The 109,677-nt window shown below is 55.0% G+C and carries 124 protein-coding genes (1 of these 124 only partly in view); 85 read left to right on the top strand and 39 right to left on the bottom strand.

Annotated elements, in window-relative coordinates; all coding sequences use genetic code 11:
* Positions 1 to 2,662 carry the 5' portion of an HTH-type transcriptional regulator MalT gene (gene malT, locus AAZT04_RS22645; RefSeq protein ID WP_048760492.1) on the bottom strand. It extends 53 nt beyond the left edge of the window, so the window shows 2,662 of its 2,715 coding nt (coding positions 1-2,662); its start codon is at positions 2,660 to 2,662; its stop codon lies off the left edge, out of view.
* A gap of 542 nt (positions 2,663 to 3,204) precedes the next feature.
* On the opposite strand from malT, the gene malP reads away from it, so the two are divergent.
* Both malP and malQ read left to right on the top strand, forming a co-directional pair.
* The gene (malP, locus tag AAZT04_RS22640) at positions 3,205 to 5,610 is read left to right on the top strand and encodes a maltodextrin phosphorylase (protein WP_258090695.1); all 2,406 of its coding nucleotides are present in this window, start codon (positions 3,205 to 3,207) and stop codon (positions 5,608 to 5,610) included.
* Positions 5,611 to 5,619: 9 nt separating this feature from the next.
* Positions 5,620 to 7,710 carry a 4-alpha-glucanotransferase gene (malQ, locus tag AAZT04_RS22635; protein WP_434681867.1) on the top strand — a complete coding sequence of 697 codons (2,091 nt, stop codon included), beginning with the start codon at positions 5,620 to 5,622 and terminating at the stop codon, positions 7,708 to 7,710.
* Between the two features lie 185 nt (positions 7,711 to 7,895).
* On the opposite strand, the gene nfuA is transcribed toward malQ, so the two are convergent.
* Both nfuA and gntX read right to left on the bottom strand, forming a co-directional pair.
* Positions 7,896 to 8,471: a Fe-S biogenesis protein NfuA gene (gene nfuA / locus AAZT04_RS22630; protein ID WP_006328556.1), complete on the bottom strand. Its 576-nt coding sequence runs from the start codon at positions 8,469 to 8,471 to the stop codon at positions 7,896 to 7,898.
* Between the two features lie 67 nt (positions 8,472 to 8,538).
* The gene (gene gntX / locus AAZT04_RS22625; protein ID WP_046372467.1) at positions 8,539 to 9,222 is read right to left on the bottom strand and encodes a DNA utilization protein GntX; all 684 of its coding nucleotides are present in this window, start codon (positions 9,220 to 9,222) and stop codon (positions 8,539 to 8,541) included.
* A 42-nt stretch (positions 9,223 to 9,264) separates the two neighbouring features.
* Between gntX and bioH the strand changes: the two genes are divergently transcribed.
* Entirely contained in the window at positions 9,265 to 10,041 is a 777-nt protein-coding gene (bioH, locus tag AAZT04_RS22620; protein ID WP_434681862.1) for a pimeloyl-ACP methyl ester esterase BioH, read from the top strand.
* A 260-nt stretch (positions 10,042 to 10,301) separates the two neighbouring features.
* Positions 10,302 to 10,586, top strand: a complete 285-nt coding sequence (locus tag AAZT04_RS22615) for a YdgH/BhsA/McbA-like domain containing protein (protein ID WP_046372469.1) — start codon at positions 10,302 to 10,304, stop codon at positions 10,584 to 10,586.
* Positions 10,587 to 10,623: 37 nt separating this feature from the next.
* Here the strand turns inward: AAZT04_RS22615 and AAZT04_RS22610 are convergent, their stop codons facing one another.
* The 5 genes from AAZT04_RS22610 to greB form a co-directional block, all read right to left on the bottom strand.
* Positions 10,624 to 10,866, bottom strand: coding sequence for a FeoC-like transcriptional regulator (locus tag AAZT04_RS22610; RefSeq protein ID WP_044554790.1), 243 nt, complete (start codon positions 10,864 to 10,866; stop codon positions 10,624 to 10,626).
* Positions 10,866 to 13,181: a Fe(2+) transporter permease subunit FeoB gene (feoB, locus tag AAZT04_RS22605; protein ID WP_020837363.1), complete on the bottom strand. Its 2,316-nt coding sequence runs from the start codon at positions 13,179 to 13,181 to the stop codon at positions 10,866 to 10,868. Before feoB ends, AAZT04_RS22610 begins: the two co-directional genes overlap by 1 nt.
* Positions 13,182 to 13,252: 71 nt before the next feature.
* Positions 13,253 to 13,471 (bottom strand): ferrous iron transporter A, encoded by a 219-nt coding sequence (gene feoA / locus AAZT04_RS22600; protein WP_020837362.1) that lies wholly within the window; start codon positions 13,469 to 13,471, stop codon positions 13,253 to 13,255.
* 646 nt (positions 13,472 to 14,117) lie between these two features.
* Entirely contained in the window at positions 14,118 to 16,448 is a 2,331-nt protein-coding gene (locus AAZT04_RS22595) for a Tex family protein (RefSeq protein ID WP_046372471.1), read from the bottom strand.
* Between the two features lie 157 nt (positions 16,449 to 16,605).
* Positions 16,606 to 17,079: a transcription elongation factor GreB gene (gene greB, locus AAZT04_RS22590; RefSeq protein WP_020837359.1), complete on the bottom strand. Its 474-nt coding sequence runs from the start codon at positions 17,077 to 17,079 to the stop codon at positions 16,606 to 16,608.
* A 416-nt stretch (positions 17,080 to 17,495) separates the two neighbouring features.
* Between greB and ompR the strand changes: the two genes are divergently transcribed.
* Both ompR and envZ read left to right on the top strand, forming a co-directional pair.
* Positions 17,496 to 18,215: an osmolarity response regulator transcription factor OmpR gene (gene ompR / locus AAZT04_RS22585; protein WP_004709363.1), complete on the top strand. Its 720-nt coding sequence runs from the start codon at positions 17,496 to 17,498 to the stop codon at positions 18,213 to 18,215.
* Entirely contained in the window at positions 18,212 to 19,582 is a 1,371-nt protein-coding gene (gene envZ, locus AAZT04_RS22580; protein WP_048760501.1) for a two-component system sensor histidine kinase EnvZ, read from the top strand. Before ompR ends, envZ begins: the two co-directional genes overlap by 4 nt.
* A gap of 34 nt (positions 19,583 to 19,616) precedes the next feature.
* On the opposite strand, the gene AAZT04_RS22575 is transcribed toward envZ, so the two are convergent.
* The 7 genes from AAZT04_RS22575 to AAZT04_RS22545 all read right to left on the bottom strand — a co-directional run bounded on the left by AAZT04_RS22575 (position 19,617) and on the right by AAZT04_RS22545 (position 26,516).
* Complete coding sequence (locus AAZT04_RS22575) at positions 19,617 to 20,096, bottom strand: type II toxin-antitoxin system VapC family toxin (RefSeq protein ID WP_048760503.1); 480 nt, start codon at positions 20,094 to 20,096, stop codon at positions 19,617 to 19,619.
* Complete coding sequence (locus AAZT04_RS22570; protein WP_046372474.1) at positions 20,093 to 20,356, bottom strand: FitA-like ribbon-helix-helix domain-containing protein; 264 nt, start codon at positions 20,354 to 20,356, stop codon at positions 20,093 to 20,095. Before AAZT04_RS22570 ends, AAZT04_RS22575 begins: the two co-directional genes overlap by 4 nt.
* A 126-nt stretch (positions 20,357 to 20,482) precedes the next feature.
* A complete protein-coding gene (pckA, locus tag AAZT04_RS22565; protein ID WP_020837351.1) occupies positions 20,483 to 22,102 on the bottom strand; it encodes a phosphoenolpyruvate carboxykinase (ATP) in 1,620 nt (539 codons plus the stop codon).
* Between the two features lie 196 nt (positions 22,103 to 22,298).
* Positions 22,299 to 23,177, bottom strand: a complete 879-nt coding sequence (gene hslO / locus AAZT04_RS22560; RefSeq protein WP_020837350.1) for an Hsp33 family molecular chaperone HslO — start codon at positions 23,175 to 23,177, stop codon at positions 22,299 to 22,301.
* Positions 23,178 to 23,202: 25 nt separating this feature from the next.
* Positions 23,203 to 23,610: a ribosome-associated heat shock protein Hsp15 gene (gene hslR / locus AAZT04_RS22555; RefSeq protein ID WP_020837348.1), complete on the bottom strand. Its 408-nt coding sequence runs from the start codon at positions 23,608 to 23,610 to the stop codon at positions 23,203 to 23,205.
* Positions 23,607 to 24,287 (bottom strand): GMP/IMP nucleotidase, encoded by a 681-nt coding sequence (gene yrfG / locus AAZT04_RS22550; RefSeq protein ID WP_046372475.1) that lies wholly within the window; start codon positions 24,285 to 24,287, stop codon positions 23,607 to 23,609. The genes hslR and yrfG overlap by 4 nt, the downstream gene beginning before the upstream one ends.
* 96 nt (positions 24,288 to 24,383) lie before the next feature.
* A complete protein-coding gene (locus AAZT04_RS22545; protein ID WP_434681848.1) occupies positions 24,384 to 26,516 on the bottom strand; it encodes an intracellular growth attenuator family protein in 2,133 nt (710 codons plus the stop codon).
* Positions 26,517 to 26,983: 467 nt separating this feature from the next.
* On the opposite strand from AAZT04_RS22545, the gene nudE reads away from it, so the two are divergent.
* Entirely contained in the window at positions 26,984 to 27,538 is a 555-nt protein-coding gene (nudE, locus tag AAZT04_RS22540) for an ADP compounds hydrolase NudE (RefSeq protein ID WP_006319109.1), read from the top strand.
* A 50-nt stretch (positions 27,539 to 27,588) separates the two neighbouring features.
* Here nudE and mrcA read toward each other — a convergent pair whose 3' ends face one another.
* Positions 27,589 to 30,147, bottom strand: coding sequence for a peptidoglycan glycosyltransferase/peptidoglycan DD-transpeptidase MrcA (gene mrcA, locus AAZT04_RS22535; protein ID WP_041415065.1), 2,559 nt, complete (start codon positions 30,145 to 30,147; stop codon positions 27,589 to 27,591).
* Positions 30,148 to 30,269: 122 nt separating this feature from the next.
* On the opposite strand from mrcA, the gene pilM reads away from it, so the two are divergent.
* The 13 genes from pilM to trpS all read left to right on the top strand — a co-directional run bounded on the left by pilM (position 30,270) and on the right by trpS (position 40,516).
* Positions 30,270 to 31,112 carry a type IV pilus biogenesis protein PilM gene (pilM, locus tag AAZT04_RS22530; RefSeq protein ID WP_434681844.1) on the top strand — a complete coding sequence of 281 codons (843 nt, stop codon included), beginning with the start codon at positions 30,270 to 30,272 and terminating at the stop codon, positions 31,110 to 31,112.
* Between the two features lie 3 nt (positions 31,113 to 31,115).
* Positions 31,116 to 31,652, top strand: a complete 537-nt coding sequence (locus AAZT04_RS22525; RefSeq protein ID WP_434681841.1) for a PilN domain-containing protein — start codon at positions 31,116 to 31,118, stop codon at positions 31,650 to 31,652.
* Positions 31,645 to 32,163 (top strand): hypothetical protein, encoded by a 519-nt coding sequence (locus tag AAZT04_RS22520; RefSeq protein ID WP_041415063.1) that lies wholly within the window; start codon positions 31,645 to 31,647, stop codon positions 32,161 to 32,163. The genes AAZT04_RS22525 and AAZT04_RS22520 overlap by 8 nt, the downstream gene beginning before the upstream one ends.
* The gene (locus AAZT04_RS22515) at positions 32,156 to 32,512 is read left to right on the top strand and encodes a HofP DNA utilization family protein (RefSeq protein WP_046372480.1); all 357 of its coding nucleotides are present in this window, start codon (positions 32,156 to 32,158) and stop codon (positions 32,510 to 32,512) included. The genes AAZT04_RS22520 and AAZT04_RS22515 overlap by 8 nt, the downstream gene beginning before the upstream one ends.
* On the top strand, positions 32,509 to 33,750 hold the full coding sequence (gene hofQ / locus AAZT04_RS22510) for a DNA uptake porin HofQ (RefSeq protein ID WP_065424719.1): 1,242 nt from the start codon (positions 32,509 to 32,511) through the stop codon (positions 33,748 to 33,750). Before AAZT04_RS22515 ends, hofQ begins: the two co-directional genes overlap by 4 nt.
* Before the next feature lie 6 nt (positions 33,751 to 33,756).
* Positions 33,757 to 33,987, top strand: a complete 231-nt coding sequence (locus tag AAZT04_RS22505; protein ID WP_020837331.1) for a hypothetical protein — start codon at positions 33,757 to 33,759, stop codon at positions 33,985 to 33,987.
* Positions 33,988 to 34,100: 113 nt separating this feature from the next.
* Complete coding sequence (gene aroK / locus AAZT04_RS22500) at positions 34,101 to 34,622, top strand: shikimate kinase AroK (protein WP_004391482.1); 522 nt, start codon at positions 34,101 to 34,103, stop codon at positions 34,620 to 34,622.
* A 93-nt stretch (positions 34,623 to 34,715) separates the two neighbouring features.
* On the top strand, positions 34,716 to 35,813 hold the full coding sequence (gene aroB / locus AAZT04_RS22495) for a 3-dehydroquinate synthase (protein ID WP_020837329.1): 1,098 nt from the start codon (positions 34,716 to 34,718) through the stop codon (positions 35,811 to 35,813).
* Between the two features lie 158 nt (positions 35,814 to 35,971).
* Entirely contained in the window at positions 35,972 to 36,994 is a 1,023-nt protein-coding gene (locus AAZT04_RS22490; RefSeq protein WP_046372481.1) for an SPOR domain-containing protein, read from the top strand.
* Positions 36,995 to 37,271: 277 nt separating this feature from the next.
* Complete coding sequence (gene dam, locus AAZT04_RS22485) at positions 37,272 to 38,084, top strand: adenine-specific DNA-methyltransferase (RefSeq protein WP_020837327.1); 813 nt, start codon at positions 37,272 to 37,274, stop codon at positions 38,082 to 38,084.
* 56 nt (positions 38,085 to 38,140) lie between these two features.
* Positions 38,141 to 38,818: a ribulose-phosphate 3-epimerase gene (gene rpe, locus AAZT04_RS22480; protein WP_020837326.1), complete on the top strand. Its 678-nt coding sequence runs from the start codon at positions 38,141 to 38,143 to the stop codon at positions 38,816 to 38,818.
* Entirely contained in the window at positions 38,811 to 39,509 is a 699-nt protein-coding gene (locus tag AAZT04_RS22475) for a phosphoglycolate phosphatase (protein ID WP_046372482.1), read from the top strand. Before rpe ends, AAZT04_RS22475 begins: the two co-directional genes overlap by 8 nt.
* Before the next feature lie 2 nt (positions 39,510 to 39,511).
* Entirely contained in the window at positions 39,512 to 40,516 is a 1,005-nt protein-coding gene (trpS, locus tag AAZT04_RS22470; protein ID WP_020837324.1) for a tryptophan--tRNA ligase, read from the top strand.
* A gap of 50 nt (positions 40,517 to 40,566) precedes the next feature.
* Here trpS and cysG read toward each other — a convergent pair whose 3' ends face one another.
* From cysG to nirB, 4 genes are read right to left on the bottom strand one after another with little or no spacing between them, the layout of a single operon-like run.
* Positions 40,567 to 41,970, bottom strand: a complete 1,404-nt coding sequence (gene cysG, locus AAZT04_RS22465; protein WP_115060724.1) for a siroheme synthase CysG — start codon at positions 41,968 to 41,970, stop codon at positions 40,567 to 40,569.
* Positions 41,971 to 42,019: 49 nt separating this feature from the next.
* On the bottom strand, positions 42,020 to 42,820 hold the full coding sequence (gene nirC / locus AAZT04_RS22460) for a nitrite transporter NirC (RefSeq protein WP_261287318.1): 801 nt from the start codon (positions 42,818 to 42,820) through the stop codon (positions 42,020 to 42,022).
* A 30-nt stretch (positions 42,821 to 42,850) separates the two neighbouring features.
* Entirely contained in the window at positions 42,851 to 43,177 is a 327-nt protein-coding gene (gene nirD, locus AAZT04_RS22455; protein ID WP_020837321.1) for a nitrite reductase small subunit NirD, read from the bottom strand.
* Entirely contained in the window at positions 43,174 to 45,723 is a 2,550-nt protein-coding gene (nirB, locus tag AAZT04_RS22450; protein WP_434681829.1) for a nitrite reductase large subunit NirB, read from the bottom strand. The genes nirD and nirB overlap by 4 nt, the downstream gene beginning before the upstream one ends.
* A gap of 303 nt (positions 45,724 to 46,026) precedes the next feature.
* On the opposite strand from nirB, the gene AAZT04_RS22445 reads away from it, so the two are divergent.
* Complete coding sequence (locus tag AAZT04_RS22445; RefSeq protein WP_434681941.1) at positions 46,027 to 47,295, top strand: cytosine deaminase; 1,269 nt, start codon at positions 46,027 to 46,029, stop codon at positions 47,293 to 47,295.
* A 61-nt stretch (positions 47,296 to 47,356) separates the two neighbouring features.
* On the opposite strand, the gene tsgA is transcribed toward AAZT04_RS22445, so the two are convergent.
* The 4 genes from tsgA to AAZT04_RS22425 all read right to left on the bottom strand — a co-directional run bounded on the left by tsgA (position 47,357) and on the right by AAZT04_RS22425 (position 51,574).
* A complete protein-coding gene (gene tsgA, locus AAZT04_RS22440) occupies positions 47,357 to 48,541 on the bottom strand; it encodes an MFS transporter TsgA (RefSeq protein ID WP_434681826.1) in 1,185 nt (394 codons plus the stop codon).
* Between the two features lie 316 nt (positions 48,542 to 48,857).
* Entirely contained in the window at positions 48,858 to 49,835 is a 978-nt protein-coding gene (locus AAZT04_RS22435) for a LacI family DNA-binding transcriptional regulator (protein ID WP_115061143.1), read from the bottom strand.
* A gap of 96 nt (positions 49,836 to 49,931) precedes the next feature.
* The gene (locus AAZT04_RS22430; protein WP_020837311.1) at positions 49,932 to 51,239 is read right to left on the bottom strand and encodes a 6-phospho-beta-glucosidase; all 1,308 of its coding nucleotides are present in this window, start codon (positions 51,237 to 51,239) and stop codon (positions 49,932 to 49,934) included.
* Positions 51,236 to 51,574, bottom strand: coding sequence for a PTS lactose/cellobiose transporter subunit IIA (locus tag AAZT04_RS22425; protein ID WP_128865305.1), 339 nt, complete (start codon positions 51,572 to 51,574; stop codon positions 51,236 to 51,238). The genes AAZT04_RS22430 and AAZT04_RS22425 overlap by 4 nt, the downstream gene beginning before the upstream one ends.
* 357 nt (positions 51,575 to 51,931) lie before the next feature.
* Between AAZT04_RS22425 and ppiA the strand changes: the two genes are divergently transcribed.
* The 3 genes from ppiA to btsR all read left to right on the top strand — a co-directional run bounded on the left by ppiA (position 51,932) and on the right by btsR (position 55,073).
* Positions 51,932 to 52,501: a peptidylprolyl isomerase A gene (gene ppiA / locus AAZT04_RS22420; RefSeq protein ID WP_020837308.1), complete on the top strand. Its 570-nt coding sequence runs from the start codon at positions 51,932 to 51,934 to the stop codon at positions 52,499 to 52,501.
* 161 nt (positions 52,502 to 52,662) lie between these two features.
* Positions 52,663 to 54,348, top strand: coding sequence for a sensor histidine kinase (locus AAZT04_RS22415; RefSeq protein ID WP_046372487.1), 1,686 nt, complete (start codon positions 52,663 to 52,665; stop codon positions 54,346 to 54,348).
* A complete protein-coding gene (btsR, locus tag AAZT04_RS22410) occupies positions 54,348 to 55,073 on the top strand; it encodes a two-component system response regulator BtsR (RefSeq protein ID WP_020837306.1) in 726 nt (241 codons plus the stop codon). Before AAZT04_RS22415 ends, btsR begins: the two co-directional genes overlap by 1 nt.
* On the opposite strand, the gene AAZT04_RS22405 is transcribed toward btsR, so the two are convergent.
* Both AAZT04_RS22405 and AAZT04_RS22400 read right to left on the bottom strand, forming a co-directional pair.
* The gene (locus AAZT04_RS22405) at positions 55,074 to 55,352 is read right to left on the bottom strand and encodes a type II toxin-antitoxin system RelE/ParE family toxin (protein ID WP_129982629.1); all 279 of its coding nucleotides are present in this window, start codon (positions 55,350 to 55,352) and stop codon (positions 55,074 to 55,076) included.
* Between the two features lie 17 nt (positions 55,353 to 55,369).
* Positions 55,370 to 55,639, bottom strand: a complete 270-nt coding sequence (locus AAZT04_RS22400; protein WP_020837302.1) for a hypothetical protein — start codon at positions 55,637 to 55,639, stop codon at positions 55,370 to 55,372.
* Between the two features lie 225 nt (positions 55,640 to 55,864).
* On the opposite strand from AAZT04_RS22400, the gene AAZT04_RS22395 reads away from it, so the two are divergent.
* The 3 genes from AAZT04_RS22395 to argD all read left to right on the top strand — a co-directional run bounded on the left by AAZT04_RS22395 (position 55,865) and on the right by argD (position 59,426).
* Entirely contained in the window at positions 55,865 to 57,391 is a 1,527-nt protein-coding gene (locus AAZT04_RS22395) for a helicase HerA-like domain-containing protein (protein WP_129982628.1), read from the top strand.
* 110 nt (positions 57,392 to 57,501) lie between these two features.
* On the top strand, positions 57,502 to 58,077 hold the full coding sequence (locus AAZT04_RS22390; protein WP_046372490.1) for an aminodeoxychorismate synthase component II: 576 nt from the start codon (positions 57,502 to 57,504) through the stop codon (positions 58,075 to 58,077).
* A gap of 131 nt (positions 58,078 to 58,208) precedes the next feature.
* Positions 58,209 to 59,426 carry a bifunctional acetylornithine/succinyldiaminopimelate transaminase gene (gene argD, locus AAZT04_RS22385; RefSeq protein WP_434681820.1) on the top strand — a complete coding sequence of 406 codons (1,218 nt, stop codon included), beginning with the start codon at positions 58,209 to 58,211 and terminating at the stop codon, positions 59,424 to 59,426.
* 24 nt (positions 59,427 to 59,450) lie between these two features.
* Here the strand turns inward: argD and AAZT04_RS22380 are convergent, their stop codons facing one another.
* Together AAZT04_RS22380 and crp are read right to left on the bottom strand one after the other, a co-directional pair.
* Positions 59,451 to 61,526, bottom strand: coding sequence for a YccS/YhfK family putative transporter (locus tag AAZT04_RS22380; protein ID WP_041415732.1), 2,076 nt, complete (start codon positions 61,524 to 61,526; stop codon positions 59,451 to 59,453).
* 54 nt (positions 61,527 to 61,580) lie between these two features.
* Positions 61,581 to 62,213, bottom strand: a complete 633-nt coding sequence (crp, locus tag AAZT04_RS22375; RefSeq protein ID WP_004718520.1) for a cAMP-activated global transcriptional regulator CRP — start codon at positions 62,211 to 62,213, stop codon at positions 61,581 to 61,583.
* A 379-nt stretch (positions 62,214 to 62,592) separates the two neighbouring features.
* Here crp and AAZT04_RS22370 point away from each other — a divergent pair, with 379 nt between their 5' ends.
* Entirely contained in the window at positions 62,593 to 63,000 is a 408-nt protein-coding gene (locus tag AAZT04_RS22370) for an OsmC family protein (RefSeq protein ID WP_020837287.1), read from the top strand.
* A 36-nt stretch (positions 63,001 to 63,036) separates the two neighbouring features.
* Here AAZT04_RS22370 and AAZT04_RS22365 read toward each other — a convergent pair whose 3' ends face one another.
* The 3 genes from AAZT04_RS22365 to AAZT04_RS22355 form a co-directional block, all read right to left on the bottom strand.
* Positions 63,037 to 63,906 carry a phosphoribulokinase gene (locus AAZT04_RS22365; RefSeq protein WP_434681816.1) on the bottom strand — a complete coding sequence of 290 codons (870 nt, stop codon included), beginning with the start codon at positions 63,904 to 63,906 and terminating at the stop codon, positions 63,037 to 63,039.
* Positions 63,907 to 64,057: 151 nt separating this feature from the next.
* Positions 64,058 to 64,291, bottom strand: coding sequence for a YheU family protein (locus AAZT04_RS22360; protein WP_020837285.1), 234 nt, complete (start codon positions 64,289 to 64,291; stop codon positions 64,058 to 64,060).
* A complete protein-coding gene (locus AAZT04_RS22355; protein WP_129941678.1) occupies positions 64,288 to 65,268 on the bottom strand; it encodes a hydrolase in 981 nt (326 codons plus the stop codon). Before AAZT04_RS22355 ends, AAZT04_RS22360 begins: the two co-directional genes overlap by 4 nt.
* A gap of 119 nt (positions 65,269 to 65,387) precedes the next feature.
* Here AAZT04_RS22355 and AAZT04_RS22350 point away from each other — a divergent pair, with 119 nt between their 5' ends.
* The 6 genes from AAZT04_RS22350 (at position 65,388) to tauD (ending at position 70,460) form a co-directional block, all read left to right on the top strand.
* Complete coding sequence (locus tag AAZT04_RS22350) at positions 65,388 to 65,990, top strand: LysE family translocator (protein WP_020837282.1); 603 nt, start codon at positions 65,388 to 65,390, stop codon at positions 65,988 to 65,990.
* A 10-nt stretch (positions 65,991 to 66,000) separates the two neighbouring features.
* Complete coding sequence (locus tag AAZT04_RS22345) at positions 66,001 to 66,783, top strand: PhzF family phenazine biosynthesis protein (protein ID WP_129982625.1); 783 nt, start codon at positions 66,001 to 66,003, stop codon at positions 66,781 to 66,783.
* A 226-nt stretch (positions 66,784 to 67,009) separates the two neighbouring features.
* Positions 67,010 to 68,005: a taurine ABC transporter substrate-binding protein gene (tauA, locus tag AAZT04_RS22340; protein ID WP_262259630.1), complete on the top strand. Its 996-nt coding sequence runs from the start codon at positions 67,010 to 67,012 to the stop codon at positions 68,003 to 68,005.
* A 9-nt stretch (positions 68,006 to 68,014) separates the two neighbouring features.
* Entirely contained in the window at positions 68,015 to 68,782 is a 768-nt protein-coding gene (gene tauB, locus AAZT04_RS22335) for a taurine ABC transporter ATP-binding subunit (RefSeq protein ID WP_020837273.1), read from the top strand.
* Positions 68,779 to 69,615 (top strand): taurine ABC transporter permease TauC, encoded by an 837-nt coding sequence (gene tauC / locus AAZT04_RS22330; RefSeq protein ID WP_020837272.1) that lies wholly within the window; start codon positions 68,779 to 68,781, stop codon positions 69,613 to 69,615. Before tauB ends, tauC begins: the two co-directional genes overlap by 4 nt.
* Entirely contained in the window at positions 69,612 to 70,460 is an 849-nt protein-coding gene (gene tauD, locus AAZT04_RS22325; RefSeq protein WP_020837270.1) for a taurine dioxygenase, read from the top strand. The genes tauC and tauD overlap by 4 nt, the downstream gene beginning before the upstream one ends.
* Before the next feature lie 31 nt (positions 70,461 to 70,491).
* Here tauD and AAZT04_RS22320 read toward each other — a convergent pair whose 3' ends face one another.
* Positions 70,492 to 72,405, bottom strand: a complete 1,914-nt coding sequence (locus AAZT04_RS22320) for an ABC transporter ATP-binding protein (protein ID WP_129982622.1) — start codon at positions 72,403 to 72,405, stop codon at positions 70,492 to 70,494.
* A gap of 133 nt (positions 72,406 to 72,538) precedes the next feature.
* Here AAZT04_RS22320 and kefG point away from each other — a divergent pair, with 133 nt between their 5' ends.
* The 4 genes from kefG to slyD all read left to right on the top strand — a co-directional run bounded on the left by kefG (position 72,539) and on the right by slyD (position 75,837).
* On the top strand, positions 72,539 to 73,090 hold the full coding sequence (kefG, locus tag AAZT04_RS22315) for a glutathione-regulated potassium-efflux system ancillary protein KefG (protein WP_041415731.1): 552 nt from the start codon (positions 72,539 to 72,541) through the stop codon (positions 73,088 to 73,090).
* A 2-nt stretch (positions 73,091 to 73,092) separates the two neighbouring features.
* Complete coding sequence (gene kefB / locus AAZT04_RS22310) at positions 73,093 to 74,901, top strand: glutathione-regulated potassium-efflux system protein KefB (protein WP_048760541.1); 1,809 nt, start codon at positions 73,093 to 73,095, stop codon at positions 74,899 to 74,901.
* A gap of 14 nt (positions 74,902 to 74,915) precedes the next feature.
* Positions 74,916 to 75,119, top strand: coding sequence for a YheV family putative zinc ribbon protein (locus tag AAZT04_RS22305; protein ID WP_434681807.1), 204 nt, complete (start codon positions 74,916 to 74,918; stop codon positions 75,117 to 75,119).
* 121 nt (positions 75,120 to 75,240) lie between these two features.
* Positions 75,241 to 75,837, top strand: a complete 597-nt coding sequence (gene slyD / locus AAZT04_RS22300; protein WP_020837261.1) for a peptidylprolyl isomerase — start codon at positions 75,241 to 75,243, stop codon at positions 75,835 to 75,837.
* A 60-nt stretch (positions 75,838 to 75,897) separates the two neighbouring features.
* Here slyD and AAZT04_RS22295 read toward each other — a convergent pair whose 3' ends face one another.
* Complete coding sequence (locus tag AAZT04_RS22295) at positions 75,898 to 76,125, bottom strand: SlyX family protein (protein WP_020837259.1); 228 nt, start codon at positions 76,123 to 76,125, stop codon at positions 75,898 to 75,900.
* A 370-nt stretch (positions 76,126 to 76,495) separates the two neighbouring features.
* On the opposite strand from AAZT04_RS22295, the gene fkpA reads away from it, so the two are divergent.
* The 42 genes from fkpA to AAZT04_RS22085 all read left to right on the top strand — a co-directional run bounded on the left by fkpA (position 76,496) and on the right by AAZT04_RS22085 (position 100,199).
* Positions 76,496 to 77,329 (top strand): FKBP-type peptidyl-prolyl cis-trans isomerase, encoded by an 834-nt coding sequence (gene fkpA / locus AAZT04_RS22290; RefSeq protein WP_020837258.1) that lies wholly within the window; start codon positions 76,496 to 76,498, stop codon positions 77,327 to 77,329.
* A 401-nt stretch (positions 77,330 to 77,730) separates the two neighbouring features.
* Positions 77,731 to 78,459 carry a helix-turn-helix transcriptional regulator gene (locus AAZT04_RS22285; RefSeq protein ID WP_020837257.1) on the top strand — a complete coding sequence of 243 codons (729 nt, stop codon included), beginning with the start codon at positions 77,731 to 77,733 and terminating at the stop codon, positions 78,457 to 78,459.
* A complete protein-coding gene (gene tusD / locus AAZT04_RS22280; protein WP_020837256.1) occupies positions 78,453 to 78,842 on the top strand; it encodes a sulfurtransferase complex subunit TusD in 390 nt (129 codons plus the stop codon). Before AAZT04_RS22285 ends, tusD begins: the two co-directional genes overlap by 7 nt.
* 8 nt (positions 78,843 to 78,850) lie before the next feature.
* On the top strand, positions 78,851 to 79,210 hold the full coding sequence (gene tusC, locus AAZT04_RS22275) for a sulfurtransferase complex subunit TusC (RefSeq protein WP_020837255.1): 360 nt from the start codon (positions 78,851 to 78,853) through the stop codon (positions 79,208 to 79,210).
* Between the two features lie 9 nt (positions 79,211 to 79,219).
* A complete protein-coding gene (gene tusB, locus AAZT04_RS22270) occupies positions 79,220 to 79,507 on the top strand; it encodes a sulfurtransferase complex subunit TusB (RefSeq protein ID WP_434681802.1) in 288 nt (95 codons plus the stop codon).
* A gap of 131 nt (positions 79,508 to 79,638) precedes the next feature.
* Positions 79,639 to 80,013 (top strand): 30S ribosomal protein S12, encoded by a 375-nt coding sequence (gene rpsL / locus AAZT04_RS22265; protein ID WP_004930426.1) that lies wholly within the window; start codon positions 79,639 to 79,641, stop codon positions 80,011 to 80,013.
* Positions 80,014 to 80,109: 96 nt separating this feature from the next.
* Positions 80,110 to 80,580, top strand: a complete 471-nt coding sequence (gene rpsG, locus AAZT04_RS22260; protein ID WP_020837252.1) for a 30S ribosomal protein S7 — start codon at positions 80,110 to 80,112, stop codon at positions 80,578 to 80,580.
* A 97-nt stretch (positions 80,581 to 80,677) separates the two neighbouring features.
* A complete protein-coding gene (fusA, locus tag AAZT04_RS22255; protein WP_020837250.1) occupies positions 80,678 to 82,792 on the top strand; it encodes an elongation factor G in 2,115 nt (704 codons plus the stop codon).
* 70 nt (positions 82,793 to 82,862) lie between these two features.
* Positions 82,863 to 84,047: an elongation factor Tu gene (gene tuf / locus AAZT04_RS22250; protein ID WP_020828747.1), complete on the top strand. Its 1,185-nt coding sequence runs from the start codon at positions 82,863 to 82,865 to the stop codon at positions 84,045 to 84,047.
* Between the two features lie 130 nt (positions 84,048 to 84,177).
* On the top strand, positions 84,178 to 84,372 hold the full coding sequence (gene bfd, locus AAZT04_RS22245; protein ID WP_013814795.1) for a bacterioferritin-associated ferredoxin: 195 nt from the start codon (positions 84,178 to 84,180) through the stop codon (positions 84,370 to 84,372).
* A gap of 74 nt (positions 84,373 to 84,446) precedes the next feature.
* Positions 84,447 to 84,911 (top strand): bacterioferritin, encoded by a 465-nt coding sequence (gene bfr / locus AAZT04_RS22240; RefSeq protein WP_044554945.1) that lies wholly within the window; start codon positions 84,447 to 84,449, stop codon positions 84,909 to 84,911.
* 385 nt (positions 84,912 to 85,296) lie between these two features.
* Positions 85,297 to 85,608: a 30S ribosomal protein S10 gene (gene rpsJ / locus AAZT04_RS22235; RefSeq protein WP_001181005.1), complete on the top strand. Its 312-nt coding sequence runs from the start codon at positions 85,297 to 85,299 to the stop codon at positions 85,606 to 85,608.
* A 32-nt stretch (positions 85,609 to 85,640) separates the two neighbouring features.
* Positions 85,641 to 86,270, top strand: a complete 630-nt coding sequence (rplC, locus tag AAZT04_RS22230; RefSeq protein ID WP_020837245.1) for a 50S ribosomal protein L3 — start codon at positions 85,641 to 85,643, stop codon at positions 86,268 to 86,270.
* Positions 86,271 to 86,280: 10 nt separating this feature from the next.
* The gene (gene rplD / locus AAZT04_RS22225) at positions 86,281 to 86,886 is read left to right on the top strand and encodes a 50S ribosomal protein L4 (RefSeq protein WP_004929779.1); all 606 of its coding nucleotides are present in this window, start codon (positions 86,281 to 86,283) and stop codon (positions 86,884 to 86,886) included.
* The gene (gene rplW / locus AAZT04_RS22220; protein WP_004951179.1) at positions 86,883 to 87,185 is read left to right on the top strand and encodes a 50S ribosomal protein L23; all 303 of its coding nucleotides are present in this window, start codon (positions 86,883 to 86,885) and stop codon (positions 87,183 to 87,185) included. The genes rplD and rplW overlap by 4 nt, the downstream gene beginning before the upstream one ends.
* A gap of 18 nt (positions 87,186 to 87,203) precedes the next feature.
* A complete protein-coding gene (gene rplB / locus AAZT04_RS22215; protein ID WP_020837243.1) occupies positions 87,204 to 88,028 on the top strand; it encodes a 50S ribosomal protein L2 in 825 nt (274 codons plus the stop codon).
* 14 nt (positions 88,029 to 88,042) lie between these two features.
* Positions 88,043 to 88,321 carry a 30S ribosomal protein S19 gene (gene rpsS / locus AAZT04_RS22210; RefSeq protein ID WP_004929772.1) on the top strand — a complete coding sequence of 93 codons (279 nt, stop codon included), beginning with the start codon at positions 88,043 to 88,045 and terminating at the stop codon, positions 88,319 to 88,321.
* A 14-nt stretch (positions 88,322 to 88,335) separates the two neighbouring features.
* Positions 88,336 to 88,668: a 50S ribosomal protein L22 gene (rplV, locus tag AAZT04_RS22205; protein WP_002223844.1), complete on the top strand. Its 333-nt coding sequence runs from the start codon at positions 88,336 to 88,338 to the stop codon at positions 88,666 to 88,668.
* 17 nt (positions 88,669 to 88,685) lie between these two features.
* Positions 88,686 to 89,384, top strand: a complete 699-nt coding sequence (gene rpsC, locus AAZT04_RS22200) for a 30S ribosomal protein S3 (RefSeq protein WP_004951172.1) — start codon at positions 88,686 to 88,688, stop codon at positions 89,382 to 89,384.
* Between the two features lie 12 nt (positions 89,385 to 89,396).
* Positions 89,397 to 89,807, top strand: coding sequence for a 50S ribosomal protein L16 (gene rplP / locus AAZT04_RS22195; protein WP_004951171.1), 411 nt, complete (start codon positions 89,397 to 89,399; stop codon positions 89,805 to 89,807).
* The gene (gene rpmC, locus AAZT04_RS22190; RefSeq protein ID WP_004951169.1) at positions 89,807 to 89,998 is read left to right on the top strand and encodes a 50S ribosomal protein L29; all 192 of its coding nucleotides are present in this window, start codon (positions 89,807 to 89,809) and stop codon (positions 89,996 to 89,998) included. Before rplP ends, rpmC begins: the two co-directional genes overlap by 1 nt.
* Complete coding sequence (rpsQ, locus tag AAZT04_RS22185) at positions 89,999 to 90,253, top strand: 30S ribosomal protein S17 (RefSeq protein ID WP_020837241.1); 255 nt, start codon at positions 89,999 to 90,001, stop codon at positions 90,251 to 90,253. It begins immediately after the preceding gene.
* A 166-nt stretch (positions 90,254 to 90,419) separates the two neighbouring features.
* Positions 90,420 to 90,791, top strand: coding sequence for a 50S ribosomal protein L14 (rplN, locus tag AAZT04_RS22180; protein WP_020837240.1), 372 nt, complete (start codon positions 90,420 to 90,422; stop codon positions 90,789 to 90,791).
* Positions 90,792 to 90,801: 10 nt separating this feature from the next.
* Positions 90,802 to 91,116 (top strand): 50S ribosomal protein L24, encoded by a 315-nt coding sequence (gene rplX, locus AAZT04_RS22175; RefSeq protein WP_020837239.1) that lies wholly within the window; start codon positions 90,802 to 90,804, stop codon positions 91,114 to 91,116.
* Positions 91,117 to 91,130: 14 nt separating this feature from the next.
* On the top strand, positions 91,131 to 91,670 hold the full coding sequence (gene rplE, locus AAZT04_RS22170) for a 50S ribosomal protein L5 (RefSeq protein WP_020837238.1): 540 nt from the start codon (positions 91,131 to 91,133) through the stop codon (positions 91,668 to 91,670).
* 13 nt (positions 91,671 to 91,683) lie between these two features.
* The gene (rpsN, locus tag AAZT04_RS22165; RefSeq protein WP_041415050.1) at positions 91,684 to 91,989 is read left to right on the top strand and encodes a 30S ribosomal protein S14; all 306 of its coding nucleotides are present in this window, start codon (positions 91,684 to 91,686) and stop codon (positions 91,987 to 91,989) included.
* A gap of 30 nt (positions 91,990 to 92,019) precedes the next feature.
* Positions 92,020 to 92,412, top strand: coding sequence for a 30S ribosomal protein S8 (gene rpsH, locus AAZT04_RS22160; protein ID WP_020837236.1), 393 nt, complete (start codon positions 92,020 to 92,022; stop codon positions 92,410 to 92,412).
* 14 nt (positions 92,413 to 92,426) lie between these two features.
* Positions 92,427 to 92,960: a 50S ribosomal protein L6 gene (gene rplF / locus AAZT04_RS22155; RefSeq protein ID WP_020837235.1), complete on the top strand. Its 534-nt coding sequence runs from the start codon at positions 92,427 to 92,429 to the stop codon at positions 92,958 to 92,960.
* Between the two features lie 9 nt (positions 92,961 to 92,969).
* Complete coding sequence (gene rplR / locus AAZT04_RS22150; protein ID WP_020837234.1) at positions 92,970 to 93,323, top strand: 50S ribosomal protein L18; 354 nt, start codon at positions 92,970 to 92,972, stop codon at positions 93,321 to 93,323.
* A 14-nt stretch (positions 93,324 to 93,337) separates the two neighbouring features.
* Positions 93,338 to 93,838, top strand: coding sequence for a 30S ribosomal protein S5 (rpsE, locus tag AAZT04_RS22145; RefSeq protein ID WP_004956164.1), 501 nt, complete (start codon positions 93,338 to 93,340; stop codon positions 93,836 to 93,838).
* A gap of 6 nt (positions 93,839 to 93,844) precedes the next feature.
* Positions 93,845 to 94,024 carry a 50S ribosomal protein L30 gene (gene rpmD / locus AAZT04_RS22140; RefSeq protein ID WP_004956161.1) on the top strand — a complete coding sequence of 60 codons (180 nt, stop codon included), beginning with the start codon at positions 93,845 to 93,847 and terminating at the stop codon, positions 94,022 to 94,024.
* Between the two features lie 3 nt (positions 94,025 to 94,027).
* Positions 94,028 to 94,462 carry a 50S ribosomal protein L15 gene (gene rplO / locus AAZT04_RS22135; RefSeq protein WP_020837232.1) on the top strand — a complete coding sequence of 145 codons (435 nt, stop codon included), beginning with the start codon at positions 94,028 to 94,030 and terminating at the stop codon, positions 94,460 to 94,462.
* Positions 94,463 to 94,469: 7 nt separating this feature from the next.
* The gene (gene secY, locus AAZT04_RS22130) at positions 94,470 to 95,801 is read left to right on the top strand and encodes a preprotein translocase subunit SecY (protein ID WP_004929740.1); all 1,332 of its coding nucleotides are present in this window, start codon (positions 94,470 to 94,472) and stop codon (positions 95,799 to 95,801) included.
* A gap of 33 nt (positions 95,802 to 95,834) precedes the next feature.
* Positions 95,835 to 95,951 (top strand): 50S ribosomal protein L36, encoded by a 117-nt coding sequence (rpmJ, locus tag AAZT04_RS22125; RefSeq protein ID WP_002227352.1) that lies wholly within the window; start codon positions 95,835 to 95,837, stop codon positions 95,949 to 95,951.
* A gap of 146 nt (positions 95,952 to 96,097) precedes the next feature.
* Positions 96,098 to 96,454 (top strand): 30S ribosomal protein S13, encoded by a 357-nt coding sequence (gene rpsM / locus AAZT04_RS22120; RefSeq protein ID WP_020837231.1) that lies wholly within the window; start codon positions 96,098 to 96,100, stop codon positions 96,452 to 96,454.
* Between the two features lie 16 nt (positions 96,455 to 96,470).
* Positions 96,471 to 96,860 (top strand): 30S ribosomal protein S11, encoded by a 390-nt coding sequence (gene rpsK / locus AAZT04_RS22115; protein ID WP_004951128.1) that lies wholly within the window; start codon positions 96,471 to 96,473, stop codon positions 96,858 to 96,860.
* Positions 96,861 to 96,890: 30 nt separating this feature from the next.
* The gene (gene rpsD, locus AAZT04_RS22110; protein WP_004951125.1) at positions 96,891 to 97,511 is read left to right on the top strand and encodes a 30S ribosomal protein S4; all 621 of its coding nucleotides are present in this window, start codon (positions 96,891 to 96,893) and stop codon (positions 97,509 to 97,511) included.
* 25 nt (positions 97,512 to 97,536) lie between these two features.
* Positions 97,537 to 98,526 carry a DNA-directed RNA polymerase subunit alpha gene (locus tag AAZT04_RS22105; protein WP_002919219.1) on the top strand — a complete coding sequence of 330 codons (990 nt, stop codon included), beginning with the start codon at positions 97,537 to 97,539 and terminating at the stop codon, positions 98,524 to 98,526.
* A 40-nt stretch (positions 98,527 to 98,566) separates the two neighbouring features.
* Complete coding sequence (gene rplQ / locus AAZT04_RS22100) at positions 98,567 to 98,956, top strand: 50S ribosomal protein L17 (protein ID WP_004929726.1); 390 nt, start codon at positions 98,567 to 98,569, stop codon at positions 98,954 to 98,956.
* 146 nt (positions 98,957 to 99,102) lie between these two features.
* Complete coding sequence (locus AAZT04_RS22095) at positions 99,103 to 99,477, top strand: DUF1992 domain-containing protein (RefSeq protein WP_041415730.1); 375 nt, start codon at positions 99,103 to 99,105, stop codon at positions 99,475 to 99,477.
* Positions 99,477 to 99,908 carry a Zn(2+)-responsive transcriptional regulator gene (gene zntR, locus AAZT04_RS22090; protein WP_020837229.1) on the top strand — a complete coding sequence of 144 codons (432 nt, stop codon included), beginning with the start codon at positions 99,477 to 99,479 and terminating at the stop codon, positions 99,906 to 99,908. The genes AAZT04_RS22095 and zntR overlap by 1 nt, the downstream gene beginning before the upstream one ends.
* Before the next feature lie 84 nt (positions 99,909 to 99,992).
* A complete protein-coding gene (locus AAZT04_RS22085; RefSeq protein WP_020837228.1) occupies positions 99,993 to 100,199 on the top strand; it encodes an alternative ribosome-rescue factor A in 207 nt (68 codons plus the stop codon).
* A gap of 57 nt (positions 100,200 to 100,256) precedes the next feature.
* Here AAZT04_RS22085 and mscL read toward each other — a convergent pair whose 3' ends face one another.
* The 5 genes from mscL to def all read right to left on the bottom strand — a co-directional run bounded on the left by mscL (position 100,257) and on the right by def (position 105,107).
* Positions 100,257 to 100,673, bottom strand: coding sequence for a large-conductance mechanosensitive channel protein MscL (gene mscL / locus AAZT04_RS22080; RefSeq protein WP_020837227.1), 417 nt, complete (start codon positions 100,671 to 100,673; stop codon positions 100,257 to 100,259).
* Positions 100,674 to 100,818: 145 nt separating this feature from the next.
* A complete protein-coding gene (gene trkA / locus AAZT04_RS22075; RefSeq protein WP_020837226.1) occupies positions 100,819 to 102,195 on the bottom strand; it encodes a Trk system potassium transporter TrkA in 1,377 nt (458 codons plus the stop codon).
* Between the two features lie 77 nt (positions 102,196 to 102,272).
* Positions 102,273 to 103,562: a 16S rRNA (cytosine(967)-C(5))-methyltransferase RsmB gene (rsmB, locus tag AAZT04_RS22070; protein WP_020837225.1), complete on the bottom strand. Its 1,290-nt coding sequence runs from the start codon at positions 103,560 to 103,562 to the stop codon at positions 102,273 to 102,275.
* Positions 103,563 to 103,635: 73 nt separating this feature from the next.
* On the bottom strand, positions 103,636 to 104,580 hold the full coding sequence (gene fmt / locus AAZT04_RS22065) for a methionyl-tRNA formyltransferase (RefSeq protein ID WP_048761140.1): 945 nt from the start codon (positions 104,578 to 104,580) through the stop codon (positions 103,636 to 103,638).
* Positions 104,581 to 104,597: 17 nt separating this feature from the next.
* On the bottom strand, positions 104,598 to 105,107 hold the full coding sequence (gene def / locus AAZT04_RS22060; protein ID WP_020837223.1) for a peptide deformylase: 510 nt from the start codon (positions 105,105 to 105,107) through the stop codon (positions 104,598 to 104,600).
* A 133-nt stretch (positions 105,108 to 105,240) separates the two neighbouring features.
* Here def and dprA point away from each other — a divergent pair, with 133 nt between their 5' ends.
* Genes dprA through aroE form a run of 5 tightly spaced genes read left to right on the top strand, consistent with a single transcriptional unit; the run spans position 105,241 to position 108,785 of the window.
* The gene (gene dprA, locus AAZT04_RS22055) at positions 105,241 to 106,362 is read left to right on the top strand and encodes a DNA-protecting protein DprA (RefSeq protein WP_262259642.1); all 1,122 of its coding nucleotides are present in this window, start codon (positions 105,241 to 105,243) and stop codon (positions 106,360 to 106,362) included.
* On the top strand, positions 106,334 to 106,807 hold the full coding sequence (gene smg / locus AAZT04_RS22050; RefSeq protein ID WP_046372501.1) for a DUF494 family protein Smg: 474 nt from the start codon (positions 106,334 to 106,336) through the stop codon (positions 106,805 to 106,807). Before dprA ends, smg begins: the two co-directional genes overlap by 29 nt.
* A gap of 25 nt (positions 106,808 to 106,832) precedes the next feature.
* Complete coding sequence (locus AAZT04_RS22045; protein WP_020837220.1) at positions 106,833 to 107,378, top strand: DNA topoisomerase family protein; 546 nt, start codon at positions 106,833 to 106,835, stop codon at positions 107,376 to 107,378.
* A gap of 7 nt (positions 107,379 to 107,385) precedes the next feature.
* A complete protein-coding gene (tsaC, locus tag AAZT04_RS22040; RefSeq protein ID WP_020837219.1) occupies positions 107,386 to 107,955 on the top strand; it encodes an L-threonylcarbamoyladenylate synthase type 1 TsaC in 570 nt (189 codons plus the stop codon).
* Between the two features lie 11 nt (positions 107,956 to 107,966).
* Positions 107,967 to 108,785, top strand: coding sequence for a shikimate dehydrogenase (gene aroE / locus AAZT04_RS22035; protein WP_129983964.1), 819 nt, complete (start codon positions 107,967 to 107,969; stop codon positions 108,783 to 108,785).
* A 37-nt stretch (positions 108,786 to 108,822) separates the two neighbouring features.
* Here aroE and AAZT04_RS22030 read toward each other — a convergent pair whose 3' ends face one another.
* Positions 108,823 to 109,365: a gamma carbonic anhydrase family protein gene (locus tag AAZT04_RS22030; RefSeq protein ID WP_020837217.1), complete on the bottom strand. Its 543-nt coding sequence runs from the start codon at positions 109,363 to 109,365 to the stop codon at positions 108,823 to 108,825.
* Between the last annotated feature and the right edge of the window lie 312 nt (positions 109,366 to 109,677).

Below are 109,677 nucleotides of genomic sequence, written 5' to 3'. Positions count from 1 at the left end.
CCTGGCGATGGGCTACGCCCAACTTCTGGTACAGGTTACGGATATGGGTTTTGATGGTGGTAGCCGCCACGTCCAGTTCGCCGGCAATTTGATCGTTGCTGTAGCCGGAATAAATCAGCCCCAGAACCTGCCATTCGCGCTGCGTCAGCGGGCTGGTGCGGATCAGTTCCGGTACCTGTGGATGAGTTAGCAGCTTATCGACGAAGTTCTCGTCAAAATGCGCGAACTTATGCCGGTGATGTTGATTGATGTCGCGCAGAATACGTTGGGCGCGATGATTTTCCAACTCCGGCAGCGTATTAAGCTGAATCAATTGGCGCAGTTGCTGCGCCATCGCTTCGCCTTCAATGACGAAATGGCTGATAAATCCGGTACGGCTGGCCAGTGAAAGCGCCTCCATCAGGACCTTTTGCGCGTCGCTTTTACGCTCCATCTGCCAGTAAAGCTGGTTGCTGAGCAACAGGTTACGGTTCAGATCGCTGACCAGGCGCAGGCGGCGGGCATTGTCGTTGAGCTCATCGAGCACCACTTCGGCCTCTTCATACTGGCCCAGCATGATCTGCACCCGGGCAATGTTGCGCCACTGGCCTTGCATAAAGTGGTTGTCCGCCATGCCGGGTTTTTCGGTCTGGCGCAGCCATTGGGCCGCGGCTGCGGTGTCGCCGGTCATCTGCCAGTGGATCACTCGCGGTTTGTCGGCATTGGTCAGCCAGTCGCGGTGGTATTGAGAGCCGTGCAGCAGGACTTCACAACGTTGCATGTGCGCATTGGCGTTATCCAGATCGCCACGCGCCAGCGAGCACTTGGCCAACATGGCCATGCACTGCAGCTGCTGTTGAGGCTGATAGTTGGCCAGGATTTTCAGGCCTTCGCGGGCGGCATCTTCCGCTTCGTCCAGCCGCGACCAGGACCACAGGATTTGTGAACGGATACGCAGCAGGAACTCGTGCATCGGCAGCTGTTCCAGATGCTGTTCGCGCACCAGCTCAAAAGCTTTGTCCTGCGTTTCGTAGGCGGCTTGCAGGAACCCCTGTGCAATCAGAATTTCGCTCTGCTGCAGCAGCGCCCAAAGCGCGTAGTGGTAAGCCTGATGGCGTCGGGCCATCTGCTCGGTCTGCTGCATCATCGGCAGTGCGCGAGCCAGTTCGCCCTTGCAGTGATGGACTTCGCCGGTGACCGAGGTGGCGACGATGCGGCTGTAATAGCTGGAAAGCGGCAGGAATTTCAGCGCTTCGGTGGCCAGGCGTTCGGCCTCTTCCGGCTTGCCGGCGTTGATCGCCACCTGGGCGCGCAGGGCATCAAATTCGGCGTGCAGGGTGCGATCGACGTCAATTTTATGCTCGCGCATTGCCTGTTCTGCGCGCTCCAGCAGGGTATTCACTTCGATATAGCGGTGCTGGCTTTGTGCCAGCCAGGCCTGCAGCAGTGCAAGCTTGGGGTTTTGGATCAGCTTTTCGTAAGGAAGCGCGTTCAGACACTCTTCCAGCAGGGCCAGTTCACTGTGGTGGAACAGCGACCAGGCATGCTGCAACAGGATATCGCGCAGCATGCTGACATCGCTGGCCGCCAGCGCGTGGTGGATTGCCTCCGCCGGATACCCCAGCGCCAGCCAACCTTCGGCGGCGGCCCGGTGCAGGCCCGGCAGCTCCAGCGCCAATTCCCATTGGCAACGCTGTCGCAGGAAGGTGGCGAACAAAGGGTGGAAACAGAACCACTCGCCGCTGTCGTCCATGCGGTGGATAAATAAGCCCTGACGCTCCAGCTCTTCCAGCCGTTGCTGGCCATTGTCTTCGCCGGTCAGGCGGACGATCAGCGCATCGTTCATGGAACGCAGCACCGAGCAACGCAGCAGGAAGGCGCGCGCCTCGGCATCGACGTGATCCAGCACTTCGTCCACCAGATAATCCGACAGGTGGCTGGCATTAAGCCCCGCCAGGCGTTTGGCCGACTGCTGGGCGGAAGAAGTGGATTGACGGGCGGATAACGCAATGAGCTGCAGCGCGGTAGCCCAACCTTCGACCTCATCGCACAGCCGGCTGCTGTCATGCTGTTCCATGGGGGCCGTCAGGCGGCAGTCAAAGAACTGTTTGGCTTCGAGATGGGTAAACGCCAGCTGTTGCGTGCCCATTTCTAAAAGTTGGTCACGCACGCGCAGATTGGCAATGCCCAACGGCGGCAAGGTGCGGGACAGCAGGATCAGCGTCAGATTTTCCGGCTGGTGGCGCAGGAAAAAGCGCATGGCTTCATGAATCACGTCATTGGTGATCAGGTGATAGTCGTCAATCACCAGATACAGTGGCTGATGCCAGTCGGAAAGCTCGATAAACACCTGGGCGAACAGTGCCGACAGGCTGGCGTACTGATGCTTTTGACTCAGTGCTTCGCTCTTGACGCAGTGGCCGCCGCTGGCGTGTTGCAAGGCGGCGATCAGGTAGCTGGCGAAGCGCTCGGGTTGGTTGTCGCTTTCATCCAGCGAGTACCAGCCCAGATCTGATTTACCGGCCGCCCACTGTGCGACCAGCGTCGTTTTCCCGTATCCCGCAGGGCAATTGACCAATGTCAGGCGATAGTTGGCCGTGCTGGCTAATTTGGCCAGCAGGCGATCGCGGATCACGGTATTTTGCAGCCGTACCGGACGGCTCAGTTTCGATGGGATCAGCATAGTATTCCAGAGTGAAAATCGCGGTTTCCGTAGCCGTTGGCCTGCCCGTTGGCGTTCATTGCAGCGCGACGCCTGCCGGGATCGGAGTAGGGTTAATTATTTTATGGCTCGTAATTAATCCCCCTCCTAACTTCTGACAACGTTAAACGTATTGCAACAAGGTTCCGCATTGGCTTGGAGTTATATTGCTATTGATCACACTTTTTTACGTTTACAGCTAAAGCCCTGTGGAACCGTGGTGTTTTAGCGCGCTTGAGTGACGCAGGTACAAGAAAGCATTTATGGGCGCGCAGGCGACTGTAGCCTCTGCGATAACTGTGCTAACGTCATTGAACAAGTTTTCGCCTGGTTCTCAGTGCTCGCCGCGTCCGTCGGTGGGCTTTTTTGCATGATGCAAGGGAGTCAAAAAGTGCCTGAGATCACAATTTTAGCTACGCCCCAATCCTCCTCCCCAGCTAATCCCCAGGCGGGATGATGCCTTCACTCTTTCTCCCCGGCACGATAACGCTAATTTGACCCACTTACTGGATAGAGAGTTTTTTATGTCCCAGCCTACGCTTAAAAAGGATGCTTTCCTGGCGGCACTGACCCGTCAGTGGCAAAAGTTTGGCCTCAGTTCTGCACAACAAATGACTCAGCACCAATGGTGGGAGGCGGTAAGCGCGGCGTTGGCCGAGCAGTTGGCTGCGCAGCCTGCACCGCGCAAAAGCAGTAAGCCGCTGCGCCACGTGAACTACATTTCGATGGAGTTTCTGATTGGTCGCCTGACGGCCAACAACCTGATTAACCTGGGCTGGTATGACACCGTCGAGCAGGCATTGGCGGAGCAGGACATCAAGCTGGCGGATCTGCTGGAGCAGGAAACCGACCCGGCGTTGGGCAATGGTGGGCTGGGGCGTTTGGCGGCCTGTTTCCTGGATTCGATGGCGACGGTGGAACAACCGGCCACCGGCTACGGGTTGAATTACCAATACGGGCTGTTCCGCCAGTCGTTTAGCGACGGCCAGCAGCAAGAAGCGCCGGATAACTGGCAGCGCGAAAGCTATCCGTGGTTCCGCCACAACGCCGCGCTGTCGGTGGATGTGGGCATCGGCGGGAAACTGGAGAAATTGGCCGATGGCCGTGAACTGTGGCGTCCGGCATTTACCCTGCGCGGCGAGGCCTGGGATCTGCCGGTATTGGGCTTCCGCAATGGCGTGACTCAACCGCTGCGCCTGTGGCAGGCGACTCATCAGCATCCGTTTAATCTGAGTGATTTCAACGACGGTAAATTCCTGCAGGCGGAGAAGCTGGGCGTTGAAGCGGCCAAGCTGACCAAGGTGCTGTACCCGAATGACAACCACCAGGCAGGCAAGCGCCTGCGCTTGATGCAACAATACTTCCAGTGCGCCTGTTCGGTGGCGGATATCCTGCGTAAGCACCATCTGGCAGGCCGCAAAATTGAAGATCTGCCGAAGTACGAAGTGATCCAGCTTAACGACACTCACCCGACCATCGCCATTCCGGAAATGCTGCGCATTCTGTTGGATGAGCATCAGTTGGAGTGGGATGCCGCCTGGGCCATCACCAGCAAGACCTTCGCCTATACCAACCATACCCTGATGCCGGAGGCGTTGGAGTGCTGGGATGAGAAACTGGTACGCAGCCTGCTGCCGCGCCACTTCTCCATCATCAAACAGATCAACGCCAACTTCAAAAAGCTGGTGGACAAGCACTGGCCGGGTGACGACGCGGTGTGGGCCAAGTTGGCAGTACACCATAACAAGCAGGTCCGTATGGCTAACCTGTGCGTGGTCAGCGGCTTTGCGGTCAACGGTGTGGCGCAATTGCACTCCGATCTGGTGGTGAAAGATCTGTTCCCGGAGTATCACCAACTGTGGCCGAACAAATTCCACAACGTCACCAACGGCATCACGCCGCGTCGCTGGCTGAAGCAATGTAACCCGGCGTTGTCTGGGCTGATTGACGAAACGCTGAAGGTAGAGTGGGCTAACGATCTTGACGCGCTGAAGGGGTTGGAGAAGTACGCCGATGACGCGGCGTTCCGTCAGCGTTATCAGCAAATCAAGCGCGATAATAAAGTCGTATTGGCCAATTACGTGCACGACGTCATGGGGTTGAAACTGAACCCGGACGCGATTTTCGACGTGCAGATCAAGCGCCTGCACGAATACAAACGTCAGCACCTTAACCTGCTGCATATCCTGTCGCTGTATCGTCAACTGCGCGATAACCCGCAGCTGGATATCGTGCCGCGCGTGTTCCTGTTTGGCGCCAAAGCGGCTCCGGGCTATTACCTGGCGAAAAACATCATTTATGCGATCAACCAGGCGGCGTCGAAGATCAACAACGATCCGCTGGTGAAGGATCGCCTGAAAGTGGCGTTTATTCCTGACTACCGCGTTTCCGTCGCTGAGCTGATGATCCCGGCCGCGGATATCTCCGAGCAGATCTCCACCGCCGGCAAAGAAGCTTCAGGGACCGGCAATATGAAGCTGGCGTTAAACGGCGCGCTGACCGTCGGCACGCTGGATGGCGCTAACGTGGAAATCGCCGAGCAGGTGGGCGAAGACAACATCTTTATCTTCGGTAATACCGTGGATCAGGTGAAGGCGCTGCTGGCGAAAGGCTACGATCCGCTCAGCTACCGCAAGAAAGACAAACATCTGAAAGCGATTCTGGACGAATTGGCGAGCGGTGCATTCAGCAACGGTGACAAGCATGCTTTCGACATGATGCTGCACAGCCTGCTGGAAGGCGGCGACCCTTATTTGGTGCTGGCGGACTTTGCTTCTTACTGTAAAGCTCAACAGCAGGTAGACGAACTCTATCGTGACCGTGATGAATGGACGCGTCGTACTATTCTTAACACCGCACGCGTTGGGATGTTCAGCTCGGATCGCTCGATCCGCGACTACCAGCAGCGTATCTGGCAAGCCAAGCGTTAAGGAGAGCGAATGGATCGCAAGGTCATCGATCAGGCGGCAGCTCAGGCGGGTATCGCTGCCGATTATATTAACGCCCATGGTCAACAGCAGGCGATCGCTGAAGACACCAAGCGCAGGCTGCTGGACGCCATGGGCCGAAGCGCGTCACCGCAGGAGCCTGCGGTGACGCCGCTGCCGGCGGTGAAGGTGTTTTATCAGGGCGCGCCGGTGGCATTGCCGCTGGCGGGCAGCGGAGAGTATCAGTGGACGCTGCTGCGCGAAGACGGCGGCCGGCAGCAAGGCCGCGCCAGCGCACGCAAAACGTTCACCCTGCCGGCTGAATTGCCAACGGGCTATCATCAACTGACGCTGACACAGGGTGAACAGCAGTGGCAGTGCCGGTTGATTGTGGCGCCGAAACGCTGCTTCGAACCGGATGCCTTGTTGACCGGCAAGAAGCTGTGGGGCGCTTGCGTCCAGCTTTACACTCTTCGCTCCGATCGCAACTGGGGCATCGGTGACTTTGGCGACTTACGCCAGATGGTGGAGCAGGTCGGTGAACGGGGCGGCGCTTTTGTCGGGCTGAATCCGATTCACTCGCTGTACCCGGCTAACCCGGAAAGCGCCAGCCCGTATAGCCCGTCGTCGCGACGCTGGTTGAACGTCATCTATATTGACGTGAACGCGGTGGAAGATTTCCAGCGCAACGAAGCCGCCCAGCAATGGTGGCTGAAACCGGCAACGCAAAAAAAGTTGGCCGAGGCCCGTGCCAGCGATCGGGTGGATTACGGCAAGGTGACGCAGCTTAAGCTGGCGGCGTTGCAACTGGCATTCCCGCTGTTCCAGGCGCGTAAAGCCGCTGACTCTCAACGTCAGGCATTCGAGCTGTTTGTTATCGACGGCGGCGAAAGTTTGTATCAGCAGGCGGCATTCGACGCGCTGCATGCTCATCTTGCGGCTGCGGATGACAGCCTGTGGGGCTGGCCGGCCTGGCCGGAAGAATATCAGCAGGGTGATAGCGCTGCGGTAAAGCAATTTTGTCAGCAGCAGCAAGAACAGGTGCAATTTTACCTGTGGCTGCAGTGGTTGGCTGCCAGTCAGTTCGCCGATTGTTTCCGCCAAAGTCAGCAACAGCAGATGCCGATTGGCCTGTATCGCGATCTGGCGGTCGGCGTGGCGGAAGGGGGCGCGGAAACCTGGTGCGAACGCGAGCTGTATTGCCTGAAGGCCTCGGTTGGCGCACCGCCGGACATTCTCGGGCCGCTGGGGCAAAACTGGGGGCTGCCGCCGATGGATCCGCATGTGATGGCGGCGCGCGGCTATCAGCCGTTTATCGATCTGCTGCGCGCCAATATGACCAGCTGTGGTGCGCTGCGTATTGATCATGTGATGGCGTTACTGCGTTTATGGTGGATCCCTTACGGTGAAACCGCCGTTCACGGCGCCTACGTGAAATATCCGGTAGATGATCTGCTGGCGGTGCTGGCGCTGGAAAGTCAACGTCACCGCTGCATGGTGATTGGCGAGGACCTCGGTACCGTTCCGGTGGAAATCGTCGGCAAGCTGCGCGACAGCGGCGTTTATTCCTACAAGGTGCTGTACTTCGAACGCGACGGCGAGAACCACTTCCGCGCTCCGCAGGCCTATCCGGTTCAGGCGATGGCGACCATCACCACGCACGACCTGCCGACGCTGCGCGGCTATTGGCAAAGTGGCGATCTGAAGCTCGGCAGCAAGCTGGGGTTGTATCCGGATGCGGAGATCCTGAAAGAGCTGTTCGCCGATCGCGAACGTGCCAAACAGGGGCTACTGGATGGCTTGCATCACTATGGCTGTGTGCCGCAGAAAGTGGGCAAAAAGGCGGCGTTGTTGAATATGAGCCCGCTGCTTAATCGTGGTTTGCAGCGCTATGTCGCTGACAGCGCCAGCGCCTTGCTGGGTCTGCAGCCGGAAGACTGGTTGGATATGGCGGATCCGGTCAATATTCCCGGCACCAGCGATCAGTACCCAAACTGGCGGCGAAAACTGACCAAAACGCTGGAAGAGATGTTTGCCGATCAGCAGGTTAATCGCCTGCTGAAGGATTTGGACAAGCGGCGTCGCAAGGTCTCGGTGGGGTAACAGAGAGCCATTGTGTATTAAAGACGGGGCATGAGAACTTTAGCTCTCATGCAAATGGTAGATACCCAAATTAATTGGAGTTGCAGCTAGGCGGCAAGTGCGAGCATCCCCAGGAGCTTACTCAGGTAAGTGACTGGGGTAAGTGCACGCAGCCAACAACGCTGCAACTTCAAGTAAGAAGGGTATCAGTAGTAAGAGTGCTCGCCGCGCTGGTGCTCGGTCAAATCGCGCACGCCTTTCAGTTCAGGGAACTTCTGCAGCAGCTCTTTCTCGATGCCTTCCTTCAGGGTCACATCGACCATTGAACAACCGTTACAACCGCCGCCAAACTGCAGAATAGCCAGGCTATCGTCGGTGATTTCCATCAGGGTCACACGGCCGCCGTGGCCAGCCAGCTGTGGGTTGATCTGCGACTGCAGCACGTATTCAACACGCTCCATCAGCGGCGCATTGTCGTCTACCTTGCGCATTTTGGCGTTTGGCGCTTTCAGCGTCAGCTGCGAGCCCAGTTGGTCGGTGACGAAGTCGATTTCGGCATCTTCCAGATACGGTTTGCTCAGCTCGTCGATATAGGCGGACAGCTTTTCGAACTTCAGCTCGGTATCTGTCGCTTCAACGGCGTCCGGCGGGCAATAAGAGACACCGCATTCGGCCGTAGGCGTACCCGGGTTGATCACGAATACGCGGATTTGGGTGCCTTCCTCTTGGTTTGCCAGCAGTTTGGCAAAGTGTTCCTGTGCAGTATCTGTTATACGAATCATGGCATTAGCTCGTTAGTTCAAATAGTTGACTTTAATACTAGGTTATAATACGCCCATTGCCCTGGTACTACAACGTGCGGCAAACGCACCAGATCTGGATCGACGCGGCTCCCTGCTGCTGCAACAACTTGGCGATTTCCATGACCGTACTGCCGGTCGTCACCACATCGTCCAGCAGCGCGACGTGTCGGCCCGCCATGGCTTCATGGCAACGAAACGCACCACGCAAATTGCGCCGCCGCGCGCGGGCCGATAGCCGTTGCTGCGGAGCCGTTTTACGCACCCGGCTCAGGGCGGCGGGGCGGTAATCGCACCCTAACCAGTGGGCCAGCGGCCGTGCCAGCAGATCGCTCTGATTATAGCCGCGCCGCCAGCAACGTTTTGCCTGTAAGGGTACCGCTAAAATGATATCGGGTCTGTTCAGATATTGCTCTCGATGCGCCTGTTGCCAGTTCAGCAGGATTAGCCGCGCCAACAGCGGGGCCAGTTCCGGCGTGTGCTGAAACTTGAACTTTTTTATCAACTGGCGCAGAGGCGCGGCGTAGTCATTGACGAACACCAGCGCCTGCCAGGGTGGCGGCTGTTGCAGGCAGCGGCCACAGGGCAATCTGGCATCGCCGGCGGGCAGACCGCAGCGCGGGCAGCACAAAGGTTTGGCGGGCATGTGACGCAGGCAGTAGCTGCAGATACCCTGACCATAAAGACGCAGCGACTGTCGGCATAGCCAACAGCGGCTCTGGATTGATAGCATAACCGTCCTCCCTGACGGATGAGAATGAAAGGACAATAACGGATGAGTGCGTTGTACTGGCAAACAATAGGTGAAGGCGATCGCGATCTTGTGCTGCTCCACGGCTGGGGGCTGAATGCCGAAGTGTGGCATTGCATGATTGAGCGACTGACGCCGCATTTCCGCCTGCATCTGGTCGACCTGCCGGGCTATGGCCGTAGCCAGGGGTTTGGCCCTATGTCACTCGAACAGATGGCGGAAACCGTGATGGCCGCGGCACCGGCGCAGGCCTGGTGGCTGGGCTGGTCGCTGGGCGGGCTGGTGGCCAGCCAGATTGCGCTGTTGCAGCCGCAACGGGTGAGTGGGGTGATCACCGTGGCTTCATCACCTTGTTTTGCCGCTCAGGATGACTGGCCGGGGATCCGCTCGGAGGTGTTGAGCGGTTTCCAGCATCAGCTGGGGCAGGATTTTCAGCGTACCGTAGAGCGTTTTCTGGCATTGCAGACGCTGGGAACGGAAAGCGCGCGGCAAGATGCCCGCCTGCTGAAATCGGTGGTGCTTAACCAACCGATGCCAAGCGTTGAGGTATTAAACGGTGGGCTGGAAATACTGCGAACGGCCGATTTGCGCCAGCCACTAGCCAAGCTGCCGTTGCCGCTGTTGCGGGTTTACGGTTATCTGGACGGTTTGGTGCCGCGTAAGGTGGCAGAACTGCTTGATGCCAAGTGGCCAAACTCGTCATCAATCATCATTGCAAAAGCAGCTCATGCACCATTCATTTCCCACCCTGATGAATTTGCAGAAATTATTGGCACTTTTGTGGCAGAAAATGGGATCTGACCCAAAATCGCACAATAAAGCGCTAAAAAAAGAGCCGCTTAGTGGATAAAAAATAAACCTGTTCAATACTTAGGTGGGTAACTGCGTTGGCTGCACAATGAAAAAACGCGTGCGTATTTTCATTCGGCGTTTCGTCTCTGGGAAAACGGTCTCGTCAGGGAAAGCAACGAGGTCCGAAGATGTCACGGCAGCCAGTGTTATCGCGCATTTACTCTGGACGGCTTTCATAACAAATAAATTATCCCTTGAGAGGTATGGTAATGAAATCTTTGAAAATGATTGTTGCAGCGTTAGTTGTGGGTTCCGTGTCTTTCAGCACCCTGGCGGCAACCTTGCTGACCAAGGAAGATCTGGATAAGAATCCGGGTAAATATGAGAAGATCGGTACGGTAACTACCACCGCACAAACCACATCGCCGATGGATGCAAAAGAAGAACTGTCCAAACTGGCTGATGAAAAAGGCGGACAATATTACGTGATCCTGGCAGGCCGTGAGCACGGCAAGTTCAGTGCTATCGCCGAAGTGTACAAAGACAAGCAATAATCAAGAAGGGGGCGCGCCTCGTGCCGCGCCCCACCTCTCAGTGTTTTAACCGATATATCACCGTACTGCTGCACGCTTTGCCTTCCGGACAGCTTTTGCAGCTGCCGCTCAGGCAGGCGCTGTTATCCTGCTCGATACGCTCCACTTTCCCCATTGCGACCAAACGCTCCAGCATTGCCTGCACCAGCGGCAGCGGAGCCGCCAGCTGACGGCTGAGCTGAAGCGCCTGTACGCTACCGTGCAGCGCCAATGCGTCGCGGATCTGCAGCAGGCCGGCCATTAGTGGCAGTTGCCCTTGGCGCCCTGACAGCAGGCTGCCGGGGTGGCGTTGCTCAGGCGTACCGTGACCCGACTACGTGCCCGGCGCAGGCCGAACAGAATCAGCAGATTGAACAACACCACGATGGCGATCGCCGCCAGACTGTACTGCGGATGCTGGCTGAAGGTGGCAATCTGATAAAACAGCGTGGCCAGCGAGTAGGCGACGTTCAGCCCCCAGAGAATGGAGAAGGTCATCCAGCCGCGACTGGATTCGCGGGCGATGGCCCCCATCACCGAGACGCAAGGGACGTACAGCAAAACAAAGATCAGGTAGCTGTAGGCGGAAACCCCGGAGCCGAATTTGCTGCTCATAACGCCCATTGAGCCGACGTCCATTTCCCCATCGCCCTTGCTGGCCTCAATCGGGTTGGACAGTACGCTCAGGCTGAAGGTGTCTTTCAGCCCTTGCCAGGTGGTGTCCAATGCGCCACCCAGTTCATCAAGCAGGTTAAAGTTGGCGGCATCAAATTCGGTACTGTTGATATGTTCGGCGGTGTACAGGGTATTTAGCGTACCGACCACCACTTCTTTCGCCATGGCCCCGGTCACCAGGCCGACGGTAGCCTGCCAGTTGTCACTGTGCACGCCCATCGGTTTCAGCAGCGGCGTCAATACTTTGGACACCGACGCCAGCGCCGAGTCATTAATGTTATCTACCGGCTTGCCGCTGAACGAAAAGCTGTTCAGGCCGCCAATAAAGATGCTGGCAACCACAATCACCTTACCGGCACGCAGCACAAAGCCTTTCAGGCGCTGCCAGGTTTGCAGCAGCAGGCTTTTCAGGTGTGGCACGTGGTAAACCGGCAGCTCCATCACGAAGGGGGAAGCTTCACCGCGCATGATGGTGTACTTCAATACCAGACCGGTGAGGATTGCCACCACAATACCCAGCATATACAAAGAGAACACCACGCCTGCGCCGTCCTGGCCAAAGAAAGCAGCGGCAAACACGGCGAATATCGCCAGCCGAGCCCCGCAGGACATGAAGGGCGCCATCATGATGGTAATCAGGCGTTCGCGCTGCGCATCCAGCGTACGTGCGCCCATGATCGAAGGCACGTTACAGCCGAAGCCGACGATCAGCGGCACGAAGGACTTGCCGGGCAACCCCAGCGCCTGCATCAGGCGGTCCATCACGAACGCCGCACGCGCCATATAGCCGGAGTCTTCGAGGAACGACAGGAACAGGTACATCATGCCGATTTGTGGCACCAGCGGCAGCACGGTGTTGATACCACCACCGACCCCCTGCGCCAGGAAAATAGTCAACCATTCAGGGAAGTGCAGGGTATAGCCCAGCCATTGAATACCCTGAATAAAAATTGCCGCTGACCCGATATCGAAGATCGGCTGCAGTGCGCCGCCGAGGTTGATGGCTAGCAGGAACATCAAATACATCACCAGCAGGAAGATGGGCACCCCTAACCAGCGGTTGAGGATCACTTTATCCAGCGCTTCGGTCAGACGGTTCGGCATGGCCTGTTGTGAATTGCTCACGGCATCGCACAGGGTGGCGATTGACTGATAACGCGCATCGGCAATCACCAGTGCAGGATCTTCCTGCTGTTGCCGCTGCAGCGCCTGTTTGGCCGCCGGCAGCAGGGCCGCCGCAGGGCCGGCAAGCTGGTGGCTGTAGATATCGCCTTCCAGCATCTGCAGCGCCAGCCAGCGACGTTGTTCACTTGGCAGGGTCTGCGGCATGGCGTCGCTCAGCGTGGTCATTTCCTTGAGCAGCAGCGGCGGGTAGTTCACCAGCGCTTTTAATTCGTTGAACTGATGGTTGTCGATCATCTGCTTCAGCACGCCAATGCCGTCGGCTTTGGTGGATACCATCGGCACCACCGGACAGCCGAGACGCGCCGACAGTGCCGCGATATCGATATTAATTTTTTGGCTTTTGGCGATATCCAACATATTCAGCGCGACAATGCAGGGGATGCCCAGTTCCAGCAGTTGCAGCGTCAGGTATAGATTACGTTCCAGATTGGAAGCATCGACCACGTTGATCAGCAGATCGGCGTCGCCGCTCAGAATGTAGTGGCAGGCAATTTGTTCGTCGAGTGAGGTTTGCTCCGAGATGGTGGTCAGGGAGTAGGTGCCGGGCAGATCGACCAGTTTGACCTGTGATTGCGGCGTGGTGAACAGGCCTTCTTTGCGTTCTACCGTCACGCCCGCCCAGTTACCGACCCGCTGGCGTGCCCCGGTCAGCTGGTTGAACAGCGTAGTTTTGCCGGAGTTGGGGTTGCCTATTAAGCCAATAGTGAGTTTTTTCATAATTTAGCGTGATATCAGTCAATGGAAGTTGGGCCAGGCAAGATGCATGGCCAAAGCAAGGCGGCTCAGGACTAGCCGTCGAGCAGGATCAGGGCCAGATCTTTCCTGCGCAGCACCAGGCTGACGCGACGGGTTTTTATTTCTATGGGGTCACCCAATGGCGCGACGCGTACCACTTCAAAAGACGAGCCCGGCAGCATGCCGAGGGATAAAAGTTTTTGGCGATAAGCCGGGCCGATTTCATTGGCGAAGCCGGCGATCTTATAAGACCGTTTAGGCAGAAGATGCATGTAACCTTCTCTAAGCCCAGGCTATTGGGCTGGTGATGATAAAAGAACGTTCCAATGGCAGTCCCGAGATAAAAACCACGGGCTGCCGACGCTTTCAATCCATGAGGCAATGCAGTGAACACGCAAAATAATAATAGTGAGAATAATTATCGTATTCAATACAAAAAATAGGGGTATTGGTAACCAAAGGTTGTAGCGATCACATTTAGAGAATGCAATTGCCTGACAGCGCTATTTTTATCACCCAGCCTGGTGGGGTGCAAATGCGAATGGTGAGTTAAATCAGTTACGTATTTGTAGTGAATTTTTCCGGTTTGAAAAAAGTAGTGACAGATTCGACAGCTTTGATTCGGTGACGTCAATATCGGTATTTATTAGGCAACATATTGCCGGCTGAATACGAGCGCTAAGCATTTGTGTTTCGCTGAGAAATACCGGAATGAGAATTTAATGTTAATAGAGATGTTAATAAATGGCTATTTAGCGTGGCTTTCAGGCTTAAAACCGGAATTATCAGGGCTGTCGGCGGCAGCGAATAAAAATGCGGGTTTATTGAGGCGGGTCAAAAAATGATGAGGGTATTTAGCGGAAAAGGGAGGGGTTAACCCCCTCCCTGTGCCTCATGCGTTTTCTGCTGGCCGCCTGACTACGACTTTCTGCCAAAGGCTGCCGCCAGTGCGTCACCCATGGCGCTGTTGCCTGCCGAGGTGTTAGCGCCACGCGGTTTGGACTTATTGGCCTGCGGTCGCGAGGTGTTGTCCTTGGCCGGTGCTGAATTGCCACCGCGCCGTGGGGAACCTTCACCCGGTTGCTCGTCCAGACGCATGCTCAATGCAATGCGTTTACGTTGCAGGTCCACTTCCATCACCTTCACTTTGACGATGTCACCGGCTTTCACCACGGTGTGCGGATCTTCGACAAACTTGTCCGCCAGCGAGGAGATATGCACCAACCCATCCTGATGCACGCCGATATCAACAAAGGCACCGAAGTTGGTGACGTTGGTGACCGAACCTTCCAGGATCATTCCCGGCTGCAGGTCGTTGAGGGTTTCCACCCCTTCGGCAAAGGTTGCGGTTTTGAATTCCGGACGCGGATCGCGGCCCGGCTTCTCCAGCTCCTTCAGGATGTCGGTCACCGTCGGCACACCGAACTTCTCGTCGGTAAAGTCGCTGGCCTTCAGGCTGCGCACCGCCGCCGGGTTGCCCATCAGATCCTGCAGAGCCTGATGAGTTGCGGCCAGAATGCGTTCGACCACCGGGTAGGTTTCCGGGTGAACGGTCGAGGCGTCCAGTGGGTTGTCGCCGTGGTTGATACGCAAGAAGCCGGCGCACTGTTCAAAGGCTTTCGGCCCCAAGCGACTGACTTTCAGCAGCTGTTCGCGGTTGCTGAAGCGGCCGTTTTCGTCACGCCAGGTGACAATATTCTGCGCCATCATGCGCGTCAGGCCGGCTACGCGGGTTAGCAGCGGCACCGAGGCGGTATTCAGATCCACACCGACGGCGTTCACGCAGTCTTCGACCACGGAATCGAGCTTTTTCGCCAGTTGGCTTTGGCTGACGTCATGCTGATACTGGCCGACGCCGATGGATTTCGGATCGATTTTGACCAGCTCGGCCAGCGGATCCTGCAGACGACGTGCGATGGATACCGCACCGCGCAGCGAGACGTCGAGGTTAGGGAATTCCAGCGCCGCCAGTTCGGAAGCGGAGTACACCGAAGCGCCGGCTTCGCTGACGATCACCTTTTGTGCTTTGACTTCGCTGAACTGCTGTTGCAGGTCGAGGTAAAAACGTTCGGTCTCGCGCGATGCGGTGCCGTTGCCGATGGCGACCAACTCCACTTTATGCTTGATGCACAGTGCGGCGACGATGGCGGCGGCTTTAGCGGCCTGACCGGTGTGCGGGTACACGGTGTCGGTGGCGACCAGCTTGCCGGTAGCATCGACTACCGCCACTTTGACCCCGGTACGCAGGCCCGGATCCAGCCCCATGGTGGCGCGCATACCGGCCGGTGCCGCCATCAGCAGGTCATGCATGTTACGGGCAAAGACGTTGATCGCTTCATCTTCCGCGCGTTCGCGCACCGTGCTCATCAGTTCGGTTTCCAGATGCAGCAGCACCTTGATACGCCAGGTCCAGTTGACCACCGCTTTGCGCCAGGCGTCCGCCGGAGCATCATTCAGGCGCAGATCCAGGTGGCTGATGATGATCTGCTCCGCCTGGCTTTCGCGTGGGGCTTCTTCAAACTGCGGATCGGCATTCAGCGCCAGCTGCAGTACGCCTTCGTTACGGCCGCGGAACATGGCCAACGCACGGTGCGATGGCACCTGGGCAATGGGTTCATGATGATCGAAATAGTCGCGGAACTTGGCCCCGGCTTCTTCCTTGCCTTCCACCACTTTGGACACCAGGTGCGCATGTTTCCACAGGTAGTTACGGACCTTGGCCAGTAATGCGGCGTCTTCGGCGAAGCGCTCCATCAGGATATAACGCGCGCCGTCGAGGGCGGCTTTTACGTCCGCTACGCCCTTGTCTGCATTAACGTAACCTTCGGCCAACTGTTCAGGTTGCTGCTGAGGATCCTGCCACAGCGTGTCCGCCAGAGGCTCCAGACCGGCTTCAATCGCGATCTGGCCGCGGGTGCGGCGCTTCGGTTTGTAAGGCAGGTAGAGGTCTTCGAGTTCGGTTTTGCTTTGCGTGGCGGTGATCGCCGTCGCCAGCTGTTCGGTCAGTTTGCCCTGCTCGTCGATCGATTTAAGGATGGTCTGACGGCGGTCTTCCAGTTCACGCAGATAACCCAGGCGGGTTTCCAGCTGGCGCAGTTGGGTATCGTCCAGACCCCCGGTGACTTCCTTACGATAGCGTGCAATAAAGGGCACGGTATTACCTTCATCCAGCAGACGGATGGCGGAGTCAACTTGCTCCGGCCGGGCCTGCAGTTCTGTTGCAATAATGCGGCTCAGTGGGTCATTCATAAGTCTGGTATCTGTTGAGAACGGTTGGTAAACAGGGGGACAGTTATACGGATTGCGCGGGGAAAATGCCAGTGGAGCGGGCCGCCTCTCGACAGTCATAGCGCGTAAAGCGGCCTGTACTGCGGCGGCGGGCGGTCGCTCGGAAAAAACTGAAATCTTATTTTACGTACTCGATCTCATTCACGTACCACAGGGCATCGCCGACTGGCGTATTAACGGTGGCGGCATCACCCACTTCTTTTTTAAGCAGCGCGCGGGCCATGGGCGAATCGATGGAGATGTAGTCTCGGCGGCCAAAAATCTCGTCATAGCCGACGATGCGAAAGCGTTTAGTGTCGCCGTCCTCGTTTTCCACTACCACCCAGGCACCGAAAAACACTTTGCCTTCCTGCTGCGGGGAGTAATCGACAATCTTTAATTGCTCGAGGCATTTGGTCAGGTAGCGTACGCGGCGATCGATTTCCCGCAGCCGTTTTTTGTTGTACTGATAATCGGCATTTTCACTTCTGTCGCCGAGGCTAGCTGCCCAGGTCACTTTTTTGGTGACCTCTGGCCGATCTTCGCGCCAGAGAAAGTCTAATTCCTGCTTTAGCTTGTCGTAACCTTCGCGGGTTATCAGCTGCGTTCTCATCGTGGTTCCGCCTTTAGGGACATATCAAAGGGAAGGACGTCATTGCGTTGGCAAAGTGTCGCATAAACTCGCATCGGGCTGTAGGCTGCTGTTGCACAATCCAATGAGCGTTAATCATCAGCCACGCGCAAAATTGCCGGTGCTCGCGTTTCTTATCGCCCCGGCTGAGTTACACTGCCGAATCAGCCGTCGGGTATGCCGCCAGCCAAAAGACGCAGTGCTTCTAAATTTAACCTATGCGCATCGGGATTTTGGCGAATCGTCGCGGGCATTTTGATGAAAATTGTTGATAAATGGGCAAAAGAATAAGCTTTGTAACAATTTCGTCTAGAATATATACCATTAAACGCTGTCCGAAATGACAGGGTTTTTTAACAATATTCACGTCAGGCAATAAAGCCTTTGGGAGTAATACAATGCAAGAGAATCATAAGATTCTGGTCGTCGATGATGACATGCGCCTGCGTGCGCTTTTAGAGCGTTATTTAACCGAACAGGGTTTTCAGGTTCGCAGCGTAGCCAACGCTGAGCAAATGGATCGCTTGCTGACTCGTGAATCATTCCATCTGATGGTGCTTGACCTGATGTTGCCGGGCGAAGATGGTCTTTCCATCTGCCGCCGTCTGCGCAGCCAAAGCAACCCTATGCCGATCATTATGGTGACCGCCAAAGGTGAAGAAGTCGACCGTATCGTTGGCCTGGAAATCGGCGCTGACGATTACATCCCAAAACCCTTCAACCCGCGTGAATTGCTGGCCCGCATCCGTGCGGTGTTGCGCCGTCAGGCCAATGAACTGCCGGGCGCTCCTTCACAGGAAGAGGCGGTGATCGCCTTTGGTAAATTCAAACTCAACCTCGGCACCCGCGAAATGTTCCGCGAAGACGAGCCTATGCCGTTGACCAGCGGTGAGTTTGCGGTGCTGAAGGCGCTGGTGAGCCATCCACGCGAACCGCTTTCGCGCGACAAGCTGATGAACCTGGCACGTGGCCGCGAATACAGCGCCATGGAACGCTCCATCGACGTGCAAATTTCACGTTTGCGTCGCATGGTTGAGGAAGATCCTGCGCATCCACGCTACATCCAGACCGTTTGGGGTCTTGGCTACGTCTTCGTCCCGGACGGCAGCAAGGCATGAGACGATTGCGCTTTTCACCGCGTAGCTCGTTTGCCCGAACCCTGCTATTGATCGTCACCTTGCTGTTCGTCAGCCTGGTGACGACCTATCTGGTGGTGCTGAACTTCGCCATCCTGCCCAGCCTGCAGCAGTTCAATAAGGTATTGGCCTACGAAGTTCGTATGCTGATGACCGACCGGCTGCAGCTGGAGGATGGTACTTTGCTGGAAGTACCGCCGGCGTTCCGTCGCGAAATCTATCGCGAACTGGGCATTTCTCTCTACACCAATTCTGCGGCGGAAGAGAGCGGTCTGCGCTGGGCGCAGCACTACCAATTCCTCAGCCAGCAGATGGCGCAGCAGCTCGGCGGGCCAACCGACGTGCGGGTGGAAGTAAACAAAAACTCACCGGTGGTGTGGCTGAAAACCTGGCTGCAGCCGGATATCTGGGTGCGTGTTCCACTGACTGAAATTCACCAGGGCGATTTCTCGCCGCTGTTCCGCTATACCCTGGCGATTATGCTGTTGGCGATAGGTGGCGCCTGGCTGTTTATCCGTATTCAGAACCGCCCGCTGGTGGAGCTTGAGCACGCCGCTTTGCAGGTGGGTAAGGGCATCATTCCACCGCCGCTGCGTGAGTATGGCGCATCGGAAGTCCGTTCGGTAACGCGGGCCTTTAATCAGATGGCGTCGGGCGTCAAGCAGCTGGCGGACGACCGCACATTGCTGATGGCCGGGGTGAGCCACGACCTGCGTACGCCACTGACGCGTATCCGTCTGGCGACCGAGATGATGAGTGCCGAAGACGGCTACCTGGCGGAGTCGATCAATAAAGATATTGAAGAGTGCAACGACATCATTGAGCAGTTTATTGATTATCTGCGCACCGGCCAGGAGATGCAGACAGAAATCAGCGATTTGAATAGCATTCTGGGCGAAGTGGTGGCTGCCGAGAGTGGCTATGAGCGGGTGATTGAAACCGCTTTGGCGCCGGGCGAACTGATGATGAATGTGCATCCGTTGTCGATCAAGCGTGCGGCAGTGAATATGGTGGTGAATGCGGCGCGTTACGGCAACGGTTGGATCAAAGTCAGCAGCGGCCGTGAGCTGCAGCGCGGCTGGTTCCAGGTGGAAGACGACGGCCCGGGCATTAAACCGGAAGAGCTGAAGCATCTGTTGCAGCCATTTGTTCGTGGTGACAGCGCGCGCAGTACCAGCGGGACCGGGTTGGGCCTGGCTATCGTACAGCGTATTATCGATGGGCATCATGGCGCACTGGATATCGGCACCAGCGAACGCGGTGGGCTGTTGATTCGGGCTTATATTCCGTTACCGATGGAGAAAAAAGAGTCGGGCAATGGGCATCAGAACCCGAAGGAAAGCGCGTAATCTTTTTGTCTGGGGGCCGCAGTTTGCGCCCCCGTCAGGACTTCCTGCTCATCACGTAGTATTCCGCTGCCTCTTCATGCAGACGCCGGCCCGTCGTGGCCTGCCAGGGATCGATTAACTCAATGCCGCAATGGATAAAGTTTTGGGTATTGCGCGTGGCCAGGGTGGCACCGTAATGCAGGCAGGTGGCGGCGATTTGGGTATCGACGATGCCCATTAACCTGCCCTGACGCTGATTTTTCTCCATAAGTTGCGCGTATTGCAGCGCGCAGAGTGTATCAAATGGCAGGGTTTGCTCATCAAATCTAATCTGCACTGCCTCCGCCAGCTTGTGTTTGAATTCGCGCTGCCGTTTCCCATCAGGCATACAGGCAACTCCACTGAACAACTCGGCGAGAACTATCGCACTCAGATAAAGCTCATCATTGTCTTTTTCATTCAGCCATCTGATGACGTTATAGTGCGGGTTGGGGCGCAACGTTTCTGAAACCACGTTGGTATCGAGAATAATCATAATTGGTCATCGTCGTCGTCAAAGGTGACAATACGCGGCGGCGTGGCATCGCGCGGTGGGATCTCCAATTCAACCCCGCCCAACTCGGCAAAGTGTTGATGCATCCAGGTGCCTAACCCATAACGCGGCGGCTTTTTCAATAATGCCTGTTTCAAAATCATGCGAGCTTCCTCCTCCATGGAATGGCCATTTTTTGCTGCCGAGACGCGCAGCAACTCCTTTACTTCGTCGTCCAGATTTCTGACGGTTATGGTAGCCATTGAAACCTCCGTTGCTATCAATGATTGCACTGCATTATTATCTCGTTGTGCCGATCAAAAAAACAACCGATAAAAATAAAAAAGGCGTGATATCCACGCCTTAGCTGAAGCTGTAAAAGGAAGGTATTACAGTTTTGGACCGGCGCTGACCAGCGCTGCACCCGCTGGAGTGTCGGTGTATTTGTCAAAGTTGGTGACAAAACGCTCGGCCAGATCCTGTGCCTTCTCTTGCCATTGCTCAATGCTGGCGTAAGTGGCGCGCGGATCCAGGATATCCGGGTTGACGCCCGGCAGTGAGGTTGGCATCGCCAGATCGAAGATAGGCAGGGTAATGGTTTCTGCCTTATCGATTTCACCGCTGAGGATCGCATCGATAATACCGCGAGTATCTTTGATCGAAATGCGTTTACCGGTGCCGTTCCAGCCGGTGTTGACCAGGTAGGCCTGGGCACCCGCAGCCTGCATGCGCTTCACCAGGACTTCGGCGTATTGCGTTGGGTGCAGCGACAGGAAGGCTGCGCCGAAGCAGGCGGAGAAGGTTGGGGTCGGCTCGGTCACGCCGCGCTCGGTACCGGCCAGCTTGGCGGTAAAGCCGGACAGGAAGTGGTACTGGGTCTGGTTGGCGGTCAGGCGAGAAACCGGTGGCAACACGCCGAAGGCGTCCGCAGTCAGGAAAATCACCTTGGTGGCGTGGCCGGCCTTGGAAACTGGCTTGACGATGTTCTGGATGTGATAGATCGGGTAGGAAACACGGGTGTTTTCGGTTTTCGAGCCGTCGTTGAAATCAATTGTACCGTCGGCCAGCACCGTGACGTTTTCCAGCAGCGCATCGCGTTTGATGGCGTGATAGATATCCGGCTCGGCTTCTTCGGACAGCTTGATGGTTTTGGCGTAGCAGCCGCCTTCGAAGTTGAACACGCCGTCGTCATCCCAGCCGTGTTCGTCATCGCCAATCAGCTGGCGTTTTGGATCGGTGGACAGGGTAGTTTTGCCGGTGCCGGACAGGCCGAAGAACACCGCCACGTCGCCTTTTTCACCCACGTTAGCCGAGCAGTGCATGGAAGCGATGCCTTTCAGCGGCAGCAGGTAGTTCATCATGGAGAACATACCCTTTTTCATTTCGCCGCCGTACCAGGTGCCACCAATCAGTTGCATGCGTTCGGTCAGGTTGAAAGCGACAAAGTTTTCCGAGTTCAGGCCCTGTTGCTGCCAGTTCGGGTTAGTGCATTTGGCGCCGTTCATCACCACGAAGTCCGGTTCGAAATCCTGCAGTTCTTCTTCCGTCGGGCGAATGAACATGTTTTTGACGAAGTGCGCCTGCCAGGCCACCTCGGTGATAAAGCGGACTTTCAAGCGTGAGTCGGCGTTGGCGCCGCAGAAGGTATCCACCACAAACAGGCGTTTGCCGGAGAGCTGCGTGGTGACCAGCTGTTTCAGGTCAGCCCAAATTTCCGGACTGAGGGGTTTGTTGTCGTTTTTGCCTTTACCCTGATCGGCCCACCAGACGGTGTCGCGGGTGATGTCGTCACGGACGATGTACTTATCTTTCGGGGAACGGCCGGTAAAAATACCGGTGTCGACGGATACAGCACCCAGCTTGGTTACGACCCCACGCTCATAACCTTCCAGAGATGGGTCTGTTTCTTCCTTGAACAGCAAGTCATAACTCGGGTTGTGAACGATTTCGCCGACGTTATGAATCCCATAAGCGGCCAGATCCTGAGGGGTTATACCTTTAACACGCATGTCACTACTCCTTGGTCACAGAATTTCTGGCGCCAATTGTAGGGATTCAGCAGCGAGTAACCGCGATAGGTATCAAATATTTAACGTTTTAGTCGGTTTTTCGTTACGATCTGAGAGATAGCACACGGAAAAAAGCAAACGTGCAAACGAGGTGAATGAGCGGGCGCAGGGCGCGCCCGCCGATATGGGGTGCTACTTAGTGCAACTGATCGCTGTCACCGGTGTTACCGGTGTACAAGGCGGCAACGTCTACGGCGTCAAACACATAGTGATTGCCGCAGTAATCGCAGTGCATATCGATATTGCCATCCTGCTCCAGCATTTGTGCCACTTCGTCGGTTGGCAAGGTGACCAACGCATCAGCGCAGCGCTGACGTGAACAGGTGCAACGGAAGATCACGTCCTGTGGTTCATACAGAGTGACTTCTTCCTGGTGATACAGGCGATACAGCACTTCATTGGCCGGCAGGCTGAACAGCTCTTCGCTTTTCACCGTGTTGGTCAGTTGTACCAGATGATCGAAATCATCGGCATTGCCGTCCTGTGCCGGCAGCACCTGCAGCAACATACCGCCCGCGGCCGGTTGGCCTTCGAACTCGCCGGTGCGAATGAACAGACGGGTTGGCAGCTGTTCGGACTGGCGGAAGTAAGCCTCAAGGCATTCGGCCAGCGTTTCGCCTTCCAGTGCCACTACGCCCTGATAGCGCTCGCCTTCGGTTGGCGCGATGGTGATCACCATGACGCCGTTGCCGATCAACTGATGCAGCGTGCTGTCATCGGCGATTTCGCTCTGTACGCGCGCTACGCCACGCATTTCCTGGCGGTTGTTGCCGTTAATCACGGCCAGCTTCAGCGGGCCGTCACCCTGTAATTGTACGGTGATATCGCCGTCGAACTTCAAGGTTGCGGTCAGCAGGCTGGTGGCCACCAGCAGTTCACCCAGCAGTTTTTTAACCGGCGCCGGATAATCATGGTTGTTCAGGACCTGCTGATAGGTTTCGCTGACGGTAACCAGCTCACCGCGCACCGCGTAGTTTTCAAACAGGTAACGGTGCAATTGGTCATGGTTAGACATAGTTTTCTCTCATTACGGCGAGGGGTTATTCCTGCTCACCAAATTTAAATTTAATCAGGTCGCGCCGCTCTTTCTTGTCCGGACGGCGGTCCGGATGCGGCATGGTCAGCGCATTCATCTTGCGTGCGAGCGCCACTTTCTCTCGATTGGCGATGCTGGCTTCGGTTTCCTGATACATCTGCTGCGCCTCGTCGGCGCCGCGCCGTTGGCTGGCCAGAGCCAGAACGATCACCGTGCGTTCATCGTTACCCTGACGCAGCTTGATCTCGGCATTGAGCTCGACATTCTTGCTCGGCTTACCGCGCTGTCCGTTATAGTGCACCTTGCCGCCGTCGATCATGTCCCGCGCCAACGCGCGGGTTTTGTAGAAACGAGCCGCCCAAAGCCATTTATCCAGCCGGACCGCGTCGTCCCGTGTTTCCTTATCTTTCATTGCTCCCCCTTGGCTAACGCCGGTATCAACAGGCGGTAGTCGCGCATTGCCGGGTAGTGTCGAAAGGTTTTCTCCGCCATGCTGGAGTCCGGATTCTGCACGCCCAGGCAATAGCGAATACCGAAGGTGCGGGCAGCATCCAGAATAGGTTCACCGTCGTCGACGAACAGGGTGCGTTGCGGATCAAATCCGGTGTGTTGCTGCACGGCCTGCCACAAACGCTGATCTTCTTTCGGATAACCAAATGTGTGGGTAGAAAGTAATAAATCAAGGTGGCGATCCAAACCGGTATGCTCAATTTTTACCGCCAGGCTGTGCGGATGGGCGTTGGTCAACAGGATAGTCCGGTGACCTGCGGCTCGCAATGCCTGCAAAAAGGGCTCGGTATCCTCACGCAGGCGGGCTCGGCTGCCAACCTCAGTGGTCATGCGGTAAATATCAAGATCCAGCCGTTCGCTCCAGTAGTCGAAGCAGTACCAGTTCATGGTGTGCTGCACCGCCAAATATTCCTGGTGAATGATTTTACGCGCTTCGTCGAAGGGAATAGCACGCTGCTCGCTCAGGGCTTGTGGCACCAGGCTGAGCCAAAAGTGGCTGTCGAACTCCAGATCAAGCAGGGTGCCGTCCATATCCAGCAGCACGGTATCAATTTCACGCCAGTCAAACTCGGGAACCATGAAAACTCCATAGGCGAACCGTCGGGGGTCCGCAGGATAAGGGGAATAGCGTTAGCGTAGCATAAGCGGATGACAGGAAGCAGGCCTGCGAACGACTCAGGGCATTGGCCGTAATGACATCGGGGAGAGCTGCGGGTTAAAGCAGCTTTCGTAATAGCGCTGGATATCGGCGGTTCGGTGCTGGTTGATGCGGCGGCGCTGCACCAGTCGCCAGGTGTTGTAACCCAGAACGACGGCGACCGTCAGCAGCAGCAGGCTGGTACCGAGATAGCGCCACAGGGTGATGATATCTGGCTCGCTGTGCAGCGCAATATGGCGTGTACCGTTGGCGTCGACACTGATACTGGTGATCACGCCCTGAGCTTCAAACGGCGTATGCAGCAGCATGCTGGCCAGACGTTGCAGTTCATTCCATTGATCGAGCGCGTTGTACTCGTTTAAGGGGACCGCAGGCTGTGGGTGATTGACCAGCTGTTTGCCTTCATCGCTGCTGATCAGGAATCCGCCAGGTGGAGGGCTGTTGAGCGCGGCGGCGGCCTGCCGGGTTTCGCTGTAGACAAACGACGATGCGGCAACCTTGGTCAGGCTTTCCAGCGATTCGGCACTCACCGGGCGCAGCAACACGTTGACCCCCTGCAAAGCGCCCGACTTGGCGCGTTTCACCAGGGTTGCCCAGTTTTTGACGTTACCTAGGTTCACTAGGGCGTTTTTCAGCCGAACGCAGTCGTTGTCCGCCTGGCAAAGATCCTGCGTTTTTAGCACGATATCGGAAAAATCATCCAATAGGATCATGCCGGATTTTTCAATCGCGCTGGCCAGCTGCGGGTTGAGTTTCTGATCGGTACCATCGGGATGCAACTGAGTATTGACCGTCGCCAGCAACGCTGAAGCTTTGTCGATGACGTCTGATTCCGGCTGCGGCAGGGGGGCTGCGTTGTTCCAGTAAATGCCTGAGCAGTCGAAAGGCATAAAGTTGGAGGTGTGCGAACCGCTGACCGGTGGCGGCACATAACACATACCGTTGCCTTGAGCTTTCAGGGTATCGCCGATGCGCAAGGTGGCGCCTTCGAGAGCCTGAACGTTGGTCACTTCGATTTTTTGCGCGCCCTGCAGCCAGGCCATGCTCAGCTTAAGCGGCAGACTTAGCGGAATATAGGTCAGCAGCAGCACCAGCACCAAAAACGAACTGGCCATCAGCACCGCGTTTCTGCCCCACTGCTGCAACGGGAAGTTTTTCACCTCATCATGCAGAGAAAGGAAGCGTCCCTGGCGTAACACCTGGCGGTTAAGGTAGATATCCACGTCGGTGGTCTTGCCCAGATCCTGGGTGATATAAGGCTGCCAGTGCGGCGGATAAATCAGATCGATGATGCCGAGAGAGATATTGCTGATCTGCCCCTGATTAGATTCGCCAAACAGCCCCCAACGCTTGGGGGTGCCACGCAGGCAGTGCACTTCTTTCAGTTCGCGTGATGTCGGCCGACGGAACAGATTCCAGCAACCCCAGGCGATCATCAGCACGGCGACCACTATCATCCAGGGAATGACCACCACCGGGCTTATCAGGCTGAAGAATAGCAGCAGCAGGGCAGCCGAGATAACGGCGGCTTCCTTGATGCCGTTCGGGCGAGTTAGCGCATGTTCTTCCGGCGTTTCCTTGCGGATATTCACCAGCTCGACATGCTCGCTCTCTTCCTTGCGAATGGAGGCATTTTGGCTCGGGGCTGCTTTCACCACCGGCGGTTGCGGTCGATCGTGAATATGGTCTTTCAGCGAATGCCCGTTGAGGGAGATGACCAGTGGTAACGTCTGGGTTCTGATCACTTCCACATGGTTATCGGCGCTGATGTACTGTTCCCAGAACGGCGGCAGATGCACCTCTTCGGCGTCCAGATAATAGCGCCACTTGTTGGGTTCATCGCTGGCCAGCCCGTAGCGGGTAATGGCGTGGGTAATGGGGTAGACGTTATCGCTTTGCGGGGTCAGCGCCAGCTTGGCGGAAGGCAATGAGCCGTTACCGGGCAACAGTTTGTTGCTCAGCTTATTTTGCTGGCCGAGATAATGCTCGACGGCGGCGCGCTCTTCGCCGGTCAGTTTACGGTGTGTGGGTTTGATAAAGGGCAACGCGCGCGTGAGCAGCGGCTGATTGCGGGCTTTAAACCAGAGATACAGGCTGGCGGCAATCAGGCAGGCAAGCACTAAGGCCAATATCAACACTATTGTGCTCATGCTATCCCCATCTTGGACCCGTGAACCTCACCAACCTGATGAATCGTGGCGCATTATACGCAGTCAAATCACCAAGAGACACCCTGAACAGTGGCGGGAGGAAAGATTCTCCGCCGGGATCTCATTTATTGATAATGACTGCCCGTTTTATCGCCATGTCTTACCTGCGTGATGATAGCAATCGGGCTCTTCTATCGGTATCGGCATTATCTTATTTTAATGCACTCTTTTTTACCCGAGAAAGACAGAAAATCGGCAGGTGCTGGCTACAGTTGTTAAAAAAAAGTAAATTACTGCTTGTGCTCGTTGCGGCAAAGGTTCTCATTAACGCACAATGTGATCAAGATCGGTTTTGGTCAGCGTTTGAACGCAAGTGAACTGCGCGTCACGCCAATCATTATTCTGGTTATCTGCGTCATCACGCCTGATGTTGTGGCCTGCCGCCGGATAACTCATTTGAGGCAATCATGGATAAACACCTGCAAAAACCTAAAATTCTGAAAGTTGAAACGGTCGCACGTTCGCGTTTATTTAACGTTGAGTCCGTCGATCTGGAGTTCAGTAACGGTGTACGGCGGGTGTATGAGCGGATGCGGCCCTCGGACCGTGAGGCCGTGATGATTGTGCCGGTGATTGGCGATGACTTGCTGCTGATCCGTGAATATGCGGTGGGTACCGAATCTTATGAGCTGGGGTTCCCCAAGGGGTTGATCGATCCAGGTGAGGGTGTGTTGGAGGCGGCCAACCGTGAACTGATGGAAGAGGTGGGGTTTGGCGCCAAACGTTTTGATTTCCTCAGCAAGCTGACGATGGCCCCTTCGTACTTTTCCAGCAAAATGAATATCGTGCTGGCGCACGATCTCTACCCGCAGAGTCTGGAAGGGGATGAGCCGGAGCCCTTGCCGCAGGTACGCTGGCCGATTGCCGATATGATGGCGTTGCTGGCCGAACCGGATTTCCGTGAGGCGCGCAACGTCAGTGCGCTGTTCCTGACTGAGGCATTTTTACGCGGTTCACGTTAATCGTTGATTGCTAGATAAAAAAAGGGCCAGATTTCTCTGGCCCTTTTTTGTTAGAACAGCTCGTGGCTCTCGCCGCCGGGATCCGTCAACGTCGTGCCGGTATCTCGCGATGGGTAGTCCGTTGGCTGAGTCCCTTCGATGAAGTACTCGGAGCGACTGCCGCCGCCGCCGCCAGAAAGCTTGCCGCTGCTCTTGTCGATGGTGACGCTGATGATGCCGGGTGGTGGAGTGACCTTCTGCTCCGGAATGCCTTCCAGCGCGGTTTTCATAAAGTCGTCCCATGCCGGCTGTGCACTCTTCGCACCGCCTTCGCCGCCGGAAACCTGATCCGGTATCGCGCCTGAAGCCGTAGCACGGCCAAGGTCACGGCGATGGTCATCAAAGCCAATCCATACCGAGGTCACGGTATCCGGGCCATAGCCGGAGAACCAGGCATCTTTCGAGCTGTTGGTGGTCCCGGTTTTGCCGCCGATATCACGACGCTTCAGGTCACGGCCAGCACGCCATGCGGTGCCCATCCAGCCCGGTTCGCCGAAAATGTTACTGTTCAGCGCGTCATGCATCAGGAACGCCAGCGGGGTGCTGATCACGTGTGGCGCATACTGCTGATCGCCATCCTGGAGCACCTGAGCCGGAGTCACCTGCTCCAGTTGCGGCATCGGCACGCTGCCATTCTTGCCTTCCTGCGACGTAGCGACATTTTCAATATTGTCTTCAGAAAGTACGGCGGAACGGTGGGTATCACCGTAGATCACCGGCAGGTTACAGCTGCTGCAGACAATCTTCGGCTTGGTTTCGAACACCGTGTTGCCGCTATCATCTTCAATCTTGGTGATAAAGTACGGATCCACCAGGTAACCGCCGTTGGCCAGAACCGCATAGCCGCGCACCAGTTGCATAGGGGTGAACGATGCGGAGCCTAACGCCAGCGATTCGGTGTGCACGATGTTCTGTGCCGGGAAGCCGAAACGCTGCAGATATTCTGCCGCATAGTCGACGCCCATCGCACGCATTGCACGCACCATCACTACGTTCTTCGACTGTCCCAGACCCTGACGCAGACGAATTGGCCCATCGTAGGTTGGCGGTGAGTTTTTCGGTCGCCAGTCGGTACCGGCGCCCGGATCCCAACGGGTGATCGGCAGGTCATTCAGGATGGTTGCCAGGGTCAGGCCCTTGTCCATCGCGGCGGTGTACAGGAAAGGTTTGATATTGGAACCGACCTGACGCAGCGCCTGGGTAACGCGGTTGAACTTGCTCTGGTTGAAGTCGAACCCGCCGACCAGCGCCTTCACGGCCCCGTCATTCGGGTTGATCGACACCAGGGCCGAGTTGACGTCCGGCACCTGTGACAGCCACCAATTTTCGCCCACCTTACGTACCCAGACTTGCTGACCGGCCTGCACTACGTCGGTGACGCGTTTCGGCGTTGGGCCCTGCTGAGTATCTGATTTGTAAGGACGCGCCCAACGCATGGTCGCCATCGGTAGCGCAATGTGGCTGCCGTCAGCCATCATCGCCGTCGCTTCTTCGGCGTTGGCCGAGACAATCACCGCCGGAGACAGCGGGCCGTAGTTCGGCAGATTCTTCAGCGAATCGACGATCTGTTTTTGATCCCACGCCGCTTCACCGACTTTCCACAGCACGTTGGACGGGCCGCGGTAACCGTGGCGCATATCGTAGGCCAGCACGTTGTTACGTACCGACTCCTGCGCCGCCAGCTGCAGCTTTTTGGTGATGGTGGTGTAGACCTTGTAACCGTCGGTATAGGCGTTGTCGCCATAACGCTTGATCATTTCCTGACGCACCATCTCGGAGAGATACGGGGCGGAGAAGCTGATTTCCGGTGCATGGTAGTTGGCCACCAGTTCTTCGCTACGGGCCTGATCGTACTGCGCCTGAGTGATGTAATGCTCATCCATCATGCGCGACAGCACCACGTTGCGGCGCGCGACGGCGCGATCGTGGGAGTAAAGCGGGTTGAAGGTAGACGGTGCTTTCGGCAAGCCGGCGATGGTCGCCATTTCGCTTAAGGTGAGCTGGCTAACGTCTTTACCGAAGTAAACCTGAGCCGCGGCACCCACGCCATAGGCGCGATACCCCAGATAGATTTTGTTCAGGTACAGCTCGAGAATTTCGTCTTTGCTCAGCATCTGTTCGATGCGAATCGCCAGGAAAGCTTCCTTGATTTTGCGCATCAGGGTGCGTTCCGGGCTTAAGAAGAAGTTTCTCGCCAACTGCTGGGTAATGGTACTCGCCCCCTGCGACGCATGGCCGGAGACCAGCGCAATAGAGGCGGCACGGAAGATACCGACCGGGTCGACGCCATGATGCTCATAGAAGCGGCTGTCTTCGGTAGCGATAAACGCATGCACCATAACCGGTGGAATTTGGTTCAACTTCAGCGGAATACGGCGTTTTTCACCGTATTGGGCGATCAGTTCGCCGTCGGCGCTGTAAACCTGCATCGGTATTTGCAGCCGCACATCTTTCAGCGTCGCAACGTCAGGCAACTGTGGCTCGACATATTTGTACAAGCCAAAGATCGAGGCTGCCCCCAATACGATGCAACACACTGCAAGGATTAGTAAATACTTTACGAACTTCACCTGAGATTTCCCATTTTCATGTCATTTGGGCAGTTTATAAACAACCGCGCGGTAGTATAAAGGCAAGCCTGCAACATGGATATGTTCTTTTATCATCTGACGATATGGAGATCGGGCGAAATATGTTCACTCAAGCATGGCAGGTGGGGCTGGATATACAAAGTGACTGCATTCGCGCCCTGGCGGTACAGCGCCGCCGCAACGGTTGGCAACTGCGTCACTGGTGGCAACACAGTCTGCCGCAACCGGTGTTACGACAAGGTAGTCTCGAACACCCTGAGCTGCTGATTCAGGCGCTGCGACAATGGCGAATTCAGTTACCAAGACATATTTCCTTACGCATTGCTTTGCCCGCTCAACGGGTTTTACAGCAGCAGATGCCGCTGCCGGACGCGAGGCTGAAAGAGCCGGCTCGCGGTGAATACATCACCAACCAGGGATTAAAACAGTTCCCGCTGGATAGCCAGTCGCTGGCTCTGGATTACCGTCCATCACCGGCAGACGCTGCCACTTTGCTGCTTACCGCTGCGCGGCAGCAAGAGGTGGAACAGTGGCTGCATTGCTTGCACCAGGCCAATTTGCAGCCGCAGGTAGTCGATATTACCCCTTGCGCGCTTCGCACGATGGCGACAGCGGCAGGCGTGTCGACCGAAACCGGTTTGCTGCATCGCCTCGAGCTGGAGTGGTTATGGGTTGCATCACCTTCTACGTCCTTTGCCTATGGGGTTGTCCCAATGGTGGAGGCCACAGAGGCGGGTCAGGCGCTGGCGGCAATGCATGCCGCCTGCCAGCCACTTGCTACGCAGCAAATTTACTATAGCAGCGTGCTGGATGAGCTGCCTCCGCCAGGATGTTTGTCCTGGTCTCCATTTAGCGCTTTTAGTCAACTGCGTCCACCGCAGCCCCTTATACCGGCGGCATTTGTATTAGCCGGGGGTTTGGCGCTGCGCACAGAGGACAACTAGCTGATGTATCAGGTTAATCTTTTGCCCTGGCGCACTCGAGCTCAGCGTCGGCGCGCCACTTTCTGGTTGCGCCTGTTGGTGTTGCAACTGGCGCTGGCTGCGGCGGTGCTGACGGGGGTTTTGGGATTGTTAAACCGTCAGCAGGATCAAGAGTATCTGGCACTTTTGACGCTGGTCGGGCAGCAGACGGAATTGACGGAACGTTTTCAGCAACGGCAACGGGCAATGGCTCGCCTGGCAAGCTTAACCGCGCAGGTGGAGCAACAGGGCATGAATGGGGTGCACAACCGACGTTACCTTCAATTGCTGCAACAGCTGTCGCCCCTGTTGCCCGCAGCGTTGTGGCTTATCGCATTGGATACTAATCCACAAAATATCCGTCTGCGGGGCCTGAGCCTCCGTTATGAGGCGGTGACTCAGTTTGAACAACGGCTAGTTGCGTTGCCGTTGTTGCAGCACGGCCGCCTGACTGAGGTGGTGCAGCGTCAGGATGGTTTGTTTTCATTTACCCTGACGGCACAGTGGGGGCGGGATGAATAAGCCTCTACCGCGCTGGCTAACGAGATGCTTGAACCTGCCGGGGTGGAAGCTGTTGCTGATGCAGTGGCTGGCGTTGAGCGGCCCAATCCTGCTGTTCGGCCTTCTGCTGCTACAGGGCAAATGGCAGCAACTGGGGCAGACCCAGGTGGAGCGGCAACGCCTAACGCAACAAATGTCTCCGCTGTGGGCACAATTGGCCCGGATGCCGACAATGGAGGCTCTCAATCAACAACTGCAACAGATTAAGCCCTCACCGGTGGCTAATGAAGCGTTGCTGGACGTATTGCAGCAAGTGGGGGCCGGGCTGCAACGCTGGCAGCAGCAGGAAAAAGCCTCGCGGCAAGCCCTACGGCTGCATCTTGAGTACGGCAGCTTATTAAGGCTGCTGGAAAAATTGCCCACCAAGCTACGCATCGAACAGATGACTGTTGAAACGCAGACGGAGGGGGTGTCGGTGCATTTCACTTTCCAGGATGTGGCTGAGGCTGTGCGGGTTGCCCCCTATGAATAAAAACCTTGGGTTCTGGCTGTTGTTGCTACCGATGGCGCTGCTGGCGCAGCCACGGGATCCTTTTCGACCGCTGCCTTCCCCCGACTGTCCTGCCGCGGCAGAGTCGCCGGTGAATTGGCGATTAAAAGGCACCCTCGGACACGAGAAGCTGCGTTTTGCCTGGATAGTTACGCCGGGCGGAAAGTGGTTGCGAGTCAAACCCAGCCAAACGCTACTGGCTGGGCGTTGGCAGGTTGAGCAGATACTGGAGCGGCAAGTGACGTTAAGCGCGGTTCAGAGTAATCCGGCCTGTTCGGTTGCCGAGGATAGGGTGGTGTTGGCGTTGGGAAAGCATAAGGAAGAAAAATGAAAGGATGTCGTTGGCTTGCAGTTTTGCTGTGGGGGAGTGCGTTCGCAAGCATAGCACAGGAGCCTGACCCCATTTCTCTGGAGTTTCAGGATGCGCCTGTGGCTGTGGTATTGCAGGCGCTGGCGGATCATCAGCAGCTTAATGTCGTCACCGCCGCAGGCGTGGGGGGAAACCTGACGCTGCGGTTGGATAAGGTACCCTGGCGGCAGGCCCTGGCCGTGATTTTACGCATGGGGAAACTGACTATGACGCTGGAGGGCAACGTGATGATGGTGTTTCCCGAACCAAGCGAACAGGAAAAGCAACGACAACAGCTGGCTTTAGCGCAAAAACAGCCATTACACAGCGTGACCCTGCCGCTGAATCATGCCGACGCGACGGAGATTGCTGAAAATCTGAATGCTCAGGACGGTACCTTGTTGAGTGAGCGGGGCAGCCTGGTGGCGGACAAACGCACCAATGCCGTGCTGCTCCGCGATACCGCACCGATAGTGGCGTTATTGACGCAGCGGATCGCGGAGATGGATGTGCCATTGGCGCAGGTGCAGTTAGCGGCGCATATCGTCACTATTAACAGCGAAAGCTTGCGGGAGCTTGGTGTGCGTTGGGGGCTGGCGCCGGACGAGCGGCCAGCAAAGTCGTGGCAATTGGATGGCTTCAACGTGGCGTTGCCGTTGGAGCGTAGCGCCGTCAGCGCCGGTTTTCATCTGGCACGAATCGGTGGCCGTTTGCTCGATCTGGAACTGATGGCGCTGGAACAGGAGAACCGGGTGGAAATTATCGCCAGCCCGCGCCTGCTGACCGCTAATCTGCAGACTGCCAGCATCAAGCAAGGGACGGAAATTCCCTATGAGGTGAACAGCGGTGCCAGCGGGGCGACATCGATAGAATTTAAAGAGGCGGTGCTGGGCATGGAGGTGACGCCAAAAATTTTGCCGAATGGCCGTATTACCCTGACGTTGCAAATCAGTCAGAACATGCCGGGGCGCTCCATCAGCCGCGCGACAGGCGAGACGCTGGCGATAGATAAGCAGGAGATCAAAACCCAGGTGACGGTGAAAGATGGCGAAACCATTGTTTTGGGCGGCGTATTTCAGCGCCATAGCGCCCAGGGGGCAGATAAGGTGCCCGGTATTGGCGATGTGCCACTGCTGGGATCTTTGTTCAAACAGAGCAGCAAGCAGCATAAACGGCGTGAGCTGGTGATATTCATTACTCCGACATTGATTAAGGCCTGAGCGGCAATGTGTCAGGTTCGTGGAAAATCACCTAAAGTTGATGAGCAGATGCACTTTTTTATCGCCTTGGGGGCATCTGCGTTTGACGCTGCGACCGATTTAGCTTACAAGGGTTACCGAATTGAGCACCGAGGTTTTTTTGTTAGCGCCAAGACGCCGTTAAAAACGTATGGTTTCCCTCCTGCGGCGTGGATTGCGATTTATTCGGTTGCCAAACTACCAAGAGTGTTGAGATAATTTTCCGTCTGATCTCGCACTATCGTTCATGAGGTTTCAGTTTAGGTCCCGCCGCTGATTTGATTGGCGGGGCGGGTTAACATTAACGAATTGTCTTAGTAATACCGAAAAACATGGCAGAGAAACGCAATATCTTTCTGGTTGGGCCTATGGGTGCCGGCAAAAGCACTATTGGCCGTCAGTTAGCTCAGCAACTCAATATGGAGTTTTTCGACTCCGATCAAGAAATTGAGCGACGTACCGGAGCTGACGTGGGCTGGGTATTCGACGTGGAAGGTGAAGAAGGTTTCCGCGATCGTGAAGAAAAAGTCATTAATGAACTGACGGAAAAGCAAGGCATCGTGCTGGCTACCGGCGGCGGTTCGGTTAAATCGCGTGAAACGCGTAACCGTCTGTCGGCGCGTGGCGTAGTGGTGTACCTGGAAACCACTATCGAGAAGCAATTGGCCCGAACCCAGCGCGACAAAAAGCGTCCGCTGCTGCAGGTTGATTCTCCTCCGCGTGAAGTGCTTGAAGCGCTGGCGAAAGAGCGCAATCCGTTATACGAAGAAATTGCAGATGTCACCATCCGCACCGACGATCAAAGCGCCAAAGTGGTTGCCAACCAGATTATCAACATGCTGGAAAGCAACTGATTGCGGTTTCCGTGTTCGCCACGGCAAATGCGGAAAGACTGATTGTGTTCCCCGCAGTAGCGGGGATAAACCACACTGAGAACTGAGCGCGACATGGAGAGAATTACCGTAACGCTTGGGGAGCGCAGCTACCCGATTACCATAGCCGCCGGATTGTTCAACGATCCGGCTTCTTTTATGCCGCTGAAGGCGGGTGAGCAGGTTATGCTGGTCACCAACCAAACCCTGGCGCCACTCTATCTGGACCACGTCCGGAAGGTGCTGGAACAGGCTGGCGTCATGGTGGATCAGGTGATTTTACCTGATGGCGAACAGTACAAATCTCTTGCCGTGCTCGAGCAGGTGTTCTCGGCGCTGTTGGAAAAACCGCACGGTCGCGATACCACGCTGATTGCCCTTGGCGGCGGCGTGGTAGGCGATCTAACCGGTTTTGCCGCCGCGTGTTATCAGCGCGGAGTCCGCTTTATTCAGGTCCCTACCACTCTGCTGTCGCAGGTGGACTCTTCCGTTGGCGGTAAAACCGCCGTCAATCATCCGCTCGGTAAAAACATGATCGGTGCCTTCTATCAACCCGCTTCAGTCGTGGTTGATCTGGATTGCCTGAAAACCTTGCCGGCGCGTGAGCTCTCCTCTGGTTTGGCTGAAGTGATCAAGTACGGGATTATTCTCGATCGCGATTTCTTTGTCTGGCTGGAAAACAATATTGATGCTCTGGTGGCGTTGGACATGCAGGCTTTGGCCTATTGCATCCGCCGTTGCTGTGAACTTAAGGCTGAGGTCGTTGCCGCTGACGAACGCGAAAGCGGTCTGCGTGCGCTGCTGAATTTGGGCCATACTTACGGCCATGCTATCGAAGCCGAAATGGGCTATGGTGTATGGTTGCACGGTGAGGCCGTCGCTGCCGGCATGGTGATGGCGGCAGAAACCGCGCACCGTCTCGGTCAGTTCTCCGCCGAAGATATTGAACGTATCAAAGCACTGTTATTACGCGCTGGCTTGCCGGTGTGTGGTCCGCAGGAAATGGCACCGGAATCTTATTTGCCACATATGATGCGCGATAAGAAAGTACTGGCCGGTGAACTGCGTCTGGTACTGCCGACGGCCATTGGCCAGGCGGAGGTCCGCGGCGGAGTTGGGCATGAAATGGTGCTTGCTTCCATCGCAGCTTGCCTTCCTGCAGGGAATGCCTAAGTAAATCGGACGAAGTAACAGTGGCTTAGCCGCCGTTTACATCTATATTAATTATGTGCAAAGCAGGCATGGCGTCGCTTTGACATCATCGGGTTAATCTGCCCGTGCCACGGTAGATCTACAGTGGTGGGCTTTTGCCTCTAGTTGGAGGGTTTCAGATGGATGAGTTTAAACCGGAAGACGATCTCAGACCTGATAGCAGCGATCGTCGTCCTGCACGTTCGCGCAAACCGGCTCCGGGACCGCGTTTTGCCGTTTCGCGTCAGCATTTAATGATTGGTATCGGTATTTTGGTGCTGTTATTGCTGATTGTCGGCATTGGCTCGGCGCTGAAAGCGCCAACCAAGCATGAAGCGGCCCAGGAAGGCGCGCAAAATGGCGCGGCCAAAGACATTAACCTGTCCGGTTCTTCGTCGCTGACGGCCGGTAATTCCGGCGTTCCGGGTGGTACTACCGACACCAATGACAATAACGGTGTGAGCAGCAGTTCGCAGCCGCAAACCGTCAGCGTTCCACCGATCGCCAGCACCCCGACGGAAGCGCAACCGCAGCCACAGCAAGGCGGCGCGCAGCAACGGGTCGATTTACCGGGCAATATGTCGGACGCGCTGTCGGCCCAGCAAGGGCAGGTTGATACCGCGGCGCAGGGCATGACAGGGCCGGCTTCGACCCTGCCGACGGCTCCTGCGACTCTGATGAACGGCGCAACGGCGAAAGAAACCGTACGCCCGGTTCAGGGAACGGCGCCACAGCAACACAAAACGCCGGCAAAAACAGCCAGCAAGCCGACGGCTACGACCTCGCAGCACAAAGCGCCAACCACGGTGTATACACCGGCGCCGACCTCTTCCGCCAAAGCGGGAGCGGCAAGTACCAAGGCGGGAGCCGTAAGCGGCAACGCGGGTTCGCTGCAATCTGCACCGGCAGGCCATTACACTCTGCAACTGAGCAGTGCCTCGCGTTCCGATACGCTCAATGCCTACGCCAAGCAGCAGAAACTGCAGCATTATCTGGTGTACGCAACCCAGCGTGACGGTAAACCTTGGTATGTGCTGGTGAGTGGCAACTATGCCTCTTCGGCAGAAGCGAAGCGCGCAATCGCGACGCTGCCAGCGGATGTTCAGGCGAAAAAACCATGGGTTCGACCTGTACGCCAGGTACAGCAAGATCTGAAAAAGTAACCCGGTAGATTTCAAGCTGCATTCAGTTGGCGAAGGCAGGGATTTCAGACATTTAGGGGCGCAGCATGCTGCGCCCATGTTAATCGGGGCACGCAATTTAGCCCGCGACAGATGACTGAAGTGGCCTGGAAACAGGCTGAACAACCGTGCGTGGCCAGCGATGCTGCGGCTTGAAGTATGAAGGGTATCAATCACTTAAATTTGTGCGCTGATGTGCTGTCTGAAACAGAGTACAATCCGCCGCTCTGAATTGTATAATAAGTAGCTAATTGACGGCATGAAGAAAAACCGCGCTTTTTTAAAATGGGCTGGTGGAAAATACCCGCTGGTGGACGAGATTCGTCGTCATCTGCCAGCAGGCGACTGCTTAATCGAGCCCTTCGTGGGTGCGGGTTCAGTCTTTCTGAACACGGAATACGATGCCTATATTCTCGCCGACATCAACAGCGATCTTATTAACCTGTATAACATCGTTAAGCTGCGTACGGATGACTTCGTGCGTGATGCCCGCCTTCTTTTCACCGATGAATTCAATAAGTCGGATCAGTTTTACCTGCTGCGCGAAGAGTTTAATACTAGTGCCGATCCTTATCGCCGCGCGCTGCTGTTTCTTTATCTGAACCGCCACTGTTATAACGGCCTGTGCCGATATAACCTGCGTGGCGAGTTCAACGTTCCCTTTGGACGTTACAAGAAACCGTACTTCCCCGAGGAAGAGCTGTACTGGTTCGCCGAAAAATCCCGCAACGCCACTTTTGTCTGCGAGCATTACCGGGATACCATGGCAAAAGCCGAGCGTGGTACCGTGGTGTATTGCGATCCGCCGTATGCGCCATTATCGGCTACGGCGAATTTTACCGCCTACCACACCAACAGCTTCAGCATGGCCGATCAACAAAGCCTGGCGTTGATGGCACATCAGCTTTCAGTAGAAAGCCAGGTGCCGGTATTGATTTCCAACCACGATACCGAACTGACGCGTGACTGGTATCAGCACGCCTCGCTGTTTGTTGTGAAAGCGCGTCGCACCATCAGCCGCAATATTCTCGGCCGCAGCAAAGTGAATGAACTTTTGGCGCTTTATCGTTAAACCGGGGTTACGCCCCGGCGTATAACAAATTCGAACCCTACGTTTGGAGATAGCGGATGAAAAAATTTTTGATTGCCCCGTCCATTTTGTCGGCAGATTTTGCTCGCCTCGGTGAAGACACAGCCAACGTGCTGGCCGCAGGTGCCGACGTAGTGCATTTCGACGTGATGGATAACCACTACGTTCCCAATCTGACCATCGGGCCGATGGTTTGTCAGGCGCTGCGTAACTACGGCATCACCGCACCGATTGACGTGCATCTGATGGTGAAGCCGGTAGACCGCATAGTGCCGGACTTCGCCGCAGCGGGTGCCAGTTACATCTCTTTCCATCCGGAAGCCTCCGAACACGTCGATCGCACCATTCAATTGATTAAAGAGCACGGCTGTAAAGCCGGCTTGGTATTCAACCCGGCGACGCCGCTGAGCTATCTCGATTACGTGATGGACAAAATCGACGTGATCCTGCTGATGTCGGTCAACCCTGGCTTTGGCGGCCAGTCGTTTATCCACGGCACTTTGGATAAGCTGCGCCAGGTGCGCAAGCTGATCGACGAAAGCGGTCGCGATATCCGTTTGGAAGTGGATGGCGGCGTGAAAGTCGACAACATCGCCGAAATCGCCGCAGCCGGTGCAGACATGTTTGTCGCCGGTTCAGCCATCTTCGGCAAGCCGGACTATCGCCGGGTGATTGATGATATGCGCAGCGAACTGGCGAAGGTGACGCATGGCTGATTTTAGTGCCATCCGCGCTCTGGCCTTTGATCTCGATGGCACGCTGGTAGACAGCGCGCCGGGATTGGCGGCCGCTATTGATATGGCGCTGGCGGAAATGGGTCTGCCGCAGGCCGGCGAAGACCGGGTCAGCACCTGGATTGGCAATGGCGCAGACGTGCTGGTACAACGCGCGCTGCGCTGGGCTGAGGTGGAAGCCACCCCGGAACACTGCCAACAACTGCGCGAACGTTTTGATCACTTCTATGCGCAAACCGTGGACAGCGGCAGCCGCCTGTTTCCGCAGGTGAAGGAAACGCTGGCCCAATTAGCTGCGCAAGGGTATCCCATGGCGCTGGTGACCAACAAGCCGACGCCGTTTGTCGCACCACTGTTGGCCGCATTGGGCATTCTCGATGACTTTTCGCTGATTATCGGCGGCGATGACGTGGTGGAAAAAAAACCGCACCCGGCACCGCTGTATCTGGTCCTCGGCAAGTTGGGTCTGCGCACCAACGAGTTGCTGTTTGTGGGCGATTCCCGCAACGATATTCAGGCGGCGCAGGCGGCTGGCTGCCCTAGCGCCGCGCTGACCTACGGTTATAACTACGGCGAGGCGATTGCCCTGAGCCATCCCGACCGCGTGTTGGAGCGCTTTGCCGATTTGTTGCCCGCTCTTGGGCTGTCATCTTTAGAGAATCAGGAAATTTAAACATGAGTAAGCCCATCGTATTTAGCGGCGCACAGCCGTCCGGTGAACTGACCATTGGCAACTACATGGGTGCCCTGCGTCAGTGGGAGAAAATGCAGGACGATTATGACTGCATCTACTGCATCGTTGATTTGCATGCGATCACCGTACGTCAGGACGCAGAAAAACTGCGCAAAGCTACGCTGGACACGCTGGCGCTGTATCTGGCCTGCGGCATCGATCCGCAAAAGAGCACCATCTTCGTACAGTCTCACGTGCCGGAGCATACGCAACTGAGCTGGGTGTTGAACTGCTATACCTATTTCGGCGAACTGAGCCGCATGACCCAGTTCAAAGACAAATCCGCACGCTATGCGGAAAACATCAACGCCGGCCTGTTCAGCTACCCGGTGCTGATGGCGGCAGATATCCTGCTGTACCAGACCAACCAGGTTCCGGTCGGTGAAGACCAGAAGCAACATCTGGAACTGAGCCGTGACATTGGTCAGCGTTTCAATGCGCTGTACGGTGACGTGTTCAAAGTTCCTGAGCCGTTTATTCCCAAGTCCGGCGCTCGCGTGATGTCGCTGCAAGAGCCGACCAAGAAAATGTCCAAGTCGGACGATAACCGCAACAACGTGATTGGCCTGCTGGAAGATCCGAAAGCGGTGAGCAAGAAAATCAAACGTGCGATGACCGACTCTGAAGAGCCGCCGGTAGTGCGTTACGACGTGGCGAACAAGGCAGGGGTATCAAACCTGCTGGATATTCTCGCCGGTGTGACCGGCAAGAGCATCGCTCAGTTGGAAGCCGAGTTTGAAGGGCAGATGTACGGCCACCTGAAAGGTGCGGTAGCCGAAGCGGTATCAGGCATGCTGGGTGAGCTGCAGGAGCGTTACCACCGTTTCCGCAATGACGAGGCCTTGCTGCAGCAGGTGATGCGTGACGGTGCGGCCAAGGCTCGTGCGCGCGCACAGGAAACGTTGGCCAAGGTTTACCAGGCAGTTGGCTTCGTGTCACCACAGTGATCCTCGCCATAAAAGAAAAGCGGCCATTGGCCGCTTTTTTTACGTCTGGATTAAGCCATTTGCGCCAGTGGCTGTGGTGATTCCTGGCTGGAGAACCAGTTCAGCTTGCTGCGCAGGCTCACCACGCTGCCGACGATGATTAAACTTGGGCTGGCAGCTCGCAAGGCCAGGGTTCCCAGCTGCTTCAGTTCCCCTTCGATCACCCTTTGACGACAAGAGGTGCCGTTTTCTACCAGCGCCACCGGGGTGGAGGCTGGCATACCGTGCGCGATCAGTTGGCGTTGGATCTCTGCCGCCTGCGTCAGGCCCATGTAAAACACCAACGTTTGCTGCCCGGCGGCCAGCGTTGACCAGTTTAACCCGCCATCGCGCTTGGCGTGCCCCGTCACCAGACGTACGCTTTGCGCATGGTCGCGATGGGTGAGGGGAATACCGCTGTAGGCTGAGCAACCGGAAGCAGCGGTAATGCCCGGCACCACCGAGAACGGAATATTGGCGTCGGCCAACGTTTCCAGCTCTTCACCGCCGCGGCCAAAGATGAATGGGTCACCGCCTTTCAGCCGTACTACGCGCTTACCTTGTTGCGCCTGCTCGAGCAGGATTTGGTTAATCTGATCTTGTGGCACGCAATGGTTGCCGGCACGTTTGCCGACGAAAATGCGCTCGGCATCGCGACGCACCAGCGTCATGACCTCATCGGAGACCAGGCGGTCATAAACCACCACGTCAGCCTGCTGGATCTGCTGCAGGCCTTTCAGGGTCAACAGGCCTGCGTCACCCGGTCCGGCACCCACCAGTACCACTTCACCGCATTGTTGCTGTTGATGGCTAAACAGCTCCTCGATCTGCCGATCCGCCAGCGGTTGGTCATCATTGGCCAAAGACTGCGCCAGGCGGTCGTGGGCAAACAGTTTTTCCCAAAAACGGCGGCGTGCGCCGATGTCAGAGAAGTGCTTTTTCACCCGTTGACGCAATGAACCGCCCAGTTGCGCCAGCTTGCCAAGGTGCTGAGGCAGCATGGCCTCCAGTTTTTCTCGCAACAGCCGCGCCAGCACCGGCGCTTTACCGCCGGAAGACACCGCGACCATAATCGGCGAGCGATCGATAATCGATGGCATGATAAAGCTGGCGCGCTTGGGATCATCCACGACGTTGCAGAACACCCGTTGCTGGTTGGCGCATTGATACACCAACGCGTTGACTTCCACTCGATCGGTGGCGGCGATTACCAGCCACTTTTCCGCCAGCAACGCCGCGCTGAACTCGCCTTCTGCCAGCGTGACGCGGCCAAGCGCGGCCCATTCGTGAAATTGCGGGCTGAAGCTGCAGGCGTTGACGGTTAACGCCGCGCCGGCATCCAGCAGCAAACGGGCTTTGCGTTCGGCAATCTCGCCGCCACCGACCAGCAGGCAGGCTTTGTGTTGCAGTTGGCAGAAAATCGGCAGGTAATCCATCGGCAATCCTCGGGGCAATCAGCAGTGGGGCGCAAAGCGCCCCGGAATATTATGCGGCTTGACGCGTTACGGCTTTTTCAGCCTGCGGCCGTTCGGCACGCGGTGTGGCGTACCAGTAGCCCAGGCCCATCAGCACCGAGCCGGACAGGATATTACCCAGCGTCACCCACAGCAGGTTATGGCCGATGCCACTCAGGGTATAGGCTTCGCTGTGATGGCCGAACCAGGACAGGGCGAACAGCGTCATATTGGCAACCGAGTGTTCATAGCCGGAAGCGATAAAGGCCAGCAGACACCACCAGATGGCGATGAACTTGGCGGCACCTTCCACGCGGATCGCCATCCAAATCGCCAGGCAGACCAGCCAGTTACACAGCACGCCCTTGAAGAACAGCACTTCCGCCGGTGCGGTGGTTTTTGCCAACGCCGCGGTGTGTACCAGACTGGTATCCACCGGCAACAGGCTGCCGCCGCCGTAATAGTACATCAACGCCACCAGCACCGAGCCCAACAGGTTGCCTAACCAGGTCTGCGGCAAGACCGCCCACATTTGGCTTTGGCGGATGGTGCCTGCCTTGACGCCGAGCGTCAGGAACATGGTGTGGCCGGTGAACAGTTCGGAACCGGCGATGATCACCAGCGTCAGCGCGATGCCGAAGGTGCCCCCCATCACCAGCGGACGCAGGGAGGGATCGACCAGATTGCCGAGGGTGAAGATCAAAATGATGCCGAGGCCGACGTAGGCCCCGGCCATTGCCGAGCTGATCCAAAAGCCCAGCGGGCTGTGTTTTGCCAGCCGGACGATGCGCGCCGCATTGGCGGCGCATTTGTTGATGGTATCGGTGAACATGCTGCTTCCCCTGAGGTTAAAGTAGAAATATCAGGCCGCGACCTGCACCATGCCGTCCAAAACCCGGCTGGCGAAATGCGCGACGGAGCGGCTGTCATCTTCCAGACAGTAACCGTCGTGCAGGCGGAAATGTTGTTTTTTTAACGGGCTCGCGACCCACAGCTCACCCTGATGTTCGGCGATCAGCCCGCGTGATAACACGCTGGCTTGGGCGAAGGGATCAATATTGCTGATGGCAAAGACCTGATCGTCGGCGTAGGGGCGGAAGATGGCCACCTGTTGGTCGCCAATCAGGGCACACACGCCGGTACCTGGCAGGATATCGCTGATAGGGCAAAGGGTTGTCCACTGGCTCATGCGTTGTTCTCCTCGGTTTCCAACAGGGTGACAGGAATGCGTTCATCCGGACGGGCCGGGCGGTGCTGCTCGCGTTCGGCGACCACCTGGACGTTCGGATCGCGCTGGCTACTGTTGATAAAGTGGGCGAAGCGGACCTGAGATTCGGGGTGCTCAACGGTTTCTTTCCACTCGCAGATCACCGCGTCGCGAAGGCGGGCGATTTCGGCTTCCAGTTGAGCGTTGATGCCCAGTTTGTCGTCAATGATCACTTTGCGCAGGTAATCGATGCCGCCTTCCAGGCTTTCCAGCCATACCGAGGTGCGCTGCAGCTTATCGGCGGTGCGGATATAGAACATCATAAAGCGATCGAGGTAGTGCTCCAGCGTTTCGCTGTCGAGGTCAGCCGCCAGCAGATCGGCATGGCGCGGTTTCATGCCGCCGTTGCCGCAGACGTACAGATTCCAGCCGTTTTCGGTCGCGATAATACCGACGTCCTTGCCCTGCGCCTCGGCGCATTCACGGGTGCAGCCGGAAACGCCAAACTTCATTTTGTGCGGGGTGCGAATGCCTTTATAGCGGTGTTCCAGCTTGACGCCAAACCCGACGCTGTCGCCGACGCCATAGCGGCACCAGGTGCTGCCGACGCAGGTTTTCGACATGCGCAGCGCCTTGGCGTAGGCGTGGCCGGTTTCAAAACCGGCGGCAATCAGTTTGCTCCAAATGGCCGGCAGGTCGTCTTTTTGCGCGCCGAACATGCCGATGCGCTGAGAGCCGGTCATCTTGGTGTACAGATTGTATTCCTTGGCGATCTGGCCGACCGCCATCAAACCGTCCGGCGTGATTTCACCGCCGGCGGAGCGTGGGATCACCGAATAAGTGCCGTCTTTCTGGATATTGCCGAGGAAGTTGTCGTTAGTATCCTGCAGCGGCGTATGTTGCGGTTTGAGCACGTACTCATTCCAGCAGGAGGCCAGCAGTGAGCCAACGGTAGGTTTACACACTTCGCAGCCGTAACCCTTGCCGTATTTGGCCAGCAGTTCGTCGAAGGATTTGATGCCTTCGACGCGGATCAGGTGGTAGAGCTCCTGGCGTGAATAAGCAAAGTGCTCGCACAGGTGATGGTTGACTTCGATGCCCTGTTTGGTCAGTTCGGCATTCAGCACCTGGGTGATCAGAGGAATACAGCCACCGCAGCCGGTACCGGCCTTGGTTTCAGACTTGATGGCGGCGACGGTGTGGCAGCCCATGCTGACCGCCTTGATGATATCGCCTTTGCTGACGTCGAAGCAGGAGCAGATTTGCGCGGTTTCCGGCAGCGACTCGACGCCAATCGCCGGCTTGCTGCCTGCGTGCGACGGCAGGATCAGACCGTCCGGGTTTTCCGGCAGTTCGATGGCGTTTAACGCCAGCTGCAGCAGGTTGCCGTAGTCGCTGGTGTCGCCCACCAGCACCGCGCCGAGCAGGATCTTGTTGTCTGCGCTGACGACGATGCGTTTATAAATTTCTTTGCTTTCATCCAGATAAACGTAGCTGCGCGCCCCTTCGGTGCGGCCATGGGCATCACCGATGCCGCCGACGTCTACACCCAGCAATTTCAGCTTGGCGCTCATGTCTGCGCCCAGGAAGGTGTTTTCGCGCCCCAGCAGATGGTCAGCCGTTACCTGTGCCATTTTATAGCCCGGTGCAACCAGGCCGAAGGTGCGATCGCGCCATGAGGCGCATTCGCCGATGGCGTAAACGTCCGGATCTGAAGTTTGGCAACTGTCGTTTATCACGATACCGCCCCGGCGTGCGGTGGCTAGCCCACACTGATGGGCCAGTTTGTCCTGGGCACGGATACCGGTGGAGAAGACGATAAAGTCGACTTCCAGTGCGGTGCCGTCGGCGAACTGCATGGTCTTGCGCGCCTGCTCCCCGCCGTTGACGATTTCCTGGGTATTTTTGCCGGTATGAACTTTGACGCCCATGCGTTCGATTTTACGACGTAGCTGATCGCCGCCCATCGGATCCAGCTGTTCTGCCATCAGCACCGGCGCAAACTCAATGACGTGGGTTTCTACGCCCAGGCTTTTCAGCGCGCCTGCGGCCTCCAGACCGAGCAGGCCGCCGCCGACTACGGCACCGCGTTTGCTGCGGCGTGCGCAGGCTTCGATGGCGTTGAGATCTTCAATGGTGCGGTAGACGAAACAGTCCTGGCTGTCTGAACCCTTGATCGGTGGGATCCACGGGTAAGAGCCGGTGGCCATGATCAGCTTGTCGTAGTACACCGTGCGGCCGGTGTTGGAGTGAATAACTTTTTCACTGCGGTTGATGGTGATGGCCCGCTCGCCGACCAGCACTTTTACGCCCTGTTTTTCGTAAAAGCCTTCGCGAACCAGCGAGAGCTCTTCGGCGGTGTGGTGGGAGAAATAAGAAGACAGGTGCACGCGGTCGTAGGCGATGCGCGGTTCTTCACAAAATACGGTGATGTCGAACTGGTCTTTGTCTGCTTTTTCCAACAGATCTTCGATAAACCGGTGGCCGACCATGCCGTTACCGATGACAGCAAGTTTGACTCTGCTCATTATTGCCTCAAAATTCTGATTTCCTAGCGTTACCTTATTCCTCCCTACGGGCAATTTATTGATGCAAATCAATCGCCCCTCCATATACCTCTTATGTGGTATATGGATGATTTTTATCGATATTTGATAAGTTGCGGTTTTTATTCACCTTTAGCTGAAACGAGCCAGTTAATGCGAATTCTACTTATTTGGGAGTAAGGGGTGGGGTAATAACCGCAAGGGCGCTTTGTCAGTCTGATCCGCTGCCAGTATGATGAATAAAACAGGCTGGAACAGCAGAGGTGAAGCGTGGCCAAGAGTCCATTGAAGTTTATCGATAACCTGCGTTTAAGCGGGCATGAAGGGCTGTGGCAACTGGCTATTGAACAGGGGCGCATCGCTCATATCGTGCCGCAGCCGGAAGGGCAGGAGTGGCGCAACGACGTGCTGGATGCGCAGGGCGGGCTGGCGCAGCCGGCATTTGTCGAGCCGCATATCCATCTGGATACCACCCAAACCGCCGGGCAACCGGCCTGGAACCAGTCAGGTACCCTGTTTGAAGGCATTGAACGCTGGGCGGAACGCAAGGCAATGCTGACCCATGAGGACGTCAAGCAACGCGCCTGGCAGACGCTGAAATGGCAGATCGCCAACGGCGTGCAGTACGTGCGTACCCATGTTGACGTCTCGGACCCGACCCTGACGGCGCTACGTGCGATGCTGGAAGTGAAGCAGGAAGTGGCCCCCTGGGTTACGCTGCAAATCGTCGCCTTCCCGCAGGAGGGCATCATGTCTTATCCCAACGGCGAAGCCCTGTTGGAAGAGGCGCTGCGGTTGGGAGCCGACGTGGTAGGGGCCATCCCGCACTTTGAATTCACCCGGGAATACGGCGTGGAGTCGCTGCACAAGGCGTTTGCTCTGGCGCAGAAATACGATCGGCTGGTGGATGTCCACTGCGATGAGATTGACGACGAACAGTCGCGATTTGTCGAGACCGTGGCGGCGCTGGCGCTGAAGCTGGACATGGGTGCCAGGGTGACCGCCAGCCATACCACGGCGATGCACTCTTACAATGGCGCTTATGCTTCACGGCTGTTCCGCCTGCTGAAAATGTCAGGCATCAACTTTGTTGCTAACCCGCTGGTGAATATCCACCTGCAGGGGCGCTTCGACAGCTACCCGAAGCGGCGCGGCATCACCCGGGTGAAAGAGATGCTGGAGGCGAATATCAACGTCTGCTTTGGTCATGACGATGTGTTCGACCCCTGGTATCCGCTGGGGACCGCCAACATGCTGCAGGTGCTGCATATGGGGCTGCATGTGTGCCAACTGATGGGATACGGCCAGATCGACGACGGGCTGAAACTGATCACCAGCCACAGTGCCCGGACGTTGAACCTGACCGATTACGGCCTGGCGGCAGGGAACAGTGCCAACCTGGTGATTCTGCCGGCGGAAAGCGGTTTTGACGCGGTGCGTCGACAGACGCCGGTGCGCTATTCGATACGGCAGGGGGCGGTGATTGCCGAGACTCAGCCAGCCGAAACCACGCTGTATCTGGCGCAGGATGAGAAGGTGGATTTCCGGCGTTAAGGCACCGGTTTCAGCATAAAAAAAGGGCGCCTTGGCGCCCTTTTTACATCACGTCGGCAGGTTAGTGCGTCACGTGACCGTGGCTGCGGTGCTTGGTCACGAAACCGAGCAGCAGACACATGACGAATACCGCCAGGTACAGGCCGTTAGCGGTAGTCAGCGCTGCATGCGCGCCGCCTTTCGCTACGATCGGGCCGGTGACCACGAAGGTCAGCATGGTGCCGATGGTGCCGCAGGTCAGGATGAAGTTAACCAGTTTCGGTGAAGAAACCTTGGTCTGCAGCGAGCCCAGAGTGATCAACGTGGTGTAGATCGCGCTGGAGACGAAGCCCAGAGCCATAATGTAGTAGCCCAGGTGTTCCGGATTGTCGGTGCTGACGAACATGTACATCGCACCGGTCGCCAAAGCGGCCAGAATGGTGACGATGCGCTGCAAATCGAAGAAGCGCAGAATAAAGCTGAACACCCACATGCCCACCATGTATGAGGTCCAGAAATCGCTCACCAGTTTACCGGCCTGGCTGATATCCATACCGAATGACTTGGTGGCGTATTCCGGCACCCACTGGATGAAACCAAGCTGGCCGAGGATGTAGCACAGTGCGGCGATCGACAGGAACAGCACGCCGATACCCCATTTTTCTTTTGCTACCGGCTGGCCAGCGTCGGCGCCTTTGTTGCCCAGCACCGGGAACTCGGAGAACAGGGTCAGCACAAAGATACCTACATACAGCAGGCCGATGCAGGCGTACACCCAGTACCAGCCGATCTGACGAGCCAGCAGCATTGCGGCAACAATCGGGAAGATCATCCCGGCCATGCTGAAGAAGGAGTCAGTGAACAGCAGGCGCGAACCGCGTTGGCGGCCGGCGTACATATGGGTGATCAAGAAGGTGCCTATCGACATGGTGATACCGCTGACCACGCCAAGGACGAACATGCACAACGAGAACATGGTCAGGCTGTTGCCGACCATCAACCCGGCGACAGCCAGCACCATCAGCACAAAGCCGAACATCAATTGACGTTTCAGCGGGATGATTTCCATCAGCCAGGCATTGAGGAAGATCGAAATCAAAATACCGGCGTTAAGAAAGGTAAAGGTATTGCTCATGCTGGAAACCGGCAGATTAAAGTACTCTGCAATGTTCCCCATCACCATCCCTGTGACGATAACTAAAGCACCGGTCAGCGCGTAAGAAAAATAGCTGATCCAGGTAAGCCGTAGACGGTTGCTGTCATTCATTATATAGGCCTGATTATGTCTGTTAGGATTATTCCCGTCGCCTTTCAAACCGCAGCGTTGTTACCTGCACTAACTCCCCCCAGTCACTTACCTAAGTAAGCTCCAGGGGATGAGTAAGTTGGGCGTCTAGCTGCAATTTGAAATTCATAGGGTATAACGCTGGATTAAGGCCGCTGGCTTTTCCTGGCAAAAGCAGAAAAAAGTCCCGATCAGGCCACCAGGGAGCGGATCCTAGCACAGACAACGGGAGTTTTTGTGATGGCTGTCGATTTTTTGATGCAATGAATGAGCGGTAGTGAAATATTTTTGTGATCTGTTAGCTCACCGTCACGATGGAATCTCGACTGATGACGATCGGTGAGAAGCTGACCTCAGGCGTGGTCGGATCAATCAGCCGCCTTGCTGCGTATTGCGCCATTTCAGTAATCGGGAAATGTACGCTGGTCAGCGCCGGTCGAACGAAAGGTGCACGTTCGCCGCTGTCGTAACAGATCAGCGAGATATCTTGCGGAACCCGTAGGCGATGTTCGTTGATTGCCAGCAGCGCGCCGATGGCCATTTCTTCGTTGCAGCAATAGATAGCGGTAGGCGTGGTTTTCATTTGCAACAGCAGATCGGCGCAGCGATAGCCGCTTTCCAAATCGTACAGCCCTTCGACGCAGGCAACCGGTTTGATGTGCGCTGCCTGCATTGCCTGTTCAAATCCCTGCAGTCGCAAGTGGCTGGAGGGGCGATCGCGGGGGCCGCTGATGCAGGCGATATGTCGGTGGCCGGCATCAATCAACTGTTGGGTCGCCATGCGGCTGGCGCGCGGATGATCGAAAGTGACGCAGCGGTCTTCCAGACCAGGCACCAGACGATCGAGCAGGATAAAAGGGCGTTGCTCTGTTGCCAACTGACGCAGTTGGTCGTCGCTGAGGAAGCGGACATGGAGGATCACACCGTCGCAACGCAGACTGAACAGCCGTTGAATCGCCTGCCATTCGTTTTCGGCGCTGTTGCGGCCCTGGGTCACCAGTAACTGTTTGCCATGAGATTCAGCTTCGGTTTGCACGAAGTCCATCAGCGCGCCGAAGAAACCGCCGCGATATGAGGTCGTGACCAGCCCGAGGGTATTGCTGTGGCTGGAGGCCAGTGCGCGTGCTGCAGGGTTGGGGGTGTAACCTAGCTGGGCCACCGCGCGTTCCACTTTCTCGCGGGTCTGCCCTTTAACGTTGGTGTCGCCATTCACTACGCGGGACACGGTGGCGCGGGACACGCCCGCCAAGGCTGCGACATCTTCCAGTGTCACCATCATCCGACTCCTGATTACGACAAAAATGGGGTCGACGTATCGACCCCCTACAGATTAGTTATAGCAATGTATCAGCAACCGCGGCTGGCCCGGTGGTTATTTAAACTGTGGCAGATAAGGCGCATTCACCGCCAACACGTCATCCAGCAGCGGCTGGGCCACATTGGCATTACCGACCAGCGGATTGGTCACCAACGCCAGCAGACCACTACGGCGATCGCCATGCACTGCGGCTTCGATAGTCAGACGCTCGTAGGCTTTCACCTGTTGAGTCAGCGCATGCATGGAATCCGGCAGCGTGCCGAAGGTCAGCGGGTGGGCGCCCTGAGCATCGACAATACAGTTGGTTTCTATCACAGCATCGTCCGGTAAACCGCGAATGGCACCACGGTTTGCAGTATTGACGACTAATTGCGTGCCGAGATTATTATGGATCGCACGAATTAGCTCCAGCGCGACTTCCGAATAATATGATCCGCCGCGGAAACTTAATTGTTCCGGTTTGCTGTCGAGGTGTGGATCGGCATACAGCTCAAACAGCTCTTTCTCTACTTTCATCACCTGCTCGGCACGGGTGCCGCGCTCGGCCGCCGCGGCAATTTCTTCGGCCAGCATCTCTTTGGTTTGGTAGAAATAGCGGTGGTACGGGCAAGGGATTGCCCCCACGGCGCGCAGGAAGTCCGGCTGCCAAGGCTCTTCCTTGATGTTGTTCATGGTCAACGCGGCACCATCGCACAGCATGTCGATCACCTTACCGGTGACGTCTTGCCCCTTTTGCAGCACCTGATGAACCCAGACCATATGGTTCAGCCCGGCAAATTGCAGCTGTATTTCTTGAGAAGGGCTTTTCAGCATGTTGGCAATCATATGGTGCATGCTGATCGGTACGTTACACAGCCCGATGATTTTCGCTTTGGTGTAACGTGAGACCGCTTCGGTAACGATGCCGGCCGGGTTGGTGAAGTTGATGATCCAGGCATCCGGTGCCAGTTTTTCCACTCTGCGGGCGATATCCAGCATCACCGGTATGGTGCGCAGCGCCTTGGCAAAGCCGCCGACGCCGGTGGTTTCCTGGCCTATCAGGTCGTATTTCAGCCCCAAACGCTCGTCGGCGGCGCGTGCCGGCAGCTGGCCGACGCGGAACTGGGTCAGGACGAAGTTCGCGTCCCGAATAGCCTCATCCAGTTCGAAATGCACGCTGACTTTGACCTGCTCCAGGCCATGGCGTGCCAGCATGCGTTCGGTCAGCGCGGCAATGATCTCTACCTTTTCGCGGCCGGGTTCAACATCTACCAGCGCCAGTTCGGTCACCGGCAGTTCTTCGATACGTTGGATCAGCCCATCAACCAATTCTGGCGTGTAACTGCTGCCGCCGCCGATCACGGCGATTTTCAAGGCGCTCATGTGCGAACCTCCATCTGGGCCTGGCGGCGGTAGAGTTCAATCATGTCATCCGCCAGATCCTGGATCACCATAGCGTTCATCAGATGATCCTGGGCATGAACGGTAATCAGGTTGATGGCCAGTTTGCCGCAGCCTTCATCCATGCCGATCAGTTGGGTCTGGATAAGGTGTGCCTTTTTCACCGACTGTTTGGACTCGGCCATGTGCTTGGCTGAGGCGGTAAAGTCACCGGCACGTGCCTGCTGCAAGGCCATCAACGCACTGCTGCGGGCACCACCGGAGAACACCAGCAGCTCCATGATGGTGCTTTCAAAATCGGGGCTGATTTCAGTCATCAATTCACTCACATTATTTCTCCTGTTATTGCGCGGCGGCAATGCCGGCGGATATTCGTTACTTTCGCTGTCATTCTTAAAATGAGAGCGCTCTCATTTCTTTAGATTAACCGGAACAGGAAATGAAACCGGGAGTTGTGTCGCAAAAAGCGAGCAAGGCGTAAAAAGGGCAAAAAATGCGTGATGCAGTTGGCAAAAAGGTCTAAGGCGATCATACTTTTGGCAGTAAAATTCGGGGCTGGCTGAGATAAGTCCCACAATTGCGTAAATATAGGTAAATGGCTGGCACTCGCAGGTTCAGCTCTTTAGAATCAAAGCGCTTTTCCGTTGTTTGTCTCTTAGAGAAAGGACCCGTTAATGTTCAAACGTACTTTAGTGACCCTCGTTGCGCTGTGTTCCCTGACAGCAATGGCACCCGCTGCGCTCGCTGCCGGTGAAACTCATGTCATGCTGACCACCTCAGCAGGGAATATCGAATTGGCGCTCGACAGTCAGAAGGCTCCGGTTTCCACCAAGAACTTCATCGACTACGTGAACAGCGGCTACTACAACAACACTATTTTCCACCGCGTGATCCCGGGCTTTATGGTTCAGGGCGGCGGCTTTACTGCCGATATGCAGCAAAAATCCACCCAGGCACCGATCAAGAACGAAGCGGATAATGGCCTGCGTAACCTGCGTGGCACTATTTCGATGGCGCGTACCGCCGATAAAGACAGTGCTACCAGCCAGTTCTTCCTGAACGTGGCGGATAACGCCTTCCTGGATCACGGCCAGCGCGATTTCGGTTACGCGGTGTTTGGCAAGGTGGTTAAAGGCATGGACGTGGTGGATAAAATTTCCCAGGCGCCGACCGGCAACGTGGGGCCATACCAAAACGTTCCAAGTAAACCTATCGTCATTCTGTCAGCGAAAGTGCTGCCATAATGATTTTGCGCCGGCCCCCGGTGGGCCGGCTGCATTGCTTTCCCCGGAAGCCTTGCCTGCATCACTGTTTTTTTACCCGTCGCATGCTTTAATCGCCAGCTTATAATCAGACCGGAAACCCGGCGTTCTGCATCTGTTTTGTTAAGGGATGAGCTGCTGCCATGTTTGAATTTAGCCAGGTTCTGCTGCTGTTACAGCAGATGTGCGTCTACCTTGTCATTGCTTATTTACTGAGTAAAACCCCGTTATTCATTCCGCTGACACAGGTGACTATCCGCCTGCCGCACAAGCTATTGTGCTACGTCATTTTCTCGGTGTTTTGCATCATGGGCACCTATTTCGGGCTGCATGTCGAAGGATCGATTGCCAACACTCGCGCGATCGGCGCCGTGCTGGGCGGCCTGTTGGGGGGGCCTTCGGTAGGGTTCCTGGTGGGTTTGACCGGGGGCTTGCATCGCTACACGCTGGGCGGCATGACCGACATCGCCTGTGCGGTCTCTACCGTGGCGGAAGGGTTGGTGGGCGGGCTGGTGCACAGCATCGCCATGCGCCGGCGGCGTATCGACCTGCTGTTTAACCCCTTGTTTGTCGCCGGGGTGGCATTGGTGACCGAAGTGCTGCAAATGGCGATTATCCTGGCGATTGCACGGCCGTTTGACGAGGCGCTGCGGCTGGTGGAGCACATTGCTTTGCCAATGCTGATTGCTAACACGCTGGGAGCGGCGATGTTTATGCAGATCCTGTTGGACAGGCGGGCGATGTTCGAGAAATACACCGGCGCGTTCTCCGCCAAGGCACTGAAAATTGCCGAACGTACCGAAGGCATCTTGCGCCAGGGGTTCGATCAGGAAAACAGTATGCGAGTGGCGCGGGTGCTCTATCAGGAGTTGGGGATTGGTGCCGTCGCGATAACCGACCGTGAGAAGCTGCTGGCGTTTATCGGCATCGGTGATGACCACCATTTGCCGGGCACGCCGATCTCATCAAAACATTCGCACCGCGCGATCGACAACAACGAAGTGGTTTACGCCGATGGCAATGAGCTTTCCTACAGCTGCTCGATCAACGCCAACTGCAAACTGGGTTCGACGCTGGTGATCCCGTTGCGCGGTGAGAACCAGCGGGTGATTGGCACCATCAAACTCTACGAGCCGAAGAGCCGTTTGTTCAGCACCATCAACCGCACGCTGGGTGAAGGTATCGCCAACCTGTTATCCGCACAGATCATGGCCGGCCAGTATGAGCGCCACACGCAGCTGCTGGCGCAGTCGGAAATCAAATTGCTGCATGCGCAGGTCAATCCGCATTTCCTGTTCAACGCCCTGAATACGCTGGTGGCGGTGATCCGTCGTGACGGGGACCGGGCCTGTGAGCTGGTGCAGTACCTTTCGACCTTTTTCCGCAAAAACCTCAAGCGTTCGGACGACGAAGTCAGCCTGGCAGACGAACTTGAGCACGTTAACGCCTACCTGCAGATCGAACAGGCGCGTTTTGCCGATCGGCTGGAGATTGCGGTATCGCTGCCGGAAGAGCTGTTGGCGGTACGTCTGCCGGCCTTTTCACTGCAACCAATCGTTGAGAATGCCATCAAGCACGGCACTTCGCAGTTGCTGGGCATCGGGCGTATAGATATTGGCGCTCGGCTCGAAGACGGCTGTCTGTTATTGCAGGTGACCGACAATGCGGGTCTGTACCAACCTTTGCCGAACAACAGCGGGCTGGGAATGAACCTGGTAGATAAACGTATTCGCGTACGCTACGGCGACGGCTATGGCGTACGGGTGGCCTGTGAGCCACAAACCTTCACCCGCATTACGCTCAATGTACCCTTGGCGAGGGCTGCCTGATGTTAAACGTACTGATTGTCGATGATGAACCGTCTGCACGCGATAACCTGCGACATTTGCTGGAAGCGGAAGAGGGCATCAGCATTGTCGGCGAATGCGCCAATGCGATAGAAGCCATCAGCGGGATCCATCGCCTGCAACCGGACGTGGTGTTTCTGGATATTCAGATGCCGCGCATTACCGGGCTGGAGATGGTGGGCATGCTCGACCCTAATCGCATGCCGCATATCGTGTTCCTGACCGCCTATGACGAATACGCGGTGCAGGCTTTTGAAGAGCATGCGTTTGATTACCTGTTGAAACCGGCGGAGCCGAAGCGGCTGAGCAAAACGCTGCAGCGCCTGCAGCAACAGCGCGGGCAGCAAAACATCGCCGCGCTGGACGAAAGCGCCGGCTACCTGAAATACATCCCTTGTACCGGCCACAGTCGCATCTATTTGCTGCGCTTTGACGAGGTAGTAGCGATACGTTCGCGGCTGAGTGGCGTATTTGTGGTGCGTAATGACGGCATGGAGTGTTTTACCGAGCTGACGCTGCGAACGCTGGAGCTGCGGACACCGCTGGTACGCTGCCACCGTCAGTATTTGGTCAATCTGGAGCAGGTGCGTGAAATTCGCTTCGATGAGGGCGGCGCTGCGGAAATGATCATGCCGGTTGGGGAGCCAGTCCCGGTCAGCCGCCGCTATCTGAAAGCCTTGAAAGAGGAGCTGGGGCTGCGGGGGTGATTAATCCTTTGGCCAGTGCCGGCGGGAATGTACGACTGCCAAAATAATAAGAAGGTCATTTTTTACTTCATAAATCAGTAGGTAAAAATGATGAATGACCCATTCACGTGTACCTGAAACCCGGCCCACTTTGCCACTTGATGGGTTTCGGGATAGTTGGCTTGCCGCCGCAGAAATCAAAGCATCAATCTCTGCGGCAGCTATCGGGTTCTTTGACGCAAGATAGTCATAAATTGCCATACGGTCAGCAATTGCGGGATCCGTCCACTTTAGCTTCACGATATTTCCTTATCGTTTTACCGCATTGATTTTGCCCTGCGCTCGGCGAAATAAGCCTCAACGTCCTCATTATCAACCACTCTTCCTTCCTGGAGCGCTTTTCGGCTTAAATCGACCTTCTCCTGCAACCACTGTTCATACTCTTTTTGCTGCGATTGTCGACTAACAAAATCTCGCATGAAATCGCGTAAAAGCTGAGATGCCGTTCGATCCGCTGCTTTGGCCGCACTGGCAAAAGCTATTTTTAACTCGTCATCCACGCGGATAACCACGGTAGATTCAGACATGGTAAATACCTCGTATATACAGCGTACTGCTTACTATATCACCGGTGTTTTATTGTTCAAGTGGGTTATGGCATGGCTGCAATGGGCTAAGCGGAATCCTAAATTTACCTGTCCAGTTGGCGGGTTAAGGGGCCGATTTTTGTTTGTCCTTGACGGGGTTAAGTCCCCCTTATAGCTTTATTGACATCAACAGGCGCTTTTTGCGTCGCGTCCAAGGAAAAGAAAATGAGTGAAGCACGGATTATCGCCAAAGCGATGAAAGACGGGAAACCGGTACAGGATCTGGTTATCCTGCCGGCATTGGCGAACCGCCATGGTCTGATCACCGGAGCGACCGGGACAGGTAAAACCGTGACGTTGCAAAAAATGGCCGAGCAATTTTCGCGCATTGGGGTGCCGGTCTTTTTGTCTGACGTAAAGGGAGACCTGTCGGGTATTGGTACCGGAGCCGTGCCTTCCGAGAAACTGCAGGCGCGTTTGGCGGCAATTGGCGTCACTGACTGGCAGCCGCAGGCCTGCACTATTATTCCGTGGGACATTTATGGTGAGAAGGGTCACCCGATCCGCGCCACCGTGTCCGATCTGGGGCCGTTGCTGCTGGCCCGCTTGCTGGATTTGAACGAAGTTCAAAGCGGCGTGCTGCAACTGGTGTTCAAAATAGCCGATGACAATGCGCTGCTGCTGTTGGATATGAAAGATCTGCGCGCCATGGTGCAGTACGTTGGGGACAACGCCAAACAGTTCCAAACCCAATATGGCAATATCTCTTCGGCTTCGGTCGGCGCTATCCAGCGCGGATTGCTGACGTTGGAAGAGCAGGGGGCAAACCAGTTCTTCGGCGAGCCGATGCTGGACATCAATGACCTGATGAAAACCGACGCCAACGGCCACGGTATCATCAACCTGCTGGCAGCGGACAAGCTGATTAATCAGCCGAAACTCTATTCGGTGTTCCTGCTGTGGCTGCTGGCCGAGCTGTTCGAACACCTGCCGGAAGTGGGCGATCCGGAGCAGCCGAAGCTGGTGTTCTTCTTCGACGAAGCTCACCTGCTGTTCAACGACGCACCGGCGGCACTGCTGACGAAAATCGAACAGGTGGTACGCCTGATCCGTTCCAAAGGTGTCGGCATCTACTTTGTTACCCAAAACCCGCTCGACATTCCGGACAGCGTGCTCGGTCAGTTAGGCAATCGCGTGCAGCACGCGCTGCGCGCCTTTACCCCTCGCGATCAGAAAGCGGTGAAAGCCGCGGCGCAAACCATGCGCGCCAATCCGGCCTTCGATGCGGAAACGGCGATCACCGAGCTGGGCGTCGGCGAGGCGCTGGTTTCTTTCCTCGACGAAAAAGGGCGGCCAAACGTGGTGGAACGGGCGATGGTGATCGCGCCAGAATCCAAGATGGGCATGCTGGGGGCGGAAGGGCTGAACAGTGCGATCAATAAATCGCCGCTGTATGGTCGTTATGAGGATATGGTGGACCGCGAGTCCGCCTACGAGAAGCTATCTGCGGAAGGTTTCGCCACCGTCGGTGCACCGCAAGCGGGCCAACCGGCGCAGCAACCCCAGGCGCAGCAGCAGGCGGGTGGCGGCCTGATGGGCGGCCTGAACGATATTCTGTTCGGCTCTACCGGCCCACGCGGCGGCAAGCGCGACGGCATAGTTCAAACCGCCGCCAAGAGCATGGCACGCGATCTCGGTCGACAGATCCTGCGCGGCGTGCTGGGCTCGATCATGGGCGGTCGCAAGAAGTAAGCTGAAATTATCGGTAGCGGCAGTATCGTGAGGGCGTTGTATACTGCGCCCGTGTAAATCGGGGCGGCATATTCGCCCCTACGATTGCGATGATGTCTGTTGGAAACACTATGCTGCTGTTGATCGATAACTACGACTCTTTTACCTATAACCTTTACCAGTACTTTTGCGAATTAGGCGCGGAGGTGCTGGTGAAGCGTAACGACGAGCTGCAACTGGCCGATATCGAAAGGCTGGCGCCGCAGCGTCTGGTGATCTCTCCTGGGCCCTGTACCCCGAATGAAGCCGGCATCTCATTAGCTGCCATCCAACATTTTGCCGGCAAGCTGCCGATCCTCGGCGTTTGTCTGGGGCACCAGGCGCTGGGGCAGGCATTCGGTGCTAAGGTGGTGCGCGCCCGCGAGGTGATGCACGGCAAGACCTCGGCGATCCGCCATCTCGACAGCGGTGTTTTTCGTGGGTTGAACAACCCGCTGACCGTTACCCGTTACCATTCGTTGGTGCTTGAAGCTGCTACTTTGCCGGACTGTTTTGAAGTTACCGCCTGGAGCGAACGCGACGGCGTACGCGATGAGATCATGGGCATCCGCCACCGGCAGTTGGCGCTGGAAGGGGTACAGTTCCACCCAGAAAGCATCCTCAGCGAACAGGGGCATCAGCTGTTGGATAATTTCCTTAAAAGTTAATTGCTTAGATTTTTTTTAGTCGCCAAGGTGATTTGCGTTTGCCCTTTAATGGTTTTTTATGCATATTTTGTGATTATATTTTCATTTAATTGCCATTAAAAAACTGAGTTACTTTCAGGGTGGACCCCATAATGACCGAAAAATCTGCAGTAACCCGCAGCACCTTTGATCAGGTTATCCTGCCTGTTTATGCACCTGCTCAGTTTGTCCCGGTCAGGGGCAAAGGCAGCCGCGTATGGGACCAGCAAGGGAAAGAGTACATCGATTTCTCCGGCGGCATTGCGGTGACGGCGTTGGGGCACTGCCACCCGGCGTTGGTTGAGGCGCTGAAACAGCAGGGCGAAACCCTGTGGCATACCAGCAACGTGTTTACCAACGAACCGGCGCTGCGCCTGGCGACCAAGCTAATTAACGCTACCTTTGCCGATCGGGTGTTTTTCGCCAATTCCGGCGCAGAGGCTAACGAAGCTGCCTTCAAACTGGCGCGTCATTATGCGATTACCCGCCACAGTCCGTACAAAACCAAAATCATCGCGTTCTATAACGCGTTTCACGGCCGCACGCTGTTTACCGTCTCCGTCGGCGGACAGGCCAAATATTCCGACGGCTTTGGGCCGAAACCGGCCGATATCGTACACGTACCGTTCAACGATTTGGCCGCGGTGAAAGCGGTGATGGACGACCATACCTGCGCGGTGGTAATGGAGCCGATCCAGGGTGAGGGGGGGATTACCCCGGTAGACGCCGACTTCCTCAAGGGCGTACGCGAACTGTGCGACCGGTATCAGGCGCTGCTGGTATTCGACGAAGTGCAAAGTGGCATGGGGCGCAGTGGCAAACTGTTCGCCTATATGCACTATGGCGTGACGCCAGACATCCTGACCACCGCCAAGGCGCTTGGCGGTGGCTTCCCGGTTAGCGCGATGCTGACCACCGAAGAGATTGCCTCGGTGATGCAGGTGGGCACCCATGGCACCACCTACGGCGGCAACCCGTTGGCCTGCGCGGTGGCGGAGGCGGCGCTGGACGTGATCAATACGCCGGAAGTGCTCAGTGGCATTGAACTGCGTCATGGACTGTACGTGCAGGCGTTAAAACAGATTGGCGAGAAATATGGTGTTTTCAGCGACATTCGTGGCATGGGGCTGCTGATCGGTGCCGAATTGACGAAAAATCACCACGGCAAGGCGCGTGATTTCCTGACTGCCGCCGCTGCACGCGGGTTGATGATCCTCAATGCAGGGCCAAACGTGATTCGTTTTGCGCCTTCGCTGGTGGTAGCAACCGAGGATATTGACGAAGGGATGGCGCTGTTTGAGCTGGCCGTGCAGGACGTGATTGGCGCTTAATGCATAAGGGCACCGAGGGTGCCCTTATTGATCGCGCAGTTTGCGCTTCAGCCAGATACCATGGTGCGGACGCTGGCGCCAGGCCAGTGACGAGATGGTGTGCATGACGCTCAGGTGGGACAAAATCCGCCGCAGATGGCGTTCCATTTCAGTCACCGGCATATCCGGCTGCAAATCCGGTGGCTGCATAATGCCGTTGCCACTGCTCGGCCCGTCGTATTCAAGCCGCTGCTGACAGCTTTGCAGCGCGATTTCACAAGACTGCAAATACTCCTCCGCCAGCTTTGGCGTCAGCATATAGTGCTCGCGAGCCAGAATGGTCATCGCATTCAGGTGTTCGACAATAAACTGGCTGTGCGTAACCCACAGGCGCATATCTGCCAGGTAGCTCGATTCAAATCCCGGCTCCTGCATCGCCTGATTGAGTGAGGTGAACAGCGCGTTGTGCGCCTGATTGACCTGCATGCGGGCATAAGCCAGCGCGCTGGGATCGGGTTCTTGCTCTTCCAGCAACAGGCGCAGTGCCTGTTGATCGTTTTCCAACGCCTGATGGGCGTTCTTGCGTAGCAGACCGCTTTGCCACTGTGGCCACAGCCAGATGGTGCTGCCGAACACCAGCACGCAGCCGATCAGCGTGTCGATCAGGCGCGGCACCAGGAAGTGGGTGCCGTTCAGTGCCAACAGTTGCAGGGTGTAAACCGCCGTCACCGTAAAGCCAATTACCGCCAGCCCGTAATTTTTACGTGAAACCAGATAGGCCAGCAGCGTGATCACCAGCATCACGCCCAGCGTCTCAGCCTCGGGCAGTTGCAGCTGCAGTAATCCGGCGGCAATCACCAACCCAACCAAGGTGCCGAGCGCACGGTGCTGGATGCGTACCCGGGTGGCGTTGTAGCCGTTTTGGCTCACCAGCATGATGGTCAGCAAGATCCAGTAAGGTTTTGGCAGATTGAAAATCATGCCCAGGCTGCTGCCCGCCGCCAGGGTGACTCCCAGCCGAGCCGCATTGCGTAGGGCGTTGGATTTGAACGACAGGTAACTGACCAGCGCGGGCCAGAATGGCAGACGGTTTTGATTGGCCATCAGATCGCGTCGGTAGAGTGGGTGCTGGGTGCGCAGCAGGCGGGCGATGCGGCTGAAGTGGTAATAACAGAATTGGCCGACCGGGTTGTCCGGGTGCTGCGCCGCCACTTTTTCCAGGGCTGCCAACTCATGGTCCATGTTGAAACGCTGAGAATGCTGATGATAGAGGATATCGTGCGCTACCGTGCGCAGCCGATTGGCAATCACCTGTGCATTGCGGCGGATAATGGCTTCGGCCTGGCTCTGCTCTACCAGTTTTTGGACCTCTTCCGGCAGGTGCAGGCTGACGGTGATATGTTCCTGCAAATCCAGCGCGACCTGAAAGGTGCGTTGCAGGCGCTTTTGTTCGAGATTGCTGGCATGGGGCAGAAAATTAAGCTGCTGATACAGCAAGGTGATCAGGTCCATGACCTTTTGCTGGCGCACCAGCAGCGGTGGTAAGGCGGTCTGCGGATCGGTGTGCTGGGTCAACAGCGAATATTTGGCTTCGAAGTAGTCCGCCAGCTCCAGATAGAGCTGATTGAGCGACTCGCGCATCGGTTGCTCTTTCCACAGCTTGAACCAGAACCAGGTAAACAGGCCGTACCAGGCGGTACCCACGATATATAACACCGGCGCGTGCCAAAGCGGCACCGTACCGGCCATGCTGAGGGAGAAGATGGCGGCAACCAGCGCGGCGGGCAGCAGGCGGGCGTGCAGTGGGCTGATTTCGCCGCTGACGCCAAGCAACAGTGCCAGACCGAGCATCAATGCGGGCAGCGGTACTTGCCACAGCAGTGCCTGTTGCAGCAGCAGGCTGCTAAGCGCAAAGAGCGAGCCGCCGACGATCAGGCGTTTAAAGAAGCGTTTGTGGGGCGTGTCCAGCCCGGCGATGTTGCAGCAGGCGGGAACCAGGGAAAATAGCAGGCCGTATTGCAGTTGGCCGATCAGCAGCCCGAGCAGAACCGGCAGGCACAGCACCAGCGTTTGTCGCAGTGCATAGTTGACTTCCGGATGATAAATCAGTCGGCGCCACATGATAAATCGGGGCATAAAAAAACGGCGCGAATTATCGCGCCGTTTTTTCAGTGATTAACGGGTGCCGTAAACGACAATAGTTTTGCCGTGAGCGGAGATCAGGTTTTGATCTTCCAGCATTTTCAGAATACGACCCACGGTTTCACGAGAGCAACCGACGATCTGGCCAATTTCCTGACGGGTGATTTTAATCTGCATGCCATCCGGATGGGTCATGGCATCAGGCTGTTTCGCCAGGTTCAGCAGGGTTTGCGCGATGCGGCCCGTAACGTCCAGGAAGGCGAGGTTACCCACTTTCTCAGAGGTTATCTGCAGGCGGTTTGCCATCTGGGCAGACAGGCGCATCAGGATGTCCGGGTTTACCTGAATCAGCTGGCGGAATTTCTTGTAGGAAATTTCAGCCACTTCACAGGCGGTCTTCGCCCTAACCCAGGCGCTACGCTCCTGACCTTCTTCAAACAATCCAAGCTCGCCGATGAAATCCCCCTGGTTAAGGTAGGACAGGATCATCTCTTTACCTTCTTCATCCTTAATCAGCACCGCGACGGAGCCTTTGACGATGTAGTAAAGCGTTTCGGCTTTTTCACCTTGGTGAATCAGCGTACTTTTGGATGGATATTTGTGGATATGGCAATGAGACAGGAACCATTCGAGAGTAGGGTCTGTTTGCGGTTTGCCGAGAACCATTCGCTGTTATCCTCTGTTGTTATCGCTGCCTTGTGTCACAGGGGTCAGAGTTCCCTGTAAAACGTGCTGTCGCCGTTGTTTTAATGGTGGCTATCAGCAGGTTTTGAGGCGTGTCATAAATATACGCTGTCGCTCTAGCATATTAACTTGCCGGGAGAGCTGCAAGCTACATTCTGTTAACATACCGGTAAAGGAGCCTTTCCCTGGGAGTTTCCCTGAAATCAGTGTCCCGGAAAGATTTATTGCGGCTCTGTTTGTAGCACAGAGTGAGGCGGGTGTCTCGTGTTGTCTCGCTTCAGCATGATTAGCATCAGGTTCCGTTGCCAGTTTCTATGCGAAAGCGTACTCTGATTTTAAGAAATTAACCGGAGTGACCAGCATGCAGGCAAGAGTTAAGTGGGTGGAAGGGTTGACGTTTCTGGGTGAATCCGCGTCTGGCCATCAGGTATTGATGGACGGCAACGCTGGTGATAAAGCGCCCAGTCCGATGGAAATGGTGCTGATGTCTGTAGGGGGCTGCAGTGCTATCGACGTGGTGTCGATCCTGCAAAAAGGACGCAACGACGTACGTGATTGCGAGGTGAAACTGACCTCTGAACGCCGCGAAGAAGCGCCACGGTTGTTTACCCATATCAACCTGCATTTTATCGTGACCGGCAAAGATTTGAGCGACAAGATCGTGGAACGTGCGGTCAACCTGTCAGCTGAGAAGTACTGTTCGGTTTCACTGATGCTGAGCAAAGCCGCCAGCGTGACCCACAGTTTTGAAATCCGCGACCTGGCGTAACGGATAAAGGGGCGCGGTTGTACCGCGCCCCGTAGATTACTCGATTTTTTTTCCTTCCAGCAGTCGCTGCACCAGCGGCGCCATGATCAGTTCCATCGCCAGCCCCATTTTGCCACCCGGCACCACCAGCGTATTGATATGCGAGATAAAAGATCCCTGCAGCATTGCCAGCAGATAAGGGAAGTCGATCTGGTCCAGCCCGCGGAAGTGGATGACCACAAAGCTCTCGTCCAGCGAAGGGATAGCCTTAGCGGCGAACGGGTTGGAGGTGTCTACCGTCGGCACCCGTTGGAAGTTGATATGGGTACGTGAAAACTGCGGCGTGATGTAGTTGATGTAGTCTTCCATCGAACGAACCACCGAATCCATTACCGCTTCGCGGGAGTGACCGCGTTCACCGGTATCGCGGATCAGCTTCTGGATCCATTCCAGGTTCACGATGGGTACTACGCCGACCAGCAGATCGACGTATTTGGCCACGTCGATGTGTTCAGTCACGACGCCACCGTGGAGCCCTTCGTAGAACAGCACGTCGGTCGGCGCCGGCAAAGCTTCCCATGGGGTGAAAGTGCCGGGAACCTGATTATAGGGTACCGCTTCATCGTAGGTATGAAGATACTTGCGTGAGCGACCGGTGCCGTTTTTGCCGTAGTCGAGAAAGCTTTGTTGCAGCAGGCCGAAGTCATTGGCTTCGGGGCCGAAATAGCTGATATGGCGGCCGAGATCGCGCGCTTTGCGGATCGCCGCGTCCATTTCCGGCCGGGTGTAGCGGTGGAAACTGTCGCCTTCCAGCTCGGCGGCGCGGATGTTCAACTGCTGAAAGATTTTACGGAACGCCACGCTGGTGGTGGTGGTGCCGGCCCCGCTGGAGCCGGTCACTGCGATAACGGGATGTTTGGCGGACATGGTGGTAGGTCACTCCGTGTTAAATGCGCAGGCGTCAGATATGATTATTGGTCTGTTTGACGCCCTTTCGCCAAGGGCAAAATTCCGCGCGTTGGTTTGCAATAACCCATTGTTACCTGATTTTTTCCGTCAGTCATAGAACCGATCGCCACTAAATTTCTTCCTGCCCGGCGCGGAACTGGCCGCGTGGCATGATGTTGACGGTCTCATGCAGTTCTGACCAAACCAGCAGCACCTCGCCGTTTTTCAACTGGCGGCGCACGTCTTCCACTTTCTGTTCCAGCGAGCGTTCGTGCTCGCCGTAGTCGGTGCCTTCGCGTAACACAAAGGACTCGATCAGGCTGTTTAGGGTCTCAGTTTCCAGTTCTTTCCAGGGGATAATCACGTGGTTGTGTCCAGATAAGGGGAAAGCCAGGATGGAATACGGTATTCCAGCCACATTTGGGGGTGTTTCAAGGTGCCGCCGACAAAACCGACGTGGCCGCCAAACTCGGTCAACTGATACTCAATGTTGTGCGGCAGCGTGGTGACCTCGGGGATCACTTCGTCGGTCATAAAGGGATCGTCTTTGGCATGGATGATCAATAACGGCGTCTGGATCGCCGGCAACAGCGGCAGGGCGCTGCAACGGCGATAATAATCACTGGCGTCGCTGAAGCCGTGAATGCGCGAGGTAATGGCGTCATCAAAGTCGCGGATCCGGCGCAACGCTTTGAGCTGCGGCAGCTTGAGCGGTAACGTGTCAGGGTAATGCAGCAGCTTGCGGGTGGCATTTTGTTTGAGTTGCCCAAGCAGATAGCGCTGATAAACGCGCGAAAAGCCTTGTTCCATACGCCACGAACAGGGCTCCAGCATCAGCGGTGCTGAAACCACGACAGCCGCCTGCAGCAGACTGTCCGCCCCCTGCTGTGCCAGGTAGCAGGCCAGCATGTTGCCGCCGAGCGAGACCCCGACCGCGGCGGTGGGGGCTTCACCGTAGGTTGCGCGCAGCCACTGCAGGAAGAAACGCGCATCTTCCGTTTCTCCGGAGTGATAGATGCGCTGCTTGCGGTTCGGCACGCCGCTGCAGCCGCGAAAATGCATCACCACGCCAAGCCAGCCTTTTTCACGCCAGGCGTTGAGTTGACCGTGAGCGTAGGGGCTGTAGAAATTGCCTTCCAGTCCGTGGAACAGTACCACGCGCGGCTTGCCGGCAGCCTGAGCCGGATCTTCGCTCCAGGCGAGATCGACAAAGTCGCCGTCGGGTAATTCCAGCCGTTGCCAATGTGGTTTTAGCTGCACGCGGCGGCGCACCAGCCTTGGCAGCAGCGTCTGCAGATGCGGATTACTGGCCCCGGTCAAAGGGCGAAAGGATTCATGCATAACCTGAGTAAAAATCTTATTGGCGGCTATTGTGGGATTAATAGTGCGCTGTTAGCTTCACTATCCTGAACTGACAATAATACTGCAAAAAATCACCCTGGGTGAGGAGCACCCACCTCATGGAACCGAGTTTATTTCTTTCGATGTTAGGCTTCCTGTGGGTCGCCGCAATCACGCCAGGCCCTAATAATATGTTGCTGACCACCTCCGGCGCCAATTTTGGTTTTATGCGCTCGCTGCTGTTGATGATAGGCATCATGCTGGGGATGCAAAGTATATTGCTGCTGGTGGCGTTCGGGGTCGGCAGCCTGATCCTGGTTTATCCTGCGCTGCACCTGGTGCTGAAAATCCTCGGCAGCCTGTACCTGTTATGGCTGGCGTGGAAAGTGGCCACAGCCGCTTATGAAAAGCTGGAGACCGACGTGGCGCCGCCCAAACCGATACGCTTGTATCAGGGCTGGCTGTTGCAGTTCCTTAATCCCAAGGCCTGGCTGATGGCGCTGGGGGCGGTGGCCAGTTTTAGCCTGGCAGGCGACAGGTACAACACGTCGATTGTGGCGATCTCGCTGGGCATTTTGGTGGTGAATATTGTCGCCGGGGTGATTTGGCTCGGCTTCGGCACGGTGATTGGCCGCCTGTTACGCAGCAAAAAGGCCTGGATCATCTTTAATCTGTCTATGGGGCTGCTGACGGCGGCCTGTGTGTTACTCATCTGGCATTAAGGAGTTGCAGATGGCAGAAAATTACTTCCACGTAGTGGCCTTCACCGGCGAAGGGTTTCGCGGCAATCCGGCCGGCGTATGCCTGCTGAAACAGCCGTTGTCGACCGCCGAGATGCAAGCGATCGCCAATGAGCTGAGCCTGCCTGAAACCAGCTTCGTCTGGGACGATGGCGATATGTCGGCCATCCGCTGGTTTACTCCCCATCGTGAGGTGGATCTGTGCGGCCACGGCACGCTGGCGGCGGCGCACGTGATGTTCAGCGCGGTCAATCCGGCGTTGCAGGATATCCGTTTCCGTTCGGCAAGCGGTGATTTGTACGTTAAGCGCGACGCCGAAGATGGCGAACGCTTGATCCTGGATTTTCCGTCCCGACCGCCGCAAAAAATCGCGACGCCTGCCGGGATGAGTGCGCTATTGGGTGTTGAACCGCAGGAAGTGTGGCAAGCCAATGCGCTGCTGGTGGTGCTGGAAAACGAAGCGCAGGTGCGAGCGTTGCAGCCGGATATTCCGGCGTTGATTACTTTGGCCGGGCGCGCGGTGATCGCCAGCGCACCGGGCGAAACGGTGGATTTCGTTTCGCGCTATTTCACGCTGGATGGCGGTGAGGATCCGGTTACCGGCTCTGCACACTGCACGTTGATGCCTTACTGGAGCGCACGTCTCGGCCACCATCAATTACACGCGCGGCAGATTTCGGCGCGCGGCGGTGAGCTGTTCTGCGAACTGAAAGGCGACCGTACCCTGATAGGCGGCTATGCGCAGATTTTTTTGCGTGGCGAACTTAGCCTGTAATCAGATGGGGTTCGTTTCAACCAGCCACCGCCCGTGACTTTTTATCTTAATGTGAGAACACTGACGCGGGCCCCTAAAAGATTCCCTGGAGGGATTCCGCCACATCGGGGTGATTTGATTAAATATTCCCATAAGTAATAACGCAGAGTTTTTTATTCTTTTATAGCTCGTCGTCGCTCGGATAAAACTGTCAGCAATTGAACAGACTTTTATCAACGGAGCGATCATGGCGAGCAAACTCTTTGCATTACGCAGCGCGGTACTACTGGTGTTGTCACTCGGCACAGCCAGCGCCTATGCGGTGGACGTGACCGTGGCCTACCAGACTTCGGCGGAACCCGCCAAGGTGGCGCAGGCGGAAAACAGCTTCGCCAAACAGTCTGGCGCTACCGTTGACTGGCGCAAATTCGACAGTGGCTCCAGCGTGCTGCGCGCATTGGCTTCAGGTGACGTCCAGATTGGCAACATCGGTTCCAGCCCATTGGCGGTGGCCGCCAGCCAAAAACTGCCTATCGAAGTGTTTCTGATCGCCTCCCAGCTCGGCAGTTCCGAAGCGCTGGTGGTGAAAAAAGAGATTAAAAGCCCGCAGGATCTGATCGGTAAGCGCATCGCCGTACCCTTTATCTCAACCACGCACTACAGCCTGTTGGCTTCTCTGAAGCACTGGGGTATCAAGCCAGAGCAGGTCAAAATCCTCAATCTGCAACCGCCGGCCATCGCCGCGGCCTGGCAGCGCGGTGATATCGATGGCGCCTATGTTTGGGCCCCGGTGGTCAATGAGTTGGCTAAACAGGGCAAGGTGCTGACGGATTCCGCCCAGGTCGGACAATGGGGCGCCCCGACGCTCGACGTTTGGGTAGTGCGCAAGGACTTTGCCGAGAAGCATCCTGAAGTGGTGACGGCCTTCGCCGCCAGCGCACTGAACGCCCAAAAAGCCTATTTGGCGCAGCCGGAACAGTGGCTGAAGGACAAGGGCAACCTCAGCACGCTTTCCCGGTTGAGCGGCGTGCCGGAGGAGCAGATACCGGTGCTGGTGCAGGGCAATACTTACCTGCCGGTCGCCGAACAGATCACCCAGCTTGGTCAGCCGGTGGACAAAGCCATTCATGACACCGCCGAGTTCCTCAAACAGCAGGGCAAAATTCCCCAGGTCGACAGCGATTACAGTGCCTATGTCACCGATCGCTTTGTGAAACAGGTGCAGGCTGCGCCGCAGTCGTAAGGGAGCAGAATGCTAAACGTTAACCATCTTTCAGCAGAGTACCAGGGGCGTCCTGCGCTGCGCGACGTCTCGTTCCAGATTGACGCTGGACAACTGGTGGTGGTGCTTGGCCCTTCGGGCTGCGGCAAAACCACGCTGCTGAATTTGATCGCCGGGTTTATCGAGCCTTCAGCTGGCAGCATCACGCTTGACGAAGTTCCCGTAAAAGGCCCCGGAGCCGAGCGGGGCGTGGTGTTCCAGCATGAAGGTTTACTGCCGTGGCGTAACGTGGTGGATAACGTCGAATTTGGCTTGCAGCTGGCCGGAGTCGGCAAGCCGCAGCGTCGTGAAGTGGCGCTGCAGATGCTACAGCGCGTCGGCTTGGCCGGTTATGATCAGCACTTCATCTGGCAGCTTTCCGGTGGCATGCGCCAGCGCGTGGGCATAGCTCGCGCACTGGCGGCCAATCCGCGTTTGCTGTTGCTGGATGAGCCGTTCGGTGCATTGGATGCTTTTACCCGTGAACAAATGCAGGAACTGCTGCTGACCATCTGGCGGGATACCGGCAAGCAGGTGTTGTTGATTACCCACGATATTGAAGAGGCGGTGTTCCTTGCCAGTGAGCTGCTGCTGCTGTCGCCGGGCCCGGGGCAGGTGGTGGAGCGTCTGGCGCTGAATTTCGGCCAACGCTATGCCGACGGTGAGCCTTGCCGTTCGATCAAGTCTGATCCTGAATTTATCGCCCAGCGCGAATACGTGCTGGGTAAAGTCTTCCAACAGCGTGAGGCCTTGTTATGAGCCTGCATTCTGCCCTTAAAGAGGTTGCCCAGCCGAAGGCTGCGGCACCGCGACGCTTTAGCGTGCCACGCAACGTCTGGTTGAGCAGCACCACCCTGTTGGTGGTGCTGGCTATTTGGTGGGGCGTGACCGCGTTGAACCTGATCAGCCCGTTGTTCTTGCCGGCGCCGCAGCAGGTGCTGCATCAGTTGATCACCATAGCCAGCCCGCAGGGTTTTATGGATGCCACGCTATGGCAGCATCTGGCCGCCAGCCTGGGGCGCATCCTGGTTGCGTTGCTGGCCGCGGTGATTATCGGGGTGCCGGTGGGTATTGCCATGGGGCTGAACGATACGGTACGCGGCATTCTCGATCCGCTGATTGAAATTTATCGCCCGGTGCCGCCGCTGGCCTATTTACCGCTGATGGTGATTTGGTTCGGCATCGGTGAAACTTCGAAGATCCTGCTGATTTATCTGGCGATTTTCGCCCCGGTGACGCTGTCCGCCGTGGCGGGAGTGCGTAGCGTGGCTCAGGTTCGGGTGCGCGCGGCGCGCGCGCTGGGCGCCAACCGCTGGCAGGTGCTGCGTTTTGTGGTGCTGCCGAGCGCCTTGCCGGAGATTTTAACCGGTATCCGTATTGGGCTGGGGGTCGGCTGGTCGACGCTGGTCGCAGCAGAACTGATTGCCGCCACGCGCGGTCTGGGATTTATGGTGCAATCCGCCGGAGAGTTTTTGGCCACCGATGTGGTGCTGGCCGGTATCGGTGTGATTGCGATTATTGCATTTGGGCTGGAACTGGGGCTGCGTGCCTTGCAGCGCCGATTGACCCCGTGGCATGGAGTACAGCAATGAACGAACGTTTGAGTATCACCCCGTTGGGGCCTTATATCGGTGCGCTGGTGGAGAATGTTGATTTGGCGCGCCCGCTGGGCGACGGTCAATTCGAGCAGCTCTACCACGCGTTGCTCAAACATCAGGTGCTGTTCTTGCGCAATCAGCCGATCACGCCGTTGCAACAGCGTAATTTGGCCGGCCGCTTTGGCGATCTGCACATCCATCCGGTTTACCCGCAAGCCGCCGATGTGAAAGAGATTATCGTGCTGGATACCCATGACAATAATCCGCCGGACAACGATAACTGGCATACCGACGTGACCTTTATCGAAAACCCACCGCTGGGGGCGATTTTGGCCGCGAAAACACTGCCTACCACCGGCGGTGATACGCTGTGGGCCAGCGGTATCGCAGCTTATGAAGCCTTGTCTGCCCCTTTTAAGCAGTTGTTGGCGGGCCTGCAGGCGGAGCATGACTTCACCAAATCATTCCCGGAATACAAGCACCGCGGCAGCGAAGAGGAACATCAGCGCTGGCAGTTGGCGGTACAGAAAAACCCACCGCTGTTGCACCCGGTGGTACGTACCCACCCGGTCAGCGGCCGGCAGGCGCTGTTCGTCAACGAAGGTTTCACGACCAGAATTGTTGATTTGGCACCGAAGGAAAGTGACGCGCTGCTGAACTTCCTGTTTGCTCACATTACCAAGCCGGAGTTCCAGGTGCGCTGGCGCTGGCAGGAAAATGACATCGCCATTTGGGATAACCGCGTGACGCAACATTACGCCAACGCGGATTATCTGCCACAGCGGCGCATTATGCACCGTGCGACCATCTTGGGGGATAAACCCTTTTACAAGGGGTGACATGCAGGGGCGGCAGGCCGCCCCGTAGTCCTTAGGATTCGAACTCTTGCGTAAAGCGTTCCAACTGCTCCTGCGCATCCAGCCAGGTCATTTCCGTTTCTTCCAATGCGGACTTGGCCTGACTTTGTTGCTGTAGGCAGTGAGTCAGATCGGCCTTGCGGCTGATGTCGTACAGTGCGGAGTCCGCCAGCTTCTCTTCTACCGCCGCCAGTTCGGCGCCCAGTTTTTCCATCTGTTGTTCCAGCTTGGCAATTTGCTTGCGTAGTGGCTGAGTCTGGCTGCGGAACTCGGCTTCGCGACGCTTCTGGTCTTTACGTGCCTGCGCACTGTTGCCGTTGTTCTCTTTCTCCGGGGCGTCCTGCTGGTTTTCCTGACGTTGCAGGTCGCTCAGCCATTGCTGATAGTCGTCCAGATCGCCTTCGAACACTTCCACCTGGCCATCATGCACCAGATAGAGATCGTCCGTGGTAGAGCGCAACAGGTGACGGTCGTGCGAGACCACCACCAACGCACCCTCGAAATCGATCAGCGCTTCGGTCAGCGCCTGACGCATGTCCAGATCCAGGTGGTTGGTTGGTTCATCGAGCAGCAGCAGGTTGGGGCGCTGCCAGACGATCAGCGCCAGTACCAGCCGCGCTTTCTCGCCGCCAGAGAACCGCTCGGTGGCTTCAGTGACCTTATCGCCCTGGAAACCAAAGCCGCCAAGGTAATCGCGCAGCTGTTGTTCCAGCACTCGCGGGGCGATGCGACTCAGGTGCTGCAGAGGCGATTCATCGGCCCGCAGGAATTCCAACTGATGCTGGGCGAAGTAACCCAGTTTAATGCCCTTTGCCAGGCCAATTTCACCGCTCAACGGTTCAAGCGAACCGGCCAGCATTTTGATCAGGGTCGATTTGCCGGCGCCGTTACGGCCCAGTAAGCCAATGCGTGAGCCAGGCACCAGATTCAGCTTGATCGAGTTCAGGATCACCTTGTCGCCGTAGCCGGCACTGACCTTCTCCATACGCAGCAGCGGGTTTGGCAAGCTTTCCGGCTGGCGGAAGCTGAAGCTGAACGGGTTATCCACGTGGGCCGGGGCGATCAGTTCCATGCGTTCGAGCATCTTGATACGGCTCTGCGCCTGCTTGGCCTTGGTGGCCTGCGCGCGGAAGCGGTCAATATAGCTTTGCAGATGCGCCACTTTCTCTTGCTGGTTCAGGTACAGCGACTGCTGCTGGGCCAGCTTGGTCGAACGCTGACGTTCGAACGAGGAGTAGTTGCCGGTGTATTCGTTGATGGTCTCTTGTTCGATATGCAGAATTTTATCGACGATCGGATCCAGGAAGTCGCGGTCATGCGAAATCAGCACCAGCGTGCCAGGGTAGCCTTTCAACCAGCGCTCCAGCCAGATCACCGCGTCCAAATCCAGGTGGTTGGTCGGTTCGTCGAGCAGCAGCAGATCAGAACGGCACACCAGCGCCTGCGCCAGGTTCAGGCGCATACGCCAGCCGCCCGAGAAGGCTCTGACTGGGTTTAGCAGCTGTTCGTTGGAGAACCCCAGGCCGTGCAGCAGGCTGGCGGCGCGGGAGCGTATGGTCCAGGCGTCGATGGCATCCAGCTTGCCGTGCAGCGTGGCGATGGCGTGGCCGTCGTTTTTGTCGTTTGCCAGCTGCAGGTCGGCTTCAAGCTGGCGGAATTCGCGGTCGCCGTCGATAACATACTCAAGTGCCGGCACGTCGAGCGCCGGCGTTTCCTGGTTTACCCAGGCCAGGGCCCAGTTGCTTGGAAAGGTGTAGCTGCCGCCGTCTGCGGCCATCTCACCCTTCAGCAAGGCCAGCAGCGTAGATTTGCCACAGCCGTTTTTACCCACCAGGCCGACCTTCTGACCTGGATTAACCGTCGCCGTGGCGTTGTCCAGCAGGACGCGGGTGCCGCGTCGGATTTGTAGCGAGGAGAATACAATCATAAAGCGCCGTATGTTCAGAGTATGTTAAATTGAATGGATTCTAAGTTAACAGGACACAGACTGTCCTATTATTAGTCTTTGCGGAGCATGGTAACGGAAAACCGCTACCCTGACGACGCTTTGGAGGGGAATGATGTCGCAGCCGCCCAAGGTCTTGCTGCTGTATGCCCATCCGGAATCCCAGGACTCGGTCGCGAATCGGGTTTTGCTTCGACCGGCACAGCAGTTGGAACATGTCACCGTGCACGATTTATACGCGCACTATCCTGATTTTTTTATCGATATTCACCACGAACAACAACTGCTGCGTGAACATCAGGTCATTGTTTTTCAACATCCTCTCTATACCTACAGTTGTCCGGCCCTGTTGAAAGAGTGGCTGGACCGCGTGCTGTCGCGTGGTTTTGCCAGCGGCATGGGCGGCAATGCGCTGGCGGGAAAGTATTGGCGTTCGGTGATCACCACCGGGGAACCGGAGGGGGCCTATCGTACCGGCGGTTATAACCGCTACCCGATGGAAGATATTCTGCGGCCGTTTGAGTTGACCGCCGCCATGTGTCATATGCACTGGCTGACGCCGATGCTGGTGTATTGGGCGCGCCGTCAAAAGCCGGAAGTGCTGGAAAACCATGCCACGGCGTATGGCGACTGGCTGCGTAACCCGTTGCCGCACGGAGGAAGGTAAACATGGAAGGCTCAACGTTACTGACCGCAATTTTACTGTTTCTGTTCGCCGCCGTGGTCACGGTGCCGATTGCCCGACGCCTGGGGATTGGCGCGGTGCTGGGTTACCTGATTGCCGGTATTGCCATTGGCCCCTGGGGATTGGGTTTCATTCGCGACGTCGACGAGATCCTGCACTTTTCCGAATTGGGCGTGGTATTCCTGATGTTTATCATCGGGCTGGAACTGAACCCGAGCAAGCTGTGGGAACTCAGGCGCTCAATCTTTGGCGTCGGTGCCGGGCAAGTGCTGATCACCGCCGCCGTGCTGGGCGCGCTGCTTTATCTGACGCATTTTGCCTGGCAGGCCGCCGTGATTGGCGGTATCGGGCTGGCGATGTCCTCAACCGCGATGGCGCTGCAACTGATGCGCGAGAAGGGCATGAACCGCAACGAAGGCGGCCAGTTGGGGTTCTCGGTGCTGCTGTTCCAGGATATGGCGGTGATCCCGGCGTTGGCGCTGATCCCGATCCTGGCCGGTGCCGGCGGCAGCAGCGACGATTGGGCACAAATTGCACTCAAGGTGGCAGCATTCGGCGGCATGCTGATCGGCGGACGGTTCTTGCTGCGTCCGCTGTTTCGCTATATCGCCTCTTCCGGAGTTCGCGAAATCTTCACCGCTGCCGCCCTGCTGGTGGTGCTGGGGGCGGCGATGTTTATGGATGCCCTTGGTCTTTCTATGGCGCTAGGGACCTTTATCGCCGGCGTGCTGCTGGCCGAAAGCGAATATCGCCACGAGCTGGAAATCTCCATCGAGCCTTTCAAAGGGCTGCTGCTGGGGCTGTTTTTTATCTCGGTGGGCATGGCGCTGAATATCGGCGTACTCTATACCCATCTGGCCGAAGTGCTGCTGGGCGTGGTGCTGTTGGTGGCGATTAAGTCAGGGGTGCTGTACTCGCTGTCGCGCATTTTTGGCCTGCGCAGCTCGGTGCGCTTGCAGTTTGCCGGGGTACTCAGTCAGGGCGGAGAGTTTGCCTTCGTGCTGTTTTCGGCGGCGGGGGCGCAGAAGGTGTTGCAGCCCGATCAGCTTGCGCTGTTGCTGGTGGTGGTGACCCTGTCGATGATGACTACGCCGCTGCTGATGCAAATTATCGATCGCATCCTGGTGCGCCGTTATAACGCCCGGGATGAGGACGAAGAGACCCCGTATGTGGAAGACGACGATCCGCAGGTGATCATCGTGGGCTTCGGACGTTTTGGCCAGGTGATCGGCCGCCTGCTGATGGCTAACAAGATGCGTATTACCGTCCTGGAGCGCGATGTCAGCGCCGTCGGCGTACTGCGGCGCTATGGTTATAAGGTGTATTACGGTGACGCCACCGAGCTGGAACTGCTGCGTGCGGCCGGCGCGGCGAAGGCCAAGTCGATTGTGATCACCTGTAATGAGCCGGAAGACACCATGGAAATTGTCCGCCTGTGCCAGCAGCATTTTCCCGAGCTGAGTATTTTGGCGCGGGCGCGCGGTCGTGTGGAAGCGCATGAGTTGTTGCAGGCAGGGGTCAAGCAGTTCAGTCGCGAAACTTTTTCTAGTGCGCTGGAACTGGGGCGCAAGGCACTGATGGAACTGGGTATGCATCCTCATCAGGCCTATCGCGCACAGCAGCACTTCCGTCGATTGGATATGCGGATGTTGCGTGAGCTGATGCCGCCGCATCACGGCGATGTGGCGCAAATTTCCCGCGTGAAGGAAGCGCGGCGCGAGCTGGAAGAACTTTTCCACCGGGAAATGCAAAAAGAGAGTCGCCAGTTCGACGGCTGGGATGAATACGAATAATTTGGAGCACTGAGATGTCTGCAACACGGAAAAGATTTATCGCCGGGGCGGTCTGCCCAAGCTGTAAGGCTATGGATATGCTGGCCGTTTGGCGTGAAGACCAGGTTGAAGTGGTGGAGTGCGTCAAGTGCGGCCATCATCAGCGGCAGACCGAACAGCAGGTGGAAAAGCACGTCCGGCCGCAGGAGCAGGTGATCGGTATTTTCCATCCGGAATAGCGTTATCGAGCGCGTTTTTTTATGCTGGAGGGTACAGCGGGGCAGATTTCCGATACAATCTGTCCGGTAAAGGCGCGGCCTCATGGCGGCTGCGTCCAAGTATCCAACGGTAGGAGATATCATGAAAGTAGCAAAAGACTTGGTGGTCAGCCTGGCTTATCAAGTACGTACAGAAGACGGTGTGTTGGTTGATGAGTCTCCGGTGAGTGCGCCGCTGGACTATCTGCACGGGCATGGTTCTCTGATCGCAGGTCTGGAAAAAGCACTCGAAGGCCACGAAGCGGGCGATCGTTTTGACGTTAACGTTGGCGCTAACGATGCGTACGGCAACTACGACGAAAACCTGGTGCAGCGCGTGCCGAAAGACGTCTTTATGGGCGTTGACGAGTTGGAAGTTGGCATGCGTTTCCTGGCTGACACCGATCAGGGCCCAGTGCCGGTCGAAATCACCGAAGTGGACGGCGATCACGTAGTGGTTGACGGTAACCACATGCTGGCTGGCCAGAACCTGAACTTCAACGTAGAAGTTGTCGCGATCCGCGAAGCTACCGCTGAAGAATTGGCGCACGGCCACGTACACGGCGAGCACGATCATCACCACGAACACGGTGAAGGGTGCTGCGGCGGCCATGGCCACGATCACGACCATGACCACGCGCATGATCACGGTCAGGCCAAGAAAGGCGGTTGTGGTAACGGCGGTTGCGGCTGCCACTAATCGCAGCGCAGTAACGGCAAAAAAAAGGGCGGCCCTCAGGCTGCCCTTTTTTATGGCTTATCAATAATGTGGCGGCGGTGTTTCTTCCGACTGCGACGCAATCATCGACGTTTGGGTCGAACGCAGCTTGTCGGTCAGCACGCGCAGGTGATCCTGCAATTTCAGCATTTCAAGCTGGTGTTTCACCACGGTCTGATTGAGCTCTTCAATAGTGACTTCCTGAAAGGCCTGACGGCTTTCCAGTTCTTCAAGCCGCAGTAACAGGCTTTGGATATCGGCGTTGTGCATGATGCTACCTCTGACGCGGTTAAATCCTGAATCTGACGCTATGGTAACAGCTGCCGGCGGCTTTGCGCTGCGCTATTTCACCCCGCTATGTGCGGGGGCAGACGGAAAGCGCCGGTGCACTGTGTAAAGTGCTGAAAAATAGAGCGCTCGGTGTGGCGGTTTTTGTTACTGTGGATACCACGGGCGCAGGAAAAATCTGACTTATCATACGGGTAGCACATTAAACGAAACTTCTGTTTAAAGCTGGAGTCACACTTTGACTCGATTGGTTACCTGTGTGACTGTTTTGTTTTGTTTCGGACAGCTATAGTAGCCCGGTTATCTTACTTAATGATTGTTTGGGGCACCGCTTCAGACACTGGAGAAATGGATGAAATCTTTGTTTAAAGTCACGCTTCTGGCAACCACCATGGCTTTTGCTTTGAATGCGACCCAGGTCATGGCTGCCGATGCAGCTAAACCGGCAGAAGCAGCTAAAGCCGCAGACGCAGCACCAAGCACCGGCAAGTTCAAGAACGATGACGAGCAAGCGGCTTACGCACTGGGCGCATCCCTGGGCCGTTACATGGACAACTCGCTGAAAGAGCAAGAAAAACTGGGTATCAAACTGGACAAAGACCAGCTGATCTCAGGCGTTCAGGACGCTTTCGCCAACAAGAGCAAGCTGAACGACGCAGATATCGAAAAAACTCTGCAGAGCTTTGAAGCGCGCGTGAAGGCTTCCGCTCAGGCGAAGATGGAGCAGGACGCGAAAGATAACGAAGCGAAAGGCACCAAGTACCGCGATACCTTCGCGAAAGAAAAAGGCGTGAAGAAAACCGAGTCCGGCCTGCTGTATCAGGTAGAGAAGCCAGGTACCGGTTCTGCGCCTAAAGACAGCGATACCGTTGTAGTAAACTACAAAGGCACCCTGACTGACGGCACCGAGTTTGATAACTCCTACACCCGTGGTGAGCCACTGTCATTCCGTCTGGACGGTGTGATCCCAGGTTGGACCGAAGGCCTGAAACACATCAAGAAAGGCGGCAAAATCAAGCTGGTTATCCCACCGGCGCTGGCCTACGGTAAAACTGGCGTTCCGGGCATCCCGGCTAACTCCACACTGGTGTTCGACGTTGAACTGCTGGATGTGAAAGCCGCTCCTAAAGCGGATGCCAAGGCTGAGAAGCCGGCTGACGCAGCGGCAGACGCCAAAGCGCAATAAGCCTGTCTGAGTCCCCACACCGCCGCGAGCTTCCCTCGCGGCGGTGTTCATTTTAATCCGCCAAATCAGCGCTAACTTTCGCTTCCTGCCCACTGATCGCTTGACGCCTGCCGGGCATCGGGCTTAACGTCAATACCACGCGCAAACGCAAGGACTTTACTCTGGCTGTTTTGCTAGACTAATAATCCGGACTTATGAGTCATGCGCCTGCCCCTTAGGGCGTGTACCTAAAACTGTTCCTGGTCATCTCGGCCTGCGGACGCTCGTCGTGCTGTTTCAGACTGATATCAGCCAGCCCATCCCGCGTAACTTCAAGGGTGTGCCGCCTGTGGAAAGGAACCCGCACGAGCAGTTTTAGCTGCGCCCCCTGGCACAGGCGATCTTTGAGGGTGGTATTTTCGATGTCTAATTCGCTTTTATCCAGCGAAGCCAGCGAACTTGATTTGCTGAATGAACGTCCGTTTACTCAGACGGATCATGAAATCCTGAAGTCTTACGAAGCGGTTGTTGACGGCCTGGCGATGTTGATCGGCGGGCACTGTGAAATCGTGCTGCATGCTTTGGAAGATTTGAAATGTTCGGCGGTACGGATTGCGAACGGTGAGCATACCGGGCGGCAGATCGGTTCGCCGATCACTGACCTCGCGCTGCGTATGTTGCATGACATGGCCGGCGATGACAGCAGCGTGTCCAAGGCCTATTTTACCCGTGCCAAGAGCGGTGTGTTGATGAAGTCGGTGACTATCGCCATCCGCAATCGCGAGCAGCGGGTGATCGGTTTGTTGTGTATCAACATGAACCTCGACGTGCCTTTCTCCCAGGTGATGCAGACCTTTATGCCGCCGGAAACTCAGGACGTGGCACCCTCGGTCAACTTTGCGTCTTCCGTTGACGATCTGGTGGCGCAGACGCTGGAGTTTACCATTGAGGAAGTTAATGCCGATCGTAATGTCTCCAACAATGCCAAAAACCGCCAGGTAGTGCTGAATCTCTATGAGAAGGGCATTTTTGATATCAAGGACGCCATTAATCAGGTGGCGGACCGTCTGAATATCTCAAAACACACCGTGTATCTGTACATCCGCCAGTTCAAAAGCGGCGATCTGTTGGGAACTGAGCGCGGATGCTGAATTACTGCCTTTTGGTCACCGGCCCGGCATACGGCACTCAACAGGCCAGCAGCGCCTATCAGTTCGCGCAGGCTTTGCTGGCCAAGGGACACCGTCTCTCCAGCGTGTTTTTTTACCGTGAAGGGGTGTTGAACGCCAATCAACTGACTGCACCGGCCAGCGACGAATTTGATTTGGTACGGGGTTGGGTGCAGTTGGCACAGCAGCATGGCATTGAGCTCAACGTCTGCGTGGCTGCGGCGCTGCGGCGCGGTGTGACCGATGAGCAGGAAGCCGCACAGCAAGGATTGCCCAGCGCCAATCTTCAGCCGGGTTTTACCCTTAGCGGGCTGGGCTCGCTGGCGGAGGCTTCGCTGAGCTGTGACCGCCTGGTGCAGTTCTGAGAGAGTTTATGAAACGAGTCGCTTTTGTTTTTACCCAGAGTCCACACGGCAGCGCCAGCGGCAGGGAAGGTCTGGATGCGTTGTTAGCCACTTCGGCGCTGAGCGAAGATCTGGGCGTGTTTTTTATCGGTGACGGCGTGTTGCAAATCATGCCGGGACAGCAACCGGAAAAAATTCTGGCGCGCAATTACATTGCCACCTTTGGCGTGCTGCCGCTGTATGACGTTGAACAGTGTTATCTTTGCCAGGCATCGCTACAGGAACGCGGCCTGAGTCAGGTGACCGACTGGGTGTTGGACGCCGAGATTTTGGCACCGGATGCGCTGAGTCGCCAACTGGCCAGCTATGACGTGGTGATGACATTTTAGGAAATCCTGATGCTGTATACCCTTAGCCGTTCCCCCACTCAATGTGATTTGCCCGCGCTGCTGCGTTTGACCGCACCGGGCGATGACCTGTTGCTGTTGCAGGATGGCGTGCTGGCCGGCCTGGCCGGTAGCGTGCACCTTGAATTGCTGCTCAATGCCCCCATATCCCTTTATGCGCTGCAGAACGACCTGGATGCCAGAGGGGTGCCTGGTCATTTTTCACACAAAATCACTGTCGTCGGCTATAATCACTTCGTTGAATTAACCGAAAAACATCGCAGCCAAATGGCCTGGTGATGAGAGTGATGTTGTATATTTCTTGACACCTCTACTACTCAGCCATAAAATTCTGCGTCCTCGTACTTTGCCAGTAGTGCATACGAGGGGATTTATCACGTGTTTACGAAGCAAAAACCAGGAGCTTTTTAATGGCAACAATTAATCAGCTGGTACGCAAACCACGCTCTGTGAAGGCTGCTAAAAGCAACGTTCCAGCGCTGGAAGCCTGCCCGCAGAAACGTGGTGTATGTACTCGCGTATATACCACCACTCCTAAGAAACCAAACTCCGCACTGCGTAAAGTATGCCGTGTGCGTTTGACTAACGGTTTTGAAGTTACCTCCTACATCGGCGGTGAAGGTCATAACCTGCAGGAACACTCCGTGATCCTGATCCGTGGCGGTCGTGTAAAAGACTTGCCAGGTGTGCGTTACCACACCGTTCGTGGTGCACTTGACTGCTCCGGTGTTAAAGACCGTAAGCAAGCTCGTTCCAAGTACGGCGTGAAGAAGCCAAAGGCTTAATGGTTCTCCGTTAAGTAAGGCCAAACATTTTCACTTTAATGTCAAAATAAACTCGTAGAGTTTTGGACAATCCTGAATTAACAACGGAGTATTTCCATGCCACGTCGTCGCGTAATCGGCCAACGTAAAATCCTGCCAGATCCTAAGTTCGGATCCGAACTGTTGGCCAAATTTGTAAACATCCTGATGGTAGATGGTAAAAAATCTACTGCAGAAGCAATCGTCTATACCGCGCTGGAGACCCTGGCTCAGCGTTCTGGTAAAGATTACCTGGAAGCTTTCGAAGTAGCCCTCGACAACGTTCGCCCGACTGTAGAAGTTAAGTCTCGCCGCGTTGGTGGTTCTACTTATCAGGTGCCAGTTGAAGTTCGCCCGGTCCGTCGTAATGCTCTGGCAATGCGTTGGATCGTTGATGCTGCTCGTAAACGCGGTGATAAATCCATGGCTCTGCGCCTGGCGAACGAGCTTTCTGATGCAGTTGAGAACAAAGGTTCTGCTGTTAAGAAGCGTGAAGACGTTCACCGTATGGCCGAAGCTAACAAGGCGTTCGCCCACTACCGCTGGTAATTGCCACGCAGTAGTTATGCTAACCAAGCGGGCGCTTCAAGAAGCCAACCCGCTTGGGTTAACCGAACTTGAACGCCTAAGGCAATAGAGGAATCAAATGGCTCGTACAACACCCATTGAGCGCTACCGTAATATCGGTATCAGCGCCCACATCGACGCCGGTAAGACGACCACTACCGAACGTATTCTGTTCTACACCGGTGTAAACCACAAAATCGGTGAAGTTCATGACGGCGCTGCCACCATGGACTGGATGGAACAGGAGCAGGAGCGTGGTATTACCATCACTTCTGCAGCGACTACTGCTTTCTGGTCTGGTATGGCCAAGCAGTTTGAGCCGCACCGCGTAAACATCATCGACACCCCAGGACACGTTGACTTCACCATCGAAGTAGAACGTTCCATGCGTGTTCTTGATGGCGCTGTAATGGTTTACTGTGCTGTAGGTGGTGTTCAGCCTCAGTCTGAAACTGTATGGCGTCAGGCTAACAAATACAAAGTTCCACGCATCGCGTTCGTTAACAAAATGGACCGCATGGGTGCTAACTTCCTGAAAGTTGTTGGTCAGATCAAATCTCGTCTGGGCGCGAATCCAGTGCCATTGCAGCTGGCTATCGGCGCAGAAGAGAAATTCACCGGTGTTGTTGACCTGGTGAAAATGAAAGCGATCAACTGGAACGAAGCTGATGCTGGCGTGACCTTCGAATACGAAGACATCCCTGCTGACATGCAAGAGCTGGCTGAAGAATGGCGCCAGAACCTGGTTGAATCTGCAGCTGAAGCTTCAGATGAGCTGATGGACAAATACCTGGGCGGCGAAGAGCTGACCGAGGAAGAAATCAAGACTGCTCTGCGTCAGCGCGTGCTGAACAACGAAATCATCTTGGTTACCTGTGGTTCCGCCTTTAAAAACAAAGGCGTGCAGGCGATGCTGGATGCGGTAATTGATTACCTGCCATCCCCAATTGACGTCCCTGCAATCAACGGTATCCTGGACGACGGTAAAGATACTCCGGCTGAGCGTCACGCTAGCGATGAAGAGCCGTTTGCTGCTCTGGCATTTAAAATTGCTACCGACCCATTCGTGGGTAACTTGACCTTCTTCCGCGTGTACTCCGGTATCGTTAACTCCGGTGACACCGTTCTGAACTCAGTGAAGGCTGCTCGTGAGCGTCTGGGCCGTATCGTTCAGATGCACGCTAACAAGCGTGAAGAGATCAAAGAAGTTCGTGCGGGCGACATCGCTGCAGCAATCGGTCTGAAAGACGTGACTACCGGTGACACTCTGTGTGATCCAAACCACGTGATCATTCTGGAGCGTATGGAGTTCCCTGAGCCGGTAATTTCCGTTGCAGTTGAACCAAAAACCAAAGCTGACCAAGAAAAAATGGGTCTGGCTCTGGGCCGTCTGGCGAAGGAAGACCCATCATTCCGCGTATGGACTGACGAAGAATCAGGTCAGACTATCATCGCAGGTATGGGTGAACTTCACCTGGATATCCTGGTTGACCGCATGAAGCGTGAATTCAACGTTGAAGCTAACGTGGGTAAACCTCAGGTTGCTTACCGTGAAGCGATTCGCGCGAAAGTTACCGATATCGAAGGTAAACACGCCAAGCAGTCTGGTGGTCGTGGTCAGTATGGTCACGTTGTGATCGACATGTACCCACTGGAGCCGGGCTCAAATCCGAAAGGTTATGAGTTCATCAATGACATTAAAGGTGGTGTGATCCCAACGGAATACATCCCTGCCATTGATAAAGGCCTCCAGGAGCAGCTTAAGTCTGGTCCACTGGCTGGTTATCCGGTAGTTGATCTCGGTGTGCGTCTGCATTTCGGTTCTTTCCACGATGTTGACTCCTCCGAATTGGCGTTTAAACTGGCCGCTTCTATCGCCTTTAAAGATGGCTTTAAGAAAGCAAAACCTGTTTTGCTTGAGCCTATCATGAAGGTTGAAGTTGAAACGCCGGAAGAGAACACTGGTGACGTCATCGGTGACCTTAGCCGTCGTCGTGGTCAACTGAAAGGTCAGGAATCCAACGCTACTGGCGTTCAGATTCACGCTGAAGTTCCGTTGTCCGAGATGTTCGGATACGCAACTCAACTGCGTTCTCTGACCAAAGGCCGTGCTTCTTACTCCATGGAGTTCCTGAAGTACGATGATGCGCCGAACAACGTCGCTCAGGCCGTTATTGAAGCCCGTGGTAAATAAGCTTTCGGGTTTAACACATTGATCAGTGCTCTCTCCATGAGGGGAGAGCATAAGAGTAAGGAATATAGCCGTGTCTAAAGAAAAATTTGAACGTTCCAAACCGCACGTTAACGTTGGTACTATCGGCCACGTTGACCACGGTAAAACTACCCTGACTGCAGCAATCACCACCGTTCTGGCTAAAACCTACGGCGGTTCTGCACGTGCTTTCGACCAGATCGATAACGCGCCAGAAGAAAAAGCTCGTGGTATCACCATCAACACTTCTCACGTTGAGTATGACACCCCGACTCGTCACTACGCGCACGTTGACTGCCCAGGGCACGCCGACTACGTTAAAAACATGATCACCGGTGCTGCTCAGATGGACGGCGCTATCCTGGTTGTTGCTGCGACTGACGGCCCAATGCCTCAGACCCGTGAGCACATCCTGCTGGGTCGTCAGGTTGGCGTTCCTTTCATCATCGTATTCATGAACAAATGCGACATGGTTGATGATGAAGAGCTGCTGGAACTGGTAGAAATGGAAGTTCGTGAACTTCTGTCTGCTTACGACTTCCCTGGTGATGACCTGCCGGTTGTTCGTGGTTCAGCGCTGAAAGCACTGGAAGGCGAAGCTGAGTGGGAAGCTAAAATCATCGAGCTGGCCGGTTACCTGGATTCTTACATCCCAGAACCAGAGCGTGCTATCGACAAGCCGTTCCTGCTGCCAATCGAAGACGTCTTCTCCATCTCCGGTCGTGGTACCGTTGTTACCGGTCGTGTTGAGCGCGGTATCGTTAAAGTTGGCGAAGAAGTTGAAATCGTTGGTATCAAAGACACCGTTAAGTCTACCTGTACTGGCGTTGAAATGTTCCGCAAACTGCTGGACGAAGGCCGTGCTGGTGAGAACGTTGGTGTTCTGCTGCGTGGTATCAAGCGTGAAGATATCGAACGTGGTCAGGTACTGGCTAAACCAGGTTCAATCAAGCCACACACCAAGTTCGACTCAGAAGTGTACATCCTGAGCAAAGAAGAAGGTGGTCGTCATACTCCATTCTTCAAAGGCTACCGTCCACAGTTCTACTTCCGTACAACTGACGTGACCGGTACCATCGAACTGCCAGAAGGCGTTGAAATGGTAATGCCAGGTGACAACGTGAACATGGTTGTTACCCTGATCCACCCAATCGCGATGGACGACGGTCTGCGTTTCGCAATCCGTGAAGGCGGCCGTACTGTTGGCGCTGGTGTTGTTGCTAAAGTTATCGCTTAATCGCGAATAATTTTTCGACACAAAAGAGGGCACTTCGGTGCCCTTTTTTTATGCAATTTGCTCAAATCTTAATTGAAATAAAAAGCATTCCTATTTAGACTTACAGAATTGGTTAAGAAGTGAGTCTCTTATGTACGTATGTCTGTGTAATGCCGTGACTGACAAAGCGATCCGTAAAGCCGTGCGTCAGCACAACCCGCATACCATGAAACAACTGCGTGAACTTGTGCCGATTGGTACCGATTGCGGAAAGTGCATTCGTCAGGCAAGACAGATTATGGTGGAGGAAAGCGGAACCATTATCCCAATGCACGAAGTTGCCTAACTAAAGGTAAGGTTATTTTTTGACTCTTGGCTTACAGCTTCTACACTTTTAGAACTGGCCAGGAGGATTTACCTATGAAAGGCGATAAAAAGATCATTGCTCATCTCAACAAACTGCTCGGTAACGAGCTGGTTGCCATCAATCAATATTTCCTGCACGCCCGAATGTTCAAGAACTGGGGGCTAACACGCCTCAATGAAAAGGAATACCACGAGTCGATCGACGAAATGAAGCATGCCGATCGTTATATCGAGCGTATCCTGTTTCTGGAAGGCCTTCCGAATTTGCAGGATCTCGGCAAGCTGAACATTGGCGAAGATATCGAAGAAATGTTGCGTTCGGACCTGGCCCTGGAATTGGATGGCGCCAAGAATCTGCGTGAAGGCATCGCCTATGCTGATTCTATCCATGACTATGTCAGCCGTGACCTGATGATAGAAATTCTGGCCGATGAAGAAGAACATATCGACTGGCTGGAAACTGAACTGGATTTGATAGCGCGTCTGGGTATCCAGAACTATGCCCAAGCTCAGTTGTAGGCAATAAATACCTTTTACAACGATGTTCTCCTGCCGGCATGAGTTTCTCCGGCAGGGCAGGGGAGCAGCGACAAAGCTGTACCCTAATCCCGACGAATTTCCCCCTCGGTTTTCACCCGTTAGTTACCCGCCGGTAAAAAATGCCGATATCCTGAGCATATTTCCATCTGTGCCTTGCTTCTCGCTCTGTTTTGCGTATAATGCGCGGGCTTACCTAATCTTGGTAAGCCTGATTTTAGCGAATCAGTCGATAGGCAGGACTTTCTGCTCTTCGAACAATACTCCCGATATGGGGGTTATATGTTGACGATTACACTCCCCCATCAATCGAAATGGGTGTGAGGAGTAATTATTTACGTTTATAAATAATTGGAGCTCTGGTCTCATGCAGAACCAAAGAATCCGTATCCGCCTGAAAGCGTTTGATCATCGTCTTATCGATCAATCAACCGCGGAAATCGTCGAGACTGCAAAGCGCACTGGTGCGCAAGTCCGTGGTCCGATCCCGCTGCCAACTCGCAAAGAGCGCTTTACCGTTCTGATCTCTCCGCACGTTAACAAAGACGCGCGTGATCAGTACGAGATTCGCACTCACAAGCGTCTGGTTGACATCGTTGAGCCAACCGAGAAAACCGTTGATGCTCTGATGCGTCTGGATCTGGCTGCCGGTGTAGACGTGCAGATCAGCCTGGGTTAATCAGGTCATTGAGCGATTGAGAGGTTGAAACAATGATTGGTTTAGTCGGTAAAAAAGTGGGCATGACTCGTATCTTCACTGAAGATGGCGTTTCTATCCCAGTAACCGTGATTGAAATTGAAGCGAACCGCGTGACTCAGGTTAAAGACCTGGAAAACGACGGGTACCGTGCCGTTCAGGTTACCACTGGTAGCAAAAAAGCTAACCGTGTGACCAAACCGGAAGCGGGCCATTTCGCTAAAGCTGGCGTTGAAGCTGGCCGTGGTCTGTGGGAATTCCGCCTTGCAGAAGGTGAAGAGTTCACTGCAGGTCAAAACATCAGCGTAGAAATTTTCGCTGAAGTTAAAAAAGTCGATGTTACCGGTACTTCTAAAGGTAAAGGTTTTGCTGGCACAGTTAAGCGCTGGAACTTCCGTACCCAAGACGCTACCCACGGTAACTCCTTGTCTCACCGCGTTCCGGGTTCTATCGGTCAGAACCAGACTCCGGGCAAAGTGTTCAAAGGCAAGAAAATGGCTGGCCACCTGGGTGACGAGCGTGTAACCGTTCAAAGCCTGGACGTAGTACGTGTTGACGCTGAGCGCAACCTGCTGCTGGTTAAGGGTGCTGTACCGGGCGCAACCGGTGGCAACCTGATCGTTAAACCAGCTGTGAAGGCGTAAGGGGATAGCAATGGAATTAGTATTGAAAGACGCGCAAAGCGCGCTGACTGTTTCCGAAACTACCTTCGGTCGTGATTTCAACGAAGCGCTGGTACACCAGGTTGTTGTTGCTTATGCAGCAGGTGCCCGTCAAGGTACCCGTGCTCAGAAGACCCGCGCTGAAGTGACTGGTTCCGGTAAAAAACCGTGGCGCCAGAAAGGTACCGGCCGTGCGCGTTCAGGTTCTGTAAAGAGCCCGATCTGGCGTTCAGGTGGCGTGACCTTTGCTGCTAAGCCTCAGGACCACAGTCAGAAAGTAAACAAAAAGATGTACCGCGGCGCGCTGAAAAGCATCCTGTCCGAACTGGTACGTCAAGATCGTCTGATCGTTGTCGAGAAGTTCTCTGTAGAAGCGCCTAAAACTAAGCTGCTGGCACAGAAACTGAAAGATATGGCTCTGGAAGATGTGCTGATCGTGACCGGTGAACTGGATGAGAATCTGTTCCTGGCTGCTCGCAACCTGTACAAGGTTGACGTGCGCGATGTAGCAGGTATCGACCCGGTTAGCCTGATCGCCTTCGACAAAGTGGTTATGACTGCTGATGCTGTGAAGCAAGTTGAGGAGATGCTGGCATGATCCGTGAAGAACGTTTGCTGAAAGTGCTGCGTGCACCGCACGTATCTGAAAAAGCATCCGCTGCGATGGAAAAAAGCAACACCATCGTACTCAAAGTTGCCAAAGACGCGACCAAAGCAGAAATCAAAGCTGCAGTGCAGAAACTGTTTGAAGTCGAAGTCGAAGACGTGAACACCCTGGTAGTTAAAGGGAAAGTGAAACGTCACGGTCAGCGTGTTGGTCGTCGTAGCGACTGGAAAAAAGCTTACGTCACCCTGAAAGAAGGCCAGAACCTGGACTTCATCGGCGGCGCAGAGTAAGTCGGAGGAGTAAGAACAATGGCAATTGTTAAATGTAAACCTACATCTCCGGGTCGTCGCCACGTTGTTAAAGTGGTTAACCCTGAGCTGCACAAGGGTAAACCTTATGCCCCGCTGCTTGAGAAACTGAGCAAAAGCGGTGGTCGTAACAACAATGGCCGTATCACCACCCGTCATATCGGTGGTGGCCACAAGCAACATTATCGTCTGGTTGACTTCAAACGCAACAAAGACGGTGTGGCTGCAGTGGTTGAGCGTCTGGAGTACGATCCGAACCGTTCCGCGAACATCGCGCTGGTTCTGTACAAAGACGGCGAACGCCGTTACATCCTGGCGCCGAAAGGCCTGAAAGCTGGTGACCAGATCCAATCTGGCGTTGATGCTGCAATCAAGGTAGGTAACACCCTGCCAATGCGCAACATCCCAGTGGGTTCAACGGTTCACAACGTAGAAATGAAACCAGGTAAAGGCGGCCAGATGGCTCGTTCTGCTGGTGCCTACGTTCAGATCGTTGCACGTGATGGTTCCTACGTAACTCTGCGTCTGCGCTCAGGCGAAATGCGTAAAGTTCCAGTTGATTGCCGCGCCACCCTGGGTGAAGTCGGTAACGCTGAACATATGCTTCGCGTTCTGGGTAAAGCAGGTGCTGCACGTTGGCGTGGTGTTCGTCCTACCGTTCGCGGTACGGCGATGAACCCGGTAGATCACCCGCACGGTGGTGGTGAAGGTCGTAACTTTGGTAAGCACCCGGTAACCCCGTGGGGCGTTCAGACCAAAGGTAAGAAGACCCGTAGCAACAAGCGTACTGATAAGTTCATCGTACGTCGCCGTAGCAAAAAATAATTAGAGGATAAGCCATGCCACGTTCTCTCAAGAAAGGTCCTTTTATTGACCTGCACTTGCTGAAGAAGGTAGAGAAAGCGGTGGAAAGCGGTGACAAGAAGCCTTTGCGCACTTGGTCCCGTCGTTCAACGATCTTTCCTAACATGATCGGTTTGACCATCGCTGTCCATAATGGTCGTCAGCACGTACCAGTGTTCGTTTCCGATGAAATGGTCGGTCACAAACTGGGTGAATTCGCGCCGACTCGTACTTATCGCGGCCATGCGGCTGATAAAAAAGCTAAAAAGCGCTAAGGTAGGAGGAAGAGATGGAAACTATCGCTAAACATCGCCACGCTCGTTCTTCTGCTCAGAAGGTTCGCCTTGTTGCAGACCTGATCCGCGGTAAGAAAGTGTCGCAAGCTCTGGAAACTCTGACCTACACCAACAAGAAAGCTGCTGGTCTGGTTAAGAAAGTGCTGGAGTCTGCCATTGCTAACGCAGAACACAACGATGGCGCTGACATCGATGATCTGAAAGTCACGAAAATCTTCGTAGACGAAGGCCCAAGCATGAAGCGCATTATGCCGCGTGCAAAAGGTCGTGCAGATCGCATCCTGAAGCGCACCAGCCACATTACTGTGGTTGTGTCCGATCGCTGAGACTCTGGAGACTAGCAATGGGTCAGAAAGTACATCCTAATGGTATTCGCCTGGGTATTGTCAAACCTTGGAACTCTACTTGGTATGCGAATACCAAAGAATTCGCTGACAACCTGGACAGCGACTTTAAAGTTCGTCAATTCCTGATTAAGGAACTGGCGAAAGCTTCCGTTTCTCGCATCGTTATCGAGCGTCCTGCGAAGAGCATCCGTGTGACTATTCACACTGCTCGTCCAGGCATCGTTATCGGCAAGAAAGGCGAAGATGTCGAAAAACTGCGTAAGGTCGTAGCGGATATCGCTGGCGTTCCTGCGCAAATTAACATCGCCGAAGTCCGTAAACCGGAACTTGACGCTAAATTGGTTGCTGACAGCATCACTTCACAGCTGGAACGTCGCGTTATGTTCCGTCGTGCTATGAAGCGTGCTGTACAGAACGCAATGCGTCTTGGCGCTAAAGGTATCAAAGTTGAAGTAAGCGGCCGTCTTGGCGGTGCTGAAATCGCGCGTACCGAATGGTACCGTGAAGGTCGTGTTCCGTTGCACACACTGCGTGCGGATATCGATTACAACACATCTGAAGCGCACACCACTTATGGTGTAATCGGCGTTAAGGTATGGATCTTCAAAGGTGAGATCCTGGGTGGTATGGCTGCAGTTGAACAACCGGAACCGGCTGCTCAACCTAAAAAGCAGCAGCGTAAAGGCCGCAAGTAAGGAGAGTCGCTGATGTTACAACCAAAGCGTACAAAATTCCGTAAGATGCACAAAGGCCGCAACCGTGGTCTGGCGCAGGGTACGGATGTTAGCTTCGGCACTTTCGGTCTGAAAGCTGTTGGCCGTGGCCGTCTGACTGCTCGTCAAATCGAAGCAGCTCGTCGTGCAATGACTCGTGCAGTTAAGCGTCAAGGTAAAATTTGGATCCGTGTATTCCCGGACAAACCAATTACCGAGAAGCCGCTCGAAGTGCGTATGGGTAAAGGTAAGGGTAACGTGGAGTATTGGGTTGCCCTGATCCAACCTGGGAAAGTCCTGTACGAAATGGACGGTGTACCAGAAGAGGTCGCCCGTGAGGCATTCAAGCTGGCTGCAGCTAAATTGCCGATCAAAACCACCTTTGTAACTAAGACGGTGATGTAATGAAAGCACAAGAGCTGCGTGAAAAAAGCGTTGAAGAGCTGAACACTGAGCTGCTCAACCTGCTGCGTGAGCAATTTAACTTGCGCATGCAGGCGGCAAGTGGCCAGCTGCAACAAACTCACCTGTTGAAACAAGTGCGTCGTAACGTCGCACGCGTTAAGACTTTACTGACTGAAAAGGCGGGTGTGTAAATGACTGATATTATCCGTACTCTGCAGGGTCGTGTTGTTAGTGACAAAATGGAGAAATCCATGGTTGTTGCTATCGAGCGCACGGTGAAGCACCCGATCTACGGGAAATTCATCAAGCGTACGACCAAGCTGCACGTACATGACGAGAACAACGAATGTGGTATCGGTGACGTGGTAGAAATCCGCGAATGCCGTCCACTGTCTAAGACTAAGTCTTGGACGTTGGTTCGCGTTGTAGAGAAAGCGATTCTGTAATAGAGTAGCTGGCTCTAACTTAATAAACGGCTCAGAAAATGAGCCGTTTATTTTTTCTACCCATACTCTGGAAGCGGTGTTATAATGCTGCGCCCTCGGTTATGGGGCTTTTCAACGACCTAGTAATAGGTCCTAAAGTTGTAGTTGACATTAGCGGAGCACTAACATGATCCAAGAACAGACTATGCTGAACGTGGCCGACAACTCCGGTGCACGTCGCGTAATGTGTATCAAGGTTCTAGGTGGCTCGCACCGTCGCTACGCAGGCATCGGCGACGTCATCAAAATTACCATCAAGGAAGCAATTCCTCGCGGTAAGGTGAAGAAAGGCGATGTGCTGAAGGCGGTAGTGGTGCGCACCAAGAAGGGTGTACGTCGCCCGGACGGTTCTGTCATTCGCTTCGATGGTAATGCATGCGTTATTTTGAACAATAACAGCGAGCAACCTATCGGTACGCGTATTTTTGGGCCGGTAACTCGTGAACTGCGTAATGAGAAGTTCATGAAAATTATCTCTCTGGCACCAGAAGTACTCTAAGGAGCGAACCATGGCAGCGAAAATCCGTCGTGATGACGAAGTTATCGTGCTTACCGGGAAAGACAAAGGTAAACGCGGTAAAGTAAAAAATGTCCTGTCTGCTGGCAAGGTCATTGTTGAAGGTATCAACCTGGTTAAGAAACATCAGAAGCCGGTTCCGGCCCTGAACCAACCAGGTGGCATTGTTGAAAAAGAAGCTGCAATTCAGGTTTCTAACATTGCTCTCTTCAACACGGCTACCGGTAAGGCTGACCGTGTAGGCTTTAGATTCGAAGACGGCAAAAAAGTCCGTTTCTTCAAGTCTAACAGCGAAACTATCAAGTAATTTGGAGTAATACGATGGCGAAACTGCATGATTACTACAAAGACGAAGTAGTTAAAAAACTCATGACTGAGTTTAGCTACGCTTCTGTCATGCAAGTCCCTCGGGTCGAGAAGATCACCCTGAATATGGGTGTTGGTGAAGCGATCGCTGACAAGAAACTGCTGGATAACGCAGCAGCTGATCTGGCAGCAATCTCCGGTCAAAAACCGTTCATCACCAAAGCCCGCAAATCTGTTGCAGGCTTCAAAATCCGCCAGGGCTATCCGATCGGCTGTAAAGTAACTCTGCGTGGCGAGCGCATGTGGGAGTTCTTTGAGCGTCTGATTTCCATTGCTGTTCCACGTATCCGTGACTTCCGTGGCTTGTCCGCTAAGTCATTCGATGGCCGTGGTAACTACAGCATGGGTGTGCGTGAGCAAATCATCTTCCCAGAAATCGACTACGACAAAGTCGATCGCGTTCGTGGCTTGGATATTACCATTACCACTACTGCGAAATCTGATGATGAAGGCCGCGCGCTGTTGGCTGCTTTTAACTTCCCGTTCCGTAAGTAAGGCAGGGTTACTGATGGCTAAGCAATCAATGAAAGCACGCGAAGTCGTTCGCGTGAAACTGGCTGAAAAGTACCGCGCAAAACGCGAGGAACTGAAAGCTATCATTTCTGGTGTGAACTCGTCCGACGAAGAACGTTGGGATGCTGTTCTCAAGCTGCAAACTCTGCCGCGTGATTCCAGCCCGTCTCGTCAGCGTAAGCGCTGCCGCCAAACTGGCCGTCCACATGGTTATGTGGGCAAATTCGGGTTGAGCCGTATCAAGTTACGTGAAGCCGCTATGCGCGGTGAAGTACCTGGCTTGAAAAAGGCTAGCTGGTAATTACCAATTGAATCACGGGAGTAAAGACAGATGAGCATGCAAGATCCGATCGCGGATATGCTGACCCGTATCCGTAACGGTCAAGCCGCGAACAAAGTTGCGGTCACCATGCCTTCCTCCAAGCTGAAAGTGGCAATTGCCAACCTGCTGAAGGAAGAAGGTTTTATTGAAGATTTCAAAATCGAAGGCGACGCCAAGCCTGTTCTGGAACTGGTACTGAAGTACTTCCAGGGCAAGGCAGTGGTAGAAAGCATTCAGCGAATCAGCCGTCCAGGTCTGCGCATCTATAAGAAAAAAGATGAGCTGCCAAAAGTTATGGCCGGTTTGGGTATCGCTGTTGTTTCTACCTCTAAAGGTGTTATGACCGATCGTGCAGCTCGCCAAGCAGGTCTTGGTGGCGAGATTATCTGCTACGTAGCTTAATTCGGGAGGAAAGAATGTCTCGTGTTGCAAAAGCACCCGTCGTCATTCCTGCCGGCGTAGAGGTAAAACTCAACGGTCAGGTTATTTCGATTAAGGGTAAGAACGGCGAGCTGACTCGTACTGTCCACGACGCCGTTGAAGTGAAGCAAGAAGCTAACGCACTGACTTTCGCTCCGCGCGAAGGTTTTGCTAACGCCTGGGCCCAAGCGGGTACTACGCGCGCTCTGCTGAACGCAATGGTAGTTGGTGTTACCGAAGGCTTCACCAAGAAGCTTCAACTGGTAGGTGTTGGTTATCGTGCTGCTGTTAAAGGCAACGTGGTGAATTTAGCCTTAGGCTTCTCTCACCCAGTCGATCACCAGCTGCCAGCAGGTATTACTGCTGAATGCCCAAGCCAAACTGAAATCGTGCTGAAAGGCGCTGATAAACAAGTTATTGGCCAGGTTGCTGCAGATCTGCGTGCCTACCGCCGTCCTGAGCCTTACAAAGGCAAGGGTGTCCGTTACGCCGACGAAGTCGTGCGTACCAAAGAGGCTAAGAAGAAGTAAGGTAACACTATGGATAAGAAATCTGCTCGTATCCGTCGTGCGACCCGCGCACGCCGTAAGCTCAAAGAACTGGGTGCAACCCGCCTGGTGGTACATCGTACCCCGCGTCACATTTACGCACAGGTAATTGCTCCAAATGGTTCTGAAGTACTGGTAGCCGCTTCTACTTTAGAAAAAGCTATCACTGAGCAACTGAAGTATTCCGGTAACAAAGACGCAGCAGCTGCCGTAGGTAAAACTCTGGCTGAGCGCGCGTTGGAAAAAGGGATCTCTAAAGTTTCCTTTGACCGTTCCGGTTTCCAATATCATGGTCGAGTCCAGGCACTGGCAGATGCTGCCCGTGAAGCTGGCCTTCAGTTCTAAGGAAGAGGTTTAAGATGGCTCACATCGAAAAACAAGCTGGCGAACTGCAGGAAAAGCTGATCGCGGTAAACCGCGTATCTAAAACCGTAAAAGGTGGCCGTATTTTCAGCTTTACCGCACTGACAGTAGTTGGTGATGGTAACGGTCGCGTTGGTTTTGGCTACGGCAAAGCACGCGAAGTTCCGGCAGCGATCCAGAAAGCGATGGAAAAAGCCCGTCGCAACATGATGAATGTCGCGCTGAACAGCGGCACCCTGCAGCACCCTGTTAAAGGTGCTCATACGGGTTCCCGTGTGTTCATGCAGCCGGCTTCCGAAGGTACCGGTATTATTGCCGGTGGTGCAATGCGCGCCGTCCTGGAAGTCGCTGGGGTGCACAACGTATTGGCTAAAGCTTATGGTTCCACCAACCCGATCAACGTGGTTCGTGCAACTATTGATGCTTTGGCAAATATGAAGTCCCCTGAAATGGTCGCTGCCAAGCGTGGTAAATCCGTTGCAGACATTCTGGGGTAATTGACCATGGCTAAGACTATCAAAGTAACACAAGTTCGCAGCTCCATTGGCCGTCTGCCGAAGCATAAAGCTACACTGCTCGGTCTGGGTCTGCGTCGTATTGGTCACACCGTAGAGCGCGAGGATACTCCTGCTGTACGCGGTATGATCAACCTGGTTTCCTACATGGTTAAAGTTGAGGAGTAACAGATGCGTTTAAATACTCTGTCTCCGGCTGAAGGTGCCAAGCATGCGCCGAAGCGTGTAGGTCGTGGTATTGGTTCTGGCCTGGGTAAAACCGCTGGTCGTGGTCACAAAGGTCAGAACTCACGTTCTGGCGGTGGCGTACGTCGTGGTTTTGAAGGTGGTCAGATGCCTTTATATCGTCGTTTGCCGAAATTCGGCTTCACCTCGCGCAAAGCTATGATCACGGCAGAAGTTCGTCTGTCTGAACTGGCTCTTGTTGAAGGCGACGTAATCGACCTGAACACGCTGAAAGCCGCTAACGTTGTTGGTACCCAGATCGAATTCGCGAAAGTTATGCTTTCTGGCGAAATCGCTCGTCCGGTTACCCTGCGTGGTCTGCGTGTCACCAAAGGCGCTCGTGCTGCTATCGAAGCTGCTGGCGGTAAAATTGAGGAATAAGTAGCAGATGGCTAAGCAACCAGGATTAGATTTTCAAAGTGCTAAAGGCGGGCTCGGCGAGCTGAAGCGCAGACTTTTGTTTGTCATCGGCGCGCTGATTGTCTTCCGTATCGGCTCTTTTATTCCGATTCCTGGTATCGATGCCACTGTGCTTGCCAAATTGCTTGAGCAGCAGAGAGGCACTATCATTGAAATGTTTAACATGTTCTCTGGTGGTGCCCTCAGCCGTGCTTCTATCTTTGCTCTGGGGATCATGCCGTATATTTCGGCATCGATCATTATCCAGCTGTTAACGGTGGTTCATCCAGCGTTAGCAGAAATCAAGAAAGAAGGGGAGGCTGGCCGTCGCAAGATTAGCCAGTACACCCGCTACGGTACGCTGGTGTTGGCCATATTCCAGTCGATCGGTATTGCTACCGGTCTGCCGAATATGCCTGGTATGCAGGGTCTGGTGTTAAACCCAGGCTTTGCATTCTACTTTACTGCTGTAGTGAGTCTGGTTACCGGGACAATGTTCCTGATGTGGCTGGGCGAACAGATTACTGAGCGCGGTATCGGCAACGGTATTTCGATCATTATCTTCGCAGGTATTGTAGCGGGACTTCCGCCGGCAGTGGCCCATACTATTGAGCAAGCCCGGCAAGGCGACCTGCACTTCCTCCTGTTGCTGTTGGTTGCAGTATTAGTGTTTGCAGTAACCTTCTTCGTTGTTTTCATAGAACGTGGTCAACGTCGTATCGTCGTTAACTATGCGAAGCGTCAACAAGGTCGTCGTGTTTATGCAGCACAGAGCACACACTTACCGTTGAAAGTGAACATGGCAGGGGTAATCCCGGCAATCTTCGCTTCCAGCATTATTCTGTTCCCAGCCACGATTGCATCATGGTTTGGGGGCGGTACCGGTTGGAACTGGCTGACAACGATTTCGCTGTATTTGCAGCCAGGGCAACCGCTTTATGTGTTACTCTATGCGTCTGCAATCATCTTCTTCTGTTTCTTTTACACGGCGTTGGTTTTCAACCCGCGTGAGACAGCAGATAACCTGAAGAAGTCCGGTGCCTTCGTACCAGGAATTCGTCCGGGAGAGCAAACGGCGAAGTACATCGATAAAGTAATGACGCGTTTAACCCTGGTGGGCGCGATGTACATTACTTTCATCTGCCTGATCCCGGAGTTCATGCGTGATGCAATGAAAGTACCATTCTACTTTGGTGGTACCTCGCTACTGATCGTGGTTGTCGTCATCATGGACTTTATGGCTCAAGTGCAAACTCTGATGATGTCAAGTCAGTACGAGTCTGCATTGAAGAAAGCAAACCTGAAAGGCTATAACCGCTAATCAGGTGCGTTTGAGAAGTTACGGAGAGTAAAAATGAAAGTTCGTGCTTCCGTCAAGAAATTATGTCGTAACTGCAAAATCGTTAAGCGTAACGGTGTCGTTCGTGTGATTTGCAGCGCCGAGCCGAAGCATAAACAGCGTCAAGGCTGATTATCTCGCATATTTTTCTTGCAAAGTTGGGTTGAGCTGGCTAGATTAGCCAGCCAATCTTTTGTATGTAGCTGCAACATTATTTGAGTATCCTGAAAACGGGCTTTTCAGAATGGTGTTGCCGTATAAAATAGTAGGAGTGCATAGTGGCCCGTATAGCAGGCATTAACATTCCTGATCATAAACATACCGTAATCGCCTTAACGTCGATCTTCGGAATCGGTAAAACCCGCTCACAGTCTATCTGTGCAGCTACGGGTATTGCTGAACATGTTAAGATCAGTGAGCTGTCTGAAGAGCAAATTGAACAGCTGCGTGAAGCAGTCGCCAAATTCACTGTAGAAGGTGATTTGCGTCGTGAAGTTACCCTGAGCATCAAGCGTCTGATGGATCTTGGTACATACCGTGGTTTGCGTCATCGTCGTGGTCTGCCAGTTCGCGGTCAGCGTACGAAGACCAACGCACGTACCCGTAAGGGTCCGCGTAAACCGATCAAGAAATAATCAGGGTGATTGAATAATGGCAAAGGCACCTGTTCGTACACGTAAGCGTGTAAGAAAGCAAGTCTCTGACGGCGTGGCTCATGTCCATGCTTCTTTCAACAACACCATTGTGACTATTACCGATCGTCAGGGTAACGCATTGGGTTGGGCAACTGCCGGTGGTTCTGGTTTCCGTGGTTCTCGTAAGTCAACTCCGTTTGCAGCTCAGGTTGCAGCCGAGCGTTGTGCTGACGCAGTAAAAGAATACGGTATCAAGAACCTGGAAGTTATGGTTAAGGGACCGGGTCCGGGTCGCGAATCAACTATTCGTGCACTGAACGCCGCAGGTTTCCGCATCACTAACATTACTGATGTGACTCCTATCCCTCACAACGGTTGTCGTCCGCCGAAAAAGCGTCGCGTATAACGCTGCTTTTAGGTTAGTTGGAGAAAGAAAATGGCAAGATATTTGGGTCCTAAGCTCAAGCTTAGCCGCCGTGAGGGCACAGACTTGTTCCTGAAGTCTGGCGTTCGCGCGATCGATACCAAGTGTAAAATTGAGCAACCGCCTGGTCAACACGGTGCGCGTAAACCGCGTCTGTCTGACTATGGTGTACAGTTACGTGAGAAGCAAAAAGTTCGCCGTATGTACGGTGTTCTGGAGCGTCAATTCCGTAACTATTACAAAGAAGCAGCACGCCTGAAGGGCAACACCGGTGCAAACCTGTTGCAACTGCTGGAAGGTCGTCTGGACAACGTTGTTTACCGTATGGGCTTCGGCGCTACTCGTGCAGAGTCACGTCAGTTGGTTAGCCACAAAGCAATTATGGTAAATGGTCGCGTTGTTAACATCGCTTCTTATCAGGTATCTCCGAATGACGTAGTCAGCATCCGCGAGAAAGCTAAAAAGCAATCTCGTGTTAAAGCTTCTCTGGAGCTGGCTGAGCAGCGTGAAAAGCCGACTTGGCTTGAAGTTGATGCTGCTAAGATGGAAGGCGTGTTCAAGCGTATGCCTGAACGTACCGATCTGTCTGCGGACATTAACGAACACCTGATCGTCGAGCTTTACTCCAAGTAAGGCTTAGTACCAAAGAGAGGACACAATGCAGGGTTCTGTGACAGAGTTTCTAAAACCGCGCCTGGTAGATATCGAGCAAGTCAGTTCGACGCACGCCAAGGTGACCCTTGAGCCTTTAGAGCGTGGCTTTGGCCATACTCTTGGCAACGCACTGCGCCGTATTCTGCTTTCATCTATGCCGGGTTGCGCGGTGACCGAGGTTGAGATTGATGGTGTACTGCACGAGTACAGCACCAAAGAAGGCGTACAGGAAGATATCCTGGAGATCCTGCTCAACCTGAAAGGGCTGGCGGTGAGAGTTCAAGGCAAAGATGAAGTTATTCTTACCCTGAATAAATCTGGCATTGGCCCTGTGACCGCTGCCGACATTACCCATGATGGTGATGTCGAAATCGTCAAGCCTCAGCACGTGATCTGCCACCTGACCGATGAAAACGCTGCTATCAGCATGCGTATCAAAGTTCAACGTGGTCGTGGTTATGTGCCGGCTTCTGCCCGAATTCATTCGGAAGAAGATGAGCGCCCGATCGGTCGTCTGTTGGTTGACGCATGCTATAGCCCTGTAGAGCGTATTGCCTACAATGTTGAAGCAGCGCGTGTAGAACAGCGTACTGACCTGGACAAGCTGGTAATCGAAATGGAAACCAATGGCACGATCGATCCTGAAGAGGCGATCCGCCGTGCGGCAACCATCCTGGCCGAACAACTTGAAGCCTTCGTTGACTTGCGTGATGTACGTCAACCGGAAGTTAAAGAAGAAAAACCAGAGTTCGATCCGATCCTGCTGCGCCCTGTTGACGATCTGGAATTGACTGTCCGCTCTGCTAACTGCCTTAAGGCAGAAGCTATCCACTACATCGGTGATCTGGTACAGCGTACCGAGGTTGAGTTGCTGAAAACGCCGAACCTGGGTAAAAAATCTCTTACTGAGATTAAAGACGTGCTGGCCTCCCGTGGACTTTCTCTGGGCATGCGCCTGGAAAATTGGCCACCGGCAAGCATTGCTGACGAGTAACCGGATCACAGGTTAAGGTTTTACTGAGAAGGATAAGGTCATGCGCCATCGTAAGAGTGGTCGTCAACTGAACCGTAACAGCAGCCATCGCCAGGCTATGTTCCGTAACATGGCCGGCTCTTTGGTTCGTCATGAGATCATCAAGACGACCTTGCCAAAAGCGAAAGAGCTGCGTCGCGTTGTTGAGCCGCTGATTACTCTTGCCAAGACCGACAGCGTAGCTAATCGTCGTCTGGCATTCGCCCGTACTCGTGATAACGAGATCGTGGCAAAACTGTTTAACGAGCTGGGCCCGCGTTTCGCGAGCCGTGCCGGTGGTTACACTCGCATTCTGAAGTGTGGCTTCCGCGCAGGCGACAACGCGCCGATGGCATACATCGAGCTGGTTGATCGTGCTGAGTCTCAAGCAGAAGTAGCAACTGCAGAGTAATCTGTAGACGCGTAAAAAAACCGGGCTTGCCCGGTTTTTTTACGTCCATAATCAGCCAAACGTGCGTTCTTTCCCCGCCAGGCTTAAGATCCCCCTCCCTATCCGCTATGCTAACGCTATTCATTAGTCAGTTGAGAGAGTATGTTATGTGGCTACTTGATCAGTGGGCGGAGCGCCATATTCTTGATGCGCAGGCGAAAGGTGAGTTAGATAACTTACCCGGCCAGGGGCAGCCACTAGAGTTGGATGATGACAGTGCCGTGCCCGCTGAATTGCGTACTGGGTTTCGCCTGCTAAAAAATGCTGGCTATCTACCTGCTGAGCTCGAAGATCGTAAAGAGGCTTTGAACATTGCCCGTTTGCTACAGGGAATTGATAGCGAACATCCAGACTATGCCGAACTTGGCAAGCGAATGGCCCTGTTGGAACATCGTCTTCGTCAGGCTGGAATGAGCACAGATTTTTTACACGGTGAATATCAGAGAGCATTGAGCAGCAAATTTTCGCCGGAGGAAGAGTGATGTTTAAGATAGGGCAACTGGCAAAACTTGCCGATGTGACGCCGGATACCGTGCGTTATTACGAGAAGCAGGGAATGATGGATCATAACATTCGTACCGAAGGCGGCTATCGCTTGTACAGCGATCAAGACCTGCAGCGGTTGCGCTTTATCCGTTATGCCAAGCAGCTCGGTTTTACGCTGGAAACCATTGCTGAACTGCTGTCGATCCGTGTCGATCCTGAGCATCATACCTGCCAGGAATCGAAGTCGATCGTCGATGCGCGTCTGAGCGAAGTCGAGAACAAGCTTAAGGAATTAACTCGGATGCGTGAGTCGCTAAAGCGCCTTAGTGATGCCTGCTGCGGAAGCGCACATACCAGCAATTATTGCTCGATTCTGGAAGCGCTGGAACAGGGCGCCAGCGATGAAAAAGTGAAAAAGGGTGCCTGACAGGCTTGCCGGCCCTTTAATTTTTATACTGCTGGCAGTATTATCTTCTCGTTTTATAACCATAGTCAAATAAGGTGAATTACCATGACTCAATACCGACATACTAAAGGTAAGATCCAGGACAATGCCATTGAGGCACTGTTGCATGATCCACTATTTCGCCAACGGGTAGAGAAAAATACCAAAGGGAAAGGCAGCTACCGGCGTAAAGACAAACACGCAAAAGGCGGTAATTGGGAGGCCAGTGGCAAACTATCAAATGATAATTTACCACTGGCCTTCTGGTTTTAAGGCATTAAAAAAGCCATCTGATTTAGATGGCTTTTTATTAGCGTAGGATTAACTGATTTACAGTTTTGGTTGCTGCTGATGACTGAGCAAATCGCGAATTTCAGTCAGAAGCTTCTCTTCTGCAGTTGGCACAGGTGGTGCGGCTGGCGCTTCTTCCTGTTTGCGACGTACTTTGTTCATTAACTTAATTGCCAGGAAAATAGCAAAGGCAACAATAACAAAATCAAAAACGGTTTGAATGAATGAACCGTAGTTCATCACTACTGCAGGCACCGCGCCCTGAGCTTCGCGTAACACCAGGTGGAACTGTTTGAAGTCAACGCCGCCGATCAGTAAACCCAGCGGTGGCATGATGATATCTGCAACGAAAGACGATACGATCTTGCCGAATGCTGCACCGATAATCACACCGACTGCCAAATCAACCACGTTGCCACGCATGGCAAACTCACGAAACTCTTTCATCATACTCATAGAACGCACCCCTTGCAGAATTAATAACTCAAGTTTAACAAAGCAATTTCCCTTTGCCACAATAAGCAGAGAAAAGTTTTTATCTCTTCTTACCCACGGCAACGAATATCAACCTGATTATAGACCATGGGACAATTAATTCGTTCTACAGGAAGAACGGACTTGGTTGGAACAAACGTTCAACGTCAGGAACGAACTTTTTATCGGTAATAAACATAATGACGTGATCGCCCTGTTCGATTTTGCTGCTGCCGTTGGCGATAATTACGTCATCACCGCGGACAATGGCGCCAATGGTCGTGCCCGGCGGTAATTTAATATCTTCAACGATACGCCCAACTACTTTTGAGGTGCTCTCGTCACCGTGTGCAATAGCTTCAATGGCCTCTGCCACGCCGCGCCGTAGCGATGAAACACTGACGATATCTGCTTTACGTACGTGGCCCAGCAACGCTGAGATCGTGGCTTGCTGAGGGGAAATGGCAATGTCGATGACGCTGCCCTGCACCAGGTCAACGTAGGCACGACGCTGAATTAACACCATCACCTTTTTGGCACCCATACGTTTGGCGAGCATGGCAGACATGATGTTGGCTTCGTCATCATTGGTGATAGCGATAAAAACATCTACCTGATCAACATGTTCTTCTGCCAATAACTCCTGGTCAGAGGCATCGCCATAGAACACGATGGTGTCATGCAGCTGTTCGGCCAGCTCCGTGGCGCGTTGCTGATTACGTTCGATCAGCTTCACGTTGTAGGATTTCTCCAAGCGCTGCGCCAGGCCAGCACCAACGTTACCGCCGCCGACAATCATGATGCGTTTATAAGGTTTTTCCAGCCGTTGTAGCTCACTCATTACCGCGCGGATATGCTGTGAAGCCGCAACAAAGAACACTTCGTCTCCGGCTTCGATAATTGTAGAGCCCTGTGGGCGGATCGGCCGATCCTGACGGAATATAGCGGCAACGCGGGTATCGATATGCGGCATATGCTCACGCATAGAAGACAGGGCATTACCCACCAACGGGCCGCCGTAATAGGCTTTTACTGCAGCGATGCTGACTTTGCCTTCTGCAAAGTTCACCACCTGTAATGCTCCAGGGTATTCAATTAATTTATAGATGTAATCGATAACCAGTTGTTCAGGCGAGATCAAATGGTCAATGGGCACCGCTTCAGGTTGAAACAGTTTCTCTGATTCACGGATATATTCAGGCGCGCGGATACGGGCGATTCGGTTCGGCGTATTAAACAGCGAATAGGCAATCTGACAGGCAATCATGTTGGTTTCGTCAGAGTTAGTGACCGCAACCAGCATGTCGGCATCTTCTGCGCCTGCTTCTCGCAGTACGCGTGGATGGGAACCGTAGCCCTGAACAACCCGCAGGTCGAACTTATCCTGCAGCTGACGCAGACGGCCAGAGTCGGTATCCACGACGGTAATGTCGTTGTTTTCGCCTACCAGGTTTTCCGCCAGTGTTCCACCAACCTGACCGGCACCAAGAATAATTATTTTCATTCGCTTCTCTGCTTCACACTGAAACCGCTGAAGGTTTTCTGAAAGGGCGCAACAGCCGCGCCCTGAATACTGAATAGCTACATTTTAATCAGCTTAGCGTAAAAGAAGCCATCTCCATCCTCCGGATGGGGAAGATTCTGTCGGCCAGGCTGCTGTTCATCGCCGGTTTCAACCAGACGGGCTTCGGGATGGCGCTGGAGGAAAGCGGTAATCTGCTCCGCGTTCTCTGCCGGCAAAATTGAGCAGGTAGCGTATACCATCACACCGCCCTTTTTGAGATGTGGCCAAATGGCTTCGATAATCTCGGCCTGCAGCGTAGCTAGTTCAGCGATGTCACTATCGCGACGCAACCATTTGATATCCGGATGACGGCGGATCACACCCGTGGCAGAGCACGGTGCATCCAGCAAAATGCGATCGAATTGCTTATCACCACACCAGTCTTGCGGTGTACGTCCATCGCCTTGCTTGACCTCGGCGTGTAAACGCAGGCGTTGCAGGTTTTCTTTGACTCGACTCAGGCGTTGCTCATCGATATCGACCGCCATGACATGAGCTTTGGGCGCAGCTTCCAGAATATGCGTGGTTTTGCCGCCGGGAGCGGCACACAGATCGAGGATCTGTTCTCCGTCTTGCGGATCCAGCAGATCGACACAACCCTGAGCGGAAGCATCCTGCACGGTAACCCAGCCGTCGGCAAATCCCGGCAGGTCGGTAACGGCGCATGGCGCCAGCAGGCGTATTGCATCGCGATATTCGGTATGGGGTTCGGCTGCAATACCCGCCTGCGCCATCAGCTGCAAATAATCTTCACGGGTGTGATGAAGTCGGCTGACACGCAGCCACATCGGTGGTTTCTGATTATTGGCATCGACGATTTGTTCCCACTGCGCGGGGTAGGCTTGCTGGATACGTTTCAAAAGCCAGCTTGGATGCAGATAGCGGCTGTCATTATTGGCGGCGCGTTGCAGCAACTCTTCCTGCTGTCGTTGGAACTGGCGCAATACACCGTTGATTAGCCCTTTAAGCTGCGGCCGTTTCAGCGCGACGGCGCCTTCTACCGTTTCCGCCAGCACTGCATGAGCTGGGATGCGGGTATACAGCAGTTGGTAGAGGCCGACCATCAGCAGATAGTGCAGCGTGCGCTGTTTGCCGGTCATTGGCTTGGCCATCAATTGCTGAATACACCATTCCAACTGTGGCAGCACGCGCAGGGTGCCGAAGCATAACTCCTGCAGCAGAGCGCGGTCTTTGTCAGAAATGGATTTTTGCAGTGGCGGCAAGACAGTACTGAGAGATTGGCCCTGATCCAGCACCTGGCCGATGGCTTTGGCTGCGATGCTTCGGAGATTGTAGTTGTTTTTCATAGGCTAAAGCGGGTAGCGATCGGCATTAAGAAAGAAACAGCCCGGCGATTATCGGCCGGGCAGTGAGGGCGGCTTATAACCGGTTACCCGGTGTAAACCATTCACGACGTGAGTTCAGCAGATCCTGTGCCGACATGGGTTTTTTGCCCGCTGGCTGCAACTGAGTCAGGTTAAGGATACCCTCGGCGGTAGCAACCTGAATGCCGTGTTTGTCGGCATGAACGATGGTGCCGGGTTCCGCATTGGCATTTTGTTCCAACACCGTGGCTTGCCACACTTTTACCGGCTGATCGTCAATGGTGAAATAGCTGACTGGCCACGGATTAAAGGCGCGGATGCAGCGTTCTAGCTGCACGGCTGACAAGCTCCAGTCGAGGCGAGCTTCTTCTTTGCTCAGCTTCTCGGCGTAGGTGACCAGCGACTCATCCTGCACTTCACGTTTGGCAGAACCTTCAGCCATTTGCTGCAGCGTGGTCAACATGCCCTGCGGGCCGAGCTGCGCCAGTTTGTCATACAGACTGGCACTGGTGTCATCGGCTTCAATCGGGCAGGCGATTTTGTACATCATATCGCCGGTGTCAAGACCTACGTCCATTTGCATGATGGTGACGCCAGTTTCGTTATCGCCGGCCCAGAGTGAACGCTGGATCGGCGCGGCGCCACGCCAGCGTGGCAGCAGGGAACCGTGGACGTTGATGCAGCCAAGTCGCGGCATATCCAGCACCGCTTTCGGCAAGATCAGCCCATAAGCCACGACGACCATCACATCGGCGTTGAGATCGGCCACCAGGTGCTGGTTTTCTTCCGGGCGCAATGATTTTGGCTGAAATACCGGTAACTGATGCTGCTCGGCCAAAACCTTGACCGGGCTTGGCGTCAGCTTGTTACCGCGGCCGGCAGGGCGGTCAGGCTGAGTGAAAACCCCGACAATCTGGTGCCCAGATGACAACAGCGCGTCAAGGTGACGCGCTGCGAAGTCTGGAGTTCCGGCGAAAATAATCCGTAAAGAGTCAGACACGTTGATTTCCTGATCGGTTAGGCGCGCGCGTTAAACTTGGCCAGTTTTTCCAGTTTCTGGCGGATACGCTGGCGCTTGAGTGGCGACAGGTAATCGACGAACAGTTTGCCAACCAGGTGATCCATCTCGTGCTGAATACAGATGGCCAGCAGATCGTCGGCTTCCAGCTCAAAAGGCTTGCCGTCGCGATCCAGCGCTCTGATTTTCACGTTAGCGGCGCGCGGAACTAACGCACGCTGCTCAGGAATGGAAAGGCAACCTTCCTCGATCCCGGTTTCGCCGCTTTTTTCCAGCAGCTCCGGGTTGATCAGCACCAGGCGCTGATCGCGGTTTTCAGAAACGTCAATGACGATAATGCGCTGATGGATATCCACCTGTGTCGCAGCCAGGCCAATGCCTTCCTCTGCGTACATGGTTTCAAACATATCATCCACGATGCGCTGGATATTCGCATTGACTTCTTTTACCGGGGCCGCAACTTTGCGCAGCCGGTCGTCTGGGTAATGTAATACCTGCAATACTGACATATATCTTGAGATCTGTATCCGAGTGATAAACGAGGTTTAGCTTCTATTCTAGACATTTCCCGGCCTGATTGACAGCATTGCGCACCAATTGCTCGAATTGGTAATACCACCATTTTTTGCGAGGGAACAGGCGATGCAGGCACAGGAAATCGGCTTACGGATGCGCGGAGTCACTGGGCTTGGCACAGCGCAGGCCAGCCTGATAATACGGCAGTTGGTCTGGGCCGGTGGAGAACCTTCCCGCTTGCTGCATGAACTGGGGCTGAATGCCCGACAACAGGCGCAGTTTCGCCAGGCGGATCCGCGTTATCTGGCTGCCACGCTTGCCTGGCTGGAACAGCCCGACCATTTTCTGTGGATCTATGGTGAGTGTGGCTATCCAGAGCGGTTGCTTCATATCGACGATGCCCCCTTGCTGCTGCTGGTCAAAGGCAACCCGGAAGCGGTGCAGCAGCCGCAAATCGCTATGGTCGGCAGCCGCCAGTTTAGCCACTATGGTGAGCACTGGGGCAATTACTTTACCACCGGTCTGGTTCACTGTGGGTTTACCATCACCAGCGGGTTGGCTCTTGGCATTGATAGCGTCTGCCATCGCGCAGCACTTGCGGCGGGAGGACAGACGGTGGCCGTTCTGGGCAGTGGGCTGGCCAATATCTATCCGCGCCGACATCGCCGTCTGGCCGAAGAGATCGCTGATAGTGGCGGGGCTTTGCTCTCAGAATATTTGGTCACCGATTTGCCGATGCCGGACCATTTTCCACGCCGTAACCGCATCATCAGTGGGTTAAGTCTGGGCGTGGTGGTAGTTGAAGCTTCTCTGCGCAGCGGAACGCTGATTACTGCCCGCTGTGCGCTTGATCAGGGGCGTGAGGTTTTCGCTTTACCCGGTGCGCTGGGTAACCCAATGAGTGAGGGAACACACTGGCTGATCCAACAGGGTGCTTACCTGGTAACCGGGCCGAAAGAGATCGCGGAACAGCTGGGAAGCGGCCTGCATTGGCTGTCGTTGAACGAAAATACAACTATTTGTGCGTCAGAAGCCGAAGTTGAATTGCCATTTGCCGATGTGTTGGCTAACGTAGGAGATGAGGTGACACCTGTTGACGTCGTCGCTGAACGTGCCGGCCAACCTGTGCCAGAGGTAGTAATCAAATTACTCGATCTGGAGTTAGCAGGGTGGATCGCAGCTGTACCCGGCGGCTATGTCCGAATAAGGAGGGCAGGCCATGTTCGACGTACTGATGTACTTGTTTGAAACTTATATCCACAATGAACCAGAGATGCGCGTCGATCAGGATCAACTGACTGATGATCTCGCTCAGGCGGGGTTTGATCGGGATGATATCTACAACGCGTTGAATTGGCTTGAAAAACTCGCTGACCTGCAGGAAGGCGAAAATGCGCCGTATTTTATGGATGCCGATCCGCTGGCCATGCGGATTTACACCGAAGAAGAAGGCGTGCGTTTGGATGCCAGTTGCCGTGGTTTCCTCCTGTTCCTGGAGCAGATTCAGGTATTGAACCTCGAAACCCGTGAAATGGTTATCGATCGTGTTATGGCTTTGGATAATACGGAATTCGATCTCGAAGATCTGAAATGGGTAGTGCTGATGGTGCTGTTTAATATCCCTGGGTATGAAAGCGCCTATCAGCAAATGGAAGAACTGTTGTTTGAAGTAAACGAAGGTTATCTGCACTGAGCCGATAACATCTATAGAAGAAGTTATGACAAAAGCCGCGATTTTTGCCGCCAGGCAAAATGAACCCTGTCCGGAATGTGGGGCCGAATTGGTGATCCGCAGTGGTCGCCACGGCCCTTTTCTCGGCTGTTCCCGTTATCCTGAGTGCCAACATATTCGACCGCTAAAAGCGCAGGCCGATGGGCACATCGTCAAGATGTTGGACGGGCAGGAATGCCCCAAATGCCAGGCGACGCTGGCATTGCGCCAGGGCCGTTACGGTATGTTTATCGGTTGCAGCAACTATCCGGAGTGCGATCACACCGAAGTCATCGATAAACCGGACGAAACCAGCATCAGCTGCCCGCAGTGTGGTCAGGGCAAACTGCTGCAGCGTAAATCACGCTATGGTAAGGTTTTCCACGCCTGCGATCGCTACCCTGAATGTCAGTTTGTCCTCAATTTTAAACCCGTCGCCGGTGAGTGCGAGTACTGCCACTACCCGCTGCTGATGGAAAAGCGTTCGGCAAAAGGCCCAGTCCTTTGCTGTGCCAGTAAGCTTTGCGGAAAACCCGTAGCAACCACAGAATAATGACGCCATGAACTCAGACACCACTCCTCTCTTTACACCCATTATTGACGCGCTGCATCTTCAGCAGGTTATCGCTTACCCTACAGAAGCCGTATTTGGCTTAGGGTGCGATCCTGACAGTGAACAAGCGGTAAATGCATTGCTGGCCCTCAAACAGCGGCCTTGGGAAAAGGGACTGATCCTGATCGCTGCCGATTATACGCAGTTAGCACCTTATATAGATGACAGTGCACTCAGCGAGCGGCAGCGGGCTGCCATTTTTGCCAGTTGGCCTGGTCCGGTCACCTGGGTGATACCTGCTCGTCCGGAAACGTCGCGCTTGTTGACCGGCCGTTTCAACTCTCTGGCTGTACGTGTCAGCGATCATCCACTGGTTCAACAGCTTTGCCGAGGATTCGGGAAACCGCTGGTCTCGACCAGCGCTAACCTCAGCGGGCAAGAGCCTTGCCGTAGCGCCGAAGAAGTGCAGAAGCAGTTTGGCGTCGCTTTCCCGGTGTTAGCCGGCAGCGTTGGTGGCCGCCTTAATCCTTCAGAAATCAGAGATGCCCTGACCGGCGAACAGATCCGTCAAGGCTAGAGGTAATGTGAATGGAGAAGTTTGCGGTATTCGGTAATCCTATCAGCCACAGTAAATCACCGCGCATTCATGCGTTGTTTGCCGCTCAAACTGGCATAGAACATCCCTATGGTACGGTGTTGGCACCGCTGGACGGTTTCGAAACGGCGCTGCAAGCGTTCATTCACGCTGGTGGTCAGGGGGCGAACGTCACAGTACCTTTTAAAGAGCATGCCTACGAGGCTGCGTCTGAATTGAGCGAGCGTGCCTCGTTGGCCGGAGCGGTCAATACGCTCAAGGTGCTGCCGGACGGTGGGTTGCTGGGTGACAATACGGACGGGATCGGCCTGCTGACCGATCTGGAACGCCAGGGGCTGATCAAACCAAAGGATCGCATTTTGCTGGTGGGGGCGGGGGGCGCAGCACGGGGTGTGATCTTGCCGCTGTTGTCTTTTGGTTGTGAGATGACGATCACCAACCGCACTTTCAGTCGTGCGCAAATGCTGGCAGAAAGTTTTCAGCATCTCGGTGAAATCACCGCCTTGCCTCTGGATCAACTCGATCAACAACAGTTTGATTTAGTGATCAACGCTACGGCGTCCGGGATCAGCGGCGAGATCCCGGCATTGCCAGTTGGCACTATCACTGGCAACACGCGCTGTTATGACATGTTTTATCAGCAGGGGTTAACGCCGTTTCTGACCTGGGCACAGCAACAGGGTGCTACAGAATATGCTGACGGATTAGGGATGCTGGTGGGGCAGGCCGCGCATGCGTTCCTGCTGTGGCACGGCGTGATGCCGGAGATAGAACCAGTACTGCGCCAACTGCGCCACGAGTTGGCGGCATAACCTTGTGCCCGTTCTCTTGCCAGGGAACGGGCGCTTGTCAGATGTCTTCAGACAAATATTCGTCTTTCCAACGTACATAGTTAGTAGAAGAGTAGAGTAGCCCTTCCAACTCAGCTGCAGTCAATGGCCTAATCTGACGTGCCGGACTTCCCATATAAAGATAACCGCTCGCCAGACGTTTACCCGGAGCCACCAGGCTGCCGGCGCCAATCATCACATCATCTTCTATTACTGCACCATCCAGCAGGATCGATCCCATCCCTACCAATACCCGGTTGCCTATGGCGCAGCCGTGCAGCATGGCTTTGTGGCCTACGGTCACGTCTTCCCCGATCAACAGCGGGTAACCTTCTGGGTTATGTTCGGACTTATGAGTCACGTGCAGCACGCTGCCATCCTGAATATTACTGCGCGGACCGATCTTTACCGCGTTGACATCGCCACGGATGGCAACCAGCGGCCAGATACTGACGTCATCGGCCAGCTCAACGTTGCCGATCACCACGCTGGAAGGGTCGATCATTACGCGTTGACCCAGTTTTGGAGAGTAATGAAGATAAGAACGCACTGCATCGGACATGGTAATAGCCTCACGTCGGGATCATATTTACCGGCAATACTAGACGTTGGCGGTGGAATTACAACCAACTGAAGCTACGGATCCTAAGGAAAATGGCGCTGATCGCGCAAGATCCGCCCGAAAGGGCTGAAAAGTGCGCAAACGAAAAGAAAAGATCAAAAAAGGGGTTGTGCAAAAAACTCGGATCCCTATAATGCGCCTCCATCGACACGGAACATGTGAACAACTTCACAGAGTATCCGGGGTTCGAAGAGAAAAAATCCTGAAATTTAGGGGTTGACTCTGAAAGAGGAAAGCGTATTATACGCCACC

Source organism: Serratia sp. Je.1.23.a, from assembly GCF_051129805.1.
Taxonomy (GTDB): domain Bacteria; phylum Pseudomonadota; class Gammaproteobacteria; order Enterobacterales; family Enterobacteriaceae; genus Serratia; species Serratia liquefaciens.
This window is presented reverse-complemented; position numbering and strand designations above follow the sequence as displayed.

Excerpts from the sequence above, each read along its gene's own strand:
- rplO (WP_020837232.1), top strand. The coding sequence starts at position 94,028 with ATGCGTTTAAATACTCTGTCTCCGGCTGAAGGTGCCAAGCATGCGCCG.
- cysG (WP_115060724.1), bottom strand. The coding sequence starts at position 41,970 with ATGGATTACCTGCCGATTTTCTGCCAACTGCAACACAAAGCCTGCCTG.
- aroB (WP_020837329.1), top strand. The coding sequence starts at position 34,716 with ATGGAGAGAATTACCGTAACGCTTGGGGAGCGCAGCTACCCGATTACC.
- AAZT04_RS22365 (WP_434681816.1), bottom strand. The coding sequence starts at position 63,906 with ATGTCCGCCAAACATCCCGTTATCGCAGTGACCGGCTCCAGCGGGGCC.
- malP (WP_258090695.1), top strand. The coding sequence starts at position 3,205 with ATGTCCCAGCCTACGCTTAAAAAGGATGCTTTCCTGGCGGCACTGACC.
- ppiA (WP_020837308.1), top strand. The coding sequence starts at position 51,932 with ATGTTCAAACGTACTTTAGTGACCCTCGTTGCGCTGTGTTCCCTGACA.
- AAZT04_RS22615 (WP_046372469.1), top strand. The coding sequence starts at position 10,302 with ATGAAATCTTTGAAAATGATTGTTGCAGCGTTAGTTGTGGGTTCCGTG.
- secY (WP_004929740.1), top strand. The coding sequence starts at position 94,470 with ATGGCTAAGCAACCAGGATTAGATTTTCAAAGTGCTAAAGGCGGGCTC.
- nfuA (WP_006328556.1), bottom strand. The coding sequence starts at position 8,471 with ATGATTCGTATAACAGATACTGCACAGGAACACTTTGCCAAACTGCTG.
- AAZT04_RS22475 (WP_046372482.1), top strand. The coding sequence starts at position 38,811 with ATGGCTGATTTTAGTGCCATCCGCGCTCTGGCCTTTGATCTCGATGGC.
- tusC (WP_020837255.1), top strand. The coding sequence starts at position 78,851 with ATGAAACGAGTCGCTTTTGTTTTTACCCAGAGTCCACACGGCAGCGCC.
- AAZT04_RS22575 (WP_048760503.1), bottom strand. The coding sequence starts at position 20,096 with ATGATTATTCTCGATACCAACGTGGTTTCAGAAACGTTGCGCCCCAAC.
- aroK (WP_004391482.1), top strand. The coding sequence starts at position 34,101 with ATGGCAGAGAAACGCAATATCTTTCTGGTTGGGCCTATGGGTGCCGGC.
- malQ (WP_434681867.1), top strand. The coding sequence starts at position 5,620 with ATGGATCGCAAGGTCATCGATCAGGCGGCAGCTCAGGCGGGTATCGCT.
- rpsC (WP_004951172.1), top strand. The coding sequence starts at position 88,686 with ATGGGTCAGAAAGTACATCCTAATGGTATTCGCCTGGGTATTGTCAAA.
- tsgA (WP_434681826.1), bottom strand. The coding sequence starts at position 48,541 with ATGAATGACAGCAACCGTCTACGGCTTACCTGGATCAGCTATTTTTCT.
- trkA (WP_020837226.1), bottom strand. The coding sequence starts at position 102,195 with ATGAAAATAATTATTCTTGGTGCCGGTCAGGTTGGTGGAACACTGGCG.
- AAZT04_RS22430 (WP_020837311.1), bottom strand. The coding sequence starts at position 51,239 with ATGAGCGCCTTGAAAATCGCCGTGATCGGCGGCGGCAGCAGTTACACG.
- rplC (WP_020837245.1), top strand. The coding sequence starts at position 85,641 with ATGATTGGTTTAGTCGGTAAAAAAGTGGGCATGACTCGTATCTTCACT.
- rplF (WP_020837235.1), top strand. The coding sequence starts at position 92,427 with ATGTCTCGTGTTGCAAAAGCACCCGTCGTCATTCCTGCCGGCGTAGAG.
- envZ (WP_048760501.1), top strand. The coding sequence starts at position 18,212 with ATGAGACGATTGCGCTTTTCACCGCGTAGCTCGTTTGCCCGAACCCTG.
- rpmC (WP_004951169.1), top strand. The coding sequence starts at position 89,807 with ATGAAAGCACAAGAGCTGCGTGAAAAAAGCGTTGAAGAGCTGAACACT.
- pckA (WP_020837351.1), bottom strand. The coding sequence starts at position 22,102 with ATGCGTGTTAAAGGTATAACCCCTCAGGATCTGGCCGCTTATGGGATT.
- slyD (WP_020837261.1), top strand. The coding sequence starts at position 75,241 with ATGAAAGTAGCAAAAGACTTGGTGGTCAGCCTGGCTTATCAAGTACGT.
- AAZT04_RS22525 (WP_434681841.1), top strand. The coding sequence starts at position 31,116 with ATGTATCAGGTTAATCTTTTGCCCTGGCGCACTCGAGCTCAGCGTCGG.
- rplX (WP_020837239.1), top strand. The coding sequence starts at position 90,802 with ATGGCAGCGAAAATCCGTCGTGATGACGAAGTTATCGTGCTTACCGGG.
- hslO (WP_020837350.1), bottom strand. The coding sequence starts at position 23,177 with ATGTCTAACCATGACCAATTGCACCGTTACCTGTTTGAAAACTACGCG.
- AAZT04_RS22595 (WP_046372471.1), bottom strand. The coding sequence starts at position 16,448 with ATGAATGACCCACTGAGCCGCATTATTGCAACAGAACTGCAGGCCCGG.
- btsR (WP_020837306.1), top strand. The coding sequence starts at position 54,348 with ATGTTAAACGTACTGATTGTCGATGATGAACCGTCTGCACGCGATAAC.
- nirC (WP_261287318.1), bottom strand. The coding sequence starts at position 42,820 with ATGTTCACCGATACCATCAACAAATGCGCCGCCAATGCGGCGCGCATC.
- smg (WP_046372501.1), top strand. The coding sequence starts at position 106,334 with ATGTTCGACGTACTGATGTACTTGTTTGAAACTTATATCCACAATGAA.
- rpsS (WP_004929772.1), top strand. The coding sequence starts at position 88,043 with ATGCCACGTTCTCTCAAGAAAGGTCCTTTTATTGACCTGCACTTGCTG.
- AAZT04_RS22355 (WP_129941678.1), bottom strand. The coding sequence starts at position 65,268 with ATGCATGAATCCTTTCGCCCTTTGACCGGGGCCAGTAATCCGCATCTG.
- AAZT04_RS22570 (WP_046372474.1), bottom strand. The coding sequence starts at position 20,356 with ATGGCTACCATAACCGTCAGAAATCTGGACGACGAAGTAAAGGAGTTG.
- rsmB (WP_020837225.1), bottom strand. The coding sequence starts at position 103,562 with ATGAAAAACAACTACAATCTCCGAAGCATCGCAGCCAAAGCCATCGGC.
- rplN (WP_020837240.1), top strand. The coding sequence starts at position 90,420 with ATGATCCAAGAACAGACTATGCTGAACGTGGCCGACAACTCCGGTGCA.
- mscL (WP_020837227.1), bottom strand. The coding sequence starts at position 100,673 with ATGAGTATGATGAAAGAGTTTCGTGAGTTTGCCATGCGTGGCAACGTG.
- rpsD (WP_004951125.1), top strand. The coding sequence starts at position 96,891 with ATGGCAAGATATTTGGGTCCTAAGCTCAAGCTTAGCCGCCGTGAGGGC.
- AAZT04_RS22435 (WP_115061143.1), bottom strand. The coding sequence starts at position 49,835 with ATGGTGACACTGGAAGATGTCGCAGCCTTGGCGGGCGTGTCCCGCGCC.
- nirB (WP_434681829.1), bottom strand. The coding sequence starts at position 45,723 with ATGAGCAGAGTCAAACTTGCTGTCATCGGTAACGGCATGGTCGGCCAC.
- kefB (WP_048760541.1), top strand. The coding sequence starts at position 73,093 with ATGGAAGGCTCAACGTTACTGACCGCAATTTTACTGTTTCTGTTCGCC.
- rplP (WP_004951171.1), top strand. The coding sequence starts at position 89,397 with ATGTTACAACCAAAGCGTACAAAATTCCGTAAGATGCACAAAGGCCGC.
- AAZT04_RS22520 (WP_041415063.1), top strand. The coding sequence starts at position 31,645 with ATGAATAAGCCTCTACCGCGCTGGCTAACGAGATGCTTGAACCTGCCG.
- AAZT04_RS22320 (WP_129982622.1), bottom strand. The coding sequence starts at position 72,405 with ATGATTGTATTCTCCTCGCTACAAATCCGACGCGGCACCCGCGTCCTG.
- gntX (WP_046372467.1), bottom strand. The coding sequence starts at position 9,222 with ATGCTATCAATCCAGAGCCGCTGTTGGCTATGCCGACAGTCGCTGCGT.
- rplW (WP_004951179.1), top strand. The coding sequence starts at position 86,883 with ATGATCCGTGAAGAACGTTTGCTGAAAGTGCTGCGTGCACCGCACGTA.
- trpS (WP_020837324.1), top strand. The coding sequence starts at position 39,512 with ATGAGTAAGCCCATCGTATTTAGCGGCGCACAGCCGTCCGGTGAACTG.
- dam (WP_020837327.1), top strand. The coding sequence starts at position 37,272 with ATGAAGAAAAACCGCGCTTTTTTAAAATGGGCTGGTGGAAAATACCCG.
- rpsK (WP_004951128.1), top strand. The coding sequence starts at position 96,471 with ATGGCAAAGGCACCTGTTCGTACACGTAAGCGTGTAAGAAAGCAAGTC.
- AAZT04_RS22505 (WP_020837331.1), top strand. The coding sequence starts at position 33,757 with ATGTGTCAGGTTCGTGGAAAATCACCTAAAGTTGATGAGCAGATGCAC.
- bioH (WP_434681862.1), top strand. The coding sequence starts at position 9,265 with ATGAGTGCGTTGTACTGGCAAACAATAGGTGAAGGCGATCGCGATCTT.
- tauB (WP_020837273.1), top strand. The coding sequence starts at position 68,015 with ATGCTAAACGTTAACCATCTTTCAGCAGAGTACCAGGGGCGTCCTGCG.
- feoA (WP_020837362.1), bottom strand. The coding sequence starts at position 13,471 with ATGCATCTTCTGCCTAAACGGTCTTATAAGATCGCCGGCTTCGCCAAT.
- def (WP_020837223.1), bottom strand. The coding sequence starts at position 105,107 with ATGTCAGTATTGCAGGTATTACATTACCCAGACGACCGGCTGCGCAAA.
- AAZT04_RS22285 (WP_020837257.1), top strand. The coding sequence starts at position 77,731 with ATGTCTAATTCGCTTTTATCCAGCGAAGCCAGCGAACTTGATTTGCTG.
- fkpA (WP_020837258.1), top strand. The coding sequence starts at position 76,496 with ATGAAATCTTTGTTTAAAGTCACGCTTCTGGCAACCACCATGGCTTTT.
- tusB (WP_434681802.1), top strand. The coding sequence starts at position 79,220 with ATGCTGTATACCCTTAGCCGTTCCCCCACTCAATGTGATTTGCCCGCG.
- tusD (WP_020837256.1), top strand. The coding sequence starts at position 78,453 with ATGCTGAATTACTGCCTTTTGGTCACCGGCCCGGCATACGGCACTCAA.
- rpmJ (WP_002227352.1), top strand. The coding sequence starts at position 95,835 with ATGAAAGTTCGTGCTTCCGTCAAGAAATTATGTCGTAACTGCAAAATC.
- ompR (WP_004709363.1), top strand. The coding sequence starts at position 17,496 with ATGCAAGAGAATCATAAGATTCTGGTCGTCGATGATGACATGCGCCTG.
- rplR (WP_020837234.1), top strand. The coding sequence starts at position 92,970 with ATGGATAAGAAATCTGCTCGTATCCGTCGTGCGACCCGCGCACGCCGT.
- pilM (WP_434681844.1), top strand. The coding sequence starts at position 30,270 with ATGTTCACTCAAGCATGGCAGGTGGGGCTGGATATACAAAGTGACTGC.
- AAZT04_RS22490 (WP_046372481.1), top strand. The coding sequence starts at position 35,972 with ATGGATGAGTTTAAACCGGAAGACGATCTCAGACCTGATAGCAGCGAT.
- feoB (WP_020837363.1), bottom strand. The coding sequence starts at position 13,181 with ATGAAAAAACTCACTATTGGCTTAATAGGCAACCCCAACTCCGGCAAA.
- rpsL (WP_004930426.1), top strand. The coding sequence starts at position 79,639 with ATGGCAACAATTAATCAGCTGGTACGCAAACCACGCTCTGTGAAGGCT.
- rpsG (WP_020837252.1), top strand. The coding sequence starts at position 80,110 with ATGCCACGTCGTCGCGTAATCGGCCAACGTAAAATCCTGCCAGATCCT.
- argD (WP_434681820.1), top strand. The coding sequence starts at position 58,209 with ATGACCGAAAAATCTGCAGTAACCCGCAGCACCTTTGATCAGGTTATC.
- rplV (WP_002223844.1), top strand. The coding sequence starts at position 88,336 with ATGGAAACTATCGCTAAACATCGCCACGCTCGTTCTTCTGCTCAGAAG.
- rpmD (WP_004956161.1), top strand. The coding sequence starts at position 93,845 with ATGGCTAAGACTATCAAAGTAACACAAGTTCGCAGCTCCATTGGCCGT.
- AAZT04_RS22610 (WP_044554790.1), bottom strand. The coding sequence starts at position 10,866 with ATGGCCGGCCTGCTGCAGATCCGCGACGCATTGGCGCTGCACGGTAGC.
- AAZT04_RS22380 (WP_041415732.1), bottom strand. The coding sequence starts at position 61,526 with ATGTGGCGCCGACTGATTTATCATCCGGAAGTCAACTATGCACTGCGA.
- AAZT04_RS22390 (WP_046372490.1), top strand. The coding sequence starts at position 57,502 with ATGCTGCTGTTGATCGATAACTACGACTCTTTTACCTATAACCTTTAC.
- crp (WP_004718520.1), bottom strand. The coding sequence starts at position 62,213 with ATGGTTCTCGGCAAACCGCAAACAGACCCTACTCTCGAATGGTTCCTG.
- greB (WP_020837359.1), bottom strand. The coding sequence starts at position 17,079 with ATGAGAACGCAGCTGATAACCCGCGAAGGTTACGACAAGCTAAAGCAG.
- hslR (WP_020837348.1), bottom strand. The coding sequence starts at position 23,610 with ATGAAAGATAAGGAAACACGGGACGACGCGGTCCGGCTGGATAAATGG.
- AAZT04_RS22305 (WP_434681807.1), top strand. The coding sequence starts at position 74,916 with ATGTCTGCAACACGGAAAAGATTTATCGCCGGGGCGGTCTGCCCAAGC.
- dprA (WP_262259642.1), top strand. The coding sequence starts at position 105,241 with ATGCAGGCACAGGAAATCGGCTTACGGATGCGCGGAGTCACTGGGCTT.
- AAZT04_RS22400 (WP_020837302.1), bottom strand. The coding sequence starts at position 55,639 with ATGTCTGAATCTACCGTGGTTATCCGCGTGGATGACGAGTTAAAAATA.
- nudE (WP_006319109.1), top strand. The coding sequence starts at position 26,984 with ATGGATAAACACCTGCAAAAACCTAAAATTCTGAAAGTTGAAACGGTC.
- rpsE (WP_004956164.1), top strand. The coding sequence starts at position 93,338 with ATGGCTCACATCGAAAAACAAGCTGGCGAACTGCAGGAAAAGCTGATC.
- AAZT04_RS22345 (WP_129982625.1), top strand. The coding sequence starts at position 66,001 with ATGGCAGAAAATTACTTCCACGTAGTGGCCTTCACCGGCGAAGGGTTT.
- AAZT04_RS22085 (WP_020837228.1), top strand. The coding sequence starts at position 99,993 with ATGACTCAATACCGACATACTAAAGGTAAGATCCAGGACAATGCCATT.
- AAZT04_RS22030 (WP_020837217.1), bottom strand. The coding sequence starts at position 109,365 with ATGTCCGATGCAGTGCGTTCTTATCTTCATTACTCTCCAAAACTGGGT.
- AAZT04_RS22370 (WP_020837287.1), top strand. The coding sequence starts at position 62,593 with ATGCAGGCAAGAGTTAAGTGGGTGGAAGGGTTGACGTTTCTGGGTGAA.
- tauA (WP_262259630.1), top strand. The coding sequence starts at position 67,010 with ATGGCGAGCAAACTCTTTGCATTACGCAGCGCGGTACTACTGGTGTTG.
- rpsQ (WP_020837241.1), top strand. The coding sequence starts at position 89,999 with ATGACTGATATTATCCGTACTCTGCAGGGTCGTGTTGTTAGTGACAAA.
- AAZT04_RS22415 (WP_046372487.1), top strand. The coding sequence starts at position 52,663 with ATGTTTGAATTTAGCCAGGTTCTGCTGCTGTTACAGCAGATGTGCGTC.
- AAZT04_RS22295 (WP_020837259.1), bottom strand. The coding sequence starts at position 76,125 with ATGCACAACGCCGATATCCAAAGCCTGTTACTGCGGCTTGAAGAACTG.
- rpsN (WP_041415050.1), top strand. The coding sequence starts at position 91,684 with ATGGCTAAGCAATCAATGAAAGCACGCGAAGTCGTTCGCGTGAAACTG.
- tsaC (WP_020837219.1), top strand. The coding sequence starts at position 107,386 with ATGAACTCAGACACCACTCCTCTCTTTACACCCATTATTGACGCGCTG.
- yrfG (WP_046372475.1), bottom strand. The coding sequence starts at position 24,287 with ATGGTTCCCGAGTTTGACTGGCGTGAAATTGATACCGTGCTGCTGGAT.
- AAZT04_RS22350 (WP_020837282.1), top strand. The coding sequence starts at position 65,388 with ATGGAACCGAGTTTATTTCTTTCGATGTTAGGCTTCCTGTGGGTCGCC.
- rpsH (WP_020837236.1), top strand. The coding sequence starts at position 92,020 with ATGAGCATGCAAGATCCGATCGCGGATATGCTGACCCGTATCCGTAAC.
- rplD (WP_004929779.1), top strand. The coding sequence starts at position 86,281 with ATGGAATTAGTATTGAAAGACGCGCAAAGCGCGCTGACTGTTTCCGAA.
- AAZT04_RS22545 (WP_434681848.1), bottom strand. The coding sequence starts at position 26,516 with ATGAGCACAATAGTGTTGATATTGGCCTTAGTGCTTGCCTGCCTGATT.
- rpe (WP_020837326.1), top strand. The coding sequence starts at position 38,141 with ATGAAAAAATTTTTGATTGCCCCGTCCATTTTGTCGGCAGATTTTGCT.
- aroE (WP_129983964.1), top strand. The coding sequence starts at position 107,967 with ATGGAGAAGTTTGCGGTATTCGGTAATCCTATCAGCCACAGTAAATCA.
- kefG (WP_041415731.1), top strand. The coding sequence starts at position 72,539 with ATGTCGCAGCCGCCCAAGGTCTTGCTGCTGTATGCCCATCCGGAATCC.
- hofQ (WP_065424719.1), top strand. The coding sequence starts at position 32,509 with ATGAAAGGATGTCGTTGGCTTGCAGTTTTGCTGTGGGGGAGTGCGTTC.
- tauD (WP_020837270.1), top strand. The coding sequence starts at position 69,612 with ATGAACGAACGTTTGAGTATCACCCCGTTGGGGCCTTATATCGGTGCG.
- AAZT04_RS22395 (WP_129982628.1), top strand. The coding sequence starts at position 55,865 with ATGAGTGAAGCACGGATTATCGCCAAAGCGATGAAAGACGGGAAACCG.
- rpsJ (WP_001181005.1), top strand. The coding sequence starts at position 85,297 with ATGCAGAACCAAAGAATCCGTATCCGCCTGAAAGCGTTTGATCATCGT.
- AAZT04_RS22105 (WP_002919219.1), top strand. The coding sequence starts at position 97,537 with ATGCAGGGTTCTGTGACAGAGTTTCTAAAACCGCGCCTGGTAGATATC.
- fusA (WP_020837250.1), top strand. The coding sequence starts at position 80,678 with ATGGCTCGTACAACACCCATTGAGCGCTACCGTAATATCGGTATCAGC.
- AAZT04_RS22045 (WP_020837220.1), top strand. The coding sequence starts at position 106,833 with ATGACAAAAGCCGCGATTTTTGCCGCCAGGCAAAATGAACCCTGTCCG.
- tauC (WP_020837272.1), top strand. The coding sequence starts at position 68,779 with ATGAGCCTGCATTCTGCCCTTAAAGAGGTTGCCCAGCCGAAGGCTGCG.
- bfr (WP_044554945.1), top strand. The coding sequence starts at position 84,447 with ATGAAAGGCGATAAAAAGATCATTGCTCATCTCAACAAACTGCTCGGT.
- zntR (WP_020837229.1), top strand. The coding sequence starts at position 99,477 with ATGTTTAAGATAGGGCAACTGGCAAAACTTGCCGATGTGACGCCGGAT.
- rplE (WP_020837238.1), top strand. The coding sequence starts at position 91,131 with ATGGCGAAACTGCATGATTACTACAAAGACGAAGTAGTTAAAAAACTC.
- AAZT04_RS22095 (WP_041415730.1), top strand. The coding sequence starts at position 99,103 with ATGTGGCTACTTGATCAGTGGGCGGAGCGCCATATTCTTGATGCGCAG.
- AAZT04_RS22515 (WP_046372480.1), top strand. The coding sequence starts at position 32,156 with ATGAATAAAAACCTTGGGTTCTGGCTGTTGTTGCTACCGATGGCGCTG.
- AAZT04_RS22425 (WP_128865305.1), bottom strand. The coding sequence starts at position 51,574 with ATGACTGAAATCAGCCCCGATTTTGAAAGCACCATCATGGAGCTGCTG.
- rplQ (WP_004929726.1), top strand. The coding sequence starts at position 98,567 with ATGCGCCATCGTAAGAGTGGTCGTCAACTGAACCGTAACAGCAGCCAT.
- nirD (WP_020837321.1), bottom strand. The coding sequence starts at position 43,177 with ATGAGCCAGTGGACAACCCTTTGCCCTATCAGCGATATCCTGCCAGGT.
- rplB (WP_020837243.1), top strand. The coding sequence starts at position 87,204 with ATGGCAATTGTTAAATGTAAACCTACATCTCCGGGTCGTCGCCACGTT.
- bfd (WP_013814795.1), top strand. The coding sequence starts at position 84,178 with ATGTACGTATGTCTGTGTAATGCCGTGACTGACAAAGCGATCCGTAAA.